This window comes from Burkholderia sp. Bp9143 (assembly GCF_003853645.1).
GTDB lineage: Bacteria > Pseudomonadota > Gammaproteobacteria > Burkholderiales > Burkholderiaceae > Burkholderia.
Window position 1 is genome coordinate 115,343 of record NZ_QTPO01000008.1, and the last position, 86,369, is coordinate 201,711.

70 protein-coding genes and 3 pseudogenes are annotated in these 86,369 nt (G+C 66.5%); 28 read left to right on the forward strand and 45 right to left on the reverse strand.

All coding sequences use genetic code 11. The features are described from left to right. Positions 1–111: 111 nt before the first annotated feature. The 3 genes from DIE23_RS08140 to DIE23_RS08150 all read left to right on the forward strand — a co-directional run bounded on the left by DIE23_RS08140 (position 112) and on the right by DIE23_RS08150 (position 3,887). Positions 112–1,173 carry a glycosyltransferase family 2 protein gene (locus DIE23_RS08140; protein WP_124611646.1) on the forward strand — a complete coding sequence of 354 codons (1,062 nt, stop codon included), beginning with the start codon at positions 112–114 and terminating at the stop codon, positions 1,171–1,173. A gap of 458 nt (positions 1,174–1,631) precedes the next feature. Further along, positions 1,632–2,780: a glycosyltransferase gene (locus DIE23_RS08145; RefSeq protein WP_124611647.1), complete on the forward strand. Its 1,149-nt coding sequence runs from the start codon at positions 1,632–1,634 to the stop codon at positions 2,778–2,780. Between the two features lie 27 nt (positions 2,781–2,807). After that, a complete protein-coding gene (locus tag DIE23_RS08150; RefSeq protein WP_124611648.1) occupies positions 2,808–3,887 on the forward strand; it encodes a glycosyltransferase family 1 protein in 1,080 nt (359 codons plus the stop codon). 141 nt (positions 3,888–4,028) lie between these two features. On the opposite strand, the gene DIE23_RS08155 is transcribed toward DIE23_RS08150, so the two are convergent. The 4 genes from DIE23_RS08155 to DIE23_RS08170 all read right to left on the reverse strand — a co-directional run bounded on the left by DIE23_RS08155 (position 4,029) and on the right by DIE23_RS08170 (position 10,244). After that, the gene (locus tag DIE23_RS08155) at positions 4,029–5,198 is read right to left on the reverse strand and encodes an acyltransferase (RefSeq protein WP_124611649.1); all 1,170 of its coding nucleotides are present in this window, start codon (positions 5,196–5,198) and stop codon (positions 4,029–4,031) included. Positions 5,199–5,285: 87 nt separating this feature from the next. After that, entirely contained in the window at positions 5,286–6,689 is a 1,404-nt protein-coding gene (locus tag DIE23_RS08160) for an oligosaccharide repeat unit polymerase (RefSeq protein ID WP_124611650.1), read from the reverse strand. Further along, entirely contained in the window at positions 6,686–8,959 is a 2,274-nt protein-coding gene (locus DIE23_RS08165; protein ID WP_124611651.1) for a polysaccharide biosynthesis tyrosine autokinase, read from the reverse strand. The genes DIE23_RS08160 and DIE23_RS08165 overlap by 4 nt, the downstream gene beginning before the upstream one ends. A 58-nt stretch (positions 8,960–9,017) precedes the next feature. Then, positions 9,018–10,244, reverse strand: coding sequence for a polysaccharide biosynthesis/export family protein (locus tag DIE23_RS08170; protein ID WP_124611652.1), 1,227 nt, complete (start codon positions 10,242–10,244; stop codon positions 9,018–9,020). Between DIE23_RS08170 and DIE23_RS08175 the strand changes: the two genes are divergently transcribed. Continuing rightward, on the forward strand, positions 10,231–10,782 hold the full coding sequence (locus tag DIE23_RS08175) for a hypothetical protein (RefSeq protein WP_260435996.1): 552 nt from the start codon (positions 10,231–10,233) through the stop codon (positions 10,780–10,782). The two genes, DIE23_RS08170 and DIE23_RS08175, sit on opposite strands and share 14 nt — an antisense overlap. A 161-nt stretch (positions 10,783–10,943) precedes the next feature. On the opposite strand, the gene DIE23_RS08180 is transcribed toward DIE23_RS08175, so the two are convergent. Continuing rightward, positions 10,944–12,800 carry a serine aminopeptidase domain-containing protein gene (locus DIE23_RS08180; RefSeq protein WP_124611653.1) on the reverse strand — a complete coding sequence of 619 codons (1,857 nt, stop codon included), beginning with the start codon at positions 12,798–12,800 and terminating at the stop codon, positions 10,944–10,946. A gap of 78 nt (positions 12,801–12,878) precedes the next feature. Between DIE23_RS08180 and DIE23_RS08185 the strand changes: the two genes are divergently transcribed. The 3 genes from DIE23_RS08185 (at position 12,879) to DIE23_RS08195 (ending at position 17,377) form a co-directional block, all read left to right on the forward strand. Next, entirely contained in the window at positions 12,879–13,091 is a 213-nt protein-coding gene (locus DIE23_RS08185; protein WP_124611654.1) for a hypothetical protein, read from the forward strand. 323 nt (positions 13,092–13,414) lie between these two features. Then, positions 13,415–14,674 (forward strand): oligosaccharide flippase family protein, encoded by a 1,260-nt coding sequence (locus DIE23_RS08190; RefSeq protein WP_124611655.1) that lies wholly within the window; start codon positions 13,415–13,417, stop codon positions 14,672–14,674. A gap of 501 nt (positions 14,675–15,175) precedes the next feature. Then, positions 15,176–17,377, forward strand: coding sequence for a glycoside hydrolase family 3 C-terminal domain-containing protein (locus tag DIE23_RS08195; protein ID WP_124611656.1), 2,202 nt, complete (start codon positions 15,176–15,178; stop codon positions 17,375–17,377). A gap of 183 nt (positions 17,378–17,560) precedes the next feature. Here DIE23_RS08195 and DIE23_RS08200 read toward each other — a convergent pair whose 3' ends face one another. Further along, a complete protein-coding gene (locus tag DIE23_RS08200) occupies positions 17,561–18,808 on the reverse strand; it encodes an NAD(P)/FAD-dependent oxidoreductase (protein ID WP_124611657.1) in 1,248 nt (415 codons plus the stop codon). Positions 18,809–18,920: 112 nt separating this feature from the next. On the opposite strand from DIE23_RS08200, the gene DIE23_RS08205 reads away from it, so the two are divergent. Further along, positions 18,921–19,640, forward strand: a complete 720-nt coding sequence (locus DIE23_RS08205) for a class I SAM-dependent methyltransferase (RefSeq protein WP_124611658.1) — start codon at positions 18,921–18,923, stop codon at positions 19,638–19,640. A 45-nt stretch (positions 19,641–19,685) separates the two neighbouring features. Here the strand turns inward: DIE23_RS08205 and DIE23_RS08210 are convergent, their stop codons facing one another. Genes DIE23_RS08210 through DIE23_RS08295 form a run of 18 tightly spaced genes read right to left on the reverse strand, consistent with a single transcriptional unit; the run spans position 19,686 to position 36,569 of the window. Continuing rightward, on the reverse strand, positions 19,686–20,120 hold the full coding sequence (locus DIE23_RS08210) for an excinuclease ABC subunit A (protein WP_409364225.1): 435 nt from the start codon (positions 20,118–20,120) through the stop codon (positions 19,686–19,688). 11 nt (positions 20,121–20,131) lie between these two features. Continuing rightward, positions 20,132–20,557, reverse strand: a complete 426-nt coding sequence (locus DIE23_RS08215; RefSeq protein WP_124611660.1) for a signal peptidase — start codon at positions 20,555–20,557, stop codon at positions 20,132–20,134. A 32-nt stretch (positions 20,558–20,589) separates the two neighbouring features. Then, positions 20,590–21,828 (reverse strand): beta-ketoacyl synthase N-terminal-like domain-containing protein, encoded by a 1,239-nt coding sequence (locus DIE23_RS08220; RefSeq protein ID WP_124611661.1) that lies wholly within the window; start codon positions 21,826–21,828, stop codon positions 20,590–20,592. Continuing rightward, entirely contained in the window at positions 21,825–23,054 is a 1,230-nt protein-coding gene (locus DIE23_RS08225) for a beta-ketoacyl-ACP synthase (RefSeq protein ID WP_124611662.1), read from the reverse strand. Before DIE23_RS08225 ends, DIE23_RS08220 begins: the two co-directional genes overlap by 4 nt. Beyond that, on the reverse strand, positions 23,054–23,779 hold the full coding sequence (locus DIE23_RS08230; protein ID WP_124611663.1) for a 3-ketoacyl-ACP reductase FabG2: 726 nt from the start codon (positions 23,777–23,779) through the stop codon (positions 23,054–23,056). The genes DIE23_RS08225 and DIE23_RS08230 overlap by 1 nt, the downstream gene beginning before the upstream one ends. Next, the gene (locus DIE23_RS08235) at positions 23,776–24,279 is read right to left on the reverse strand and encodes a hotdog family protein (protein ID WP_124611664.1); all 504 of its coding nucleotides are present in this window, start codon (positions 24,277–24,279) and stop codon (positions 23,776–23,778) included. The genes DIE23_RS08230 and DIE23_RS08235 overlap by 4 nt, the downstream gene beginning before the upstream one ends. 1 nt (position 24,280) lies before the next feature. After that, positions 24,281–25,468, reverse strand: coding sequence for a beta-ketoacyl-[acyl-carrier-protein] synthase family protein (locus tag DIE23_RS08240; protein ID WP_124611665.1), 1,188 nt, complete (start codon positions 25,466–25,468; stop codon positions 24,281–24,283). Next, positions 25,465–27,873 (reverse strand): MMPL family transporter, encoded by a 2,409-nt coding sequence (locus tag DIE23_RS08245; protein WP_124611666.1) that lies wholly within the window; start codon positions 27,871–27,873, stop codon positions 25,465–25,467. Before DIE23_RS08245 ends, DIE23_RS08240 begins: the two co-directional genes overlap by 4 nt. Further along, a complete protein-coding gene (locus DIE23_RS08250) occupies positions 27,873–28,541 on the reverse strand; it encodes an outer membrane lipoprotein carrier protein LolA (protein ID WP_124611667.1) in 669 nt (222 codons plus the stop codon). The genes DIE23_RS08245 and DIE23_RS08250 overlap by 1 nt, the downstream gene beginning before the upstream one ends. Next, positions 28,532–28,960 carry a thioesterase family protein gene (locus tag DIE23_RS08255; protein ID WP_124611668.1) on the reverse strand — a complete coding sequence of 143 codons (429 nt, stop codon included), beginning with the start codon at positions 28,958–28,960 and terminating at the stop codon, positions 28,532–28,534. Before DIE23_RS08255 ends, DIE23_RS08250 begins: the two co-directional genes overlap by 10 nt. Then, complete coding sequence (gene hutH, locus DIE23_RS08260) at positions 28,957–30,567, reverse strand: histidine ammonia-lyase (RefSeq protein ID WP_124611669.1); 1,611 nt, start codon at positions 30,565–30,567, stop codon at positions 28,957–28,959. The genes DIE23_RS08255 and hutH overlap by 4 nt, the downstream gene beginning before the upstream one ends. Further along, complete coding sequence (locus DIE23_RS08265) at positions 30,554–32,260, reverse strand: glycosyltransferase (RefSeq protein WP_124611670.1); 1,707 nt, start codon at positions 32,258–32,260, stop codon at positions 30,554–30,556. The genes hutH and DIE23_RS08265 overlap by 14 nt, the downstream gene beginning before the upstream one ends. After that, positions 32,257–33,945: an AMP-binding protein gene (locus tag DIE23_RS08270; protein WP_124611671.1), complete on the reverse strand. Its 1,689-nt coding sequence runs from the start codon at positions 33,943–33,945 to the stop codon at positions 32,257–32,259. Before DIE23_RS08270 ends, DIE23_RS08265 begins: the two co-directional genes overlap by 4 nt. Beyond that, positions 33,942–34,577: a hypothetical protein gene (locus tag DIE23_RS08275; protein ID WP_124611718.1), complete on the reverse strand. Its 636-nt coding sequence runs from the start codon at positions 34,575–34,577 to the stop codon at positions 33,942–33,944. The genes DIE23_RS08270 and DIE23_RS08275 overlap by 4 nt, the downstream gene beginning before the upstream one ends. A 2-nt stretch (positions 34,578–34,579) precedes the next feature. After that, positions 34,580–34,828 carry an acyl carrier protein gene (locus DIE23_RS08280; RefSeq protein WP_071332739.1) on the reverse strand — a complete coding sequence of 83 codons (249 nt, stop codon included), beginning with the start codon at positions 34,826–34,828 and terminating at the stop codon, positions 34,580–34,582. Continuing rightward, positions 34,825–35,130 (reverse strand): phosphopantetheine-binding protein, encoded by a 306-nt coding sequence (locus DIE23_RS08285; RefSeq protein ID WP_124611672.1) that lies wholly within the window; start codon positions 35,128–35,130, stop codon positions 34,825–34,827. Before DIE23_RS08285 ends, DIE23_RS08280 begins: the two co-directional genes overlap by 4 nt. Further along, positions 35,105–35,899, reverse strand: coding sequence for a 1-acyl-sn-glycerol-3-phosphate acyltransferase (locus DIE23_RS08290; protein ID WP_124611673.1), 795 nt, complete (start codon positions 35,897–35,899; stop codon positions 35,105–35,107). The genes DIE23_RS08285 and DIE23_RS08290 overlap by 26 nt, the downstream gene beginning before the upstream one ends. Then, positions 35,883–36,569, reverse strand: a complete 687-nt coding sequence (locus tag DIE23_RS08295) for a beta-ketoacyl synthase chain length factor (RefSeq protein WP_124611674.1) — start codon at positions 36,567–36,569, stop codon at positions 35,883–35,885. The genes DIE23_RS08290 and DIE23_RS08295 overlap by 17 nt, the downstream gene beginning before the upstream one ends. On the opposite strand from DIE23_RS08295, the gene DIE23_RS08300 reads away from it, so the two are divergent. The 3 genes from DIE23_RS08300 (at position 36,547) to DIE23_RS08310 (ending at position 38,116) form a co-directional block, all read left to right on the forward strand. Next, positions 36,547–36,864, forward strand: coding sequence for a hypothetical protein (locus DIE23_RS08300; RefSeq protein WP_124611675.1), 318 nt, complete (start codon positions 36,547–36,549; stop codon positions 36,862–36,864). The genes DIE23_RS08295 and DIE23_RS08300 overlap by 23 nt on opposite strands. A 132-nt stretch (positions 36,865–36,996) precedes the next feature. Then, complete coding sequence (locus DIE23_RS08305) at positions 36,997–37,584, forward strand: YigZ family protein (protein WP_124611719.1); 588 nt, start codon at positions 36,997–36,999, stop codon at positions 37,582–37,584. Positions 37,585–37,828: 244 nt separating this feature from the next. After that, positions 37,829–38,116 (forward strand): H-NS family nucleoid-associated regulatory protein, encoded by a 288-nt coding sequence (locus DIE23_RS08310; protein ID WP_124611676.1) that lies wholly within the window; start codon positions 37,829–37,831, stop codon positions 38,114–38,116. A 54-nt stretch (positions 38,117–38,170) separates the two neighbouring features. Here the strand turns inward: DIE23_RS08310 and ppk2 are convergent, their stop codons facing one another. Next, complete coding sequence (gene ppk2, locus DIE23_RS08315) at positions 38,171–39,121, reverse strand: polyphosphate kinase 2 (RefSeq protein WP_124611677.1); 951 nt, start codon at positions 39,119–39,121, stop codon at positions 38,171–38,173. Positions 39,122–39,293: 172 nt separating this feature from the next. Between ppk2 and DIE23_RS08320 the strand changes: the two genes are divergently transcribed. After that, a complete protein-coding gene (locus DIE23_RS08320; protein WP_124611678.1) occupies positions 39,294–39,485 on the forward strand; it encodes a hypothetical protein in 192 nt (63 codons plus the stop codon). On the opposite strand, the gene ggt is transcribed toward DIE23_RS08320, so the two are convergent. Further along, positions 39,479–41,200 (reverse strand): gamma-glutamyltransferase, encoded by a 1,722-nt coding sequence (ggt, locus tag DIE23_RS08325; RefSeq protein ID WP_124611679.1) that lies wholly within the window; start codon positions 41,198–41,200, stop codon positions 39,479–39,481. The genes DIE23_RS08320 and ggt overlap by 7 nt on opposite strands. Before the next feature lie 402 nt (positions 41,201–41,602). On the opposite strand from ggt, the gene DIE23_RS08330 reads away from it, so the two are divergent. From DIE23_RS08330 to DIE23_RS08340, 3 genes are all read left to right on the forward strand, one after another. After that, positions 41,603–42,127, forward strand: a complete 525-nt coding sequence (locus DIE23_RS08330; protein WP_124611680.1) for a metal-dependent hydrolase — start codon at positions 41,603–41,605, stop codon at positions 42,125–42,127. Positions 42,128–42,417: 290 nt separating this feature from the next. Beyond that, positions 42,418–46,920: a DEAD/DEAH box helicase gene (locus tag DIE23_RS08335; protein ID WP_124611681.1), complete on the forward strand. Its 4,503-nt coding sequence runs from the start codon at positions 42,418–42,420 to the stop codon at positions 46,918–46,920. Positions 46,921–47,051: 131 nt separating this feature from the next. Further along, on the forward strand, positions 47,052–48,326 hold the full coding sequence (locus tag DIE23_RS08340; protein WP_124611682.1) for an APC family permease: 1,275 nt from the start codon (positions 47,052–47,054) through the stop codon (positions 48,324–48,326). Positions 48,327–48,419: 93 nt separating this feature from the next. On the opposite strand, the gene DIE23_RS08345 is transcribed toward DIE23_RS08340, so the two are convergent. From DIE23_RS08345 to DIE23_RS08360, 4 genes are all read right to left on the reverse strand, one after another. Then, on the reverse strand, positions 48,420–48,716 hold the full coding sequence (locus DIE23_RS08345; RefSeq protein WP_124611683.1) for an XRE family transcriptional regulator: 297 nt from the start codon (positions 48,714–48,716) through the stop codon (positions 48,420–48,422). A gap of 69 nt (positions 48,717–48,785) precedes the next feature. Beyond that, the gene (locus DIE23_RS08350) at positions 48,786–49,145 is read right to left on the reverse strand and encodes a type II toxin-antitoxin system RelE/ParE family toxin (protein WP_124611684.1); all 360 of its coding nucleotides are present in this window, start codon (positions 49,143–49,145) and stop codon (positions 48,786–48,788) included. A 134-nt stretch (positions 49,146–49,279) separates the two neighbouring features. Further along, positions 49,280–50,266 (reverse strand): pca operon transcription factor PcaQ, encoded by a 987-nt coding sequence (gene pcaQ, locus DIE23_RS08355; RefSeq protein ID WP_124611685.1) that lies wholly within the window; start codon positions 50,264–50,266, stop codon positions 49,280–49,282. 77 nt (positions 50,267–50,343) lie between these two features. Then, the gene (locus DIE23_RS08360; RefSeq protein WP_124611686.1) at positions 50,344–51,081 is read right to left on the reverse strand and encodes a helix-turn-helix domain-containing protein; all 738 of its coding nucleotides are present in this window, start codon (positions 51,079–51,081) and stop codon (positions 50,344–50,346) included. Between the two features lie 120 nt (positions 51,082–51,201). On the opposite strand from DIE23_RS08360, the gene DIE23_RS08365 reads away from it, so the two are divergent. The 3 genes from DIE23_RS08365 to pcaG all read left to right on the forward strand — a co-directional run bounded on the left by DIE23_RS08365 (position 51,202) and on the right by pcaG (position 53,366). Beyond that, complete coding sequence (locus tag DIE23_RS08365; protein WP_124611687.1) at positions 51,202–51,765, forward strand: hypothetical protein; 564 nt, start codon at positions 51,202–51,204, stop codon at positions 51,763–51,765. Between the two features lie 296 nt (positions 51,766–52,061). Then, entirely contained in the window at positions 52,062–52,769 is a 708-nt protein-coding gene (gene pcaH / locus DIE23_RS08370) for a protocatechuate 3,4-dioxygenase subunit beta (RefSeq protein WP_124611688.1), read from the forward strand. A gap of 3 nt (positions 52,770–52,772) precedes the next feature. Next, positions 52,773–53,366: a protocatechuate 3,4-dioxygenase subunit alpha gene (gene pcaG, locus DIE23_RS08375; RefSeq protein ID WP_124611689.1), complete on the forward strand. Its 594-nt coding sequence runs from the start codon at positions 52,773–52,775 to the stop codon at positions 53,364–53,366. 463 nt (positions 53,367–53,829) lie between these two features. Here the strand turns inward: pcaG and DIE23_RS08380 are convergent, their stop codons facing one another. The 9 genes from DIE23_RS08380 to DIE23_RS08420 all read right to left on the reverse strand — a co-directional run bounded on the left by DIE23_RS08380 (position 53,830) and on the right by DIE23_RS08420 (position 64,198). After that, positions 53,830–54,609, reverse strand: coding sequence for a helix-turn-helix domain-containing protein (locus DIE23_RS08380; protein WP_124611690.1), 780 nt, complete (start codon positions 54,607–54,609; stop codon positions 53,830–53,832). Between the two features lie 209 nt (positions 54,610–54,818). Beyond that, a complete protein-coding gene (locus DIE23_RS08385; RefSeq protein ID WP_124611691.1) occupies positions 54,819–55,646 on the reverse strand; it encodes a M55 family metallopeptidase in 828 nt (275 codons plus the stop codon). After that, positions 55,643–56,725, reverse strand: coding sequence for a P1 family peptidase (locus DIE23_RS08390; protein ID WP_124611692.1), 1,083 nt, complete (start codon positions 56,723–56,725; stop codon positions 55,643–55,645). The genes DIE23_RS08385 and DIE23_RS08390 overlap by 4 nt, the downstream gene beginning before the upstream one ends. Beyond that, the gene (gene gsiD, locus DIE23_RS08395) at positions 56,725–57,618 is read right to left on the reverse strand and encodes a glutathione ABC transporter permease GsiD (protein WP_124611693.1); all 894 of its coding nucleotides are present in this window, start codon (positions 57,616–57,618) and stop codon (positions 56,725–56,727) included. Before gsiD ends, DIE23_RS08390 begins: the two co-directional genes overlap by 1 nt. Before the next feature lie 13 nt (positions 57,619–57,631). Beyond that, positions 57,632–58,552 carry a glutathione ABC transporter permease GsiC gene (gsiC, locus tag DIE23_RS08400; RefSeq protein WP_057928296.1) on the reverse strand — a complete coding sequence of 307 codons (921 nt, stop codon included), beginning with the start codon at positions 58,550–58,552 and terminating at the stop codon, positions 57,632–57,634. Positions 58,553–58,619: 67 nt separating this feature from the next. Beyond that, positions 58,620–60,182 carry a glutathione ABC transporter substrate-binding protein GsiB gene (gene gsiB / locus DIE23_RS08405; protein ID WP_124611694.1) on the reverse strand — a complete coding sequence of 521 codons (1,563 nt, stop codon included), beginning with the start codon at positions 60,180–60,182 and terminating at the stop codon, positions 58,620–58,622. A 129-nt stretch (positions 60,183–60,311) separates the two neighbouring features. Beyond that, the gene (locus tag DIE23_RS08410) at positions 60,312–62,234 is read right to left on the reverse strand and encodes a dipeptide ABC transporter ATP-binding protein (RefSeq protein WP_124611695.1); all 1,923 of its coding nucleotides are present in this window, start codon (positions 62,232–62,234) and stop codon (positions 60,312–60,314) included. Between the two features lie 27 nt (positions 62,235–62,261). Next, the gene (locus DIE23_RS08415) at positions 62,262–63,251 is read right to left on the reverse strand and encodes an isoaspartyl peptidase/L-asparaginase family protein (protein ID WP_124611696.1); all 990 of its coding nucleotides are present in this window, start codon (positions 63,249–63,251) and stop codon (positions 62,262–62,264) included. Further along, a complete protein-coding gene (locus DIE23_RS08420; protein WP_124611697.1) occupies positions 63,248–64,198 on the reverse strand; it encodes a MurR/RpiR family transcriptional regulator in 951 nt (316 codons plus the stop codon). Before DIE23_RS08420 ends, DIE23_RS08415 begins: the two co-directional genes overlap by 4 nt. A 448-nt stretch (positions 64,199–64,646) precedes the next feature. Here DIE23_RS08420 and DIE23_RS08425 point away from each other — a divergent pair, with 448 nt between their 5' ends. From DIE23_RS08425 to DIE23_RS08445, 5 genes are all read left to right on the forward strand, one after another. Further along, entirely contained in the window at positions 64,647–65,918 is a 1,272-nt protein-coding gene (locus tag DIE23_RS08425; protein WP_124611698.1) for an MFS transporter, read from the forward strand. 27 nt (positions 65,919–65,945) lie between these two features. Beyond that, positions 65,946–68,366 carry a glycoside hydrolase family 31 protein gene (locus tag DIE23_RS08430; protein WP_124611699.1) on the forward strand — a complete coding sequence of 807 codons (2,421 nt, stop codon included), beginning with the start codon at positions 65,946–65,948 and terminating at the stop codon, positions 68,364–68,366. A 127-nt stretch (positions 68,367–68,493) separates the two neighbouring features. Further along, on the forward strand, positions 68,494–69,681 hold the full coding sequence (locus DIE23_RS08435) for a porin (protein WP_124611700.1): 1,188 nt from the start codon (positions 68,494–68,496) through the stop codon (positions 69,679–69,681). Between the two features lie 285 nt (positions 69,682–69,966). Further along, positions 69,967–71,988 (forward strand): BCCT family transporter, encoded by a 2,022-nt coding sequence (locus tag DIE23_RS08440; RefSeq protein WP_124611701.1) that lies wholly within the window; start codon positions 69,967–69,969, stop codon positions 71,986–71,988. A 58-nt stretch (positions 71,989–72,046) separates the two neighbouring features. Next, entirely contained in the window at positions 72,047–72,358 is a 312-nt protein-coding gene (locus tag DIE23_RS08445) for a hypothetical protein (RefSeq protein ID WP_124611702.1), read from the forward strand. A gap of 87 nt (positions 72,359–72,445) precedes the next feature. On the opposite strand, the gene DIE23_RS08450 is transcribed toward DIE23_RS08445, so the two are convergent. Beyond that, entirely contained in the window at positions 72,446–73,294 is an 849-nt protein-coding gene (locus DIE23_RS08450; RefSeq protein WP_124611703.1) for a class I SAM-dependent methyltransferase, read from the reverse strand. Positions 73,295–73,474: 180 nt separating this feature from the next. On the opposite strand from DIE23_RS08450, the pseudogene DIE23_RS08455 reads away from it, so the two are divergent. Both DIE23_RS08455 and DIE23_RS08460 read left to right on the forward strand, forming a co-directional pair. Next, positions 73,475–74,938 (forward strand): annotated as a pseudogene (locus DIE23_RS08455) (metallophosphoesterase family protein). A gap of 155 nt (positions 74,939–75,093) precedes the next feature. After that, positions 75,094–76,446, forward strand: a complete 1,353-nt coding sequence (locus tag DIE23_RS08460) for a cytochrome-c peroxidase (RefSeq protein ID WP_124611704.1) — start codon at positions 75,094–75,096, stop codon at positions 76,444–76,446. Between the two features lie 257 nt (positions 76,447–76,703). On the opposite strand, the pseudogene DIE23_RS08465 reads toward DIE23_RS08460, so the two are convergent. Both DIE23_RS08465 and DIE23_RS08470 read right to left on the reverse strand, forming a co-directional pair. Further along, positions 76,704–76,817: pseudogene (locus tag DIE23_RS08465) on the reverse strand (transposase domain-containing protein); the annotation flags it as partial. Between the two features lie 626 nt (positions 76,818–77,443). Continuing rightward, positions 77,444–77,980, reverse strand: a complete 537-nt coding sequence (locus DIE23_RS08470) for a hypothetical protein (protein WP_260435998.1) — start codon at positions 77,978–77,980, stop codon at positions 77,444–77,446. Positions 77,981–78,099: 119 nt separating this feature from the next. Between DIE23_RS08470 and DIE23_RS08475 the strand changes: the two genes are divergently transcribed. Both DIE23_RS08475 and DIE23_RS08480 read left to right on the forward strand, forming a co-directional pair. Beyond that, on the forward strand, positions 78,100–78,501 hold the full coding sequence (locus DIE23_RS08475; RefSeq protein WP_124611705.1) for a hypothetical protein: 402 nt from the start codon (positions 78,100–78,102) through the stop codon (positions 78,499–78,501). A gap of 161 nt (positions 78,502–78,662) precedes the next feature. Then, positions 78,663–79,916 carry a UvrD-helicase domain-containing protein gene (locus tag DIE23_RS08480; protein WP_260435997.1) on the forward strand — a complete coding sequence of 418 codons (1,254 nt, stop codon included), beginning with the start codon at positions 78,663–78,665 and terminating at the stop codon, positions 79,914–79,916. A 232-nt stretch (positions 79,917–80,148) separates the two neighbouring features. On the opposite strand, the gene DIE23_RS08485 is transcribed toward DIE23_RS08480, so the two are convergent. The 3 genes from DIE23_RS08485 to DIE23_RS08495 form a co-directional block, all read right to left on the reverse strand. Then, complete coding sequence (locus DIE23_RS08485; RefSeq protein WP_124611706.1) at positions 80,149–80,841, reverse strand: DUF2290 domain-containing protein; 693 nt, start codon at positions 80,839–80,841, stop codon at positions 80,149–80,151. Next, positions 80,834–82,951: a DEAD/DEAH box helicase gene (locus DIE23_RS08490; RefSeq protein WP_124611707.1), complete on the reverse strand. Its 2,118-nt coding sequence runs from the start codon at positions 82,949–82,951 to the stop codon at positions 80,834–80,836. The genes DIE23_RS08485 and DIE23_RS08490 overlap by 8 nt, the downstream gene beginning before the upstream one ends. Positions 82,952–83,138: 187 nt before the next feature. Then, positions 83,139–86,126, reverse strand: coding sequence for a hypothetical protein (locus DIE23_RS08495; RefSeq protein WP_124611708.1), 2,988 nt, complete (start codon positions 86,124–86,126; stop codon positions 83,139–83,141). Positions 86,127–86,176: 50 nt separating this feature from the next. On the opposite strand from DIE23_RS08495, the pseudogene DIE23_RS08500 reads away from it, so the two are divergent. After that, positions 86,177–86,369 (forward strand): annotated as a pseudogene (locus DIE23_RS08500) (IS3 family transposase); the annotation flags it as partial.

Here is an 86,369-nt window from a genome sequence, read left to right on the forward strand (position 1 = left end):
AGGCACCGGTCGCATCCGATTCCGCGTCACGGCCCCGACGTGCGGTGCGCTCGGGCACCGCACGCGCCGGGCCGCCTGATCGCCCGCTCTTCGCTCGTCCAGAAACCGTTCATGACCGACCTGACCATCGCCATCTGCAACTACAACCACGGCGCGTACCTGCGCGACGCGATCGACTCGGCGCTCGCGCAGACCGCGCACGATGTCCGCGTGCTGGTCGTCGACGACGGCTCCACCGACGATTCGCGCGACATCATTCGCTCGTACGGCGAGCGCGTGACGGCGGTGTTCCAGGAGAATCGCGGTCAGGTCGCCGCGTACAACCGCGCGCTCGAGCATGTCGCGACGCATTACGTGATCCTGCTCGACGCGGACGACCTGCTCTATGCCGACGCCGCGGCCCGCGTGCTGGCCGCGTTCGTGTCCGGCGATTTCGTGAAGGTGCATTTCCGGCTCGACGTGCTCGCGCGGGACGGTGCGATGACCGGGGCGAGCGTGCCGCAGTCGGCCGTCGACACCGATTGCGGCCGACTGTTGCGCGCGGGCTGGCTGTACCCGTCGCCGCCCGCATCGGGCAACGCGTATCGGGTCGACGCATTGAAGCGCATCTTTCCGGTGCCCGTCACCCCGGACAACCTGCATGGCGCCGATTTCTACGCGATCTACGGGATCGCGTTGCTCGGCGCCGTGCACATGATCGACGCAACGCTCGGTGGCTATCGCGTGCATCAGCAGCTGGATACGCGCGCCGTCGACGACGCGTCCGCCGACACGCCGGCCTTGGCCCTCACCAATTCGGAAGACGCCGCCACGGGCGCGCTGAAGGCCGAACGCCGATGGTCGACGCTGCGCATGCTTGCCGGCACGCGGCTGCACGAAGCGTTGCCGACCGCGCCGCTCGACTTCGCGATCGAGAAGGCCCGCTTCGCCAGCACGCTGTATCACGCGCCGCTCATGCGGCGCTGGCGCTGGTTCCTGTGCGAATCCGGACGCTACTGGCATACCGTGCTGCGCAATCCGTTCTGGCGACCGGCCAAGAAAGTGGCCGTCGCCGGGCTGTCGCTCGCATGCCTGCTGCCGTCGGCGACGCTCAGCAACCGCGCGATTCGCTATATCTCCAATCCGCTCGCGCGCGTGCGCAAGTCATCCGCGCATCGCGCCGTCACTCGATAGCGTCGTCGAACCCGGCTCTCCGGCGCCGAATCGCTTCTTCGGTAAGCCATCGCACCCAGTCGTTCGTGCATGCGCTGCACAATGATCCCGACCAGTGGATTCACGCGCACTGACCGGATTTCCCCGTTTTCTCGCCTGCAGTCGCCCAAGTCGAACCCGGCATCGGATGTTAAGAGGAGTCGAACCGGTACGTAGAACGCGGCATTGATTTCTCACGCCGCATCGTGCTCGCCGCCCTTCGACAACGTCGAACCGATATCGCACCGACAGGAATCAATCAACCGCCTCGCCAGGTCGAGCAAGCGGTCAAGACAGCGGGATCCAATGGCAACGACTGGCATGCATTTATCAATTAGGAATGCATAGTTCAATGAACCGGATGCCGAATCTGCACGACTCTCAGTCGACCCAGCGTCATGGTGAGAGATGAATGTGCGATCGGATCGCTAGACCCAAAGATGACCAAAGAGAAGATCGTTCATATTGCCGAAGCGTTTGGTGGCGGCGTACTTTCGATGCTGACCCATCTCGCCAACCATGCTGCGGCAGCCGGCGTCGACGTGACGGTGCTGCACTCGATCCGACCGGAAACGCCGACCGATTTTTCAACGCTGTTCCGGCCCGATGTGAAACTCGTGTGCGTCGACATGGCGCGCGAGGTGAGCGTCAAACAGGATCTGCGGAGCTTGCGTGCGCTGGTGCGGAACCTGCGCGCCTGCAAGCCGACCGCGATTCATCTGCACTCGTCGAAGGCCGGCGTGCTGGGGCGGGTCGCCGCCCGGATCGCCGCCCCGAATGCGACGGTCCTCTACTCACCGCACGGACTATCGTTCCTGCGCTGCGACGTGTCGCGCACGAAGCAATACGCGTACCTGAGCTTCGAACGCATTGCGGCGCGCATCGGCGGAACCATCGTCGCGTGCTCGGGCAGCGAACTCGCCGAGATCCGGAAAAAGATCGGGGCGACATCGGCGGTACTGGTGGAAAACGGCGTCAATGTGGCGGAGATCCCCCCGCGCCAAACACGCGACGATCGCAAAGTCGTCATCGGAATGAGCGGTCGTGCGTCGTTCCAGAAGCATCACGAGGCATTCGTGCGCCTCGCCGACAAACTGCACGGCGCGGACGTCGAGTTTCTCTGGATCGGCGGCAACGCCGCCGAGATTCCGGACCCCGACCAGCGCCGGGCCGTCGTCTGCAGCGGCTGGGTAACCCGCGCACGTGCGCTCGATCTTACGTCGGAACTGGACATCTACGTCCAGACCTCCCGCTGGGAAGGCATGCCGGTCGCACTGATCGAAGCACAGGTTGCCGGCATCCCTGCCGTGGTCACGAATGTCGTCGGCAATCGCGACGTGGTGATTCACGGCGTGACCGGCTACGTCGCGTCGAATGCCGACGAGATGGCCACGTATCTGACCATGCTCCGCCACGACCGGCAGCTTCGCGAGCAAATGGGCGCGGCTGCCCGGCAACGGGCGATTCAGCGGTTTTCGATGAGCGCGATCTTCCGGCAGTGGAACGCCCTTTACGGACTCGACACCGGCGAGCCGCGTGTCGACACGCGCGACTTCAAGCCGGTTGCCCCGGATCACGTCAAAGCCTGACCTCGATTTCGACCTCCCCCTATTGACATGATCGATTTCAAGAAACCGAAGCAACTCGTCTACAACGGCCGATTCACCACGCAGAAGACGACCGGCGTGCAACGCGTCGCACGCGAGCTGATCGCCGCACTGATCAAGTTTCAGCCGCAGGATCCGGTGACCGTGCTGGTGCCTCCGCAGCCCGGCGTCGAGGTACGCGGTGCGACGACGGTCAAGGTCGGCTTTTACAAGGGCGTGGTCTGGGAGCAACTGGTCCTCCCGCTATTCGCGCGCCGCGGCCGCATCGTCAATCTCAGCAATTCGGCATCCATTTTCATCGGCAACCAGATCATCTACATGCACGACGCGGCGGTATTCGACACGCCCGCACATTTCTCTCGCCCTTTTCGGATGTGGTACCGGATCATGTTCTGGATCCTGGCGCGAACCTCCGTTTGCGTGCTGACCAACTCCTATTTCTCGCGGGATCGCCTCGCGCATCACTGCGGCGTTTCGGCGGAGAAGATCAGCGTCGTGCCGCTTGGTGCGGATCATCTCGACGTCCTGGAACCGGACGCGAGCGTGCTCGACAAGCATGCGCTGACGCCGGACCGGTTCGTGCTCGCGGTCAGCAGCATGAACCCCACCAAGAACTTCGGCCGGCTGATCGCAGCGTTCCGGCAGATCAACGATCCGTCGGTCGATCTCGTCATCGTCGGAATGCAGAACACCACCGTGTTCGGCAAGCAGGACCCCATGTCGGCGGCGGAACCGAACATCAAGTACGTCGGCTATATCAGCGACGAGCAATTGAAGGCGCTGTATCAAAACGCCGCGTGCTTCCTTTACCCATCGATCTACGAGGGCTTCGGCATCCCGCCTCTCGAGGCGATGCGCTACGGCTGTCCGACGGTTGTCGGCAAATCGGCCGCACTGCCGGAAGTCTGTGCCGATGCGGCGCTGTACTGCGATCCGTATTCGCAGGACGACATCGCGCGGAAATTGCGGAGCCTGCTCGATTCCGCGGACCTCAGGGTCGAGCTCAAACGCAAGGGAAGCCTGCACGCGGAGAAATATCGCTGGAGCCGAAGTGCCGAGATGCTGAAGGCGATCTTCGAGACGCTGTAGCGCAATCGCTGCGTGTCGTCACCGGGAGACGAGCGGACCGACACGCCCGCCCTCATGCGTTGCCCGGCGTCCGGATCGAGACTCGCTCAGTCGCCCGCATGCTCGCCACCGCTGGCCGGCATGCTCGGCAAATCGGCGCGATTACGCGACGTTGACCGGGCTGCCGGTCGATGCCCGTCGAGTTCCGAACAGGCGTTTGCCGAGATACGACCTGATCGGCTCCTCGACGAATTTCGCGAGGACGGCAGCGGACATGATCGAAAGGCACGCGGCAAGCACCGCCGTTCTGACGACGTCAATGTCGCCATGCGGTGCATACGCGAACACCAGCCTTCCGATCGGGTAATGCACGCAATAGAGCGGGTACGAGATCCAGCCGAGAAACGAACTGATCCGTGCAATCAACTTGCCGCTCGGAGCCAGCATGGCGCCCCGATAGACCAGCGCAGGTGCGACGAACAACAACACTGCCAGCGCGTAAATTCCCCTGATCGACGTCGGAAACAGGACGACCAGCAGGAAAGCGGCAAACAGCGTGTAGTCGTTCCTCACGAGTCCGGCGACAAACCAGTGCGGCCTCGCCGACAGATTGGCGTCATGCATCTTCCCGATCGCAACCCCCAGCAAGAACCCGTAGCCGACCCTGAAGAATCCGCCGATGAAATTGTCGGCCGACCAGCCCTGATTCAGGATGACGGTCAACTTGTCGTTGTCGAGCCCCACGAGCCATCCATACACGACGAACGCACCGAGGCATGCGTACGCCAGCCGCAGCAGATTCTGCGCTGTCATCCTGATTGCCGCGATCAGGACAACACTCGCGAACAATTCGAAGAACAGCGACCATGCGGGCGGATTCAGAGGAAACACCCCCGGGTCGTTGACCGCCGGCAAGCCGTGATTCGCCGCGCCGACAAAGCCCGACACCGAAAAGCGACCGAGATACGGAACGAGAAAATAGTTCTGGCCGGTGGCCGCCGCCAGGTTACCCAACGAAAATGCCGCTGACGAATGCATGCGCATGACGACGAGGCTCACGAACCCGATCGTGAGCCCGATGCATATCATCGGATACAGGCGTATCACGCGTCGCTTCAAATACTCGCCCCGCCAGGACTCCTGATGCAGTCTTTCGCCGTAAGAGTAGGTCAGGATGAATCCACTCAGCATGAAAAAGACGTCGACGGAAAGATACGCGCTCTGCAGTATCGGAATCGGCAGATCCTGAAGAAAATGCATGAACATCACGCTGATTGCCGCAATACCGCGCAATCCGTCCAGAATTTCAAACTTCTGCTTGTGACTGGCCATGAAAGGTAGTGGCTCCGGGAAATATTGGTTTTGGGACCCGGCAATCTACAAAGTGGTCGCATGCCCCGTACTGCTCGACCCTCGCTGCTATCGCGACAACACTGGATCAATGTCCGTGGCCCGGTTCTCACGCGCGATGGCGCGTCCGCTTCCCTCTCCATCGGATCCGGCGCCGGCGGCATCGGACGCAGCGCGTGCCCGCGCCTTCGCAAACCAGTGGAATACGCCGACCAGCAGTACGATCGGCACGAAGTTCCGTCCGCTGAACAGGTTCGGGGTTCGCATGATTTCCATGACCGACACGAACAGCACCGCATATACGCAGCACCAGAACCCGTTCCCGCTCCGCCAGCCCGCATAGCTGCGACCGACCGTCCAGCCGAGCACGAGTGCATCGAACAGGCCGAACCACCCCCACTCGTAGAAGTGGACGAAGATTCCAGACGGATTGTTGAACTCCGGATCGGCGTAGCTGTTCAGGAACAGGTTGATGCTGTCGCTCGAGTCCAGCCACGGCTGCAACGTCGCACCGATGATCGGGAAGCGCAGCAGCCAGTCGAACGTGAACATCGGGTGGCCTTGGTCCCAGCCCAGCACACTCAGGATTCCCGCGCCGTTGTTCAACGACGTCGAGTAATACAGGCCGAGACGCTCGAGCGCGAAATCGAACAGGTTGTCGTAGATGTTGACGTAATAGGCTTCCCACGACCGGTTGTACTCGTTCGCGATGAACAGACCGAACAGCAACGGAATCGCCGCATACGGACCGAACGTCAACAGCCGTGAATACCGACAACCGAGCCGGAACCGCACGACCATGAGCGCAAGCGGCATCACCATTTCGATCAGCGCAAGCCGCTCGGCGAAGATGAAGCTGCGCAGCAGTGTCAGCAGCGCGAGCACGGCGAAGTAGATCTTGTAGCGATTCAGCCCCTTTACGGGTGTCCTGAACACATAGAAATACAGCACAACGTACGGTGCGGTCGCCTGCGTGAACGTGCTGAGGCCCGTGATGCGCCCTTTCAGATCAAGCATGTCGTATGCATTCGCTTCACCTCGGACGAACGCGACCAGCAGTGCAGGATGCGTGACGATGCCGCTCAGCAACAGCGCATAGCCGAACAGCGCAAGCGCGAACACGAAATCGAGCACGCGAGGCGACAGCTCGACCGCGGCGGGCGGCGGCCCCCGCCGCGTCTGCGCTTCGGTCGTCGCGAGCCATGCCGCCACCATCACCACCATCAGGAACAACGCGCCGACGAACGCGTAGTAGCTGTCGAAGTAGATCCGGGCAATCGACTTCTGGTCGCCCAGCAGGCTGAGCGACAGCAAGCCATACAACGGCAGGATGAACATCAGCACGAGACGTGCGGGGTCCTCCCACCAGTAACCCGCATAACCACCCGCGGCCCCGTGCACGCGCGCCATCCTGCGCAGCGTCGCGGGGGCCTGCCGCGGCCCGGACCCCGCCCTGCCCGCTCGGCCGCTCATGACGCGCGTTCCGCCCGTTGCCGCGGCGCCATCACCCCTGGATATCCGGACCCGGCCTGATGTGTGTTCGTATCCGTGTAGCCGTAGTCGTACCGTCCCGGCGCGCCCTTGTAATCGTTCAGGACCACGCCACGCACGTCGATCTGCGCGTGTTCGAGCCGTCGCGCGCTCTCATCGAGTTCCGTCAGCGTCGTCACGCCGCTGCGCGCGACGAGGAACACGGTTCCCGCGAGGCGCCCGAGCACCAGCGCGTCGGCCACCGGCAGCAACGGCGGGCCGTCGATCACGATCATGTCGTAGCGCGATGCGACCTGCTCGATCAGCTCGGCGAGCGCGGGCTGCAGCAGCAGTTCACCCGGATCGGGCACGACGCTGCCCATCGCGATGAAATCCAGACCCGGCACGACGCCGCGCTTGATCGCCTCGTCGAGCCTGTGGGTGCCAGCCACCACGTCCGACAGGCCCGGTGCGCGGCTGTAGCGGAATCGTTCGTGCAGCGACCCCTTGCGCAGGTCGGCATCAATCAGCAGGACCCGCCGTTTCGCCGCACCGACGAGCGACGCGATATTCGCGGCGACGAACGACTTGCCGACGCCCGTCGTCGGCCCGGAAATCAGCACGACGGGATTCGACGCGGCCGGCATCGACAGTTGCAGCGACGCGCGGAAATTGCGCAGGCTTTCGAGCGCCGCGTCCTGCGCGGCGACCGGCGGCATCGCCGTGCGTGTGACGCGCCTTCCGGCCTTCGGGCGCAATTCCGCTTGCGCCGCGACCGGGCTGTGCGGCACCGTCGCGAACACGGGCAGCCCCGTCGTCCATTCGATTTCCTCGGCGTCGCCGATCGTACCGACGACGCGCTGCCGGACGATCACGATCGCCGCGCCTGCCAGCAGGCCCACCATCAGCAGGGCGATCACCGCGACACCGCGATGCGGGCCGATAGGCTGCTCTGCGACCTTCGCCGTATCGACGATGCGCACGGTGCCGGTCTTGCTGGCCCGCGCGAGGATCATCTGCTGGCGCGTGTTGAGCAGGTTCGTGTATAGCGCGGTATCGACGGCCACGTCGCGCTGCAGCTGCAGCACGCCCTGTTCGACGGTCGGCAACCGCTGGATCTGCTTGCGTGTCGTGTCGAGCGAACGCTGCGCGTCGGAGAGCTGCGCATCGACGGCGACCACGGCCGGATGCTTCGGCATGAAGCGCGTCAGCAATTCCTCGCGCCGCTGCTGCAGCGTCTGCACGCGCGTCTCGATGTCGACCGACTGCTGGCGCAACGCCAGCGCCTCGTCGCTCGTATTGACCGTCCCGTGCGAGGCCCGGAACGCATTGAAGCGGCTTTCCGCTTTCTCGAGCTGCGCCTTGAGCTGCGGCAACTGCGCATCCATGAAGCGGATCAGCTTGTCGGCCGCCTCGGACTTGCGCTGTGTGTTCTGCGCCAGGTACGCGTCGCCGATCGCGTTCAGCACGCGGCTGTCGTGCACGGGATCGGTGCCGTCGAGCGTCGCGCCGACCAAGTTCGACTGCTTGCCGCGCTCGGAGATCAGCGCGTTCTTCTGCAGCCAGGCCGTCGCTTCCTCGTCGCTGTAGCGCGTCAGGTCGAAGCGGGCGCCGGGCTTGCCGGCCACGCCCCGCACGAATATGTCGAGCGGCCCCTGCGACGTCTCGACGTGCAGCGGCTGCCCGATGCGGCCCTGCCATGCCGGTCCCTTCCGGCCGAACCAGCCCGTACGTTGCAGCGTGTAGGCGCCGTCGTCGCCAACGGTCAGTGCGAACCGCTTGCCGAGCAGGCGCTTCGGTACGTCGAAGGTCGGCACGTCGATGCGCTCGGTGCCGTACACATAGCCGCCCGGCAACGGCGACGACAACTCGTCGGCCGCGTTCACGAACCGCCAGCCGATCAACGGCAGGTAATGTGGCCGCGCGTCGACGGCCAGATTGGTGCTGTCGATCGCGCGGTCGAGCACCGCTCGGGATTTCAGCACTTCAATCTCGGTCGACGCGTCGGTCTTCAGGTCGAACACCGACGACGGATCGCCGGGCGGCGACGTCGATTTCGTGTCGGTCGGGCTTTGCTCGACCTGGAACAGGATGTCGGTCCGGTAGACGGGGGCCGCGCACAGCGCATACACGGCGCCAATGAGTGCGCCCGCGAGCGCCGTGCAAAGGATCAGGCGCCGGCCGCCGTACAGCATGCCCCAGTAGCGGCGCACCGGATAGGAGGGCCGCAGGGCGGGCCCGCCGTGCGGGTCTGGCAGGTTCGAAGAAGTCATACGGCATCAGTCCCGTAGGCACGACACACCGTCGCGATGACGAAATGGGTCACGAGGGTCACGGCGAAATCGCCTTGGCCGTCAGCGCACCCTGCGCGGACGACGGAATCAGCAGGTTGACGACACGACTCCAGCGCACCAGCGGCGACGCATCGACGAACACGACGTCGCGACGCTCGAGCGGGAACTGGTCGGCCAGCGCGAACGACGCGGGCGAGCTGCCGTCGAGGTGGTACACCCGCGGGCGGTTGTCCGGGCCGCGGCGCACGACGAACACCTGGCGCGCGTCCGACGTGTACTGACTCGCGCCGCCCGTGTCGCCGAGTGCTTCGCCGAGACTCATCCAGCCATCTGTCAGCGTCAGCGTCGCGGGCCGCGACACCTCGCCGAGCACGAACACCTTCGCGTCGCTCGCCGCGCGCACGCGCACGAGATCGCCGTCGCGCAGCAGAATGTTCGACGGATTCACGCCCGCGGCGATCATCGCCGGCAGGCTCACGTTCACGGTCTTGTTGCCGCGCGTCACCGACACCTGCGAGCGGTCGGCCGTCGGGGTAAAGCCGCCCGCCCGGTCGATCGCCTCGGGCAGCGTCATCGGCATGTCGTTGACGATCTGCAGGCCCGGCGTGCGCACTTCGCCATCGAGATAGACGCGCTTGCTGCGGTAGCTCTGCACGCGCAGCGCGATCTGCGGCTTGCGCACATACTCTCCGAGCCGCTTCGTCAGCAGCGCGCGCGCCTGCGCCTCGGTCAGCCCCGCCACATGCACGAGGCCCGCATACGCGAACTGCACGTTGCCGCCGGCATCCACCGTGTAGCCGGTCGCGACCGAGCTCGCGCCGACGCCGTCGCCGCCGCCCGTGGTCTGCGTCGTGGGCAGGTTCAATTCGGGGTGATCCCATACGACGATGCCGAGCACATCGCCCGGACCGATCGCATAGGGTTTCGGCTTGCCGAACAATTGCCGGATCTCGGCATCGACATCGGTCGGTCGCGCCGCATGCCGCTGCGCGACGAACGTCGGTGTGATTTCGATCAGGTCCTCGCTCGACACGTCCTGCACGCCGTCGAGGCCGCCCGAGCCCGATGCGTCGGCGCTCACGCGTGCATTCGCGTCGCGGTCGGCAGGCGCCCGGTAAGTCATGCCAGGCGACAGCGCACATGCGCTCAGTGCGCACGCGGTCGCCACGATCGCCATGCGCGACAGCCACGGTCCGCGACGGGTGCCGACCGTGCGTGGCCGTGGCGTCCCGAGCGTCGATTCCGGTTGCGTGGTGATTGACATCGTGCCCTTCCAAAACTGTGTGGTAACCCGCCGAACGCGGCGAATTCCGGCATTACGCTTGCCGGCGCGGCTCGCATTGCGGTGCCGCGCCTCCCTCTTCACCGCACGTCACTCCGTACGATTCGTCATGAACTGCTCTTCGTCGCTTTCGTCACTCGTCTGCATCGTCTCGGTCGGCGCTGCCTGCGCCGTCAATGCGCAGACGTTGCCCGCCGTCCCTGCCGACGCGCCGGTGTTCGCATCGTCGGTGATGCGCCCGCCGGTACCGCTGCAACGTCCGGCGCAAGCCACCGCGACAAGCGACACCGCCGAACCCTCGGCAGCCGCCTCAGGGGCCGCGGCGCCCGCGTTCGCGCTTCCCGCCGCCGTCCAACCGGAAACGCGCGCCCGCGGCACGTTGCGCCGGCCGCTCGTGCCGGTGCGCCCGCATCGCCCGCAAGTGGCCGGTACGCCCGCCGACGACGTATGGCGCGACGACAGGTTGTACGAGTCGCCCTACGCGAAGTCGCCCTATGAGCAACCGGGCAATTCGGACTGACGCATCCCGGCCGGTCATGCCGCGACATGACCGGCCATGCGTCGATACGGGATTGGACACCACTGCGAACGGCGCGTCTGTGAGGGACCTCACCGAACGCCGATCTTCATACCCGACCGGGATCGCGCCCCGAAGCGCGGACGCGTGCGACGCGGCACGCATCACGACCGGCCGACCGACACGCTCGCGTACGATCGCGCGGCTGCTTCCGGCGCGGCCGGATCGGTGACCCACGCGACCGGCCGGGCCGAGTCGCGGCCCAGCGCCTGCATGCACAGGTCGATCACGATGTCCGTGCCCACCGCGCCGTACACCGCATGGTCAACCTGCGGCTCGAGGTGCAGGCGCACGTGACGTGAGCACCGGAACGCACGCTCGATCGCGCCGAAGTGGCGCCGGACATCGTCGATGCCGGGGTCGAGTGCGCCGTACACCAGCGTCGTCCGCACGTTGCGCTGCGCAAGTTCGCGCATCACGCCGCGCGGCGTGTCGATGCGCGGCTTCCAGCCGACGCACGCGGCAAGTTCCTTCGCCGGCACGCTGACCCGCGCGATCGCATTCGCGGCCACCGCCCGCACGATCGGCCGCAGGTCGCGCCGCTCCTGCACGAGACGCTTCCACTTCGCCGGATTGCGCACCGACAGCCAGTAGCCGCGCACCGAGTTGTTGCGCTGCTTCTGCACGGCCTCGAGCGAAAGCCCGGCCGGCCACACGAAGCGGGCGAGATTGATCGCGATCACGCCGCCGAGCGACGGTGTCTTCACAGCCGCATGCAACGCCGCATAGGCGCCGGAACAAATGCCGGCCGCGACCACCTCCGGGTGACCGAGCGTGCGCAGCCAGTCCGCGGCGGCGGCCACGTCGTCGCTCGACTGCGTCGAATACACGACGCCCGACTGGTCGTCGAGCGCGGCAGGCCCGCTATCGCCGACGCCATGCACGTCGATTCGCAGCGTCGTCACGCCGGCACGTGCCAGCGTGCGAGCGAGCCGCACGCTGAAGCGCCCTTCGCCGCTGCGCGGATTCGTCGACGTATTGGCGATCACGACCGCCGGACCGACCGGATTCGCCGGTCGCGCCTCGGCGGGACGGCACAGCACGCCGACCAGCCGGTCCGGACCGACCGCGACGACCTGCTCGGTCATGTCGTGCATGTCGAGCGCGACTGCCGACTCGCCATTCCACGCCGGGTCCGCTCGCGACGGGCTTCCGGCACCCGCCGGCATACGCGGCGCGCGTTCGGCGATCCAGTTCGCGAGCGTGTCGATCGCCGCGAGCGGCAAGCGCGAGCGCGTGCCGTCCAGCATCGTCGTCGGCCATTCGCGGAACGGATCGCTCGCCACGTCCACGCCGCGCTCGAGCAACGCGTCGCGCAATGCCGTCCCGTCGCCCTGATCGGGCTGGATCAGCAGCATCGCGCCCGGCAACGTCGGCGCATCGCGCACGACGTCGCACAGATCGACCGCCTTCAGCGCATCGACAAAATCGGCGGGAAAGCGGTGCCCTAGCACGTTCATGCACGGTTCGTCGCGATGCGCGGCGCGGATTGCGGGCGACGTGGTATCGAGCCACTGGCGATGCACGAACGACAGCTCGCGCAGGTAGGCGCGACCGCGCACGACCGGTGCCAGCGCCACCAGTGCGTCGACGCGCGGCGCCGGGCGCGGGCCCATGCCGGCGGCGGCCAGCATCGCGAACAGCGCGCCCGCGCGGATCCCGACGAGCGTCAGCGCGATCACGCCGGCCTGATCGCGCAGCAGGTCGATCGCGTCGTGAATGCCGGCGATGCTCGCGGCATGCCGACCGGCGTCGCGATCGTCGCCCGCCGAGTCGCCGGTGCACGGATAGCTGAATCGCAATACCGTGACACCCTCGCGGGCCAGCCGCTCCGCGATCGCCCGCATGAGCTTGTGCGTCCACGACGCCTCGTGACCCAGCGATTCGCACAGGATCACGCCCTGTGTCGTCTGTCCTTCGTGCAGCCACCCCACGCAGCCGCCGAACGTTATCGGCTTCAATCGGTACTCCTCGGATCGGTGTTTTTATCGGACGCGGACACCCGTTCCGGCGGCTCCACCGGCATGGGCGACTCGACGATGGTGCAACTGCTCGACGAACGCACGGCCGACCGGCAGCGGACGACCACCGCGCCCCTGCGCGGCCCGCTCATCGTGCTCGGTACGTTGCCCCGCTCCTGCTCCCGGCGTGGTCTCGTGCGATCACACGTGCCGGCCCGCTTGTGCGGAATCCGCCGCTTTGCCGGGACGGTGTCTTCGTTCATCGCGGACGAATACAGTGCATCCGATTAGATCATCCGGTCTGATCCGCCTTCGGTGCGCCAGCTTACAAATGCATTGTTCACTGCCGCGATACAACGACGCGTTCGGCGTCGCGATTCGCGCCGCGCGGACGCACGGAATCCGCGAACGGTAGGCTTGCGAACACAGGCCCCTCTCGCGCCCCGTATCATGGCCACCATACGATGTGGCCGTGCCCGGCATCGCCGGACGGAACCGGCGCCCGCCGGAACGGGCCGCGAATCCACGCCGCCGGGCCAACGCCGACCGGCGGCGCGAGCGCACGGCGGCCCGCACTCCGCCCCCCTGCGATACCCACGGCGCCGACCGAGCGAATGTCAAACCTCAAGAAGAACTTCCTGCTGCTGCTGACGCTGCAGATTTCGATGTACGCGGTGCCGTTGCTGATCGCACCGTTGCTCACGCACGCGCTGGGCCCGGAAGGCTACGGACAGCTCGCGTTCTCGCTCGCGGTCATCGCGTATCTCACCAACTGCACGAGCTACAGCTTCGACCTGACCGCCACGCCGCGCATCGCGCTCGCCCGCGACGACCGCGCCGAACGCTCCCGCATCTTCTGGGCGACGCTGTACGCGCAGATCGGCATCGCGGCGATCTGCTTCATCGTGCTGGTCGCGCTGACCGTCCTGTTCAAGCGCTTCGGCGAGGACCGCGACCTCCTGCTGATCGGTTTCGGCATGGTGGCGGGCGTGGCGTTCACGCCGGGCTGGTATTTCCAGGGCATGGAGAAGCTGCGCGCGCTGAGCGTGATCCTGTTCATCGGCCGCATCCTGAGCCTGCCCGCGATGTTCGCGCTCGTGCACCGCCCCGCGGACATCGACCGCGCGATGATCGTCAATGCCGCCGTCCCGACGCTCTCCGCGATCGTGCTGGCCGTCTACCTTTATGCCCAGCGCGAAATCGACTTCGTTCGCGTGGGTTTCTCCGACATCGCGGAATCGTTGAAAGGCGGCTGGCAGGTGTTTCTCGCGTCCACGTCGATCGCGTTCTACGCGTCGACCAACACCGTGCTGCTCGGCTTCGTGTCGGGCAATGTCGCGGCCGGCTACTTCGCCGCCGGCGACAAGCTGATTCGCGCGGCGCTCAGCATGCTGCAGCCGCTGAAGGCGGCCACCTATCCTCGTATCAGCTACCTGATGCGGCACGCGCGCAACGACGCGTTTTCGTTCCTGCGCAAGCTGTTCGTCGTGCAGGTCGCGATGGTGCTCGGCATCTCGCTCGCGATCTTCTTCGGCGCGCCGCTCGCCGTGCGAATCCTGTACGGCCCGTCGTACGAACCGACGGTCCACGTCCTGCGCTGGATGGCATTCATTCCGTTCATGGCCGGGATGACCGACCTTTTCGGTGTGCAAACGATGCTGCCGCTCGGCATGAAGTCGGCATTCACGAGAGTCCTCATGTCGTCCGGCATCCTCAACATCGTGCTGGTGCCCGTGCTCGCGAAGTACTTTGCCGAGCTGGGCGCCGCCGCCGCCGTGCTGACGGCCGAAGCCGCGGTCGCCGCGGCGCTCGCGACTGTCGTCTATCGCGCCGGGATTCCGCTGCCCGGCAGTCAAGTCGCGCGGCGCGGCTAGCGCACCGCCCGTGCTGCCCGGTTTCCCCCGAGGCGAACGGAATCCGACGGCGTTCCGTTCGATGCGCACGCAACGAACCGTATCGCGCAGGCGCACGCCTCCTGGCTTCCCGCCTCCTCTGGACATTCGCACGCAGGTACTTCTTACTCCGCCGCATACGCCCGATCGGGAACGATGACCGCCTTTTCCCCACGCCACGCAATCGCGTCGAAAAAAGATCATACGTATCAGTAGAAACACCGATGCTGTAGTCAAACTACATTCGTACGATTGGTCGCTGCAGAGAATCGCTACATCCGATTCGGCAGTATCGGACGGTCCGCGTCGCCGTCCGCGTTGCTCGATCGGGCCCAACCGGCCGTAACGATTCCCCGCCTGGCCTGGCATGCCGACGCGCAATCACCCTGCATCGCCAGCCGAATGCGTCCGGTGCGAATCCACCGGACGCGCGCAGCTCCAGACATCATCCGAACGACCGGCAATACGATCATGGAGAACAACATGCGAGACACACTCTGGCCTGCCGCCGTGCTGGCAGCGGCCCTCTGCACCGGCGCCCATGCGGGCAACGCCGATTTCAACTCACCAGGCGACGCCGCCGACGCATTCGCGTCGTCCGCCGCGCAGCGGCGCGCCGACCTCCTCGTGCGCAAGATGACGCTCGACGAGAAACTGCAGTTCATTCATTCGCAATACGAAATGTCAAAGGTACCTGCTGGTGGTGCCGGCTACATCCAGGGCGTGCCGCGGCTCGGCATTCCCGATCTCAACATGGTCGACTCCGCGACCGGCTCCGGCAGCACGTCGCTCGAGAGCACGACCTTCCCCGCCACGATCGCCGTCGCCGCGAGCTGGGACCGCCGACTGTCGTACGACTACGGCAAACAGGTCGCGATCCAGTTGCGCGCGCAAGGGTTCGGCATGGGTCTCGGCGGCGGCACCAACCTCGCGCGCGAGCCGCGCGGCGGCCGGCTGTTCGAATATCTCGGCGAGGATCCGCTGCTCGCCGGCGACCTGCTCGCGGAGCGCACGCTCGCCACGCAGCGGCAGAAGGTCATCGCGACCATCAAGCACTATGCCGGCAACGAGCAGGAGCATGGCCGGATGGGCGGCAACACGCAGATCGACGAACGCACGCTGCGCGAGCTCTACCTGCTGCCGTTCGAGATCGCCGCGAAACGCGGTCAACCCGGCAGCGTGATGTGCAGCTACAACCGCCTGAACGGCGCGTACGCGTGCGAAAACAATCATCTGCTGAACGATGTGCTGAAGAATGAATGGGGCTTCCAGGGCCAGGTGCAATCCGACTGGGGCGCGGCGCACAGCACCGCCGCCGCGATCAACGCCGGGCTCGACGAGGAAGAGGACGTCGGGCCGACCGTCTACCTGACGCCGGCCGCCGTCAAGCAGGCCATCGCGAACGGCTCGGTGTCGACCGCGCGCCTCGACGACATGGTGCGTCGCAAGCTGGCCGTGATGATCCGCGTCGGCGTGATGGACGACCCGGCCAAGGGCGGCGGCACGATCGATTTCGCGGCCGCGAACCGGTTCGCGCAGGGTGTCGCCGAGCAGTCGATCGTATTGCTGAAGAACGACAGCAATCAGTTGCCGCTGGCGGCGGCGGCGCTGTCGCGCATCGCCGTGATCGGCGGACACGCCGATGCGGCCGTGCTGTCGGGCGGCGGCTCGGGCAACACGCGCGATCCGGTCACCGGTTCGTTCGCGGGCTGCGGCGGCCTGACGTTCGGGTCGTCGACCGGCTGCAGCTGGTGGCGCAATCCGTGGCTCAAGGTCGACGTGCCGATCGTCGCGGCGATCCGCGCGCTCGCACCGGCGGCACAGGTCACGTTCGCGGGCAACAGCGACCAGCAGTCGCCGTTCCGCGCGTACACGCAGCAGGAAATCGACCAGGCCGCGGCGCTCGCGGGCCGCTCGGACGTCGCGATCGTCGTGGTCGCGCAGCCGGCGGGCGAGGATTTCGGCGATCTGCAAAGCCTGAGCCTCGCGAATCCGTCGAACCAGGATGCGCTCGTCGAAGCGGTCGCGCGTGCGAATCCGCATACGATCGTCGTCGTCCAGAGCGGCAATCCGGTGCTGATGCCGTGGAAGGACAACGTGTCGGCGATCGTCGAGGCGTGGTATCCGGGCGAAGGCGGTGGCAAGGCCATCGCGAACGTGCTGTTCGGCGCGGTCAATCCGTCCGGCAAGCTGCCCGTCACGTTCCCGGCGCGCGACCAGGACACGCCGACGTGGGGGCAAGGCGGCGCGTTCGACAACGATCCCGTCTACGCGGAGAAGCTGAACATGGGCTATCGCTGGTATGACGCGCGCAACATCAAGCCGATGTTCGAATTCGGCTACGGGCTGTCGTACACGCACTTCGCGTATTCGGGCCTGTCGGTGTCGCGGCAACGGGACGGCTCGCTGAGCGTCGCGTTTACCGTGCGCAATGACGGCCGCGTCGCCGGCGCGGAAACGCCGCAGGTCTATCTCGGCGTGCCGTACAAGGACGAACCGCCGAAGCGGCTGGTCGGCTGGGAGAAGATCCGCCTGAACCCGGGCGAGGCACGGCACGTACGCGTGATCGTGTCGGCGCGGATGCAGAGCGTGTGGGATACGTCGAGCAACGGCTGGAAGGTCGTGCCGGGCGGGACCGTGTTTGTCGGCGCATCGTCGCGCGATATCCGGCTGCAGGGTAGCTGAGCGACTGACGCCGCGATGCCGGGCGCCGGGCGAAACATCGCTCGACGTCCGGCGGGCGTGGTTACCGCCCGCCGCGTCAAGGGAAAAGCACGACCGAAAAAACACATACGCTCGACAGGTCGGGAAACGCGGACGTCTCGCGACGTCCGCGCCTGCCCGTGTCACGCACGCGAATCCAGCGAATCATCCGAGGCCGCCGGAGCGGCAGAATTCGGCGAGCACGTCGAGGCCGCGCGCCGGTTCCCGCACGAACGGATTCGACTCGTCCCACGCATAGCCGGCCAGAATCGAGCAGACCATGCGCTTCACGTCGGACGCCTTGTCTTCATGAAACACGATGTCCTGCAACGCGCCTGAATACCAGCGCTCGACGAAGGCGCGAAAGGTGTCGATGCCCTTGCGCAGCGCGACGTCGTAGTCGCGCGACCAGTCCACCGTCTCGCCGCGCAACTGCCGTTCGAGTGCGGCAACCGCCAGATGCGCCGACCGCATCGCGATCGTCACGCCCGACGAAAAGATCGGATCGAGGAATTCGCCCGCATTGCCGAGCAACGCATAGCCGCGACCGTGCAGGCGCTCGACATTTGCCGCATAGCCCGCGATGCGCCGCACCGGCATCACGAACGGCTTGCTGCCGACCAGTCGCGACAGGGTCGGCTCGCTCTGCAGCAATTCACGCAGCAGCGATGCCTGCCGCGCTTCCGGCACATCAAGAAACCCGGCGTCGGCCACGCAGCCGACCGACGAGCGTCCGTTCGTCAGCGGGATCATCCAGAACCACACGTCGCGTCGCTCCGGATGGACGGCGATGCAGATCTTGTCGCGATCGGTCGATCCGGCCGGCAGGCTGTCTTCGACGTGCGAAAAGAGGGCCGCACGCGTCGGCAGGCCGGTCGGCGCCTCGAGATCCAGCAGTCGCGGCAGCACGCGGCCGAAACCGCTCGCATCGAGCACGAACGACGCCTGCACCGAATATTCGTGACCGGCTTCGTCGACCACGTCGAGTCGCGGCTTGTCGCCGGGCTGGAAAGCACGCACGGTATGGCCGAATCGCACGTCCGCGCCCTGTCCGGCCGCACACCGGATCAGCAGATCGTCGAACGCAGCGCGCTCGACCTGATAGGCCGTCCCCCAGCCCTCGGAAAACTTCTCGCGAAAATCGAACGACGACATCCTGTCGCGATAAACGAAATACGCGCCGTTCTTGAACTGGAATCCGGCTTCGACAACCGCCTGCAGCATGCCCGCCTCTTCGAGATACTGCATGCTCTGCGGCAACAGGCTTTCCCCGATCGAAAAGCGCGGAAAATGCTGGCGCTCGAGCACCAGCACGGAACGTCCCGCCTTGCGCAACAGTGCGGCCGCGACCGCACCGGACGGCCCCGCGCCGATGATCGCGACGTCGATGGAATTCGATTTCATTTCATTCATTTGCTTGCCAGTCCATTTCGATGGATCGGGCATCTTGCGTTTCTCGCGCCACGATCCGGCGTTGCCCACTACAATAGCCGATCAACAAATCCAAGGTTCCGACGAGAGGCCCATGACGTCCTACCGCACGCACGCCCCCGCCTATGTTCCCGAAACCCGATTCGGCATCTGGTTTCTTCGCACGCATACATGGGAACATCACGTGCTCAGCGTGGCCATCGACGATCTGAAGCGGCTCATCGCGGCTCCGCTGCCGAAGGCCCCCGTCATCCTCGATGCGGGATGTGGCCAGGGCAAGTCGTTCCGCCTGCTGAGCGAAGCGTTCTCGCCCGACAGGATCATCGGTATCGATTGCCACGACGACTCGCTCCGACATGCGTCGGAAGCGGCGCATCACTGCGCAACGCCTGTCGAACTGCATCATGCCGACTGCACGCAGATTCCGCTAGCCGATTCGAGCGTCGACATCGTGTTCTGCCATCAAACCTTTCACCATCTCGTCGACCAGGAGCATGCGTTGGCCGACTTCCGCCGCGTGCTGAAACCCGGCGGTCTGCTGCTGTTCGCCGAATCGACCGACGCATACATCAAGTCGTGGGTAATCCGGCTGCTGTTCCGTCACCCGATGGAGGTTCAGAAAAGCGCCGACGGCTACCTCGCCATGCTCCGCGAGGCCGGATTCGCGTTCGAATCCCGCAACGTTTCGTTTCCCTACCTGTGGTGGAGCCGCGCGAAAGACTTCGGACTCCTCGAGCGCATCGGCCTGTATGCACCGAAGCCCGGCAAGCGCCGCGAGACGCTCGTCAACGTCGCCGCGCGCAAGCCTGCCTGAACGAGCGGGGCCGCCGCTCGGCGGCCCCTTCCCGACGCGTGCCGATTACGGCTTCAGCGTCACGACCTCGCCCGTCAGCGCCGCGCCGGCCACGACCGCGCCGGCGCCGCACGTGAACTCCGTCGCGCTGGAACGCAATACGTTGCGGTAGTTGCTCTTGATGCCGACCACGGCGTTGCCGCCCTCCTTTCGCGCGCGCGCCTGAAGCTCGATCACGGCCGACAGGAATACATGCTGGCACGCCGCCTCGTCACTCTTGCCGAACGCGTTGGTCTTCTTGTTGGTCGCGAACGCGCCGTACGACTTGATCACGCGCGGATGCGGCTGATCGCCGAAATAAAGCGCGACGCCGTCGTCGAGTTTTCCTTCCTCGCTCTTCAACGCGGTTGCGATCGGATAGTCGTTGATCGTATCCCGTGCGTATGCGGCCGAGGCCGCGAACGTCGCGCCGAGCAGCGCCAGTGCAATGCGGTATTTCACGTGTGCTCCCGTCATTGCGCATTCAGCTGCACGACGTCGCCCGACACGGCGATCGCGCCGGCACTGCCGCTCACGCCACACGTATATTCTGTCGTCGAATTCGAACGCTTTTCATGAAAGCGCGTCGTCACGTTGATGACCGCATTCCCGCCATGATTCTTCGCATAGATGCGAAGACGGTTCAGCGCTTCGGCGAGCGCCTGGTCGCACGTCGGCTGCTCCGCCTGCGTCGCCCGCGACACGCGCACCGACTCCGAACGCGGACCGATGCTGGTCTTGACTTCCGGGTGCGGCTGCGCACCGAAATAGATCGCGATGCCATTCGTGTCCGGTGCCGTTGCCGCCGCCGGCAGCGGCAGCGAACGCACCACGGTGCCGCACCCCGTCAGCAACGATGCCGCGACCAACATGCCGGCCAGATGTCCTTTGTGCTTCATTGTTATCGTCCTCTCAGCTCAGTAAGTTCACTTCAATCGCCCTTCCAGGCGTCCAACAACACACTCGCGCAGCTGCCGCCGAATCCGAACGAAATCGACAGCGCGCGCTTGATCGCAAATTCGCGCGCGGCGCGCACGAGCGGCATGCCGGTAATGGCCGGATCGGGCTCGCGGCCGACGGCCGTGCCCGCGACGAAACCGTCGCGCATCATCAGGATCGTATAGATCGCTTCATGCGCACCGCTCGCGCCGAGCGGATGTCCCGTCATTCCTTTCGTCGACGAGAACGCCGGCACGGCGTCGCCGAATACGTCGCCGAGCGCCTTCAGTTCCTCGATGTCGCCGAGCGGCGTCGACGGCGCGTGCGTATTGACGTAGTCCGGACGCCCTCCGCCGCCATCGAGCGCGCCGCGCATCGCCCGCGCGATCCCCGGCGCATGAGGCGTCGCCATGCCGGCGCTGTCCGTGCATTGGCCGAACCCGCTGACCTCCGCGTAAATGCGCGCGCCGCGCGCGCGCGCATGCTCGAGCGATTCGAGCACGAGCATGCCCGCACCGGACGCGATCACGAAGCCGTCGCGGCCGAGCGCATACGGGCGCGACGCGCACGCCGGCGTGTCGTTGAATCCGCCGGACAACGCGCCCATCGCGTCGAACATCAACGTCATGTTGTCGTGCAGCGCCTCGCTCCCGCCGGCCAGCATGATGTCCTGGCATCCGGAGCGGATCAGTTGCGTCGCCTGCCCGATCGCCAGCGCTCCGCTCGTGCACGCGGACGATGGCGAGTACGACACGCCCTCGATGCCGAACAGTTGCGCAACGCATGCCGACGCGGTGCTGCTCATCGCCTTCGGGACGACATAGGGCGGCGTCTTGTCGATGCCGCGCTGCCGCGCGACCGTCATCGCGTCGTCGTAATCGGCCATCGATCCGATGCCCGACCCCACGATCGCGCCCGCGCGCGGCGAACGCAGCATCCCGGCATCGAGGCCCGCATCGTCGAGCGCCGACGCGGCCGCATGCGCGGCAAAGCGCGCCGTGTCGCCCATGAAACGTTCGTGCTTGCGCGCGAACCGCGGCGCCGACGCGACGGACGCCACCCCGGCGACCTGGCTGCGAAAGCCGCGCTCGCGCCACGCGTCGACGCGGCTTACGCCGGAGCGACCGGTGCGCAGCGCGGACGATACTTCGTCTAGCGAATTACCGAGGCACGACACGATGCCAAGCCCCGTGACGACGACGCGCGCCGCCGCGCTGCCGGCCGCCGTCACGCGGCGCCCCGCCGGAAGATCAACGACGTGTTGATCCCGCCGAACGCGAAGTTGTTGCTTATCACGAATTCCGCATCGATCCGGCGTGCGTCGTCGATGATGTAATCGAGCGGTGCGCAGGCCGGATCGACCGTTTCGAGATTGAGCGTCGGCACATACCAGTTGCGCTTCATCATCTCGATCGTCCACCACGCCTCGAGCGCACCGCATGCGCCGAGCGTATGGCCCACATAGCTTTTCAGCGAACTGATCGGCATGCGTTCGCCGAACACGGACGCCGTCGCATGACTCTCCGCCACGTCGCCGCGATCGGTCGAGGTGCCGTGCGCGTTCACGTAGGCGATCGCCGCGGCGTCGAGCCGCGCATCGCGAAGCGCGAGCCGCATGGCAACCGCCATAGTCTCCGCGGTGGGCTGCGTGATATGCGCACCGTCGGAATTGCAGCCGAAGCCGACGATCTCCGCATGGATCGTCGCGCCGCGCGCGATCGCATGTTCGTATTCCTCGAGCACGAGCGTCGCCGCCCCTTCCCCGACCACCAGGCCGTCGCGATCGGCATCGAACGGGCGCGGCGTCAGGTTCGCGGCATCGTTGCGCGTGCTGGTCGCATACAAGGTATCGAACACCGCGACCGCCGGGCCGGACAATTCTTCCGCCCCGCCGGCAAGCATCAACGCCTGCTTCCCCGTTGCAATGGCCTCGTATGCATAGCCGATCGCCTGGCTGCCGGACGCGCACGCTGACGACGTCGGCACGATCCGGCCTTTCAGATCCCAGAACAGGCTGACGTTGACCGCCGTGGTATGCGGCATCATCTGCACGTAGCTGTTCGATGTGACATCCCGCATCGACCCCGTCTCGATCATCGTGCCGAATGCGCGGATCGGCTCGACCGATCCCGACGACGACCCGTACGCGACGCCCATCCGGCCGTCCCGGATCGACAGGTCGTCGGTCAGCCCCGCGTCCGCCAGCGCCAGTTCGCTCGCGCGCACCGCATACATCGACACCGGCCCCATCGAACGCGTCTTCTTGCGCGGATATGCGCCCGGCAGCTCGAATGCCGGCAACGGGCACGCGAGCCGCGTATGCAGCGCCTCGTAGCAGTCCCATTCCGGCATGCGCCGCACCGCGTTGCGCCCGTCGCGCAGGCGCGCCTCGATTTCCGGCCAGCTTTGGCCGAAGGCGGTCACGCCGCCCATCCCCGTCACGACCACGCGCTTCATCACACCATCCCGCCGTTGACGCCGATCACCTGCCGGGTGACGTAGGTCGCCGCATCCGACATCAGGAAGCCAACCACCGCCGCGACCTCGTCAGGCTGGCCGACGCGGCCCATCGGCACGGTCTTCAATGCATGCTCCAACGGCACGTCGTCGAGCATGCCGGTGTCGACCAGCCCGGGCGCGACGCAGTTGACCGTGATCTTTCGCGACGCCAGTTCGACCGCCAGCGCCTTGGTCGCGCCGATCAGGCCGGCCTTCGCGGCGCTGTAATTGACCTGCCCGCGATTGCCCATCACGCCCGACACGGACGCGATCGTCACGATGCGACCACCGTTGCGCAGGCGCACCATCGGCATGGTCAACGGATGAACGACGTTGTAGAAACCGTCCAGCCCGGTTTCGATCACGATATCCCAGTCCTCTTCGGACAGCGCCGGAAACGCGCCGTCCCGCGTCACGCCCGCGCTACAGACGATCCCGTAGTACGCGCCGTTCGCTTCGACGTCGGCCTCCAGTTCACGCCGGCACGCCGCGCGATCGCGCACGTCGAACTGCAGCACGCTCGCCGTGCCGCCCTGCGCCCGAATCGTCGCGGCTACCGCTTCCGCGTCGTCGCGGCCGGTGCGGCAATGAACCGTCACGGCGAAACCGTCGGACGCCACGCGCAGTGCCACGGCACGGCCGATGCCGCGGCTCGCCCCTGTCACGAGAACTCGCCGAGTCATGAATTGAAGCTCCCTTCGATAAAAGATTGAAAATCGTTCGGTTGGTACACCTTGACGACGGCTTCCGCGCAACACTGGCCTTCGGCATGAATCGCGCATTCGTACGCGCCATGCCCCTCGTCGCCGCGCAGCAGTTCACGCGCGACGATGCGCAGCGCCGTGTCCGCGCCGAACGCCGCGCGATGCGCGACATAGCGGTTGGCGCCGAGCAGCACGCCCGGCTTCGCGCGGCCGCCCGCATGCGTGGCGAGCAGGCCGACATGCGCGGCGATCGCCTGCGCCATCAGCTCGACGCCGATCCACGCCGGCATCGCACCGTTGCCGTCGGCGTACCATGCATCGCGGCGCGCGACCGCGCGCACCTCGATGCCGGTTTCCGAGCAGCGCTCGATCGCGTCGAGCAGCAGCATCGTGCCGCGATGCGGCAACACGTCCTCCACGTTGCCGACGGGAATATCCGCGCCGCCGTGCAACGCGTCGATCAATGGTCCGGCATGCATGTCAGGCCCCCAGAATCAGGCTGGCATTGCTGCCGCCGAAAGCGAACGAATTACTCATCACGTAACGTCCCGTTGCATCGCCGGCCAGGCGGCGCTCGCTGTCGACGAGATCGAGTCTCGGCAGTGCCGGATCGTGCTCGCCGTCCCAGACGTGCATCGGCAGCGCGATCCCCCGGGCCAGCGTCAGCCAGCCGAATCCGAGTTCGGTCGCGCCTGACGCGCCGAGCGTGTGCCCCGTCAGCGGCTTGGTCCCGCTCGCCGGCACGCCGTGCGGAAACACCCGTGCCGTCACGTTCGCTTCCATCTCGTCGTTCAGCCGCGTCGCCGTCGCGTGCAGGTTCACGTAGCCGATCGCGGACGAAGCCACGCCCGCATCCGCGAGCGCGGCGCGCAGCGCCTCCTCCGCGCCGTAACCCGCCGGGTCCGGTGCCGAGATGTGGTGCGCATCGCTCGACTCGCCGACGCCCGCGAGCCGGACCGCGGTTTCGTCGCGGCCCATCACGAACAGCGCGGCGCCTTCGCCGATATTGATGCCGCTCCGGTTTCGGCTCATCGGATTGGTCTGGCCCGGGCTGACCGATTCGAGCGAGGCGAAGCCCTGCAGCGTCAGCTCACACAACGAATCCGCGCCGCCGACGACGACCGCGTCGCACAGCTTCAGTCGCAGCAGGCGGCGCGCGGCAGCAAATGCCTTCGCGCTCGACGTGCAGGCCGTCGACAGCGTGTAGGCCGGCCCGGTCACGCCCAGCACCGCGCGCACGAACGGCGCGGCCGTACCGATTTCCATCTGTCGATAATCGAATCCGGCGGGCATCGTGCCCGTCGCGACGCGCTGTGCGAGCGCCTGCTCTGCCGCCTGGATGCCCGACGTGCTCGTGCCGATCACGACACCGACCCGGCGCGGGCCATGACGGGCGATCGCCGCGTCGACGATCGGACCAATCTGCGCAAGCGCCGCAAGCAGCAACCGATTGTTCCTGCAGTCGAAATGTGCGGCGGATTCGGGCGGCGCGATGTCGAGCACCGGCCGCACGCGCCCGACCCAACCACCGGCTGGAGCGTCGATGCGCGGCGCCATGCCCGGCGCGATGCCGACGCGCAATGCGTCGACGATTTCGTCGGTGGTTGCGCCAAGCGCGTTGATCATGCCGGGGGCGGACAGGTAGACCGGCGTCTGTTCCTGATTCATGCGCGCCTCTTCTGCGGGGACGGCGTGGCGAGCGGCGCGAACAGCACCGAAAATACGATGCCCATCGAAAGGGTCGTGCCGAAGCTGCGCAACGCGGGCATCGCGCTCGCGCCGAGCATGCCGAACGACAGCAACGTCGTGGCCGCCGACAGCAGCACGCCGGTCCACACCGCGCCGAGCCCGGCCATGTCCCGCATGCACCCCTCGCGGAGGAACACCGAGTAGTTGGCGCCCACGCCGAGCACCAGCATCAGCGCGAGCCAGTTGAACAGCGTGAGCGGCACCCGTGCATAGCCGAATGCGGCAAGCGTCAGCGCGATGGCGAACACGACCGGCAACGTCGTCGCGATGCCGCCGCGCATGCCGTATCGCCACATCAGCAGCGCGGTGACCACGACCAGCGCGCCGGCCAGCCACAGGCCGCTGTCGACCCGATAGGCGCCGAACAGGTTCGACACGCTGGCGGCCTTGTCAACCCACGATACGCCCGGCAGCGTGCGCGCGAGCGCCGCGAATGTCGCGGCGTTCGTCGCATCGACCCGTTCGGGAATCGCCAGCGCCGCCGCGACGGGACCGGCACGGCCGTCGATTCGCCCGAGCCACAGATGCCGGAACGGCGCCGACCAGGGTGCCGCGAGCCAGGTGTCGACGGACAGCGTCGCCTCGGCCTGACGGGAAAACGCCTGAATCCACGCATCGGCGACTTCGTCGCGGAAGCCCGCGCGCCCGAGGGTCTCGCGCAGTGCGGCGGCATCGGCAAACACGTGCTTGCCGAGCACGGCCCGGTTGCGGGCCTGCTGCTGCGCCGAAGGCACGAACGTCGCGATCGACTGGACGCGACCGGCCTGCTTCCGATCGAGCGCTGCGACCAGCGCCTCCGACCGCTCGAGCACCTGTTCCGACGACGCGCCCTCGACGACGAAGAACTGCGCGGTGTTCGCCAGCCCGACCGCCGCGCGGATATTGCTTTCCTGCCGAGCGAGACCCGCATCGCGCTGGATCAGCAGATGAACGTCGTCGTCGCTCTTCAGGACGGCCCAGCCCGGGATTGCCACGAGCGCAACCAGCACGGCGGCGGCCACGGCGCGCCGGCCTGCCAGCAGCGACTGCCATCCGCTCAGCAGACGGGCGGCGCCCGCGAATACGCGGGACGGCGCGCGCCGCGGCGCCTGCGTCAGCATCAGCGGCAAAAAGCCGGTCACCGCCGCGAATGCACAGAGGATCCCGACGATCGCGAAGCACGCGATCTGCTTGAGCGCCGGGAACGGCACCCACATCAGGATCGCGTATCCCAGCAGGCTGGTCGCCAGCGCCACCACGAGCGCCGGCCGGACCGCCGCCGCGCCGCGCCGTGCATCCCACTGCCGCCCCGCCGCCAGGCAGGCGACGAAATACTGGATCGAATAGTCGACGGCCTCGCCGATCAGGCTGACGCCGAACACCAGCGTCAGCAGGTGCAGTTGGCCGAATACGAACAGCGTCGCCGCCAGCGCGCAGACGATACCGAACGCCGTCGACGCGAACGCGAGTGCCAGCAGGCGCGGCGAGCGGAATACGCTCATCAGCAGGAGCGCGATGCCGGCCAGCGACACCGCGCCGATCACGTGCACGTCGCGCTCCGCACTCGCGCGCGCCGCTTCCGCATAAAACACCGCGCCGGCCCGATCGACGCGCACGCCGCGGAAATCGGCCGCGAGCACGCGCTCCGCATCGGCCGTCGCGACACGCACCGCGTGCTGGACCGTCGATTCATAGGCCGAGCCCGGCAGCGACGTCATCACGAGCACGCCCGTCGCGCCGTCGCGATGCGATACCAGCATGCCGTCCTCGAGCGACAGATTCGATGCCGCGAGCGGCAACGCGCCGAGCCAGTGCTGCAGCCAGCCGAACGGATCGTCTGCCACCGCGGTCTGCAGGCCGTCGACCGGCGGCGCATAGAGCCGCCGGACCAGCCGTTCGCCGAGCGTGGCGTCGCCCTGCTCGAGCGATCCTCGATCCGCATCCGTCAGCAGACCGAAGCGCGCCGGCATGTAGGTGGCCGCGATCTGCGACAGGTCGAACGGCGGCACCTCGACCGTCACCGAACGAAATGCGCCGCTTGCATCGAGCCGTGCGCCGAATTGCTTCGCGGCGGCCTTGGCGCGCGCGGCGTCGCGATCGGTCACCAGGTAGACGGTGCGGTTGCCGAGCGCATCGCCGAGCATGTCGACGGCGCGTTCGGCAACCGGATTCGCCTCGGTGGCCGGCAGCAATGCGAGCAGGTTCGTCTGCAGCGGCGCGGGCCCGCTGAAGCGCCACAGGATGTATGCGACCGCCGCGAGCGCGACGAACAGCCAGGCGGCGCACAGCACGCGCCGCCGAGCGCGCTCGCCCGCTGCGTCGATCTCGCCGCGCGCCGTATTCATCACCGTGCCTCCAGCCATTCGCGCTCGGCCGGCGCCGGAGCATCGACCGGCGTCGGCCGGGCAAACTCGAGCACGGTCGCATTGCCGTTCGCGAACGTCATGTCGAGCCGGCCGAGATACGCGCCGCCGCTCATTTCGAGCATGCGGACCGCCTGCGCGAGCTGCGGCTGGTTCGGTCGCAACGCCATCCGCCATCGCTCCGGCGTGCCGCTCGCATCGACGTCGAATTGTGCGTACAGCGCCGACAGGTCGCCGCCGAGCATGTCACGCATCATGCGCGACACTTGCGCGACGCCGCGGCCGGCGCCGCCGGGCGCGACGAGACGTCCGTCCGCGCCGACCTCGCGCACGCCGCCGTCGGTAATCACATAAGTGGCCTTGTAGGGCGTATCGATGCGCCAGATGACGCCCGACCTGCGATCGAACAACATCGATCCGGTGCTGACGAGCGGCTGCTTCATCGCCGACAGCGTCTGGGTCTGCCGAAAATCCGCGCGAATCGCCCCGACCCGCGCGAGCCGCGCCGCGATGTCGGACACCAGCGCGGCATTCGCCGGCCGCGACGTCGCGCCCGTCGCCGGAGCGGCCATCGCCGCGCCGTCGGCGAGCGTCACGCATGCGGCCAGCAGCATCGTCGCAAGCCGTCTGTAGCGCAGCTTCAGGCCCATTGCGCTTGCACCCTTTCGATCAGGGCCGGCGGCGACACGAACTGCAGTTCGTGGGTCGTCGCATCGACCGCCAGTTGCACCGTATACCCCTTCGTCAAACGCTCGCCGGAAGCCGCGTCGACGATGTCATAACCGATCTTCAGCCGGTTCTCGAATTCGAGCAGCGTCGCGCGCACGTCGAGCTGCTGGCTGTAACGGGCCGGACGAACGTACTTCAGATGCGCTTCCACCACCGGCCACACATAGCCTGACGCCAGCATCGCCGGATAGTCGTAGTCGATCATGCGCAGCAGCGCGGCGCGGCTGCTTTCGAAGTACTTCAGGTAATGACCGTGCCAGCAGACGTTCATGGCATCGACATCGTGGAAGAGAACCTCGACGCGTGCCGTCGCGGTCAACGGCGAACGAAACGCGTTCATGCCGCCTCCCCGCGCCGGAATCCGTCGAGCGATCCACCGATCGGCTCGCATGCGGCGAGGCGCGCGGTCAGCGCGCGCAACTCGGCTTCGAGCGGCCGATCCTCGACCACCAGCGGCGAGTGACGGCCGACGTCGTCGATGAACGCGCGCAGCGCGGGCGAAAGCTGCGTTCGCGGATCGTCGCGCAGTCGCAGCCGGGTGGCCTGCACGGTCGCGAGCACGTGCGCCGCGGCAACCTGTTCGGTCAGCGCCAGCACGCGCAGGCAATCGCGCGCGGCAATCGTTCCCATGCTGACCTTGTCCTGGTTGTGCGACTCCGTCGAGCGCGAGAACACGCTCGCCGGCATCGTGTGCTTCAGCGCCTCCGCCGTCCACGCGGAAGACGAGATCTGCACGGCCTTGAACCCGTGGTTGATCGCCATGCGCTCCGGGGCGGCGCCCGTCAGGTTGCGCGGCAGTCCGTTGCTGAACTTGTCGTCGACCAGCAGCGCGAGCTGGCGGTCCATCAGGTCCGCGAGGTTGGCCACCGCGGTCTTCAGCGCATCCATCGCGAACGCGATATGACCACCGTAGAAATTGCCGCCGTGCAGAACGCACCCTTCGTCCGGGTCGATCAGCGGATTGTCGTTCGCACTGTTCAGCTCGTTCTCGATATCGCGGCGCATCCACGACAACGCGTCACGCGCCACGCCGATCACGTGCGGCGCGCACCGCACCGAATAGCGATCCTGCAGGCGACGTCCGGGCAATTCGTCCCGACCGTCCAGGTCGGCGCGTATCCACGCCGCGGCTTCCGCCTGCCCCGCATGCGGTTTCGCGTCGAACAGCCGCGCATCGAAGTGCCCCGCCCGCCCGTCCAGGGCAACGGTCGTCAACGCCGTCAGGCGGGCCGCCATCCGCGTCAGGTGCTCGGCGCGCGCAAACGCGAGACAGGCCAGCCCCGTCATGACCGCCGTGCCGTTCATCAGCGCCAGCCCCTCTTTCGGCGCGAGCGTCAGCGGTGCGCGATCGATCGCGCACCATGCATCCCGAGCGTCCCGCTCGCCGCCGCCGAACACGACGGTGCGTTCGCCGACCAGAGCCGCGGCGACATAGGACAGCGGCGTCAGGTCGCCGCTCGCTCCGACCGAGCCTTCCGACGGAATGCGCGGCAGAATGCGGTGATTGACCAGGTCGGCGAGCCGTTCCAGCAACGCGAACCGCACGCCCGAGTAGCCGAAGGCGAGCGAGTTGAGCCGTGCGACGATGATGGACAACGTTTGCGTCGCGTCGAACCACTCGCCCATGCCGCACCCGTGATATCGGGTCAGCTGCAGCGGCAGCGCTTCGACGAGCGACGGCGGCACCTCGACCACGCACGCATCGCCGTATCCGGTCGTGACGCCGTAAAGTGTGCCGCCATTCGCGAGATAGTCGCGCAGCCAGGTTGCGCCGCGCTCGATCCGCGCGCGCCATTCGGGCCCCGCGTTCAGTGCGACCGGCGCACCGTCGCGGGCGATCGCGACGACGTCCTCGATCGTCAGATGCCGGCCGCCAACCACGACGGCCGGCCGGTTCGCGTCCGCAGCGGCGGTTGCCGCGACGTCGTTCATGTCATGCTCCGCCACGCGGACCTCCATCGGGCCGCGCCCAGAAATCGAAGAAGTTGAACCATTGGTAGGGCGCCTTGCGGCAATAGTGTTCGAGCCGCGCGGCATAGCGCTGCGCCCACGCCGCGACGTGTCCGGCGCGCTCGCGGCGCGGCAGCTCGATGCGGTCGGCGAACGGCTCGAAATAGAGCCGGTAGCCGTGCGCCTCCTTCAGGCAGAAGAACAGGTAGACCGGGCAGCCCAGCGCGTGGGCGAGGATGTACGGGCCCTGCGCGAACGGGGCCGATGCGTCGAGAAAACGGGCATCGACCGTCTTGCCGGAATCGTGCGGCGGCACGCGGTCGCCGACGATCACGAGCAACTCGCCCGCATCGATGCGCGACTGCATCATCATCGCCGTATCCGGTCCGAAGTCCGACACCTCGACGAGCTGCTTGCCGAACTCCCGGTTCGCGCCGGCAAGCACGCCCGTAAAGCGCTTCGCATGCTCGGTGTAGACGATCGCCGTGACCTTCGTGTGCGCATCGCGCAGCGCAAGCGCTCGCGTCATCTCCAGGTTGCCCAGATGCGCGCCGATCACGAGCGCGCCGCGTCCGCTCGCCGCGAGCGCATCGAACGCCGACGAGTCGTCGAAACGCACGTCGAGCTCGCCGAGACGGCCGGACCAGGCGACGAACTTGTCGAATCCCGCCTGCGCAAAGGCAAGCATGTGCCGGTACGCACTGCGCCACCCCGGCTTCGGCACGGCCGCCGCGTCCGCGGCGTGCAGGCGCGCGATATACGCATGCGACGCGGTGCGCGCCGTGCGGTTCGTCAGCACGAAATAGCCGACGATCGGATGCAGCCAGAACGACGTGAAGCCCTTGCCGAACCAGCGGCAGCTGAGCGCCAGCAACGCCATGCCGACACGACTGCCGCGTTCCGGCATGCGCCACCATGCGTGCGTGCGCTCCGTCCGCGGCGTGCCGCGCCACCCGACCAGCCGGCGGGTCAGCAGCATCGGCGCGCGCGCGAGCATCCCCGCGACGAGCCGCGTATGGCTCAGGCTGATGCGCACGTTGTCGCGCCAGACGTCGAAATGCGACACGCCGTCGGCCGGGTAGACGACGCGCGTCGGGATCGTCCTGAACGCCAGGCCGCGCCAGTGAAGACGGACCAGGATTTCGCTGTCGAAAGCCATCCGCGTCGGCATCGACACCGCGTCGATCAGTTCGCAGACGGCATCGACCGGATAAAGACGAAACCCGCACATCGCATCGGGAATGTCGAGCGACAGCGTTTCGATCCAGACCCATGCGTGCGTGAGGTAGCGGCCATACAGGCGTGCCTTCGGCACGCTGTCGTCGAAGCGCGGCCGGCCGAGAATCACGGCGTCCGGCTCGGCCTGCGCGGCCGCCACGAACTTCGGCACGTCGGCGGCGTCGTGCTGGCCATCGGCATCGATCTGGATCGCGTGCCGATAACCGCGGGCGCGGGCGGCGCGCAATCCTTCCATGACTGCCGCGCCCTTTCCACCATTGACGGGTAGCCGCAGCAGCGTCACGACGGTGGCGTACCGCGCTGCCAGCGCGGCCAGCACCTGTTGCGTCGGCGCATCGCTGCCGTCGTCGACCACCAGGATCGGCAGGCCATGCACGACCAGTCGCGCCAGCGTGTCGCCGATCGCGTCGCGATGGTTGTAGATCGGGATGACGATGCAGGTGCCGTTCATCTCGCCGCCACGCCGTAGACCAGCACGCCCGACGTGCATTCCCGCCCGCCGCGGCTGAATGCGAAACGCGCGCATCCGCGTACGGGATCATGCGCGATACGCAGCGCCAGCACCGCGCCTGGCGGCACCGGCGCCTTGAATTTCAGGTGTTCGATGGAGCGGACTTCGCGCACGGCCGGCATCTCGCGGCCGGCAAGGCGCGCGGCCCAGTCGATTTGCACGACCCCGGGCAGGATCGGCAGCCCCGGAAAATGCCCGTCGAAATGCGCAAGCGCGGGCGGCACGCGCAGTTCGTAATGCAGCGCGTCGTCGCTGCGCCACGACGCGAGCAGCTCGAAGCCCTCCGGCGTGGCCGTGAATGCGGCCGCCAGCACGGCGGCCGGCAATTTGCCGCGTGCATCGAACGGCATCGCGTGCAGGAATCGCCAGTGGCGCGGTAATGCGGCCGCATCGACATAGGCGCCGAGCGCGTGCCGCAAGGTCGTGGCAACGGCAACCCGCCCCTGCGCGGCCAGCGCGTCGCGCCCCGCCTCGGTCAATACCGCGACGACGCCCACGTGCGCGCGCGTCGTGCCGTCGACCACCACGGCCGCCGCCTGCTCGACGTATGCGTGCGCGAGTATGCGTGACTCGAGTTCCGGCAGCGAAACGCGCTTGCCGTCGAGCTTGACGACGCGATCGCGCCGCCCCGCGAGTGCGAAGCGGCCGTGCGCATCGAACCGCGCGGTGTCGTCGGTGCGGTGCCAGCGATCGTGACCGAGATGACCGGAACGAACGCACAGCACGCCGTCGTCGTCGCAGCGCACGTCGACGCCGGTCAGCGGCTGCCATGCTGGCGAGACGTCCTGGCGCCGCCACGCGATGCCGCCGGTTTCGGTGCTGCCGAAGATCTCGAGCGGCGCCGCGCCGAACGCATTCGAATAAGCCGCCGCCGCCTCGGCCGGCAGTGGGCCGCCCGACGAGAAGAACGCGCACGGTACGGGCGCCTGCATCGGAAAGCCGGACAAGGCCGGCCAGCGCATCAATTGCGACGGCGTCGAGACCACGACGCCGCCGCCGCATTCGGCCAGCCGCTGCTGCAGTTGCAGCGGCTCGAGCACCAGCGTCCGGTCGAACGCGCGCCCCGCCGCCAGCGGCCACAGGATCCTGAACAGCAGTCCGTAGATATGGTGATGCGGCACGCTCGACAGCGTCACGGCCGCACCGACCCGGCCGGCCCATTCGCGCTGCAGCGTGCGCACCTCGGCATCGAACTGCGCGAGCGACTTCCGCACCGGCTTCGCGGTGCCGCTGCTGCCCGACGTGTAAAGCGTCACCGCGGCGGCAGCGTCGATCGGGCGGGCGGACGCCGGTTCGCCTTCCGTGTCGCGCACGCACGCAGCCAGTGCCGGCGCATCCAGCACCAGATCGTATGCATGGGCGAGATCGCCGAGATAGCCGGGCGCGTTGCTGGCCGGAATCACGACTTCCGCGTCCACCGCCGCCACCGCGAAGAACGCGCACGCGAAATCGTAGGGATCGTCGGTGCAGATCGCGACGCGTCGCGCGCCGCGCTCCGTTACCGTCCGCGCGATGGCGTCCGCGCGAGCACGCAGATCGCCCAGCGTCAGTACCTGGGCGCCATCGCGACAGACCGCCGTTGCGCCATCCGCCTCGGCGGACAGCATCTCGTGCAGCGCGATCATGCAACACCTGCCCGTTTTCGCCGGCCGGCGACGACGAAACGGCGCCACAGCCACTCGCCCGCGAGCAACGCACCGATCAGCACGTACGCGACCAGCCCGTTGTAAAGCGCCCACGACGCACGGCTCCAGTACAGCGCCGTATAGACCGAAAAGCCGCCATTGACGAGGAAGAATGCGCACCACACCTGGGTGACGCGCCTCGTGTACCGGACAATTTCCGAGGTCGGCTCGGGATGGGTCAATCGTGCGAATTTCTCGATCATCGTCGGGCCGCCCCGCAGCGTCGCGCCGAACGCAACCAGCAAGCCGGCACTCACGCATGCGGGATAGAGATGAAGAAGCCGTTCGCTATCGGTCACGGCAATCGCGACGGACAAGGCGGTCAACGCACCGGCCACGCACCAGTCGAGCGTCGTGAGCCGGTTGAGCGCGTTCGCCAGCGTGCCCTTGCCGATCGTGCGCTGCAGCCACAGCAACGCGACCAGCAGGCAACCGACGTAGCGCGGCGACAGGCTTTGCCACGCGAACAGGATGACGAGCGGATAGGCCAGGCGCAGCGCCACCCTGGCCGCGACGCCTGTCCAGCGCGGCAAGCCGGTGCCGGTGATCGCCCGCATGCCCGTCGCCGCCATCGTCACGCGCGCGCGAGCAACGCGTGAACCGCCGCAATGACGTCGCCGACGGTTCGCACGGACTTGAACTCTTCGGGCTTGATGCGCCTGCCGGTCATTTCCTGGAGCTTGATGGCCAGATCGACCGCGTCGATGCTGTCGAGGTCGAGTTCCTCGAACAGGTGCGTGTCGGGCGTCACGCGTTCCGGCTCGATCGCGAAATTCTCATGAAAGATGGCGCGGATGCGCTCCAGGATTTCTGCGTCGGTCACGAGTGACTCCCCTTTTCCAGCACGAATTCTTGCGATGCGTGATGCGACTGCTGGTCGGCAATGAAAGCCGCCAGCGTGTTGATCGAACGGAAATGCGCTTTCGTGCGCTCGTCGTTCGCGGCGATCGTCAGGTGAAACTTCTTGCGCAGCATGATGCCGACCTCGAGCGCATCGACGGAATCGAGCCCGATTCCGTCGGTCGAGAACAGCGGCGCGTCGTCGTCGATATCGTCGACCGTCATGTCGTTGAGATCGAGCATCTCGATCAGAAGCTGCTTAATCTGCAGTTTTAAAGTATCCATGCTGAAACAGGCTTTGAGTAATGTGCACTTCCACCTCGCGGGCAATGCTGCGAGCGGCGATCGCCGGTGGCACCACGCCCGGCGCCAGCCGGTCCAGGTCCATCGGCTCGAGCACGTCGATGCGCATGCGAAACGCACGAGACGGCACGTGATACCAGCGCAGGGTCTTGGTGAATACCGGCGGATCGCAATCGATCAGCACCGGCTGGATCCGGCTGCGCGACTGCAGCGCCATATGCGCGAAGCCGCGCGAGAACGCATGCAGACGGTTGCCGCCCGGGCTGCGTGTTCCTTCCGGGAAGATGATCATCGTGTAGCCTGCCGCCAGCTGCCGTGCCCCGGCCTCGACGAGATCGACGGCATCGGCATTGCTGACGTACTCGGCGGCACGCACGATGCCCCAGAAACAGGGATTGCCCCAGTGGCCGCGCTTGACGACGCAGCATGCCTTCGGCGTCAGCGACAACAGCACCATGACATCGAGCCAGGTCGGGTGGTTGGCAACAACGATTGCCGGGCCGTCCTTGGCGAGACGCTCGATGCCGGTCAGCTCGAGCTTCATCACGCCGATGCGCTGCAGCAACGCGACCAGCGCGCGGAAGAAATGATGGATGACGAGCGTCACGCCACGCTGGCGCGAGCGCCGATTCGGCCAGAGCGCGCCGACGACGATCGCCAGCAGAGAGAACACCGACCCGCACAGCGCGAAACCGGCCAGGCTCGCGCCGGTCGCGAACAGGCGCCAGCCATAGTCAAGCCGCGCGATCATGCCAGCTCCATCGCCAGGATGCGTGTTGACCGCGCCACGACGACGCCGCACGCGCCGACAGGCAATGCAGCACCGCCGCGCTTTGCGTACCGGCCGCGTCGTCGGCAACCTGCGCGCGGTCCACCGCCATTTCACAGGTCAGATAGCCGGCCGGCTCGCCGGCGCCGAGCAGAATGGCCAGCCCGACGCTCTCCGGGTCGTCGTCGACATCGCCGTATACGGGATCGGCCGGCTCGTGCGCATAGACGAGCAACACCGGCGATGCCGGCGACGATTCGTATTGCGAAAAAGCTTCGAGCAGCGCGTAGCCGAGGGTTTCATGCCCGGCCGCGATCGCGGTCGCGGCCGATCGGTCGCGTCTGGCGATTCCGAATATGCCTGTGACGGCATTGAGGACCGAGAGGCTGAAGGCCGTCGGCGAGACGGGCTCCGCGGCGCCGATGTCGGCGAGAATACCGGTGGTACGCGCCAGTTCGCCGTGACGCGATGCGAATACCATGCGCAACGGATTCTCCGCGCCGGCGCAGTCGTAGGCCGCCTGAAGCGCGAGACGCGACAGCCGGCTCAAGCGGCGTCGCACCATCGGATCGAGCGCTTCGACGCCCGGCACCCCCGCGGTCGAAATCGACGTCCATCTGGCGATTGGCATGGTCCAATGCAAATCGGCCATTGTTGTTCTCGTTGAGGTGATTTCTCTTAAGTGTTTTTATATAACGCTGCCTTGTATCCGGCATTGCGTTCCGCTTTCCATGAAACCCGCCGCGCGCATGGACCGCCGGACACGTGCAATCGACCCACCTCTTCCGGCAACACCTGCAAAAAGAAAGGAAATCGTCATGCTTGCGAAGCCGGAAGCCGGATTATCAACCGCTGCGATCGAGTGGCCGGTATCTCAGTGCGGCGGAACTGTAACAGGGCTGTTACAAAAGATCAACGCCACGGCGCGAGTCGTCTTCGACATTTGACCATTTATGAGTTTCTAGAAAAGTCATGCATTGTCGGTTATCCCGACGATCCCCGTCCGGCGTGCCTTTGCCCGGTTATGCACCGAGATGGCTCATAATGCGCTCGATGCCAAATCCCCTGTTGCCCGTTCAATGAGTTATTCACTCGCCACCGCCTACACCCGCGAACTCGAAATCCGCAAAAGCCGCTTCATCGCGTTCGCGATCCCGGTCGAAGACCGCGATGCCGCGATGCAGGCGTTGCAACGCCTGCGCGACGAACATCCGACGGCTACCCACGTCTGCTGGGCGCTGCTCGCCGGTGGCCAGTCCGGCATGTCCGACGACGGCGAGCCGTCCGGCACCGCCGGCCGGCCCATCCTCGAGGTGCTGCGTCATCACGATCTCGACGGCGTGCTCGGCGCGGTCGTCCGCTACTACGGCGGCGTGAAGCTCGGCGCGGGCGGCCTGGTGCGCGCCTATACGGATGCGATCGCCTCGGCGCTGCTCGACGCCGAGCGCGTCGAGCGCATTCGCCACACGCGGTTCGCGATCGAAATCGGCTACCCGGACGAGGCCCGCGTGCGCCGCTGGATCGAGCAGGCGGGTTACGACCTGGTGGACAGTGCGTACGGGATGACGGTGAGGCTCGTGATCAAGCTGCCGGAAACAGCCGAGGCGGCGGCGAAAACCGAACTGTTCGACCTGACGCAAGGGCGTTCGGGCTTCCCCGCCCTGTGACGTGCGGGTGACCGCCCACCCGCTCGCCGTAGCGGTTTCACATAGATTCCTGCGAAAAATCAGATACGTCCGATAGCAAAAACGCCCGCCTAAACATACTCTCCCCGCATTCCCGGCAACGTGTCCCGCCAACGTTTGGCCGGGCCGAACCGACGCCGGCGGCACGTCACGTGCTGGACGTGCCGACACGCAGCACATCGCGCGTCGCCAGCCATCAGAATTCAGCTACGGGGATATCGGACGCATGCAACTGCAAAAACTGCAAGCCCAGCTCGCGGTACTCGATCGACGGATCCGGGCGGCGCGTCGCCGCGAGCGCCAGGCAGCACTGGCGCAGGTGCGCCAACTCGTGACGAACTATGCGCTGACCGCGCGGGAAATCTTCGGGCAGGGTTACAGCGACCGCACGAAGCTGTTCACGATCGGTGCGAAATATCGCGATCCGGCGACGGGCGCAACCTGGAGCGGACGCGGTCGCACCCCCGCCTGGATCGCCGGCCGCGACCGCGCCGCATTCCTGATCCGGGAGTAACGCGCGCCGCGTTGCACGGCGCGCCCTTCGGCCGGTCCGTTCGGCCCGAACCGCTCAATACACGTCGGGCACGATCATGTCGTCCGGTACCGGACGGCGAATGTAATCCTCGTGATGCTCGCGCTGCGGCAGATCGATCGTCGGACGCGGCACCTCGTGATACGGCACCTGCTGGAGCAGGTGGTGAATGCAGTTCAGGCGCGCGCGCTTCTTGTCGACCGCCTGCACGACCCACCATGGCGCCTCGGGGATATGCGTGCGCAGCAGCATCTCTTCCTTGGCGGCCGTATAGGCCTCCCAGCGGCGGCGGCTCTCGAGGTCCATCGGGCTCAGCTTCCACTGCTTCAGCGGATCCTCGATCCGGCTCTGGAAGCGCAGTTCCTGCTCATGGTCGGTGATCGAGAACCAGTACTTGACGATCTGGACCCCGCTGCGCGCGAGCATTTTCTCGAATTCGGGCACCGAGCGGAAAAACTCCTCGTATTCGTCGTCGGTACAGAAGTTCATCACGCGCTCGACGCCTGCGCGGTTGTACCAGCTGCGATCGAACAGCACGATCTCGCCGCCGGCCGGCAGATGCGCGACATAGCGCTGGAAATACCATTGCGTGCGCTCGCGGTTGCTCGGCGCCGGCAGCGCCGCCACGCGACACACGCGCGGATTCAGACGCTGCGTGATGCGCTTGATCGCGCCGCCCTTGCCTGCCGCGTCGCGCCCCTCGAAAATCACGACGAGCCGGTGCCCTGTGTTCACGACCCAGTCCTGCAGCTTCACGAGCTCGCCCTGCAGTCGGAACAGCTCGCGGAAATACTGCTTACGGGCTTCGCGGCGCTCCGGCGAGAACAGCAGATCCTCGTCGCTGTCGAAGCGGCGGTCGTCGAGCTCCATTTCGAGTTCTTCGTCGTACGCGTCGACGAGGTCTTCCTCGAAACGTCGCTGGCGCGACTCGAGCGATGCTGTATCGGTGAAGTTGTCGGTCTCGGTGCGGGTATCGTTATCGCCCATGGGGCCTCCTTCCTGCAATTGACGCAGCCAAACGCCTCCATTATCCCAGCGTCGCGCGTCAAATTGATGAAAAAGGGGCCGATCCGCCCCTCAGAGGCGGAATCCTGGCAGCACGCTCGCCAGCACCGGGTTCGCGGAACTGTCGATGGATGGTGTTGGACGCCAGCAAAGCGTGCCCGGCACAGTCGACGAGCAGTCGCTGATCGCGCTGGACCGCTTCATCGAGCGCAACGCGGCGAACGACCGGCGCCGAGCGGCGGACGACACGCGCCGCCCCATGAAAAATGCCGGGCCCGCGCCCGGCATCGCGCTCCGCCGGTGCGACCGCCGCGACGGTCGCGCATCCGGCCTGCCCCGTCACTGAATGATCCGCGTGACACCTCGCCCGCGCGGATCGGCCATCGCCTCCGGCGTCCTGCCATCGATCTTGATCACCTGGATGTCGCCGCTGAAGTCCTGCCCCGTCAGCGTGTAGCCGCGTGACTCGAGCTGCTTCGCGAGTTCGCCTTCGATCGGGTGGTACGGCTCCCAGAAGATCGTGTTCGGCGGCAGCAGCTGATGGTGGAAACGCATCGCGCCGACGGCCTCCTTCAACGGCATCCTGAAGTCGTAGATGTTGTTGATCACCTGGAAGATCGACGTGAAGATTCGCGAGCCGCCCGGCGTGCCGATCACGAGCGACACCTTGCCGTCCTTCGTCATGATCGTCGGCGACATCGACGACAGCGGACGCTTCTTCGGCTCGATCGCGTTCGCATCGCTGCCGACCACGCCGAACATGTTCGCGACGCCCGGCTTCGCGGAAAAGTCGTCCATCTCGTCGTTCAGCACGATCCCGGTGCCGTCGGCGATCACGCCCGAGCCGAAATAGCCGTTGATCGTGTACGTGTTCGACACCGCGTTGCCCCACTTGTCGACGACCGAGAAGTGCGTCGTTTCGGCCTTCTCCGGCATCGACGTGCCGAGGCCCGGCTGTACGCTCTTCGTGTCGGCGATCTGCGTCGGGCTCACTTCGGCCGCGCGCTTCGCGATATACGCGTCATTGGTCAGCTGCGCGACCGGCACCTTGTAGAAATCGGGATCGCCGAGATACTGCGCGCGATCGGCAAACACGCGCTTCTCGATTTCCGCGACCAGGTGGATGTATTGCGGCGAGTTGAGCTTCACGCCCTCGAAGTCCTGCTTGAGGTCCGCCTTCATCTTCAGCAGCTGCACGAGGCCGATGCCGCCCGAACTCGGCGGCGGCGCGGTGATCACGTCATAGCCGTTCCACTTCGCCTGCACCGGCTGGCGCCACACCGCGCGATATTGCGCGAGATCCTCGGTCGTGATCAGCCCGTTGCCGTCGCCGGTCTTCATCGACGCGGCGATCAGCTGGGCCGTCTTGCCCTTGTAGAAGCCGTTCGCGCCGTCGTTCGCGATGCGCGTGAGCACGTCGGCGAGATCGGGCTGCTTGAAGTTCGCACCGGCCTTCATCGTGGAAAAATATTTGTCGAAGTTGGTCTTGCCGCCGAACTCCTTCGACGCGTCGACGCCGCGCTGCGCAAGCTGTTCGTCGACGACGAAGCCGTCGCGCGCGTAGTGGATCGCCGGCGCGAGCACCTGCTTCCACTTCAGCTTGCCGAAGCGCTTCTGCGCTTCCCACATGCCCGCGACCGTGCCGGGCACGCCGGCCGCGCGCGGACCGTACAGGGACATGCCCTTGATCACGTTGCCGTCCTTGTCGAGATACATGTCCTTCGTCGCGGCGAGCGGCGCGCGCTCACGGTAGTCGATGAAGTACGGCTTGCCGTCCTTGTAGATCGTCATGAAGCCGCCGCCGCCGATGTTGCCGGCCTCCGGGTACGTGACGGCAAGCGTGAACGCGATCGCGACGGCCGCGTCGATCGCGTTGCCGCCCTCCTTGAAGATTCGCTCCGCGGCGTCCGCGCTGTACTTGTCGGCCACCGCGACCGCCGAGCTCGTCAGGACCGCCGGCTGCGGCCCCTTCGCATAGGCCGGCGCGTTCGGCAGGAAGCCGATGCCGGCCACCGTTGCGAGCACCGCAGCGGATGATTTGAAACGATTCAGCGTAGTCATTGCATGTCCCCCAATGTGGATCTACGGCGGGCTGGAAATAGCCCCTGATCCGCTTATAACCGCTGGCGCACGGTCGGCCATATACCGGTTTCGTAGGAAAGGGGAGATGCGAGCAAGAAACTCGCCGCGTGTTACGAACCGCCGCGAACCGTGTGCGGTCGGTCACACGGCGGAGCACAGGCGAACAAGCGGATCGGTCGAAATTGCATGCGGCGGGGTCGAAGCGCAACGCGCAATCGGAAAATCACGGCACGCGTGGCCTGCGAGGCCACGCTGCATGCAAAAAAATCTGCGATCGAACCGACCGCTGCGCGGGCCGATCTGAGAAGATAGCGCCCCGCTTTCGCGCCCGATCGTTCGCGCTCGTCAGCCGTCGCTCCACGCTTCTTCGTCTCGTTTCCTATGGCATCACACAATGCGCATCACGCGTCCGGTTTCGCGGCCGGCGTCGCCGCCGCCGTCCTCGTCGCACAAACCGGCGCGACCGGCCCCTGGCACACGGGCCTGCTCGCCGCGTTCGCGGCCGGCGTCGCGGGCGGTACCGCGCCCGACTGGCTCGAAGTCGCGTGGTGGACCCGCAAGCGCCGCCTGTGGATCACGCACCGCACCGTCACGCACTGGGGCATCGGCTGGATCGCGCTGCTCGCACTCGGATGGCACGGGCTCACGCATCATCCGCATCCGCTGTGGGCCGCGCCGCTGTTCGGCTTCGCGTGCGGCGGCGTGATGCACCTGCTCGCCGACTGGCCGAATCCGCTCGGCGTGCCGTGGATCTGGCGGCGTCACTCGCTGAACCTGTGGAACAGCGGACATTGCGACCTGATCGTCGTGGCTGCCGCATGGGGCGGAACGCTGTGGCTCGCGCAGTCGCTGTGGACGCGCGCACCGTTTCTCGAACACTGGCTCGGCTGGCTGCATCGCGTGTAGTCGCGTGTAGTCGCGTGGAGTCGCGGATCGCGCCGTGCATCCGCCCCGCGCACATCGAACGCTGCTTTCCCCTCCCGCCGAACCGGCACCCGGGCCCGAACGGGCGCCGTTCCGCGCGACGTCTGTTGAAATACCGGCACCGCGCCTCATCTGAATCTGCGACGCGCTCCTCGCCCGCGGTGCCCGGCACGCATACGCGACGTCTGGCACACTGACGATTCGCGCGCGGCCGCCCGTGTGACGATTCGCGCGCGGCCGCCCGTGCGCTCGCACCCCATTTCAACGCTCCGATGGACGTCACCGCCACCCGCCCTGCCCACGCGCTCGACGTGTTCCACCCGGCCGTCGCCGCGTGGTTCCGCCGCACGTTTGCCGCGCCGACCGGTGCGCAGGCGCTCGCGTGGCCGCACATCAAGGCCGGCCGGTCGACGCTCGTCGCCGCGCCGACGGGCTCCGGCAAGACACTCACCGCGTTCCTGTGCGCGCTCGACGACCTCGTGCGCGATGCACTCGCGCACGACGGCGCGCTGCCCGACGCGACGCTCGTCGTCTACGTGTCGCCGCTGAAGGCGCTGTCGAACGACATCCACGTAAACCTCGACGCACCGCTCGCCGGCATCGCCGAATCGCTCGCGCAACTCGGGCTGCCGGTGCCGGCGATCCGCACCGCCGTGCGCACCGGCGACACCACGCAGGCGGAACGCGCGGCGCTGCGCAAGCGCGCGCCGCACATCCTCGTGACGACGCCCGAGTCGCTGTACGTGCTGCTGTCGTCCACTTCGGGGCGGCAGATGCTGTCGAACGTGCGTTCGGTGATCGTCGACGAGATCCACGCACTTGCGTCGTCCAAGCGCGGCAGCCACCTCGCGCTGTCGCTCGAACGCCTCGACGCGCTGGCGGGACGCGCGTTGCCGCGCATCGGGTTGTCGGCCACGCAGAAACCGATCGACGCGGTCGCGCGCTTCCTCGTCGGCGGCCCGGCCGATGCGCCGCGCGACTGCACGATCGTCGACACCGGCCACACGCGCGAACGCGACCTCGCGCTCGAACTGCCGAACGTGCCGCTCGAACCGGTGATGGCCACCGACGTGTGGGAACAGGTGTACGACCGGATCGCCGCGCTCGCGGCCGCGCATCGCACGACGCTCGTGTTCGTGAACACGCGGCGCACCGCGGAACGCATGGCGCGCCATCTCGCCGACCGTCTCGGCAAGAACGCGATCGCCGCACACCACGGCAGTCTCGCGAAGGAACATCGGTTCGACGCCGAACAACGCCTCAAGCGCGGCGAGCTGAAGCTGCTCGTCGCGACCGCGTCGCTCGAGCTCGGCATCGACATCGGCGACGTCGATCTCGTGTGCCAGGTCGGTTCGCCGCGCGGCATCGCGCCGTTCCTGCAGCGCGTCGGCCGCTCGGGGCACCATGTCGGCGGCGTGCCGAAGGGCCGCCTGTTCCCGCTGTCGCGCGACGAGCTGGTCGAATGCGCGGCGCTGCTCGATTGCGTGCAACGCGGCGAGCTCGATGCATTGCGGATTCCCGAGGCACCGCTCGACGTGCTCGCGCAGCAGATCGTCGCCGAAGTCGCCTGCGCGGAATGGCGGGAAGACACGCTGTACGCGAGCTTCACGCGCGCGGCACCGTACGCACGCCTGTCGCGCGAACGCTTCGACGACGTGATGAAGATGCTCGCCGAAGGCTTCACGAGCCGCCGCGGCGTGCGCGGCGCGTATCTGCATCGCGACGTGGTCGGCGGCACGGTGCGCGGGCGCCGCAACGCGATGATGACCGCGACGACGTCGGGCGGCACGATTCCCGATATGGCCGACTACGCGGTGCTGCTCGAACCGCAGGGCATCCAGGTCGGCACCGTCAACGAGGATTTCGCGATCGAGAGCCTCGCGGGCGACGTGTTCCAGCTCGGCAACCAGTCGTACCGGATCATTCGCGTGGAAACGGGCCGCGTGCGTGTCGAGGACGCGCAAGGCCAGTCGCCGAGCATCCCGTTCTGGCTCGGCGAGGCGCCCGGGCGCAGCGACGAGCTGTCGGCCGCGGTCGGCCGGCTGCGCGCGCGGCTCGACGGGCTGTTCGCCGAAGACGATCGGCACACGGCGGCCGGTGAACGCAAGCGCGCGAGCAGCGACGCGGCCGGCAAGACCGGCACGCGCGGCAAGGCCAGGCAAGCAGCGGAAGCCTGTGCCGTCGCCGATCCGCGCAACGATGCCGACGGCACCGCGATCGGCCCGGCCGAAAGCCGCCTCGCGCCGGCGCTGCGCTGGCTCGTCGACGATCTCCACCTGTCGCCCGACGCAGCCCGCCAGATCGCCGACTACCTCGCACGCACGCGTGCGGCGCTCGGCGCACTGCCAACGCAGGACACGCTCGTGATGGAGCGCTTCTTCGACGAATCGGGCGGCACACAGCTCGTGATCCATTCGCCGTTCGGCAGCCGCATCAACCGCGCGTGGGGACTCGCGCTGCGCAAGCGCTTCTGCCGCAGTTTCAACTTCGAGCTGCAGGCCGCCGCGACCGACGACGCGATCATTCTTTCGCTGTCGCTCGCGCACAGCTTCGCGCTCGACGAAGTGTGGCGCTACCTGCGCTCGGCGAGCGCCGAGCACGTGCTGGTCCAGGCGTTGCTCGACGCGCCGATGTTCGGCGTGCGCTGGCGCTGGAACGCGACGACCGCGCTCGCGCTGCCGCGCTTCACCGGCGGCCGGCGCACCGCGCCGCAGTTGCAGCGGATGAAGAGCGAGGACCTGCTCGCGACCGTGTTTCCCGACCAGGTCGCGTGCCTCGAGAACATCGTCGGCGAACGCGAGATCCCGCACCATCCGCTCGTCGACCAGACGCTCGACGATTGCCTGCACGACGCGATGGATACCGACGGCTGGCTCGCGCTGCTGCGCCGGATCGAAAGCGGCGCGATCGAACTGATCGCGCGTGACCTGCCCGCGCCGTCGCCGCTCGCGGCCGAAATCCTGAACGCGAAACCCTACGCGTTTCTCGACGACGCGCCGCTCGAGGAGCGCCGCACGCAGGCCGTGCAGTCGCGCCGCTGGAGCGATCCCGAATCGGCCGACGATCTCGGCGCACTCGACGCCGACGCAATCGATGCGGTGCGCGACGAAGCGTGGCCGCTCGTGCGCGATGCCGACGAAATGCACGACGCCCTGCTCACGCTGGCCTGCGTCGCCGACAGCGAAGCACATGCGCACGAAGGCTGGCCCGAGCGGCTCGCGGAACTGGCCGAACGCCGCCGCGCGACGAAATTCGTCACGCCCGGCGGCGCCGCGCTGTGGGTGCCGGTCGAACGGCTGGTCTGCATGCGCGCGCTGCATCCCGACGCGCGCGTCATACCCGCGCTGAAGGTACCCGCCCCCTGCGCGCAGCCATGGGAAGCCGATGCCGCGCTCGTCGACGTGATCCGCGCGCGGCTCACCGGATTCGGGCCGCTGACGCTCGACGCCGTCGCGCAGCCGCTCGGCCTGCCGCCTGCGGCGATCGCGACCGCGCTCGCGGCACTGGAGCGCGAAGGCTACGTGATGCACGGCCGCTTCACGCCGGGCGCGACGACCGACGAATGGTGCGAGCGCCACCTGCTCGCGCGCATTCATCGCTATACGGTCAAGCGGCTGCGCCGCGAGATCGAACCGGTCGAGCGCGCCGATTTCATGCGCTTCCTGTTCCACTGGCAGCACCTGACACCCGACACGCGCGGCGCCGGCCGCGACGCGCTCGCGGCCGTCGTCGAGCAACTCGAAGGCTACGAAGCCGCGGCGAGCGCGTGGGAAGACGCACTGCTGCCCGCGCGCCTGACCGACTACACGGCCGGCGGCCTCGACGAGCTGTGCCGCTCGGGCAAGCTCGTGTGGACCCGCATCGGCACACCGGCCCGCGCGGCCGGCACCCCCGTGAAAACGACGCCGGTCGTGCTGCTGCCGCGCCGCCACATCAGCGCATGGCAGGCGCTGCGCGACCCGGACGCGCAACCGGCGCTGTCCGCGCGCGCGGCGCAGGTGCGTGATGTGCTCGCCGCACACGGCGCGATGTTCTTCGACGCGCTGCTCGACGAACTGCACATGCTGCCTGTCGAACTCGAGCAGGCGCTCGGCGAACTCGTGTCGGCCGGCCTCGTGAATGCTGACAGCTTCGCCGGGCTGCGCGCGCTCCTGAAGCCTGCGGTCAAACGGAGCGCGACGTATGCGCCGCGCACGAGGCGCGGCGGCGCACTGATCGGCGGGATGGACGACGCCGGCCGCTGGGCGCTCGTGCAACGCGCTTCGGCACCGGACGATGCGCCGGCACCCGCACCGAAGCGCGGTGCGCCCGCGACCGATCCCGATGCGCTCGAACACATCGCCTGGACGCTGCTGCGCCGCTATGGCGTGGTGTTCTGGCGGCTGCTCGAACGCGAAGCCGACTGGCTGCCGAGCTGGCGCGAACTCGTGCGCGTGCTGCAACGTCTCGAAGCGCGTGGCGAAATTCGCGGCGGACGCTTCGTCGCGGGGCTCGCGGGCGAGCAGTTCGCGCTGCCGGAAGCGATCCCGGTCCTGCGCGAACTGCGTCGCCAACCGGGCGACGGCCAGTACGTGTGCGTGACGGGCGCGGATCCGCTGAACCTGGCCGGCACGCTGTTGCCCGGCGACAAGGTACCCGCGCTGGCCGGCAATCGCGTGCTGTTCCGCGACGGCGTGCCGGTCGCGTCGCTGGTGTCGGGCACGTTCCACTACGCGCCCGAGTTGCCGCCCGCCGCTCGCGAGGATGCACGGCTGCGCCTCGCACGCCGCTACTGACATCGGCTGACATGCGACACGTCGCGGACTACTGAACGCCGCGCCGCATCGCCGCGCCCGTTCGGGTAGCATCGAGCGATTCCCTGCGCGACCGACCGCGCCCAGGACAAGCCTTCCGGAGACTGCCGTTCATGTCCTCGCATGCCGATTCGCCCGCCGTTCATCACGCGGGTTCGCTGACGATTTTCCAGGGCGCCGCGCTGTATATCGGCGCGGTGCTCGGCACCGGCGTCATCGCGTTGCCCGCGCTCGCCGCCGAGGTCGCGGGCCCCGCGTCGCTGCTTGCGTGGGCCGCGCTCGTCGTGCTGTCCGGGCCGCTTGCGGCCACCTTCGCCGCACTCGGCGCGCGCTATCCGGACGCGGGCGGCGTATCGACCTACGCGCGACGCGCATTCGGGCCGAAGGCCGCGGCAATCGTCGGCTGGTGTTTCTATTTCGCGGTGCCGGCCGGTGCGCCGGCCGCCGCGATGTTCGGCGGCGCATACGTCGCGGCCGTCACGGGCGGCGGGCATGCCACGGTCATCGTCACGGCTGCCGCACTGATCACGACGGTGTCGGCCGCGAATGCGTTCGGCGTCACGGTGTCGGGCCGCATGCAGCTCGTTCTGTCGGCGCTGCTCGTCACGCTGCTGCTGGCCGCCGTGCTCGCGTCCGCGCCGCATGCGAGCACGGCCAACCTGCATCCGTTCGCGCCGCACGGCTGGCTCGCGGTCGGCCAGGCGGCCGCACTGCTCGTGTGGAGCTTCGCGGGCTGGGAAGCCATCACGCACCTCGCGGCCGAATTCCGCCGGCCCGCGCACGACATGCCGCGCTCGGCAGGCATCGCGGTCGTGGTCGTCGGCTTTCTGTATCTGTCGGTCGCGGCCGCAAGCGTGATGGTGCTCGGGCCGTCGGCCGGCGCGTCGGGTGCGCCGCTTGCGGAACTGATCGCGGGCGGCATCGGCGGTCATGCACAGGTGCTGGCAGCCGCGGCCGCGCTGCTGCTCACGCTCGGCACGATGAATGCGTATTTCGCGGGCGCGGCCAAGCTCGGCGCGGCACTCGGGCGCGACGGCGCACTGCCCGCGTGGCTCGCGCAAGGCAGCCAGGTCGGCGGCGTGCCGCGCCGCAGTCTCGGCGTGATCGCGGTGCTGGCGGCCGTCGCGCTGGCCGCGACGACGCTCTCGGACGTCGGGCCGAAGCCACTCGTGCTCGTCACGTCCGGGTGCTTCGTGATGGTGTACGGACTTGGCGCCGCGGCCGCGCTGAAACTGCTGCCGCGTGGCGGCATCGCGTATCGCTGCGCGTGGATTTCGCTGGTCGCCGTCGCCGGGCTGTTCCTGACGACCGGATGGTATTTCCTGTGCCCGCTGCTGCTCGCGGGCGGTGCGCTGCTTTATCTGCGGATGGCCGGGCAACGCACGTGATCGCGTGCCGGCGCCCGTGTGCGGACGCGCATGCGTCCGCTCGCAGCAATGCGCAGGCCCACCGCGAACCGGCCGCGCACCATTTCGTCCGCGTCAGGCCGGCACCAGCGCGAAGCTGAGCCGCTTGCCGAGTGCGGTGGCCGCGCTCGCGAGCGTCGCGAGCGTGAGGCTCGTATCGGTTTCGTCGAGCAGCCGGTTGAGCGCGGCGCGGCTGGTCTTCATCCGCGCGGCCATCGCGGTTTTCGTGATGTGCTGCGCCTTCATTTCCTGTCCGATCTGCCACGCGATCACGCGCTTGATCGCGGTGGCGGTGGCCGCTTCGAGCTGGCCGTCATCTTCGAGGAAGGTGTCGAAGTCGCTGCCGATATGCGGGTTGTTCGTGGTCGTCATGGGTACTCCAGTGCATGGCGTGGCCGGCCGGCACGGCGGCGATCGCATGTGCCGGCGCAACCGGGGAATTCAGATGGCGCACGTCAGCGCTTTCAGCCGCGCGACGGTCACGTCGAGATCGTCGGACGGCGTGGCCTGCGATTGCTTGAAGAACGCGTGCAGCAGCACCATCGTGTCGCCGACGACCGTGAACAGCACACGCGCGCTTCGCCGCGGCAACATCACGCGGATTTCCCACAGATCCCTCGACATCTTCCGGACCAGCGGCATGCCGAGCGGCCAGCCGAGTTGAACGGTCTTGATCTCTTCGCCGATCACCCGGCGCTCGATCTGCCCGAGCGCCTTGAGCCATTCGCGCACCGGCTCGTTGCCACGCGCGGTGCGGAAGAACCGCACGCCGAGCGTGATCTGAATCTGCTGTCTCGCCATCGTCGTGTCATCGAGCGTATCAAAAACGGTACGATATGCCAAGCACGACGAAACCCGCTACTGACCGAACGGCTAACGCATGACGCGGAAAGAACGGCAGCCGGACGTTACCCGCCCACGCCCTGCCCGGCGTCTCAACGCTCGCGGCGAGCCGGCTTGCGCGCGCCGCGGGGTGCGCGATGGGTGTGCGCGGCGCCGAACCGTGCCTGCGCGATGTCGCGCACGGCGTCGATCAGCGTCCGGGCGACGGGAGACGGTTGCGCATCGGTGCGCAGCACGAGCCCGACCGGCTCGTCGGTGCCCGCGGACGGCAGCGGCAGCCGCGCGAGCGCACCGGCCGACAGGTCGTACTCGGCCGCATAGAGCGGCACGAACCAGACCGCATCGTTCTCGAGCGTGAGCGCGCGCGCGACCGACACCGACAGCACCTCGATGAACGAATCCAGCGGCGGCGCGCCGCATGCACCGAGCAGTTGCTCGGCGGACTGGCGGATCAGCGTGCCGAACGGCGGCAGCACGACCGGGTAGCGCGCGAGTTCGGCGGCCGGCGCGATGCTCGCCAGCAGCGGATGGCCGGCGCGCACAACCGCGACGAGCGGTTCGTTGTACAACTGCTCGAACGCGAGCCCGATCATCCGCTCCGGCTCCGACAACCGCCCGATCGCGCATTCGATCGCCCCCGCCTTCAGGCGCTCCAGCAGTTCGGCATTCGCGGCCGTTGCGATCCGCACCACGATGCGCGGCCAGCGTGCGGTCAGCGCCTTCATCAGCGCCGGCGCGAGCGATGCCGCAACCGTCGGCAGCATGCCGATTTCGAGCGTCGCCGCAGCCGCGCCGCCTTCTCGCGCGAGCAGCCCGACGCCCTGCCGCAGCGCCAGCACGCACGCATTCGCATGCGGGATGAACAGTTGCGCTTCGCGGGTCGGCTGCGCGCCGTGCCGCCCCCGTTCGAACAACTTCACGCCGAGGATCGATTCCAGTTCGGCGATCGTCTTCGACACGGCCGGCTGCGTGATCGACAGGCTTTCGGCCGCCTTCTGCACGCCGCCCAACTGCGCGACCGCGAGAAAACACTGCAGGTGCCGGAATTTGACGCGGCCGTCGGCGATACGGTTATTCATAACGGGTGGTTATGCGAGTGGCGATGAAATACCATTCTGCATAACTTTCCGGAAAGTCCCAAGCATTCGCCACGACGTCACGCATGACGCCGCAGCGCATGGAATCCGGTCGGCTCCCAGATCCGCTTCGCGATCAACAGGGCCGTGCCGCGCTTCTGCCCGAGCGGCGCGGACGACGATTCCGCATGCAGCGCGGCCACCTTGCTGCTCAGCCGCCGAAGCTCCTGCTCGAGCTCCGAGGCGGCCGCCTCGGTCAGCATTCCTTGCGAAAACGTCATCGTCTCGCCCGGGCCGTCGAAGCGGCTGCCGAGAAAGTCGTCGAGCACGTGCGCACGGAAATACCGGCGTATCGGCCCGCCCGGCAGCCAGTCGAAATCGCGTGCGACGCGCACGCGGATCCGGTCGCCCGGCAGCAGTGCGATCACGTTCATCCGGTCGAGCATCAGCAGGTATTTCACGCACTCGGCCTGCGTCAGGCAATAGGCCGACACGATGTCCTGCACAGTCCAGTAGTTGACCGCGCAAACGGCGACGAGCAGCAGCTTCTCGTCCGATACGAGCAGCGCCTCCTGCTGCTCGGTCAGCACGCGCAAGCGCGGCGCGGAGGCCGACGCCTCCTGCACGAGCTCGGCGAGCGTATAGCCGAGCAGCTGCGCGATCTCCGCGACGCGCTCCAGCGTGAAGCGGCCGCTCGCGAACAGCCGCTTCACGCTCGTCTCGGACACGTCGAGCGCACGCGCGACGTCGCGGTAGGTCATTCCCTGCGCCTTCAGCTGGCGCTTCAGCGTTTCGATGAGTTGGGCGGTCTCGGTCATGCCGGTATCGAAAAACGATGCTCAAGGTCGGATATTAGGCTACTCAAGTATCCATACAAGCACTTTTGGGTACTTGTCTGCATAATCCGCTCCGTCCTGTCACTCCCCGACGGAGCCGCGATGAACACCCGAATCGACACGCCTGCCTGCGACCCGCATTACATCGCGCCCCGCGATGCCCGCGACACGGATCGCACGCTGCCGCTCGCCACGGTGCGCACGCTGGCCGCCAGCGCGCACGTCGGGGATCTCGTGTTCATCCGCGTACCGGGCGGCGCGTCCCGCGACGCGGCAGGCGACGCCGGCGCGTGGGCCGCTCGCTTCGGCATCGTCGTCGATACGTCGGGCGACGAGCCGCTGATCGCCGAGCCCGCGTTTGCGCGGACGAAGCTCACGCCGCTGTCGCGCTTCGTCGCCCGCGCCGACGGTGGACGCATCGCGCTGGCTCGCCGCGTCGCGGCACCGACCGCCGACGCGCAGCGCAACGTGCACGCGCTGGCCGAACAGCGGATCGACGCGCTGCTCTGCGGCCGCTTCAACCTGCTGTCGCAGCGCGGGTTTTGCGAGCACTACGCGAGCGACGTGCTCGGCGCCGACCGCGCCGCGACACCGGCCGCGCTGCTGCGCAGCGGCACGCTGTCGCTCGAATTCGACGGGATCGTATTCGATCCCGCCCGGCCCTAACGACGAGGGACGAAGGACCAACGACGGGCACGCTCGGGGAGACCGGATAACAACGACGACATATAAAAAAGCAGCGACGGGCTGGCTGGAGGGCCGTGCACGGCGTCGTCGCCGACGCCGCGAAGCCCGATCGCTTTTTTCCGCCGGACAGGCCGCCTGTCCGGCGGATTTTCATTGGCGCCGTCGAACATAACGAACGGTTATGCGATTCGCGAAAAAAGGTCATTTTGCATAACTTTACGGATTGGCTAAAGTCTTGCCATCCACTTCGCGAAATACCTATCAGGAGACGCCCGATGGATTCCCCCACGATCCTCACACCGCGCGACTGGCCGTCGCATCCCGCGTATGTCCACCCCGAGTACCGTTCGTCGGTGAAGCGCGGCCCGACCCGCCCGATGATCCCGTTGAAGGAAAAGCTGCGCGACCAGTACGCGCCCGTCTACGGCGCCGAGGATCTCGGCGCGCTCGACCACGACCTGACGAAGAACGCCGTGAAGAACGGCGAGCCGCTCGGCGAGCGCATCGTCGTCACCGGCCGCGTGCTCGACGAAGGCGGCAAGCCCGTGCGCAACACGCTCGTCGAGGTATGGCAGGCGAACGCGGCCGGCCGCTACGTGCACAAGGTCGATCAGCATGACGCGCCGCTCGACCCGAACTTCCTCGGCGCAGGCCGCTGCATGACCGACGCCGAAGGCCGCTACCGCTTCCTGACGATCAAGCCCGGCGCATATCCGTGGGGCAACCATCCGAACGCGTGGCGCCCGAACCATATCCACTTCTCGCTGTTCGGCGACTACTTCGGCTCGCGCCTCGTCACGCAGATGTACTTCCCCGGCGATCCGCTGCTCGCGTACGACCCGATCTTCCAGGGCACGCCGGAAGCGGCGCGCGACCGCCTGATCTCGCGTTTCTCGATGGACATCACCGAAGAAGGCTATGCGCTCGGCTACGAATTCGACATCGTGCTGCGCGGCCGCGACGCTACCCCGATGGAGCGCTGAACCATGACGACGCTGAAGCAAACCCCTTCGCAGACGGTCGGCCCGTACTTCGCGTACGGCCTGTGCCCGCAGCAATACGACTACGACCTGAAGAGCCTGTTCACGCCGACGATCGCCACGCCGGACGCCGAAGGCGAGCACGTGCTGCTGGTCGGTCAGGTGTTCGACGGCGACGGCAACGTCGTCAGCGACGCGGTGCTCGAATTCACGCAGGTGGACGGCGCGGGCCGCTATCCCGCATCGCGTGACGACATCGCGAAGTCCGGCTTCACGGGCTTCGCACGCGTCGGCACGGGCACCGATGCGCAGCACCGCTTCGTCGTCCCGACGGTGAAGCCGGGCCGCATCGCCGACGACGAAGCACCGCACATCAACGTGACCGTGATGATGCGCGGGATTCTGACCCACGCGTTCACCCGCGTGTATTTCGACGACGAAGCCGCGGCGAACGCGGCCGATCCGGTGCTGAACCTGGTGCCGGCCGAACGCCGCACGACGCTCGTCGCGAAGCGCGATGCGCAGCCGGGCCGGCCCGTCGTGTATCGCTTCGACATCCGCATGCAGGGGCCGGACGAGACCGTGTTCTTCGACGTGTGACGCGCGAGCCGGCGCTGGCCGGCTGTGTTTGCACCAAACCGCCGCGTGGCGCGATACCAACAGGTATTACGCCACGCGGCGGTTTTCGTTTTCGGGCCCCAACATTCGATGCCGTGCCGCACCACATCCGGTCTGCATCGCCAACGCCCATGGTTGACGGCTTGCGACCCCGTTCTCAAACGCGCGATTGAAACGCATGCTGCGACAGCACATGAATCGTTCGGGCCGCACGATATCGTTTGCGCGTTATGCGGCGTATGCTTTGCTATCTGCCTATCACCGATGGAATTGAATCGTAAAAAGCAACAATTTCACGATTCGATGCGCGAACGCTGCCCCGCTGGCTGGTCGCGCATTTTTTCTGACCGAGTGCCTTTAAGCGCGTCTGACCGAAACCTGGCAGGCGCGTTTTTTTCGTCCGCGCCCGAAGCATGGCGCCGCACGCGCCGCGCGTCCGCTCCGGCTAGCGGCGAACCTCCAGATACCGGCTCGGCGTTTCGCCGAGGATGCGGCGAAACGCCGACGTAAAGGCGCTCGCGCTCGCGTATCCGAGATCGAGCGCGACACGCGTCACCGGCTGCCCGTCGCTCAGGCGGGTAATCGCCGCCAGCATGCAGACCTGCTGACGCCACGCGGCGAAACTCACGCCGGTCTGCGCGCGGAACAGCCGCGTAAACGTGCGCCGGCTCACGCCCGCATCGGTTGCCACCTGGTCGAGATCGGCCGCGATCGACGGCGACGCGAACAGATGCCGACAGATCTTCGCGAGGCGCGCGTCGGCCGGCAGCGGCGCGTGCAGCGACAACCGCGGCATCGTCGCGATTTCGGCGACCAGCAGCGCCATCAGCTTGCCCGCCCGGCCGTCGACGTCGTACATCGCCGGCAGGTCGATCGCATCGTCGATCAGCTGCCGCAAGAGCGGCGACACGCCGTACACGCCGCACTGGGCCGGCAGCCCCGCTGCCCGGGCCGCGTCTTCCGACACGAACGTGTTGAGCATCGTGACCGGCCCGGTCATCGTCATTTCGTGCCGTACGCCGGCCGGCACCCAGCACGCGCGCTGCGGCGGCACCAGCCAGTGGCCGTGCGGCGTCGACACGCTGATCGTGCCGCACGACGCGAACGCGAACTGCCCGCGCCCGTGCGCGCGCTCAGGAAACGTCGTACCCGCCGCGTAGTCGTTGGCGGTCACCACGACGCTACGGGGAATGTGTTCGCAGGGATCCAGCAGCGTATTTCTCAAGGCCCGAATTCCATCATGAATGACCCGATATCGAAGGCGGGTCACCTTCGATCGGTCTACGATCCGCTCCGCGCTTGCGTGACCGGATGGCCGCAAGACCCGACGGCCGAATCGGCCGGATAGCGACTTCATCGGAGCGGACATGCCCAATACGTTTCATCGCGTGGGGGACGGCCGCCATCGCATCGGCGGCATCCGGTCGGCACGCGTCATCGCAGCATGAACGACATGGCCGACAGGCTGTTCAGCGTGCGCACCACGTGCTCGACCGACGGCCCGTCGAAGCGCAGCGTCACCGCGTCGACCCGCTCGAGCGACGGCAGCACGCAGAACAGATCGGCGAGCGCGGCCGTCTGCACGCGCAGCGTGCAAGCGGCCGGCGCGGGCCGATGCACGGTCGCGCGCCAGCCGGACGACAGCGCATGCGCGACCGTTTCGCGTGCGGCGATCGCGATGCGCGCGCAGGACGCGGCCGGCGTGAGCGTGTCGCCGCTCGATGCGCCGCCGGCCGTCTTGACCGTCTCGAAACGCGCGTCCGGAAACAACGGCCGGGTTTCCTCGGCGAACACGTCGTCGCCCGACGCCAGCGCGACGTGCGCGCCGTATTCGCGCGCCAGCGCGCCGTACAGCCCGGCTTCGCCGAGTTCGACGCCGTTCAGCCACACCTGCGTGAACGCGAAGCTGTTGATGGTGTGCGCAAGCACGCCGCGCGTCTGCGATTTCGCGTGAAAGCCGATCATGAACACGAGGTCGGGCTGCTGCTCGAGGCCCGCCATCATCCCCAGCGGGCGCGGCTTGCCGAGCACGACGCGTGCACGGGCATCGAGCCCGTCGGGCAGCAAGTTGCGAAAGCCGCCATGCGAATCGTTGACCCAGACGGCCTGCGCGCCGCCCGCGAACGCGCCTTCGATCGCCGCGTTCGCCTCGGCGGTCATCCAGCGGCGCGCGCGTTCGTATTCCGGATTACCGGCACGCGTCTGCTCGACGGCGAACACGCCGGCGACACCCTCGATGTCGGTCGAGATCAGAATCTTCATGAATGGATCGGACTTCCTTCGTTGCCTTCGTTGAATAACCGATCGAGATCGGGCACCGCGTCGCGCAGCGATTGCCGCACGTGGCCGTCGCGGCCGGCCACGGTCACGGCCTGCAGCAGCGCGTCGGCGATCGCATGCTCGACGCTTTCGGCCGCGGCCATGAACAGCGGATCGAGCGCCGCATCGGCCACGAGGGCCGGCAGCGCGACGGTCGACGCGTCGTGCGCGATCGTGTATGCGGTGGAAAAGGCGAGCGCGATGTCGCCGCTGCCATGCCCGTAGACCGAGCCGGTGCGGGCGAGCCCCGCGCCGGCGCGGCGCGCAAGCCGCGACAGTTGCCTCGCGTCGAGCGGCGCATCGGTCGCGAGCAGCAGGATGATCGAGCCCTGCTCGGGCGCCGCCGCGTGCGCGTCCGCGGCGGCGCGCCGCTGCGCGACGACACGCCCGAGCGGCACGCCGCCGAGCGTCAGCATCGGCAGCCGCCCGAAATTCGCGAGCACGAGCGCGCCGACCGTATATGGCCGGCCGGCCGCGACGGCCACGCGCGATGCGGAGCCGATCCCGCCCTTCAGGTCGAAACACGACATCCCGCGCCCGGCGCCCACCGCGCCACGCGCGAAGTCGCGCGCCGCCGTGCGGCACGCGTCGTCGTAATGCGCGGCCGTCACCGCGAACGCCTGGATGTCGTTCAGATAGCCGTCGTTGCACTCGAACACGAGCGGGTTGACGGTCGACCAGTCACGGCCGATGTGCGGATTCTCCGCGATCGCCGCGCGGATCTGTGCCTGCGCGACCGCGCCGACGCCGAACGTGTTGGTCAGCGCGATCGGCGTATCGAGCGTGCCGAGTTCGTCGACCTGCACGAGCCCGACGCTCTTGCCGAAGCCGTTGATCACGGCCGCGCCGGCCGGCACCTTGCTGCGGTACAGGTCGCCCGGATGCGGCTTCACGACGGTGACGCCCGTCTGCACGTCGCCGGCATCGAGCGTCGCATGGCCGACCGTCACGCCCGGCACGTCGGCGATCGTGCCGCGCGGCCCGGCCGGCAGCGTCGCGGCCCACATCGGGACTGCACGCATCAGCGCCGCTCCAGCTTCGGGTCGAGCGCGTCGCGCAGCCCGTCGCCGAGCAGGTTGAACGCGAGCACGGTCAGGAAGATCGCGAGACTCGGGAAGATCGCGACGTGCGGCGCGGTCACCATGTCCGCGCGCGCCTCGTTGAGCATCGCGCCCCACTCCGGCGTCGGCGGCTGCGCGCCGAGCCCGAGGAACGACAGGCTCGCGGCCGTGATGATCGACGTGCCGATCCGCATCGTGAAGTAGACGACGACCGACGACACGGTGCCCGGCAGGATGTGCCGCATGATGATCGTCCAGTCGGACGCGCCGATGCTGCGCGCGGCTTCCACGTAGGTCATGTGCTTGAGCATCAGCGTGTTGCCGCGCACGAGCCGCGCGAACGCCGGAATGCTGAAGATCGCGACCGCGCAGATCACGTTGATCATCCCGTTGCCGAGGATCGCGACCACGCCGATCGCGAGCAGGATCCCCGGGAACGCGAACAGCACGTCGGCCACGCGCATCGTGATGCGGTCCCACCAGCCTTCGTAGTAGCCGGCGAGCAGCCCGAAGAACGTGCCGATGAGCGCGCCGAGCGCGACCGAGAAGAAGCCGGCCGCGAGCGAGATGCGCGTGCCGGTGACGATCCGGCTGAAGATGTCGCGGCCGAGCGAGTCGACGCCGAACCAGTGCACGGCCGACGGCCCCGAATTCAGCGCCTCGTAGTCGAAATAGTTCTCCGGATCGAACGGCACGATGTGCGGGCCGACGAACGCGAGCACGACGAGCGCCAGCACGAAGCCGCCGGCGACCAGCGCGACGGTCTGCTTGCGGAACTTGCGCCAGAATTCGCGCCACGGCGTGCGGATCGCGCTCGATGCGGCCGACGCCGCGGGCTGGACAGTCGCGTTCATGCGCGCCTCACTCTCACTTGAACCGGATGGTCGGGTTGATGACCGCGTACAGCACGTCGACGGTCAGGTTGATCAGGATGAACTCGAGCGAGAACAGCAGCACGATCGCCTGGATTACCGGGTAATCGCGCATCGTCACCGCATCGACCAGCAGGCGCCCGAGCCCCGGCCAGTTGAACACGGCCTCGACGACGATCGAGCCGCCGAGCAGGAAGCCGAACTGCAGCCCCATCATCGTGACGACCGGGATCATCGCGTTGCGCAGGCAGTGCTTGAGCACGACCATCGGCTCGTGCACGCCCTTGGCGCGCGCGGTGCGCACGTAGTCCTCGTTGAGCACCTCGACGAACGACGCACGCGTGAAGCGCGCCATCACGGCCGCGACCGCGGCGCCGAGCGTCAGCGACGGCAGCACGTAGCTCTTCCACGTGCCGTCCGGCACGACCGGCAGCCAGCCGAGCTTCACCGAGAAGATCTCCATCAGCAGCATGCCGAGCGCGAACGCCGGAAACGAGATGCCCGACACCGCGATCGTCATCCCGAGGCGGTCGGGCCAGCGGTTGCGCCATACCGCCGACGCGATCCCGATCGCCATCCCGAACGCCGTCGCCCAGACCATGCTGACGAGCGTCAGCAGCAGCGTCGGCATGAAGCGCTCGCCGATCTCGGTCGACACCGGCCGCTTGCTGCGCGTCGACGTCCCGAAATCGCCGTGCGCGATCTTCACGAAGAAGTTCGCGAACTGCGCGGGCAGCGGCCGGTCGAGCCCGAGATCGGCGCGCACGAGCGCGACCGTCGCGTCGTCGGCTTCCGGGCCTGCCGCGAGCCGTGCCGGGTCGCCCGGCAGCAGGTGCACGAACAGGAACACCAGCACCGCGACGATCGCGAGCGTGGGCAGCAGGCCGAACAGGCGTTTGACGAGAAAATTCAGCATGGGGCACCGATCGAATCAGCGCGCCGGCAGCTTGCGCCGCCGGCGCCGCACAGCGGGCAAACCGCCGTCATTTCACCGAGATTTCGTCGAAGTTGAACGAACCGTCCGGCATCACGTACATGCCGTGCAGGCGCTTGTTGCGCGCATAAACGATCTTCTCCTGCACCAGGAAGATCCACGGCGCGTCGGCCCACACCTGCTTCTGCGCATCGGCATACAGGGTGGCCTTCTTCGCGCGGTCGGTCGTCTCCAGCGCCTTCGCGAGATCGTCGTCGACGGCACCGTTCTTGTAGTACGCGGTGTTGTAGAGCTTCGGCGGCACCGACGTGGACGCGAGCAGCGGCGACAGCGCCCAGTTCGCCTCGCCCGTCGAGGCCGACCAGCCGCTGTAGTACATCCGTACCGGTGCGGTCGCCGGATCCTGCGCGCTCTCGACCTTCGCGACCCGCTCGCCGGCCTCGAGCGCCTGCACCTGCACCTTCACACCGACCTGCGCGAGCTGCTGCTGGACGAACTGGATCAGCTTCTGCGCCGTCGAATGGTTGTACGCGGACCAGAGCGTCGACTCGAAGCCGTTCGGATAACCGGCCTCCTTCAGCAGCGCGCGCGCCTTCGCCGGATCGTACGGCCAGGGTCCGAGCTTGGTCGCATATTCGACGCCCACCGGAGCAACACCCGTCTGCGGGGTCGCGTAGCCGGCGAACACGACCTTCGCGAGCGCTTCCTTGTTGACCGCGTAGTTCAGCGCTTCACGCACCTTCGGATTGTCGAACGGCTTCTTCTGCGTGTTCAGCGAGATGTAGCGCTGGATGATCGACGGCCGCTCGATCAATTCGACTTTCGGGTTGCTCTTCAGGTCGGCCGCCTGCTCGAACGGAATCGTGAACGCGAAATCCGCCTCGCCGGTCTTGAGCAGCGCTGCGCGCGTGTTGTTGTCGACCACCGGCTTCCAGTCGATCGAATCGACCTTCGGATAGCCCTTCTTCCAGTAGCCGGCAAACTTCTTCACCTTCATGTCGTCGGTCTGCTTCCATTCGACGAACTCGAACGGGCCCGTGCCGACCGGATGCAGCGACACGTCGTGCCCCCACTTCTTCAGCGCGGCGGGCGAAATCATCACCGCCGACGGGTGCGCGAGCGTGTTGATGAAAGCGGAGAACGGCTCGTGCAGCGTGAACCGCACCGTCATCGGATCGACCACCTCGGTCTTCTCGATCACGCGGAACAGCCCGTAACGCTTCAGCTTGTTCGCCGGATCGGTCACGCGGTCGAAGTTCGCCTTCACCGCGGCGGCGTTGAAATCGGTGCCGTCGTGGAACTTCACGCCCGGACGCAGCTTGACCGTGTATGTCTTCGCATCGGGGCTGGCTTCATAGCTCGTCGCGAGCACGTTCACGAGCTTCATGTCCTTGTCGAAGCCGAACAGCCCTTCGTAGAAGGACTTGACGACGGCTTGCGACACCGTGTCGTTCGCGTCGTACGGGTCCATCGTCGTGAACGTCGAGTACACGGCGACCACGACGTTCTGTTGCGCGAACGCGGGCGCCGCGACCGACAGCGCGAGCGCGCCGGCTCCCGCAGCGAGGAACGCGCGCGGACGGAACATCGGGAACGAATGCGGCTTGTTCATTTTGTCTGGCTCCTGTGGATGATTCGGTAACGCGTGGTGGAAATCGCGGCGTGACTGCATCCGCTCGGGAAAATGACGCCGTTGCCTGGCGCGTGCGCAGCTGCGGTCCATATGCGCCTCGCCGTGCAATCAATACGCGCCGCCGACGCGATGCGTCGCGACGTAGTGATCGGGGCCGACCGCGACGAGCGGCGCGACGACCGGCTCGTCGCCGGCCGCGCGGATCGGGCTCGGAATCTCGTCCGCGGCGAGCTGGCGCGGTGCATGCCGGCGCGCGGGGTCGGCCACCGGCACCGCGCTCATCAGCTTCCTCGTGTACGGATGCTGCGGCGCCTCGAACACCGCACGGCGCGGGCCGATCTCGACGATCTGGCCGAGATACATCACCGCGACCCGATGGCTGATGCGCTCGACGACGGCCATGTCGTGCGAGATGAACAGATACGCGACGCCGAGCTCGCGCTGCAGGTCGAGCATCAGGTTCACGATCTGCGCCTGCACGGACACGTCGAGCGCGGACACCGATTCATCGGCGATCACGACCTTCGGATTCAGCGCGAGCGCGCGCGCGATGGCGATCCGCTGGCGCTGGCCGCCCGAGAATTCGTGCGGATAGCGGCGCGCGGACTCAGGCGGCAGGCCGACCTTGTCGAGGAGCCAGTCGACGCGCGCCTGCGCTTCGCGGCCGCTCGCGACGCCGTGCACGAGCAGCGGCTCCATGATCGAGAAGCCGACCGTCAGGCGCGGGTTCAGCGACGCGAACGGATCCTGGAAGATGAACTGGATGTTCCGGCGCAGCGCCTGCAGGTCATGGCCCTTCAGCGCGCTGATGTCGCGGCCGTCGAATTCGATCGAGCCGCTCTGCGATTCGACGAGGCGCAGCAGCGAGCGGCCGGTGGTCGACTTGCCGCAGCCCGATTCGCCGACGAGCGCAAGCGTCTCGCCCGCGCGCAGTTCGAAGCTCACGCGCTCGACCGCGTGCACGTACTGCGACACACGGCCGAACACGCCGCTCTTCACCGGAAAGCGCGTGACGAGATCGCGCACGCGCAGGATCGGCGGTGCGGCCGGATCGACATGCGGCTGCCCGGCGGCGGGGGTCGCGGCCGCATCGCGCGCGTCGTTCGCGGCAGGCGCCGGCGCGGCGGCACTCGCGCCGTCCACCTTCAGCAGCGGGAATTTCTCGGGGATATCGGTGCCGTGCATCGAGCCGAGCCGCGGCACGGCCGCGAGCAGCGCACGCGTGTAGCGATGCGCGGGCGTCGCGAAAATGCGCTCGGACTCGCCCTCCTCGACCTTCTCGCCGCGATACATCACGAGCACGCGATCGGCCACTTCGGCAACCACGCCCATGTCGTGCGTGATGAAGATCACGCCCATGTTCATTTCGTCCTGCAGGCCGCGGATCAGTTGCAGGATCTGCGCCTGGATCGTCACGTCGAGCGCGGTGGTCGGTTCGTCGGCGATCAGGAGCGCGGGCCGGCACGACAGCGCCATCGCGATCATCACACGCTGCCGCATCCCGCCGGACAACTGGTGCGGATAGCGCGCGAACACGCGGCGCGCCTCCGGAATGCGCACGAGATCGAGCAGCCGCAACGCTTCCGCGCGCGCTTCCGTCGGGCTCTTCGACTGGTGCAGCGCGATCGCCTCGCTGATCTGGTCGCCGACCGTAAACACCGGGTTCAGCGACGTCATCGGCTCCTGGAAGATCATCGCGATGTCCGCACCGCGGATCCCGCGCATCGTCGCGGCGCTCGCCTGCGCGAGGTCGACGACAGCACCGCCTCGGCGCCGCAACGCGATCCGGCCGCTCGTGATCTCGCCGCCGCCGTGCTCGACGAGCCGCATCAGCGCGAGCGACGTGACCGACTTGCCGGAGCCCGATTCGCCGACGATCGCAAGCGTCTCGCCGCGATCGACGTGAAACGACACGTTGCGCACCGCGTCGAACGTCGCGTGTTCGCGGCGGAACACGACCGACAGGTCGTCGACGGCGATGACACGCTGTTCCGGCAGCACCAGCGCGGACGGGGTTCGGCTCGAAGTCATGCGAAGGTCTCCTCGTACGATCCGGAATCAGGCCGCATCGTCGCGATAAATGCCGACCACGGGCGTCTCGCCGACGCGCGCGTAGCCGCGATACATCCCTTCCGTGTTGAACGGCATCGCGACGTTGCCGTGCGCGTCGACCGCGACGATCCCGCCGCGCCCTGCCAGGCGCGGCAGCTTGTTCATCACGACGTCGTGCGCGGCGTCGGCGAGCGACGCGCCGCGATAGGCCATCTGCGCGGCCACGTCATGCGCGGTCGCGAGCCGGATGAACATCTCGCCGGTGCCCGTCGCGGATACCGCGCAGGTCGCGTCGTCCGCATAGCAGCCGGCGCCGATGATCGGCGAATCGCCGACGCGTCCGGGCTGCTTGTTCGTGATGCCGCCGGTCGACGTCGCCGCCGCGACATGGCCGTGCATGTCACACGCGACCGCGCCGACCGTGCCGTGCTTGCGGTCGGGATCGAGCGGCTCGGCCGGCTGCCCGGCGCCGAACGAGAAGGTCGCGGCATCGTGATCGAGCATCGTGCCGGCGGCCGCCGCGCGCGCCTTGAGCCACTGCGCACGACGCGCTTCGGTGTCGAAGTAGCCGGGCTCGGCGAGTTCGAGGCCCTGTGCGGCCGCGAACGCGTCGGCGCCCGCGCCCGCGAACAGCACGTGCTCGCTCGCCTCCATCACGCGCCGTGCGGCGAGGACCGGATTGCGCACGCGGGTCGCGCAGCAGATCGCGCCGGCCGCGAGCGTCGTGCCGTCCATCACCGCCGCGTCGAGTTCGTGCTTGCCTTCGGCCGTATAGACGGCGCCGCGCCCGGCGTTGAACAGCGGACAGTCTTCAAGCATCCGCACCGCGACGGTGACGGCATCGAGCGCGCTGCCGCCGTCGGCGAGCACCTGTTGCGCGGCCTGCAGGATCGCGGTGAGTTCGGCGCGGTACTGGCGTTCGGTATCGGTGTCCATCGCATCGCGCAGGATCGTGCCTGCACCGCCATGAATCGCGACGATCGCGGGTGAAGTCATGATTTTTTCGGACCGGAGGAAGAAGGGTTGACGGCCGGCAGCGCCGCTTGCGGCTGGACCAGCCACGGCAACAGGAATTCGGTCATTTCAGCGGCAGACTTCGCGGAGCGGTGCGTGCGCAGCGCGACCGCGTCGATCAGCGCCTCGATCATCGTCAGCACGGCCGCTTCCGACGTGGCCGCGAAACGCCGCTCGGCCTTGACGTACAGATTCAGCGACGCGATCGGTGCAAGCGGCGAAGCGGGCCCGTCGGAGATGCCGAGCACGCGCGCGCCACGCGCCGCCGCGCGGCGGGCCAGCTCGATCGTGTCCTTCACGTAGCGCGGAAACGCGAGCGCGATCACGAGATCGCGCGAGTCGGCCGTGTACAGGCGCCGCGCCGCATGCGACGGGCCGCCGAGCAGCGCGAGCGACTGCACGTTGTCGTGGCACACCGACAAGCCATGTTCCACCAGCCCGGCCAGAAACGCGCTCGAGCCGGCGCCAAGGATCAGCACGCGCCGCGCGCCGACGATCGCCTCGACGGCCGCCTCGACATCGGCCGCATTCAGCTGCGCGCGCGTGTTCTCGATGTTCGCGACGGCCTGGTCGAACACCGCGTCGATCCATGCGGCGCCGCGCACGCCCTGCTCCTGTTCCTGCTCCTGCGCGGACCGCAGCCGCTCGACGGGCCCAAGCGTCGCCTCGAAGCCGCGCACGAGTGCCGCGCGCATCGCCGGATAGCCGTCGAAGCCGAGCGCCTTCGCGAAGCGGTTCGCGGTCGCGATCGATGCGTTCACCGCCTGCGCGAGTTCGTCGATCCGCATCGTCGCCGCGCGGAACGGATTCGCGAGCACGAACTCGCCCATCCGGCGGTGGATCGGCGTCATTCGCGGCATGGCCGACGCGATGCGCTCCGCGATCACGGATTCATCCTGACTGGCATCGTGCGGAACGAGAGGCGTCATGCGAATGGTTTTGCAAGGTGGATGAAAATCAATTTACACAATCCGCCGACCGGAAAAAAATAAATTTTCATCAGGGTTGTCACGCCCCCTGCCGGGCCCGGCTGATGCAGTCGCTCGCGCGAAGGCCGCTCGGCACCGTCAGGCGGGCGTTCGGCGCTCAGTCGTCGTGCGACGCACCAGACACCGCATCCGCAGACTCATCGGGAAAACCCCGGGCACGTTCGTTCGAATGCAGATTCACGTTGACCGGATTCGAATTCGAACATAGGATGTTCGAAAATGATCAGTCGTCAGATAACATTGGCTTCCAACCGGAGTGGAATGTTCGATTGAACACGGTTATTCCGGGAAAAATCGGGCGTATCGGCGCCTATCAAGATCGGACATCGTACAAATAAGACGCGGCGAGCCCCCCCGCCGGGCAACTTGCATGGATCAGGAGACAGCAGTGAAAACAGTCAAGGCGTTGCGCTGGTGGATCATCGTGCTGGTATGTCTCGGCACGATCCTCAACTACCTCGCACGAAATTCCCTCGCGGTGCTTGCGCCGGAGCTGAAGCATGTGTTCGACATTTCGACGCAGCAATACTCGTACATCGTCGGCGCGTTCCAGATCGGCTACACGATCATGCAGCCGGTGTGCGGGTTCGTCGTCGACCTGATCGGGCTGCAGCTCGGGTTCGCGCTGTTCGCGATGCTGTGGTCGGTGGTCGGCGTCGCGCACGGCTTCGCGTCGGGCTGGCTGTCGCTCGGCATCCTGCGCGGCTTGCTCGGGCTGTTCGAGGCCGCCGCGATTCCGTCGGGGATGAAGGCCGTCGCCGAATGGTTTCCCGATCGCGAGAAATCGGTCGCGGTCGGCTATTTCAACGCGGGCACGTCGCTCGGCGCCGCGATCGCGCCGCCGCTCGTCGTGTTCCTGTCGATGCGGTTCGGCTGGCAATCCGCGTTCATGGTCACCGGCGCGCTCGGCTTCGCGTGGGCCGCGCTCTGGTACACGCAGTACCGGTCGCCGGCCGATCATCCGCGCCTCACGTCGCAGGAGCGCATGCTGATCCGCGACGGCCAGGCCACGATGCCGGCCGTGTCGAAGCGCCGGATTCGCGACGTCGTCACCGCGCGCCGTTTCTGGGCGATCGCGCTGCCGCGCTTCTTCGCGGAACCCGCGTGGCAAACCTTTAGCTTCTGGATTCCGCTGTACCTCGCCACCGAGCGCCACATGGCGCTCACGCAGATCGCCATCTTCGCGTGGATGCCGTTTCTCGCGGCCGACCTCGGCGGCATCGCCGGCGGCTACCTGTCGCCCTACCTCGCGAACCGGTTCAAGCTGCCGCTCGTATGGTCGCGCGTCGCCGGCGTCGCGCTCGGCGCGGTGCTGATGCTCGGGCCGGCGATGATCGGGCTCGTGTCGTCGCCGTATACCGCCATTGCCCTGTTCTGCGTCGGCGGCTTCGCGCACCAGATGATCTCCGCGCTCGTCAACACGCTGTCGGCCGACGTGTTCGATCCCGAGGAAGTCGGCACCGCCAGCGGCTTCGCGGGCATGGCCGCGTGGATCGGCGGGCTCGGCTTCTCGCTGCTGGTCGGCGCGCTCGCCGACAAGATCGGCTACGCCCCGCTGTTCGCATGCCTCGGCCTGTTCGACATCATCGGCGTCACGCTGCTCGCGATGCTGATCCGCGGTCAGTCGAAGCAGGAACGCCTGCTCGCGCAGCACGCCTGACCTCCGCACTCACCAGGAATCGCCTTCATGACTTCGCTTCTTCATCCGCCCGTGTTCCGCGTCGCCGCCCGGCAGGCGAACCGTGTGCTGCTCGCGTCCGACACGGGCGCGACCCTCGAGATCTTCGTGCTCGAGGACGACATCGTGCGCGTGCGCGTGCTGCCCGACGCGACGGCGCGCAATCCGCGCACGTGGACGATCGCACCGGGCCTCGATGACGTGCCGCTCGAAGGCCGCGACCGTCTCGACCTGAGCGGCTTCGCGCTGCCCGCCTACGACTTCGCCGAAGACGGCGGCGGCGTGCGCATCGAGACCACGCAGATCCGTCTCGCCGTGAGCCGGCAAGGCGGCCATTGCACGTGGTCGATGCGCGGCGCCGACGGCGCGTGGCGCGTCGTGCTCGCCGACCGCGCGACGCAGGCGTACAACTTCGGCTGGTGGGACAACCGCGCCTATCACTATGTCGCACGCGAACGCGGCGACAAGGTGTTCGGCCTCGGCGAACGCGCGGGCGACCTCGACCGCACCGGCGCGCGCTTCGAGATGCGCAACATCGACGCGATGGGCTACAGCGCGAAGCACACGGACCCGCTCTACAAGCACATTCCGTTCTACGTGACGTGGTCGCCCGACGCGTGCCAGGGCTTCGGGCTCTTCTACGACACGCTGTCGGATTGCGCATTCGACATGGGCCGCGAGCTCGACAACTACCACGGGCTGTATCGCTACTTCGTCGCCGAGCACGGCGATCTCGACTACTACTTCATCGCGTCGCCGGACACGCCGCTCACGGCCGCACGGCGCTTCACGTGGCTCACCGGGCGCCCGGCGCGCACGCCGAAATGGGGGCTCGGCTATTCGGGCTCGACGATGAGCTACACCGATGCGCCGGACGCACAACGGCAGATGAACCAGTTCGTCGAGCAGTGCGACGCGCACGACATCCTGTGCGATTCGTTCCACCTGTCGTCGGGCTATACGTCGATCGGCGCGAAGCGCTACGTGTTCAACTGGAACCGCGACAAGTTCCCCGACGCGAAGGGATTCGTGCAGCACTACCGCGACCACGGCATCCGCCTGTGCGCGAACATCAAGCCGTGCCTGCTGCGCGACCACCCCGCTTTCGACGACGCCGCGCGGCGCGGGCTGCTGATCCGCTCGGCGTCCGGCGAGCCGGCGTGGGTGCAGTTCTGGGACGAGGTCGGCGCATATATCGACTTCACGCAGCCGGACGCCTACCGCTGGTGGCGCGAACAGGTCACGTCGGCGCTGCTCGATTACGGGATCGAGTCGACGTGGAACGACAACAACGAATACGAGATCTGGTCGCCCGACGCGATCGCGCACGGTTTCGGCCAACCGTTCCCCGCGCGCGAGGCGAAGGTGCTGCAGACGATGCTGATGATGCGCGCATCGCGCGAAGCGCAGCGCACGCATGCGCCGGCGCAGCGGCCGTTCCTCGTGTCGCGCTCCGGCGGCGCCGGCATGCAGCGTTATGTGCAGACCTGGTCCGGCGACAACACCACGTCGTGGGAAACGCTGCGCTACAACCTGAAGATGGGCCTCGGGCTCGCGTTGTCGGGCGTGTCGAACATCGGCCATGACATCGGCGGCTTTTCCGGTCCCGCGCCGTCGCCCGAACTGCTGCTGCGCTGGGTGCAGTTCGGCATCTTCATGCCGCGCTTCAGCATCCATTCGTGGAATGACGACGGCACCGTCAACGAGCCGTGGATGTATCCGGAGATCACCGCGCAGATCGCGTCGCTGATCAAGCAGCGCTACCGGCTGCTGCCTTATCTCTATCACCTGCTGTGGCTGTCGACCACGCGCTACGAGCCCGTGCTGCGGCCGACCTTCGGCGACTTCCCCGGCGACCCGCGCTGCTACGACGAATGCGACGACATGATGCTCGGCGACGCGCTGCTGGTCGCGCCGGTCGTCGACGCCGGTCGCACGGAGCGCTCGGTCTACCTGCCGTCCGGTGCGCGCTGGCTGTGCTGCGCGAGCGCGCAATCGTTCGACGGCGGCGCGAGCGTGACGCTGCCCGCGCCGCTCGACACGCCGGTGATGCTGTTGCGTGAAGGCCGCGTGCTGCCGCTGAACGTCGCCGGGCAACGGTTCGGCGCGCGCGCGGACACGCGCGGCTTCCTCGTCGCGCCGCGCCTCGGGGACGGCGTCGCGTACGGCGAATGCGTCGAGGACGACGGCGAAACGGAAGCGTGGCGCGACGGCGAATACGGGCTGTGGCGCATCGAGACCGGACGCCAGGCGTCGGGCGAACTCGGCGTGTCGGTCCGCTGGGACGGCCGCATGCATCGCCCGGCCGAGCGTGTCGAGATCCTGCTGCCGGCGTCGCTGCAAGGCGCGCTTGCCGTACGCGGTGCGCGCATCGAACACGATGCCCGCGACGGCGCGTGGCGTCGCATCGTCATGGCACTCGACGACTGACCGCGCAAGCGCGGGCAAGCGCCGAACCCTGATCGGGCGGGCCGTACCCGCGGCCCGCCCCTCCCCCCTCCACCAAAGAGGAGGCCGGTCAGCCTCCCGCCCCCCTGAAGAGACTTGGAGATCGACAATGAAATCAGCGCAACATCGCTATGCAATCCTGATTTTATCGGCCGCGTCGCTCGGCGCTTCCGTCGCCCATGCACAGAGCAGCGTGACGCTGTACGGCGTGGTCGACGATTCGCTCGCGTACGTGAACAACCAGCAAGGCCACTCGAACGTGTACATGCGCGACGGCAACCTGTATGCGTCGAAGTTCGGGCTGCGCGGCGACGAGGATCTCGGCGGCGGCACGCACGCGATCTTCGACCTGCAGTCCGGCTTCAACCTGAACACCGGCGCGCAAGCTTCCGCCGGCACGATCTTCAACCGCCAGGCCTTCGTCGGGCTGCGCAACGACCATTACGGCACGGTCACGGCCGGCCGCCAGTACACGCCGTACTTCCTGCTGGTCGGCCCGTACGCGTCGAGCAGCTGGCTGACCGGCGCGACGGGCGCGCATCCGGGCGACATCGACGGCCTCGACACGACGGTCCGCGTGAACAACTCGGTCACCTACACGTCGCCGACCTTCTCCGGACTGACCGCGAGCGCGATGTACGCGTTCGGCGGCATCGCCGGCGCGACCGGCAAGGGCAACACGTTCAGCGCCGCGCTGCGCTATGCGAACGGGCCGGTCGGGATCGCGGCCGGCTACCTGCGCATCAACAGCTCGGGTTCGTCGGCGGGCTTCCTGAATCCGGCGACCGCGGCGTCGGGCAGCTTCGCGGTGTCCGCGCTGAACCAGGGCTACCTGACCGCGAAGGCCGTCGAGCAGGTCGCGGCCGCCGGCAACTACACGCTCGGCAACCTGACGATGGGCCTCAACTACTCGAACGTGAAGTACCTGCCCGGCAACGGCTCCGCGTTCACCGACACGGCCGTGTTCAACACCTACGGCGCGCTCGCCGCGTACCGCTTCACGCCGACCTTCTCGGTGGCCGGCGCGTTCTCGTACACGCTCGCGTCGAAGGCGAACGGCGTGTCGGACGCGGCCCGCTACCAGCAGTATTCGCTGAAGGAGTCGTACAGCCTGTCGAAGCGCACGACGCTCTATGCGCTGCAGGCGTACACGCATTCGAGCGGGCAGACGCTCGGCGCGCTGGGTGCCGGCCATATCGTCGACGCGATGCCGATCGTCGGCGATTCGCAGCAGCTCACGCCGTCGACGACGCACGGCCAGTTCGTCGGCATGGCCGGGATCGCCGTGACGTTCTGAACCCACCCGGCAGCGCATCGCCCGCCTCCGCCCCGGACGATCGGCACCGTCCGGGGCGCCGGCTGACGCTCCTCGTCCTCTGCTTCATTCGCACGCAGCGCGCGGCGTGCGGGTTTTCGCGATCACCCCGATACCTTACAATTCGTCAGGTTGATCCCTGCTGCATGCCCCTTCTTGCAGTCCTGACACCGCGGTACACTCGACGCACGCCGTATCAGGGTCCGACGCGCGACCTGCGCGCCGGGCGGCGTCGCGCCTCGTTGCGCCCACAACTGGATGCCAGCCATGCCAGATTCCCGTCCCTCGCCCCGCACGACATTCAAGCCGCAGGTCGTGCTGCCCGCGCTCGCGGTCATCGGCGCACTGCTCGTCGTATGCGCGCTGCTCCCGAACGAAGCCGGCGCGCTGTTCTCCTCCGGCCAGCAATGGGTCGTCGCACGCTTCGACTGGTTCTACGTGCTCGCCGTCACCACCTTCCTCGTGTTCCTCGTGCTGGTCGCGGCAAGCGACTTCGGCAACATCCGACTCGGCCCCGACGACGCCGAACCCGAGTTCAGCTTCCTGTCGTGGACAGCCATGCTGTTCGCGGCGGGCATGGGAATCGGCCTCATGTACTTCGGCGTCGGCGAGCCGATGCAGCACTTCCTGAAGCCGCCGACCGTCGACCCCGGCACGCCTGCCGCCGCACGCGAGGCGATGCTGATGACCTTCTTCCACTGGGGCTTCCATGCGTGGGCGATCTATGGGCTGATGGGGCTCGTGCTCGCGTACTTCGGTTTCCGCTACAACCTGCCGCTGACGCTGCGCTCCGGGCTGTATCCGGTGCTGCGCGAACGCGTGAACGGCTGGATCGGCCACACGGTCGATGCGTTCGCGCTGGTCGGCACGGTCGCGGGCATCGCGACGACGCTCGGCTACGGCGTGATGCAGATGAGCGCGGGCCTGCATACGGTCGCCGGCTGGGACACGAGCGGCAACGCGTTCCGCATCGGGCTCGTCGCGATCGTCGTGATCCTGGCCGGCGCATCGGCCGCGAGCGGCCTCGACAAGGGCGTGCGGCGGCTGTCCGAGCTGAACCTGCTGCTGGCTTTCCTGTTGCTCGCGTTCGTGGTCGTCGCGGGTCCGACGTCGTTCCTGCTGCGCGCGCTCGGCGACAACATCGGCCAGTACCTGTCGAATCTCGTCGACCTGTCGTTCCGCACCTATGCCTACGCGCCGCCGCGCGAGGAAGGCTGGTTCGGCGGCTGGACGATCCTCTACTGGGCATGGTGGGTATCGTGGTCGCCGTTCGTCGGCATGTTCATCGCGCGGATCTCCCGCGGCCGCACGATCCGCCAGTTCGTGATCGGCGTGTTGCTCGTGCCGACCGCATTCAATCTCGTGTGGATGACCGTGTTCGGCAACAGCGCGATCTGGCTCGACACGCACGGCGCGGCCGGTGCGCTCGCGCAAACGGCTGGCAGTGTCGACGCGCTGCTGTTCCGCTTCTTCGATTTCCTGCCGCTGCCGCAGTTGCTGTCGATCGCCGCGATCGTGCTGATCGCGGTGTTCTTCGTCACGTCCGCCGATTCGGGCGCCTTCGTGATCGACCAGATCGCGACGCGCGGCGCCGCGCATTCGCCGGTCTGGCAGCGGCTGTTCTGGGCTGCGCTGCTGGGCGTGACGGCGGCCGTGCTGCTGGTCGCGGGCGGGCTCGGCGCGCTGCAGGCAATGACGTTGATCGCCGCGTTGCCGGTCGCCCTGATCATGCTCGCGCTGTGCTACGGGCTGTGGCGCGGGCTCGCGGCCGATCGCGTGCACTATTCGCAGGACGTCGCGCCCGCGACGAGCTTCTGGACCGGCCAGCACTGGCGCCATCGCCTGACGCACATCCTGCGGCAAACGACCGAGGCCGACGCGCGCCAGTTCGTCGCGGAAACCGTCGAGCCCGCACTGCGCAAAGTCGCCGACGCACTGCGTGCGGGCGGCGTCGATGCGCACGTGCAACGCGACGGCGACGACGCGGTACGGCTGACCGTGCCGACCGCGGAGCACCGCGATTTTGTCTATGGCGCGCGCGTGACGGCGAAATCCGCGGCCGCCTTCCTCGTACGCGAAGCGGCCGAGCCGGAATCGGAGCGTCCGCAAGTGTACGGTATCGTCACGTTCTTCGAGGACGGCCGACTCGGTTACGACGTCGAATACCTGCGCGGCGACGAACTGAGCGCCGACGTGCTGCGTCAATACGAACGCTACGTCTCGCTCGCGGCCGACCAGCGTACGCACCTGCTGAGCCGTGCGCCGGGGCACGCAACGGAGGCAGAATGAACGAGACCGCCGTGTTCATCGCGTTGAGCAGACGCGCGGCACCCGACGGAGCCGCACGATGAGCGGCCTTCCGCTCGACCGTACCGGCGACCTCGTCGCACTCGCGACGCTCGCGGTGCTTTACCTCGGCGGCGTCGGCCTCGCGCTGTGGCGGATTCGCACCGCCACGCCGCGCGGCAGGATCTACTGGATCGTCTGCATCGCGCTGCTGGCCGGCGGCGCGATCGCGATCACCGCCAACCTGTCGCCCGTGCCGAACAGCGGCGAGATGCCGCCGGGCTTCGCGCTGGGCGTCGAGGCGGTGCTGCTCGGGCTCGCGCTCGTTGCGGCCGGCTGCGCGTGGCTGATGCTACGCGCAAGGCGCGGCTGATCCCCGCCTGTTGCACGGCACCGCTTCGTCACGCGTGAACAGCTCCGCGCGTGTCGAATGGCGGGCCGCCGTCCTTCTCGTGATGCGTCATGCGGACGGCGCCTGTGCCGTGACGAGCCAGCACGCCGCGTCGAACCGCACGTCCGCGCCCTGCACGTAGCGCTCGAACGCGGCGCGAACCGTATCGATCACGCGCCGCCGCGTCGCGTCGTCCACCTGCCGAAGCGCGAGCCCGACCGGCCCAAGTCGTGCGATGTAGTCGTCCAGCGCGGACGCCGGCAACGCGCACGCGATATCGATCGGCTCGATCGCGATGTCGGTCCAGCCGCTGTCCGACAACACCGACGCGATCCGCTGCCGGTCGCCGAACGCGAATTGGCCCGGCGCCCCCGGTTGCCGCGCCGGCAGGTTCGGCAGCAACGGCGCCGCGACACGCTCGGCCGTCGTCATGAACGGATTGTCGGCGGCGCCGCGCCATGCGACCAATCGCAGTTGCGCGTTCGCGCGCGCCGCGTGCCGGAGATTTGCGAAGGCGCGTACCGGATCGTCGAAGAACATCACGCCGAAGCGCGACACGATCAGGTCGAACCGACCCGGCGCGAATGCATGCGTCTGCGCATCGGCATGCACGAAGCCGGCGTCAAGGCCGTCGCGTTCGGCACGTGCCTGTGCGACGGCAATCATCTGCGCCGAAATATCGACACCCGTACAGTGCGCATCCGTGCCAAGCCGCCGTGCAATCGCGAGCGTCACCGCGCCGGTGCCGCAGCCGACGTCGAGCACGCGGCGGGCGGACGCCGCCACCGCCGCATCCGCGAGCAGTGTCTCGAACGGCTCGAACATCCGGTCGAGCGCACGCCGCGCATCGACCCACGCCAGCCCCGACGGGCCGTTCCACAGCGCAGACTGCGCTTCGTTTGCCCGGCTGTCTTCCATCGTCGATTCTCCTTTTTGTCCGCGTCGTTGACCGTGATCCGGACTATGCTGCTTCAAGCCGGCTTGAAGTCAAGGCCGCGATCGCGGCACGACGCGCACGCCGTGCGCCCGTCGTGCCCGCCCTTCACATTTCTTACATTCGTGCTGCGTATCGTTGACGGCTTTCCTACGGTGCCTCCCATGCGACGACTCCTCTCTCGCGCGCTGCTCGTGCGCTGCGCTCCGTTTGTTGCCCTCGCGGTGCTGTCCGCGTGTTCGAATCACATCGACACGCCCGCCGATCCGGCCAGTGCCGCGATCAACGTCCAGGCCGCGTGGGTCGAGATCGGCGATGCGAACCAGGCGATCGCGCGCGTGATCACGAACTACAGCCCCGCATCCGCGAGCGATCCGCTGTGTCCGCAACTGTCCGTCGACGGCAAGCTGTCGCGCATGACGCTGCGTGCCGGCGCCGCGACCGTCGCGCAACGGACGACCGCCAGCGCCCCGGCCGACTCGAAACCGTCGAGCTTCCCGGTGTCGGTCTGAGAAGCGACGCTGCCGGCCGATGCGCAGACGGCGAGCGTCGCGGGCCGCGCGCTGCCGCTGCCGAAAGCGCAGCCGCAGCGCATCGCGATCATCGCCGACACCGGCTGCCGGATGAAGAAGGCCGACAACGCATGGCAGGCGTGCAGCGACGCGATGGTCTGGCCGTTCGACACGATCGCGGCGAGCGTCGCGAAGCTGTCGCCGGACCTCGTGCTGCACGTCGGCGACTTTCACTACCGCGAGAACGCGTGCCCGTCCGACATCGCCGGCTGCAAGGACAGCCCGTGGGGCTACGGCTGGGATACGTGGCAGGCCGACCTGTTCCGCCCGGCGGCGCCGTTGTTCGCGAAGGCGCCGTGGGTCGTCGTGCGCGGCAACCACGAGGAATGCGCGCGGGCCGGCCAGGGCTGGTACCGCTTCCTCGATCCGCGCCCGTATTCGGCCGCCCGTTCGTGCGACGATCCTGCCAACGACAACGACGCGAACTACTCGGATCCCTATGCGGTGTCGCTCGGCGGCGGCACGCAGGTGATCGTGTTCGACACCGCGAAGGTCGGCCGCAATCCGCTGAAGACGACCGACGCGCAATTCCGCATCTATCAGAAGCAGTTCCAGACGGTCGCATTGCTCGCTTCGAAGGCCGGCATGTCGACGACGATCTTCACGAACCACCATCCGATCCTCGCATTCGCGCCGATCGCCGGCAGCACGCCCGCGCCGGGCAACCTCGCACTGCAGTCGGTGATGGCGAGCCTGAACGCGCAGGCGTACTACCCGCCCGGCATCCACGTCGCGCTGCACGGGCACGTGCACGACTTCCAGGCAATCAACTTCTCGTCCGGACATCCGGCGACGATCGTGTCCGGCAACGGCGGCGACAACCTCGACGTCGCGCTGCCCGATCCGTTCCCGGCCGGCCTGACGCCCGCGCCGGGCGCCGTGATCGAACGGCTGTCGCACCACAACAGCTTCGGCTTCCTGATCATGGAGCGACGCGCGGCGCCGGCGACGGGCTGGGTGTTCCATGCGTATTCGGCGGCAGGCAAGCTGCTCGCGTCGTGCGACCAGTCGGGCAACACGCTCGCATGCGACAAGACGGGGTTCATCACGCCGTGAGTGACGAAGTTCGATTGGATGACGATTTGACGGATTCGACCGGCCGGCGGCAATCGATGGCCGGATCGCGGAGGCCGACGGTTTCGTCGGCGGCGGCTGCCGGGCGTCCGGTTTCCGCTTCGGTTCCGGTCGCCGGCGGCGGCCGGACGGTGCGCATGCTTGCCGCGGCCGCGCTCGCCAGCGCCGCGCTCGCGGCCCATGCCGCACCGTCCGAAACGATCCTGCTACCCGGCGCGCCGCCGGCGCGCGTCGTCAGTACGATCGGCAACGGCACGCCGCAGGTGACCGGCAAGGTCGACGCGGCGACCGCCCGTTTCGCGCCCGACCCGACGCTCGTCTCGCTGGGCCGCCGCATCTTCTTCGATCCGCGGCTGTCCGAGCCGCGCGGCATGTCGTGCGCGGGCTGCCACGATCCGGGGCGCGCGTTCGCGCCGACGCTGTCGGCCGCTTCGCTCGCGGGGCCGGGCGTGCCGGAAGGCAGCCGCCCCGGGCGCTTCAGCCAGCGCAACGCGCCGTCGCTACTCTACGTGCGCTACGTGCCGCGCCGCCACCTCTACCAGGATGACGACGCGCCCGCCCCGTCGCCGTTCGGCGGACTCTTCAGCGACGGCCGCGCGGACACGCTCGCCGAACAGATCCGCGGGCCGTTGTTCGACCCGAACGAGATGAACAACCGGTCGCCGGCCGCGCTGCTGCGCAAGGCCGACGACACCGGACTGGCGAACGATCTCGCCGCGCGCTTCGGCGCATCGGTGCGGCGCGATCCCGAGCAGCTGGTGCGCGCGCTGGGCACGGCCGTCGAAGCCTATCTGCAGAGCGACGACATGGCGCCATTCACGTCGCGCTTCGACGCGTTCCTGCGCACGCGCGAGCCGCTCGCGCCGGCCGAGATGCGCGGCCTGGCGCTGTTCCGCAATCCCGACAAGGGCAACTGCATGAGCTGCCATACGCTGTCGGAGACATCGAGCCGGCCGGAGCGCTCGCTCTTCACCGATTTCGGCTACGACGCGATCGCGGTGCCGCGCAACCGCGCGCTGCCCGCGAACCGCGATCCGCGCCATTTCGACAACGGCCTGTGCGACACGGCAATGCGGCTGCGCTGGCCCGAGCCGACGCAATGGTGCGGCTACGTGCGCACGCCGGGGCTGCGCAATGTCGCGGTCAAGCAGACGTTCATGCACAACGGCGTGTTCACGACGCTGCGCGACGCGGTCGCGTTCTACAACACGCGCTCGACCGACCCGGGCCATTGGTATCACGGTGCCAGGACGTTCGACGACGTGCCGGCCGCGTATCGCGGCAACATCAACGTCAATTCGACGCCGATGAACCGCCGGCCGGGCACGCCGCCCGCGCTGACCGATGCGGAAATCGACGACATCGTCGCGTTCCTCGGCACGCTGACCGACGCGCGCTACGCGAATCTCGTCCCACACGTCGCCCCCGCCGAGCCTGCCGCCCGGATCACCGGATCGCCGGCCGCCCACATCGCCGCGCCGGCGCGCTGACCCTGGCCGAACGGCCAGGTTGTTGAGGTAACCATAAAACTTCCGAGGGATTCCCCACTTAACTTCCGCTGCGCGCCTCGATATCTGCAATAGAACCAGTTCCATCCGGCGAACGATTCCCCAAATAGCTTCCGTGTATCGCTTCCTTGAACCATAAAACTTCCACGGGAAATATTGAGCCTGCGCTGCCCGTGATTTCCTGTTCGAACCGCGGCCCCTTGACGGTACGGCCAGCCAACGCGTCTTGACGAGCGAGTTTAGGCGGCGGTCGAGAGAGGCTGCCAGCGATGCGGCGGCAGCGCGTCGATGTCGCTGGCCTTGTGGGTCGGCAAGCGTGTGAGGACGTCCTTCAGATAGGCGAGCGGATCGAGCCGACCCCATCCGATAAAATCGTCCCCCTTTCCCTGGTCTGCCCCTTGACGCGAATACGTCAGCCCTAGGGTTCGGATAACCGATTGATCAGCCGACAAGCTGCGCAACCATCTCCCGCTCCCATTGAAACGCCGTCATGAACCCACCGAGGTCGCCCACGATTCCATCTCAGATCGCGAGTCGAATCGGGTCTGTAATCAACTCACGAGTTGAGTCGAAGAAGGCCCGCAATCGCTTAGCATCACGTTCCCCGGGGCCGCGCACAAACGTCTGCGGAATTCCGCGACGAACCCAAAGTTGGCCAGGAGATGCTGTCGTGGCCAAAAGTTCTATGATGAATTTCGTATGCAATATCATGGACTTGCAATCAGGGGCATATCGTAAGTCAATGTAAACTGACGTCGAAAATCAATGTAAAAGCCTTGCCCCGCCAAGATAAATTTGGCGGTGCACTACAAGATCAATCTCTTGGTCACCATTGATGATGGCACCGGCGTGGACGAAAGATGCGAGGAACCGCAACCCCTGATCCAGGAATAAGGCTTTCCTTAGCGAAAACCGGCACTTTAGCTGCACAGCTAAAGTGCCGGTTTGCGGATCGTGATCAGCGGAGATTGAGGCAGATCTAGCCGCGCGCACGCAACTCGCGCAGCAGCGCCGGCGCGGCGATGATCTCGCGTGCTGCGGCGCTCATGCGCTCGAGGATGATGTACTCGCCCATCAGGCTGTGCAACGGCTTCTCGCGCGTGACAGCGATGCCGCATCGCTCGCAAAGCGTGCGCAAAAACTTCATCATGAAGACGTGCACGCGGTCCAGAGCTGTAGCACGCTCGTTCGCCCCGATCGCGGCCCGAATGTGCTTCGCCGCTGCGGTAAAGTCCAGGGCGTTGACGCATGCCGTAAAGGCGTCCATCTCGGGGACCAGACTGCTGAGTTTCAGGCGGGCAATGATCGCTTCGACGGCAGCGCGCTGCTGCGGGTCGTCCGGCAAGCATCGGAACTCCTCACCCCATTCGATCAGCGCGTCGAGCGCCTGAGCCACTATGTGGTCGGATTCCAGCTCCCAGAATGCGCGCATCCGCTTGGCCTTCGACGTGCCTTTGAACTGGTACTTATCGTCGTCGATGTTGAGGCCAACCTGCTCCTGGAAAAATTCACCCATCGTTCGGTCCGAGAAGTTCAGCACAAATCCGCCGCCCATGTCGAGGAACGGTTCAAGGCAACGACGATCGGGTGAGGTGAGGCTACCTGCAAACGCGCGTCAGGCTCCACTGCGAGGAGTTGAGCGCCGAGAACCGCAAACGTGTGTTCAAGAAGGGCTGGGTGCGGGGCTACGACCTGATCTTCACCGAAGCGTTCAAGATCCCCTTCGCCGACGGCCCTGTGCCCATCGCCGCCCTGGAAGACATCGTACTGACGCGGAACAGCATCCAGCACGACCTGGAGGTCACCACCAACCGGCCCAAGCACGCCGACCGGAAACCGGGCGCCGCGCGGTCGGTGTTCCTGGACGCCCGCGAGGTCGAGCTGCTCGATCGCCTGGACCCGGACACGCAGACCTGGTTGGCACCGCCCACGGTGCACGTGAGCCAGGCCTCCCTCGAAGCCACGATCAACACCGTGGAGCGCTTCGTCGCCTGGCTCGACGCGGCCATCGAAGAGAAACTGTACGGTTCCCGCTGAGATCTGACAGATCCGAAGCCTCCTATGCCGTCGCACCGGAGACGCAAATGCTTTAACGTGGCATGATCGCCTGACCGCAAAGCAGCGTCAGGCGATCATGGCGCGACCGGCTCTCTGGTCCACGGACGAGACCGGTTTCCGGGGATATTGCAGGGTAGACAATGAAAAAAGAATGGGCTCCCTCCGCGTGGGGCCGAAAACTGACACGATCGCCGAACTGGCGCCTCATCCTTGAAGGCTTGAAACTGTCGGTGACGGTGGATGGAAAAACGCACGACGTCAACGTCGACAACACCGGCTCGTACCGTGTGAATCGGGGAGTCTTCTGGACCGACATCACGCTCCACCCTGGCCCCTCGCGGATCGTGAAGGTGGACGGGCTGCCCAACGCCCGAGGGACCGATTTGACCAGTGCCGTGGAAGCCGCGCTGGTCGAGAAGCAAATCCGCGAGGACGTGGCGTTCCTGCGTAACGTTCATCAAACCGTGCTCGACTGGCTGGAACACAAGACCCAGCAAGAGCAGGCTGCGGAAGCCGGTCGGCGATGGCTCACGCACGAGGCGCAGGCGGCCATTGAAGCGGCCCGACCGTCCATCGACGTGAAGGCCATTCGTGCGCGCATGAAGAGGGCGAACGTGCACGCCAGGCTGGGAAAGGACGCTGCCGATATGGAGCGCTCCCTCGTCCAATGGGAAACCAACCATCGGCCCTTCTGGGCCTCCCTCAACGCGGCCCATACAGAGCGGGAGCTGAGGGCGTGCAAGGAGCTGTTCGACCGGGTGGAACGTAAGCCTCTGTCCGAGGAGCAAGCGCGGGCGGTGATCTGCTTCGACAACCGCGTGCAGGTCGTTGCTTCAGCCGGCTCTGGTAAGACGTCCACCATGGTGGCAAAAGCCGCCTACGCGATCGACCGGGGCTTCGTCGCGCCCAAGCGGATCGTCATGCTGGCCTTCAACAAGCAGGCCGCCGTCGAACTGGCGGACCGTGCCGCCAAATCCTTCGAGCGGCTGGGCATGAACGACGTCGCGGTGGAAGCCTCAACCTTTCACGCCCTGGGCCTTCGCATCATCGGCAAGGCCACGAAGGAAAAGCCTGACATCCCAGATTGGGCCACAGACACTGCCGGCGGCATCCGCAAGCTCACCGAGATCGTCGACCAGCTCAAGGACCGCTCGGCAACCTTCCGGACCCAACTCGAGCAGGACGGCGCGGCGTCGATCACTGACACCGACGGCGAGATCGTTCAAGAGGAAGAATGCCCCTCGTGCAAACGAGGGGTTCTGGTCATGCGTCCTGGGCGCTACGGAGAGTTCCGTTCATGCTCTAACTTCCCTGCTTGCAGCTATAAGCCCCAGAAGCCGGGAAAGACAACCAACAACCAGAAAGCGATCAGGGCTAGCCAAGTCGCACGCTGACTAGCCTACCGTAGTCACACGGATACCTGGACAACCTGGCAGCGGAGACGGAGAGCGTGAACGAAAAGAGCTCCGGTTGGCTCCACGGTGCAACCTCCGCCGCAGTATAGAAATTCTCGTTGATCAGCTGCCGGCAACTGTATGCATACGCCTCGCGGGATGCGCCAGTGATCAAGCCGCCGTGATCGGATTTTTCTGGTTCACTGGGCATGGGTATAGTCGGCGGCGAAAACTACGCCATATAGAAAGCCTTGGTTTCGTGCGCAAACTTGTCCTCGGGCGTCGGCTCACACGCCCCTCGCTCCTTTTCGAGCAACCGATCAAATTCGTTCGTCCGCGTTTCGCCCTCGCCTTCGGTAACGGCCTCCCAGTGAGGTCGGAAGTACAGCTTGGCAATAACCAGTGAGAACGCAAGCGGCGTCAGGCGCGGCTGCAGCACCCATCGGTCGTCCCCATAAGTACCGATATGAAAGTGCGAGACCGGATGCACGCCTGCGTCATACTGCTCGACGTTGTACTCATACCGAACGACCGGTCGCCGATAGTTCACCGGCTGGGACTCTGCGAAAGTCATCATCATCTCAACGTCTGCGGCTTCGTCCGTACCAAGCCGCTGCTGCAGCTGAGCGATCAGGTCGAGCGCGTTAGTCGTGAATGGCGATGGGTAGAATGCGTAACGGACATCCTCTGCGCTGGTGTACGAAAACTGGAAATACGAGAAGTCCTTCAGCGCGAAGTTGTATTGACCGAGCTTGAGACCCGTGAAAAACACGTCGGTGTACGGACGCTCCGTGTCGAGCGCGACCCGGTTGAACTCTTTGCGGACCGGCAAGGACGTAGGGCCAGCCAACGGCTGCGCCAGTCCGAGCTGCGAGAAGAAGTCATGCGCATCTCGCAGCGAGAGCGTGAATGCCTTTTCATTCACTTTTGCTCACCCCGTCCGTCCACGCCTGTGCGTCATCGTCCGAGAATCCCAGGTCGGACATCGTGCGCAAGTACTCCTCGCGTGCTCGCCGCGCCTTCGCTTGCCTCTGACTCAGGTCCCGCTGAAGCGTCTCCACGTTGGCCAGATTCGGCCATTGGAATTCAAGCTTCGGGGCTTTGGCAAGGGCAGTCTCGATTTCATCGAAGAGTGTGCCGGCATATTTCGCCAAGCCGCTGATGCGCAGCCAGCACTTGGTACGAGTAAATGCGGTAAACAGCCGGTTGCGAGCGGTACGACCGGATAGGCCGGATGCCACTGCATCGATTCCCGCGACGAAAACTGCCGGCGCTTCGTTGCCCTTCGCCCGATGCACAGTACTCAGGGTGATGCGCCCTTCAAAACGGAACGTCGATGCCGAAAATGGGTTGTTCAGGACGTCGTGCGTGCCGATACTGCGCTCCGCGAATCGCTGCGTCAGCCCCTCGTGATAGTTCTTCGCATTCCGATCGTCCAGGCAGATGATCAGGATATCGTCCGGTTTCAGCCCTTGCTCAAGCAGTCGCATGACCTCGACCACTATCATATCGAGTTCCTCCGGGAAGCTATCCGCTCGATAGAGCTTGATCAGTTCTTCGCGAGGCTCCAAAGCTGGAATGGAGAGCGGACTGTTCTCGGCGGGCCGGGTAATGACAGTCGGCGAGCCGGTCGTAAAATCTCCTTGCTCGACCACATAGCCGACGTCCTCCCAATGTCCACGATCCTGCAGCATCTGCACAATGTGCTGGCCATATATTCCCAAACCAACTGCGTGACTGCACACAAGCACTTCCCGCGGATTACGATAGCACTTATATAGAACTAGATCGTTGCTCACGTACTCGCCCAGTCCAAGACGCGCGGCAGAACGATCGAGGTCAACATACGCCTCGCCGTTCGCGTCGACCCCGAAGAGCTCACGCGGCGTTCGCATCTGCGGGCTGAAGATCGATTGAAGCTCGTCATACGCCCAGATGATCGTCTTTTCGTCGCGCACTCCCTTGGTAAGGCTGTACAGCAATCGGAAGAAGCTCTCGGGCAGGTCTTGAGCCTCGTCGACTAGCACAACGTCGTATTTGGGCTCAACGCGCGCTTTCTGGTTAAGCTCGGCACATATCCCGTCGAACGTGACCGGAGCGGTACGGCTATACGTGCGCGGCGGGATCATATGCTCGACACAGGTGTTGTAGTAGACACCTGGTTCGCGTGTGCCGCCCCATCCATGCAGGACATGCAGATTGTCCCAGTTCGGGTCCGAATCCCGAAAATGACGATAGAAGCGGGTGATCTGTTTTCGGATCGTCTCGTACAAGCTCCGCGTGTAGAACGTGAAAAGTATCTTCTTTTCGGGGTTCGTAAGCAGAATGTGCGCGGCCTTCCAGGCAAGAATGATTGTCTTGCCCGATCCAGCAAGTCCGCGAATCCGCTGCGGACCGAGCGCCACGGTCAGTGCCGCGCGCCGCTGATTCGCATCAAAATTCGCGATCTCGTCCTCTAGGGCACGCAGAACCATTGCCTTGGGCTTTGACTCGTCGACCGCAGCCTCTCGACTCCCGCTTTTTGAGAGCGCTTTGACACCTTCGATGACGCTACGGGCTTCCAGAAATTCGGTTTCCGTAAGCGCATCACGTTGCGCCTCGGCGATCGCGCTCCGAACGCCTTCAAATGACGAAACGATGACATTTTCGCTCTCTCGTCCACCAACATCGACGCCCTGCGGCAGATAGAGGATCGTCGTGATGTTGAGCTTCAGCGCGTTCCGACCACTGCGTAGGCGTTTGCTTGCCAGCAGTTTCGAGTACAGCAGGCTGTGGAACTCATCCAGCATCGCGTCGCTCTTGTCGACGTCGAATGCGGTGTCGGGCATGGAGACGACGATCGCGCCTTTCTCGGGGTGCAAAATGAACACCGCGGGCTGAAACAGCTCCTCCTCGTAGTCCCGAAACAGCGGAAAATCGTAATAAAGAATTGCGCGTTCGAGCTGCAGTTCGGCTGCATGAGCCTGAAGGTCATCGATCAGCAAGCGACCGACAGGATCGTTTTTTAAACGGGCGGAGGAGACAACCTTTTCCATGGAACACGCACCTTGGTCTGGGGTGGCGAAGCGCACAAACGCGCGATATTTATAGGCTCACGATTGTACGCGTGTTGCGGCGCTCCGAAATAAGCCTCGCTGCATGCAGGAAAGACAGCGCACACCCCTGTACAGCGGCCGACGCAAACCGTGCACCACCGAAACAGGGAGACTGCTTCTGGGCCTGTCAAAGTGTAAGCTGTCTAACAATGAGAAGTGGGTCATTTCGCGCCAATTCCATTGCCGCCACCCAGGAAGGTTCCGAAGCGCAGCCTTCAATGTGGCGCCCCATGGCGACAAGCACTCTCACCGCCGCAACCCTCAACAACGGGATAGCATGCAAATTGAACTTGGCCGTTTCATTTCGCGTCCTGTACTGCAGTCCATTGAGCAATGCGTAGAGGGATGCCGTGAGAGAGCTTCGGTGCTCCTGGAAGTGCATCGAATCGACGTATTCCAACATATCAAAAATAGCATCGAGTTTGTGCTCGATCAAAGGCTCCGGACCGCTGCAAATCCCGTCAACCAGGTAGGCAATATAGCGCCGGGTGTCTAGTGTTGGCCGCACACTTTCCTTCACCCACACCGATGCAGCATTCAACGCCGAAACCACCACATATCTGTTCGGGTTCAACTCAATCGTACTGGTCGTAATGTCGAGTACAGCCGCCGTTCGCGTGGGCCACCAGCGCAGGCATGCGAACAAAAGTGGAGAAAGCGGAGAACCCACCGCAACACCGGCGTCCCACAGCTCCTTAAACCATTCATCAAGTTTATTTTTCCTGACAGCTTCGATAGAGAGCCTTTCCGAAAAAACTCGATGAACAACATTTGCTATGAGGCGCAGTCGTGCGCCAACCAGATCTCGCGCGCTGTCCCAATTCGATTCCGTCGTGGCGCGCAGAACGAGCCGCCGACCTTCGGCTTGTGACCAATCGCGCAGTTTATTGATCTCTTTGATCAACTCCGGCTCGGTCCATTTCAGATCTACGCCCTTACTGACGGACAGCAAGAGTCCAATCAGAAACCCTTCGTCGGGGGAACCGATCGCCAGTCTTTGCTCCCCCATGAAATCAGCCATTCTCTCAATCGGACTGATGTTCTCATTCGACACCCACTGAACGAACTTCTCCTTGACGGTCGACGTCTTCGAAGGCAACGGCCATTTGACAAATGCTGCCGCGTAGAAATTCTCGAATTTCGGAATGTCGTTGGGACCAACATTCCGCCATATCAAGAGCGAAAATCTTTTCTTCTGCGCCGACGTCATTAGGCCCGTGCGATAAAACCAGTCAAGACGCTTTACGCAGTCTGCAAGCTCATGCCGTTGCTCGGCGGAGGCAAGTTCCTCCATCTCGTCTAACGCTCGCGCGGCGGCGGCTTCCCACTGGTCACTTGGCTTCAACTTCGTTGGCGTGCCGATGGAATGCACGACATCCGGCCATGTTCGCCTTTCGAGATAGCGAATCCCCTTCGGCGACAGCGACAAGAGCTGGGGTCCTAGACGATTGATTTCCGTGTCGGGTAACAGACGAACAGCGCGTTCGAAGAACTTCGCGAAGACATCGTGGAAAGAGTAGTCGTCCCGAATCGCCGGTACGCTGTATAGCTGCACGGCAGCCTCGCAAAGCGCCACGGCATCGGACGGCTCGAGGCGAAACGCAACTCGGGATGCGATATCCAGCAAGAACTTCACGGTGGACGCGTCCCCATCGTCCCAGCGCGTGTTGACTGTGATGGACCGGACAATTCCGATTGCTTGCTGAAACAATTGGCGCGCCACGTCTGCATCCAGGGACGCAATCGTGGGAAGATCCAGTGCGCTTCCCGAGCTACTATCTTCCCTGCTACTGGCCCGCGAAAAAACTCGCAAGTTCGCCGTCGCATTGTCCCGCGCGAGGATCCTGTAGCAGGCCAACAGACTCTGAGCCGTGAACGACACCATGCCGACCGACGGCGGCAGCGATGCACGTTCCACTAGCCGAATGTATGCGATAGCCGCGCTCGTCCCTTCTTTACGAACCACTTGCGCATACTTTCCAGTCGGTATGCTTGTCGAGTCGAGCTCGATGGCACTGAGGTTGAGAGCTTCCTCTGCGATATCTATCTCGTATCGCACCTCGTCCGTGAGGAAATTGGGATGCTCGACGTTATCGCGCGCATTTTGGTCGCGTATCACTTCGCGTTTAGAGGTCTTCGCAGACTTCTCCTCCTCTTCGGAGATACGCGCCTTGAGGCCCGGCTCCGGAGACCAGCTACCGCTACGCTTATGACGAGAGGTAGAACCGAACGGGGGTTCATCAGCAACCTCGACAGCATATCTAAGTGCCCCAAGAAGCCACTCCGCCCACTGTTCGCGTGATAATAGGTGAGCAGTTTCTCCTTCGAACTGAATCGCCTGCCTGATAGCTAGCAGGCCGTCCTCTACAATTCCATAAGCGCGTCGAACGACGCCAACCTCTCCGAAAAGTGCGCCGAGCCGAATTGGCCAGTATGGGTCGACGTCTTGCTTGACCACCAATTCGAGGTCGCCGAGCAAGTTGATCGCCGACCGCTTGTCTCTCTGCTCAAGGTGAAACAGAATCTGTTCATGGAGCATTGAACAGCGCAGTTCCGCCGACAACGGCACGGCCGACAGTCGCTTCAGTTCAAGAAGCCAATTCGCGAACCTCGTTGAATCGCTGCCTTCGCGTGCGTGACGGAGCATCTCTAGTGCCAGGCGAACTCTGGTGTGCTCGAGTTCCTCCAGAGAGGGCTGGGCAGTTGTGACTGCATCGGGCAAAGCAGCGGTTGGCGTAGCGGTGCGCCGTACTGTGTGAGCGAAGTCTTCGACGATGAGCTCAACGATCGGGTTAGATAGACGAGATAACGTCGTCTCGTGAATCCAGGCAATTTCCCTTAGAAGCACCAACCTGAACCATTGAGGCATCAATGGCGAACTCTTCTTAATGGCAATCGATACTCGCCCAACCGACGATGCGTTGTACAGCCGTTCGCGATTGCTGGCAGGTGCCACGAGCCAGCCCGGATAATCTTGACGATTACGTTGAGCAACGCGCTGCCACTCCACGAGCTCGGTGACTGTGGGATCTATACCCTTCAGCTCACTCCCCGCGTTGTGATATGGCCAGTCTGCACGCCGCAACGGGGGTGTCTCCTGCCAGTAGTCGAGCACTGAACCGCACCGGATTTTGTGGAGGCTCGTATTCTTGAGAGAATCGAGTCATGAACAAGAAGGCAAGCAAATTTTCCCCGGAAGTGCGGGAGCGCGCAGTGCGTCTGGTACGCGAACAGCGTAGCGAACACCCGTCGATGTGGGCAGCGGTCGAATCGATTGCGCCGATGATCGGCTGTACGCCGCAGACGCTGCTGGATTGGGTCAAACGCGACGAGGTCGACCGCGGGGAGCGCGATGGCG

What these genes read in the sequence shown, in the direction of transcription:
- DIE23_RS08140 (WP_124611646.1), top strand. Translation starts at nt 112, where the DNA reads ATGACCGACCTGACCATCGCCATCTGCAACTACAACCACGGCGCGTAC.
- DIE23_RS08145 (WP_124611647.1), top strand. Translation starts at nt 1,632, where the DNA reads ATGACCAAAGAGAAGATCGTTCATATTGCCGAAGCGTTTGGTGGCGGC.
- DIE23_RS08150 (WP_124611648.1), top strand. Translation starts at nt 2,808, where the DNA reads ATGATCGATTTCAAGAAACCGAAGCAACTCGTCTACAACGGCCGATTC.
- DIE23_RS08155 (WP_124611649.1), bottom strand. Translation starts at nt 5,198, where the DNA reads ATGGCCAGTCACAAGCAGAAGTTTGAAATTCTGGACGGATTGCGCGGT.
- DIE23_RS08160 (WP_124611650.1), bottom strand. Translation starts at nt 6,689, where the DNA reads ATGAGCGGCCGAGCGGGCAGGGCGGGGTCCGGGCCGCGGCAGGCCCCC.
- DIE23_RS08165 (WP_124611651.1), bottom strand. Translation starts at nt 8,959, where the DNA reads ATGACTTCTTCGAACCTGCCAGACCCGCACGGCGGGCCCGCCCTGCGG.
- DIE23_RS08170 (WP_124611652.1), bottom strand. Translation starts at nt 10,244, where the DNA reads ATGTCAATCACCACGCAACCGGAATCGACGCTCGGGACGCCACGGCCA.
- DIE23_RS08185 (WP_124611654.1), top strand. Translation starts at nt 12,879, where the DNA reads ATGGTGCAACTGCTCGACGAACGCACGGCCGACCGGCAGCGGACGACC.
- DIE23_RS08190 (WP_124611655.1), top strand. Translation starts at nt 13,415, where the DNA reads ATGTCAAACCTCAAGAAGAACTTCCTGCTGCTGCTGACGCTGCAGATT.
- DIE23_RS08195 (WP_124611656.1), top strand. Translation starts at nt 15,176, where the DNA reads ATGCGAGACACACTCTGGCCTGCCGCCGTGCTGGCAGCGGCCCTCTGC.
- DIE23_RS08200 (WP_124611657.1), bottom strand. Translation starts at nt 18,808, where the DNA reads ATGAATGAAATGAAATCGAATTCCATCGACGTCGCGATCATCGGCGCG.
- DIE23_RS08205 (WP_124611658.1), top strand. Translation starts at nt 18,921, where the DNA reads ATGACGTCCTACCGCACGCACGCCCCCGCCTATGTTCCCGAAACCCGA.
- DIE23_RS08215 (WP_124611660.1), bottom strand. Translation starts at nt 20,557, where the DNA reads ATGAAGCACAAAGGACATCTGGCCGGCATGTTGGTCGCGGCATCGTTG.
- DIE23_RS08225 (WP_124611662.1), bottom strand. Translation starts at nt 23,054, where the DNA reads ATGAAGCGCGTGGTCGTGACGGGGATGGGCGGCGTGACCGCCTTCGGC.
- DIE23_RS08230 (WP_124611663.1), bottom strand. Translation starts at nt 23,779, where the DNA reads ATGACTCGGCGAGTTCTCGTGACAGGGGCGAGCCGCGGCATCGGCCGT.
- DIE23_RS08235 (WP_124611664.1), bottom strand. Translation starts at nt 24,279, where the DNA reads ATGCATGCCGGACCATTGATCGACGCGTTGCACGGCGGCGCGGATATT.
- DIE23_RS08240 (WP_124611665.1), bottom strand. Translation starts at nt 25,468, where the DNA reads ATGAATCAGGAACAGACGCCGGTCTACCTGTCCGCCCCCGGCATGATC.
- DIE23_RS08245 (WP_124611666.1), bottom strand. Translation starts at nt 27,873, where the DNA reads ATGAATACGGCGCGCGGCGAGATCGACGCAGCGGGCGAGCGCGCTCGG.
- DIE23_RS08250 (WP_124611667.1), bottom strand. Translation starts at nt 28,541, where the DNA reads ATGGGCCTGAAGCTGCGCTACAGACGGCTTGCGACGATGCTGCTGGCC.
- DIE23_RS08255 (WP_124611668.1), bottom strand. Translation starts at nt 28,960, where the DNA reads ATGAACGCGTTTCGTTCGCCGTTGACCGCGACGGCACGCGTCGAGGTT.
- DIE23_RS08265 (WP_124611670.1), bottom strand. Translation starts at nt 32,260, where the DNA reads ATGAACGGCACCTGCATCGTCATCCCGATCTACAACCATCGCGACGCG.
- DIE23_RS08270 (WP_124611671.1), bottom strand. Translation starts at nt 33,945, where the DNA reads ATGATCGCGCTGCACGAGATGCTGTCCGCCGAGGCGGATGGCGCAACG.
- DIE23_RS08275 (WP_124611718.1), bottom strand. Translation starts at nt 34,577, where the DNA reads ATGGCGGCGACGGGCATGCGGGCGATCACCGGCACCGGCTTGCCGCGC.
- DIE23_RS08285 (WP_124611672.1), bottom strand. Translation starts at nt 35,130, where the DNA reads ATGGATACTTTAAAACTGCAGATTAAGCAGCTTCTGATCGAGATGCTC.
- DIE23_RS08290 (WP_124611673.1), bottom strand. Translation starts at nt 35,899, where the DNA reads ATGATCGCGCGGCTTGACTATGGCTGGCGCCTGTTCGCGACCGGCGCG.
- DIE23_RS08300 (WP_124611675.1), top strand. Translation starts at nt 36,547, where the DNA reads ATGGTCCAATGCAAATCGGCCATTGTTGTTCTCGTTGAGGTGATTTCT.
- DIE23_RS08295 (WP_124611674.1), bottom strand. Translation starts at nt 36,569, where the DNA reads ATGGCCGATTTGCATTGGACCATGCCAATCGCCAGATGGACGTCGATT.
- DIE23_RS08305 (WP_124611719.1), top strand. Translation starts at nt 36,997, where the DNA reads ATGAGTTATTCACTCGCCACCGCCTACACCCGCGAACTCGAAATCCGC.
- DIE23_RS08310 (WP_124611676.1), top strand. Translation starts at nt 37,829, where the DNA reads ATGCAACTGCAAAAACTGCAAGCCCAGCTCGCGGTACTCGATCGACGG.
- ppk2 (WP_124611677.1), bottom strand. Translation starts at nt 39,121, where the DNA reads ATGGGCGATAACGATACCCGCACCGAGACCGACAACTTCACCGATACA.
- ggt (WP_124611679.1), bottom strand. Translation starts at nt 41,200, where the DNA reads ATGACTACGCTGAATCGTTTCAAATCATCCGCTGCGGTGCTCGCAACG.
- DIE23_RS08330 (WP_124611680.1), top strand. Translation starts at nt 41,603, where the DNA reads ATGGCATCACACAATGCGCATCACGCGTCCGGTTTCGCGGCCGGCGTC.
- DIE23_RS08335 (WP_124611681.1), top strand. Translation starts at nt 42,418, where the DNA reads ATGGACGTCACCGCCACCCGCCCTGCCCACGCGCTCGACGTGTTCCAC.
- DIE23_RS08340 (WP_124611682.1), top strand. Translation starts at nt 47,052, where the DNA reads ATGTCCTCGCATGCCGATTCGCCCGCCGTTCATCACGCGGGTTCGCTG.
- DIE23_RS08345 (WP_124611683.1), bottom strand. Translation starts at nt 48,716, where the DNA reads ATGACGACCACGAACAACCCGCATATCGGCAGCGACTTCGACACCTTC.
- DIE23_RS08350 (WP_124611684.1), bottom strand. Translation starts at nt 49,145, where the DNA reads ATGGCGAGACAGCAGATTCAGATCACGCTCGGCGTGCGGTTCTTCCGC.
- pcaQ (WP_124611685.1), bottom strand. Translation starts at nt 50,266, where the DNA reads ATGAATAACCGTATCGCCGACGGCCGCGTCAAATTCCGGCACCTGCAG.
- DIE23_RS08360 (WP_124611686.1), bottom strand. Translation starts at nt 51,081, where the DNA reads ATGACCGAGACCGCCCAACTCATCGAAACGCTGAAGCGCCAGCTGAAG.
- DIE23_RS08365 (WP_124611687.1), top strand. Translation starts at nt 51,202, where the DNA reads ATGAACACCCGAATCGACACGCCTGCCTGCGACCCGCATTACATCGCG.
- pcaH (WP_124611688.1), top strand. Translation starts at nt 52,062, where the DNA reads ATGGATTCCCCCACGATCCTCACACCGCGCGACTGGCCGTCGCATCCC.
- pcaG (WP_124611689.1), top strand. Translation starts at nt 52,773, where the DNA reads ATGACGACGCTGAAGCAAACCCCTTCGCAGACGGTCGGCCCGTACTTC.
- DIE23_RS08385 (WP_124611691.1), bottom strand. Translation starts at nt 55,646, where the DNA reads ATGAAGATTCTGATCTCGACCGACATCGAGGGTGTCGCCGGCGTGTTC.
- DIE23_RS08390 (WP_124611692.1), bottom strand. Translation starts at nt 56,725, where the DNA reads ATGCGTGCAGTCCCGATGTGGGCCGCGACGCTGCCGGCCGGGCCGCGC.
- gsiD (WP_124611693.1), bottom strand. Translation starts at nt 57,618, where the DNA reads ATGAACGCGACTGTCCAGCCCGCGGCGTCGGCCGCATCGAGCGCGATC.
- gsiC (WP_057928296.1), bottom strand. Translation starts at nt 58,552, where the DNA reads ATGCTGAATTTTCTCGTCAAACGCCTGTTCGGCCTGCTGCCCACGCTC.
- gsiB (WP_124611694.1), bottom strand. Translation starts at nt 60,182, where the DNA reads ATGAACAAGCCGCATTCGTTCCCGATGTTCCGTCCGCGCGCGTTCCTC.
- DIE23_RS08410 (WP_124611695.1), bottom strand. Translation starts at nt 62,234, where the DNA reads ATGACTTCGAGCCGAACCCCGTCCGCGCTGGTGCTGCCGGAACAGCGT.
- DIE23_RS08415 (WP_124611696.1), bottom strand. Translation starts at nt 63,251, where the DNA reads ATGACTTCACCCGCGATCGTCGCGATTCATGGCGGTGCAGGCACGATC.
- DIE23_RS08420 (WP_124611697.1), bottom strand. Translation starts at nt 64,198, where the DNA reads ATGACGCCTCTCGTTCCGCACGATGCCAGTCAGGATGAATCCGTGATC.
- DIE23_RS08430 (WP_124611699.1), top strand. Translation starts at nt 65,946, where the DNA reads ATGACTTCGCTTCTTCATCCGCCCGTGTTCCGCGTCGCCGCCCGGCAG.
- DIE23_RS08435 (WP_124611700.1), top strand. Translation starts at nt 68,494, where the DNA reads ATGAAATCAGCGCAACATCGCTATGCAATCCTGATTTTATCGGCCGCG.
- DIE23_RS08440 (WP_124611701.1), top strand. Translation starts at nt 69,967, where the DNA reads ATGCCAGATTCCCGTCCCTCGCCCCGCACGACATTCAAGCCGCAGGTC.
- DIE23_RS08445 (WP_124611702.1), top strand. Translation starts at nt 72,047, where the DNA reads ATGAGCGGCCTTCCGCTCGACCGTACCGGCGACCTCGTCGCACTCGCG.
- DIE23_RS08450 (WP_124611703.1), bottom strand. Translation starts at nt 73,294, where the DNA reads ATGGAAGACAGCCGGGCAAACGAAGCGCAGTCTGCGCTGTGGAACGGC.
- DIE23_RS08460 (WP_124611704.1), top strand. Translation starts at nt 75,094, where the DNA reads ATGCTTGCCGCGGCCGCGCTCGCCAGCGCCGCGCTCGCGGCCCATGCC.
- DIE23_RS08470 (WP_260435998.1), bottom strand. Translation starts at nt 77,980, where the DNA reads ATGGGTGAATTTTTCCAGGAGCAGGTTGGCCTCAACATCGACGACGAT.
- DIE23_RS08480 (WP_260435997.1), top strand. Translation starts at nt 78,663, where the DNA reads ATGAAAAAAGAATGGGCTCCCTCCGCGTGGGGCCGAAAACTGACACGA.
- DIE23_RS08490 (WP_124611707.1), bottom strand. Translation starts at nt 82,951, where the DNA reads ATGGAAAAGGTTGTCTCCTCCGCCCGTTTAAAAAACGATCCTGTCGGT.